Raw genomic sequence first — 115,343 nt, forward strand, 5'->3', positions numbered from 1 at the left:
CGAATCCACGGTTCTGGCTTTTAAAAGAAGAGCCTCTAGTATATTTGGAGTTAGACGGTTTAAGGCATTTTGTATAAGTGGTTGGCGTTTTTGGATGCGAACTAAACGTGCTAGTTGCTGGCCCTGATTGAGTTTTTCCTTTAGTTCCAGTAATGAGCGCATCTCTCTTGTTAGGGCCCAGAGCACCACAGGTGGCTCAATACCTTCCGAGCGTAAGCCTTGTAGCGTTTTGATCGCTCTCTCGGCTTCTCCTGCCAAAGCTCTGTCAATTAAATCGAAAACACTGTATCGCGCAGAGCTGGTTACACTGTGCTCTAACAGTTCGACCGTTATTGTCCCGTCACTATTTAAAAGTTTGAGCTTTTCGATTTCTTGGCTTGCTGCGAGCAGATTACCCTCTACTCTTTCGGCGAGAATACGTATAGCTTCTTTCTCAGCAGATAACCCTGCGGCATTGATCCTTTGGTTGATCCAGTGTGGCATTTCCTGGGCACTAACAGGCCAAATTTGTACGAGAGTACCATGCTGCTCAAGTGTTTTAACCCATTTGCTATTGAGTTGTGATTTGTCCAGCTTGGGCAAAACCAGCAGTAGTATCAAATCCTGACTGGCGAGAGCGGCAAATTCCTGTAAGGCTTTACTGCCTTTATCCCCTGGTTTTCCACTGGGAGCGCGTACCTCGATAAGCTTCCTCTCGGCAAAAAGAGACATATTTCCGGCTGAGGCAAGTAATAAACCCCAGTCGAAATTATGCTCTGCATGTAGAAGTTCCCGCTCAGCGAAACCATTCTGCCTCGCTGCTGCACGTATTCGGTCGCAAGATTCCTGAACCAGAAGTGGTTCATCGCCTGAGATAATATAAACCGGCGCAAGTCCTTTCCGTAGTTGCTGGGGAAGCTGTTGGGGATTAATACGCATGACAGAACTACCTAGTAGCTCTTATCTTGCAAGGGGGCATTGACATCAATACGGCGCAAACGATTGATCATTCGGCTAATCAACTCGCGGCGCATTTCCGCGCGTAAGAGGCGTTCCTCTTCTCCCTTACTGACTATTTCTGAAACGTTCCACTCCAATGATCTATAGACATCGGCCTGAGCTTTATTTAGCAGTACTTCGCCACTATGAGTACGCACACTATAAATCGCGCTGGTAATCAGCTCGTACTCGGAAGCCCGCCCTTCAGAATCCACGGCAACAGTTAATTTTCGTTCTATTTCTTTATGAATGGTGAGTAGGTAGTCCGCTTCAATAGGGGATGGAGCAACAGGGACCCCGCCGTTTTCCAGAAGACGGCTAATTTCATCAGCAATATCACTGCGAGGGTTCTCACTCGATATGTAAATAGTACTGCCTGGAGGAAAATTTTTTGGCGCTCCCCGCAGGTGCCAACCGCAACTGGCGGTGGCCACAAGGGTAACTAGCAGGGCGATACGACGTGCAAATATTTTCATAAACTACCTGGCTTTAGTGCCAGCAAATATAGGGTTTGCAGATATGTGCCGGGAGCACAATGCTCCCGGCTATTGGTTGGATATAACTGCGCAGTATTTTTTACTTCGCGACAATATTTACCAATTTGCCTGGCACAACGATGACTTTGCGTACGGTGGCATCGCCAATAAATTTCTGGACGTTTTCATCGGCTAGGGCGAGCTTTTCCAAGCCCTCTTTGTCCGCATCAGCAGGCGCATCCAGCTTTGCACGCACTTTGCCATTGACTTGAACGACCAAAGTAATTGAGGTGCGCACCAGAGCCTTTTCATCTACTACTGGCCAGGGAGCATCAATTAAGGTGTTGTTATTGCCCAGGATTTGCCACAGTTGGTGGCAAATATGCGGAGTTACAGGAGCCAGTAGCAAGACAGCTGCCTGAAGAGCCTCTCTCTCCACTGCCAGCCCCTGCTCATTACTGCGATCTGCCAGTTTACCAACCTCATTGAGAAGCTCCATCACTGCCGCAATAGCCGTGTTGAAGGTTTGACGGCGTCCGTAGTCGTCGCCAACCTTCTGAATCGTCTCGTGGGTTTTACGGCGTAATTGTTGTTGCTGGTCGCTCAAAGATTGTTGGTCAATCTGAGCGCTGTTAGTGCTTACAGCAACATGTCCTTGTACAGTTTTCCAGAGCTTTCGCAGGAAGCGGCTGGCTCCCTCCACGCCGGCATCGTGCCACTCCAAAGTTTGCTCGGGCGGAGCTGCAAACATTGTGAACAGGCGTACAGTATCGGCACCGTATTCTTTAACAGCAGCATGGGGATCGATGCCATTGTTTTTTGACTTGGACATCTTCACAACGCCACCGGCAATTACTTCTTCACCTGTTGCGCGCTCAACTGCCTTGATGGGTTTTCCTTTCTCATCCCGCTCGACATCAACATCGGCGGGGTTGATCCAGGTTTTATGGCCGTTTTCTTCTTTGTAGAAGGATTCAGCCAACACCATCCCCTGGCATAACAGCTGCTTGAAGGGTTCATCGCTGTTGACCAAGCCCTCATCCCGCATCAATTTGTGGAAAAAGCGCGCGTAGAGAAGGTGTAGGATGGCGTGCTCAATACCACCTACATATTGGTCGACAGGTAGCCAGTAGTTGGCGCGGTCGGGATCGAGCATGCCCTCTTCGAAGTCTGGGCAGGTATAGCGAGCGTAGTACCAGCTGGACTCCATAAAAGTGTCAAAAGTGTCGGTCTCACGCTCGACCGGCGTACCATTGAGTTCGTCTTTGCGCCATTCGGGATCGGCTTTAATGGGGGACTGAACACCGTCCAGCTCCACATCTTCCGGCAGTAAAATAGGGAGTTTCTCGGCGGGCACCGGGATTTCTCCACCATCTGCGAGGTTGAACATTGGGATAGGGGCGCCCCAGTAGCGCTGGCGGGATACCCCCCAATCGCGCAGGCGATAATTGGTGGTCACACGGCCTTTGTCTGCTGCTATTAAAACTTCGGAAATCGCGGTAAAGGCACCATCAAAATCCAGACCATCAAAATTGCCGGAGTTCACCAGTTTGCCTTTTTCGGTGAAGGCTTCTTTGTTGAGATCGATTTCCTGGCCATCGGCGGGCGCTATGACTTGAGTCAAAGGCAACTGATACTTGTGTGCGAACTCCCAGTCGCGTTGATCGTGGGCGGGTACTGCCATCACAGCGCCAGAGCCATAATCCATCAGTACATAGTTAGCTACCCAGACAGAGACTTCCTCCCCGCTGATGGGGTGAATAGCCTTGAGACCGGTGTCCATGCCTCTCTTGTCCATTGTGGCCATATCGGCTTCAGACAGAGACTGCTTTTTGCACTCAGAGATAAATGTTTTTAGCTCGGGGTTAGTCTCTGCTAACTCCAGAGCGATCGGATGTTCAGCGGCGAGGGATACATAGGTGACGCCCATCAGGGTGTCTGGGCGGGTGGTGTAAACATCGAAGTGATCCATACCAGCCACAGTGGTGGGCAGGCTAAAGCTCAGCTCCACACCTCGGCTCTTGCCGATCCAGTTGCGCTGCATGGTACGCACCTGCTCGGGCCACTCCGGCAGCTTATCCAGGTCCTTGAGCAGCTCTTCTGCGTAGTCAGTGATCTTGATAAACCACTGGGCCAGCTCACGCCTCTCCACGGTAGTGCCGCAGCGCCAACAGGCACCATCTTCAACCTGCTCGTTGGCGAGCACGGTCTGGTCATTGGGGCACCAGTTCACCGCGGAATTTTTCTTGTAGACCAGGCCCTTTTCATAGAGGCGGGTGAAGAACCATTGCTCCCAGCGATAATAGGATGGCTGGCAGGTGGCTAGCTCGCGGGACCAGTCGAAGCCAAATCCGAGAGCTTTCAATTGCCCCTTCATATAATCAATATTGGCGTAGGTCCATTTTGCTGGCGCGGTTTTATTCTGGATCGCAGCATTTTCAGCTGGTAAGCCGAAGGCATCCCAGCCCATGGGGTGAAGGACATTCTTACCCTGCATACGCTGATAGCGGGAAATAACATCGGTAATGGTGTAATTGCGCACATGGCCCATGTGCAGCTTGCCGCTGGGGTAGGGGAACATGGATAGGCAGTAGAACTTTTCCCTGCCGGTATCTTCCTTTACCTCAAAGCTTTTCTCTGCCTCCCAGAATTCCTGGGCGGAAGCTTCGACTGCGGAGGGGTTGTACTGCTCTTCCATCGATTGGGGACCTATACTCTGTGATCAAATTTTGCGGGGAAACTTTTCAGTGTTTTAGTGGAAGCAGCTCTGGATCGACAAGCAAAAGGATTGATTGCGATCAAGGACGGCCCCCAGAGCATCTTTTAGGATGCGTAAACGCGAGATTATAGGAGGGATACCGTGACGAAGGAACCGAAGTTACCGCCGAAGGACGATCTGGCCGATGAGTTTCGTGAAGACCTGGAGGATTTGATTGAGGGAGAGCTGGCAGTTGAGGACTTGACCGCAAATAAGGTCGCTTTTCTTCGCGCCTGGTTAAAAGATGATCTGCATCGAGCCGGGGATTATATGCGCGGTCTGGGAGGGGAGCTGATTACTCTGGAAGAGCGCGGGGGTGACTGGTTGCTGAACGCGGCGGACCCTACGGAAACGGCTTGGCCCAATCTTATGCGTTGTATCCGTGAAGGCAAACCCTGGGCCCTTGCGGGTGAGATAGTGGGGGCCGACGAGGAACTGCAATGTCTGGGGTGTGGTTATCTCGCTCAGCCGCCGGAGAATAGTCAAATTACACCCTGTCACCGCTGTGGCTATGGTTGTTTCAGGCAAATAGAAGGCGGCCTTGAGTATTGATTGAGCTGTATAAAATAGCGGTCAATTTGTTGATGCCACCACTGGCGCCAATGCTGGGGCTGCTGGCGGCATTCTTGATACGCTTTTTTCCTGAAGGCTCTTTGCTGGAGAAATTGTCCCTGCCATTGGCGATCCTCTCATTTTGTCTGCTCTGGCTTAGTGCTACGCCGGCTTTTTCAAGCTGGATCGGTAAGCGCTTGGGCGTTGTAGCAGATTTACCTGATACAGAGGCTGCTCCCAGGGCTGTGGTGATCCTCGGAGGCGGTGTTTACCGGGATAATCAGCAAGGCTATGAGTACCTATCTGCGTCCAGTTTGGAGAGGGTGATCTGGGCAGCAAAGCATGTCCCAAGGGATATGCCAATCCTGGTGTCCGGCGGCCGTGTTTCACCGGATGAGCATGTCTCTGAGGCAGAGTTGATGGCGAAAATGTTGGATGAGATGTCCCGCCCGGTGAGTTGGCGCGAAGCTTGCAGTCGAACTACCGCAGAGAATGCGGTAAATAGCGCGGAGATATTGCGCAATTCAGGTGTGGGAACTATTGTGCTCGCCACTCACTGGTGGCACATGCCCAGGGCTGCGGCAGTTTTTACCCGCGCAGGCCTAAAGGTACAGCCTTTATCAGTGGGCAGTGCTTCTGAGTTAGAGTCAAGGGAAAAGGGTGGGGTCTTAAATTGGGTTCCCAGTGCTGAGGCGCTACTGCGGACTCAGGCCTATTGGCGGGAACTATTGGCACAAGCCTGGTATCAATATCGACCACTGCCACAGGCCAAAAAGTGCTGAGGAACTTTTGTGATGCGGTGCTCTCAGATACTTATCAGGCATGAGGGAATAGGCGTCGGCGAGGGATTGCATCTGTTTTTTGAAAGCTGGTTGTACTAGGTAAATGGACGACTGGCGCCACAGATCTCACCCGCTAATTACTACTTACATTGGAGTAGCGACTGTGGATAACAACCATAACAATAAACGAGATAACCTTATGATGAAGGGCATCCCGGTTTCCTTCACTCCCATCCAATTGCACAACCGACTCAACCGGGCTGTTTGGATCGGCTTCAAGCGTGTGGACCAGGATGGCCGAATTCTATTTTTCCTATGTGGCGGTGCTGAGAGCGGGGCCCATTTGAATAAAAATTTTGAGACATTTGCGGGGCAAATTGTCCGTGAGTTCGGTTTAGATCCTGCAGAAGTGGAATTCATCGAGCTGCGGGTAAATGCAGAGGAGTCCCAGTGGTATCGCTGGCACGCGCACTGGGTTGGCTCAGCCCCTATGGGTAGTCACGGGGATTTAGTCACCAGTGAATCCAGTCGGCGTTATTTAATGCAGGCCCTGGAGAGTAGCGTAGTTGCGGCTTAAGCAGCATAGCCTGATCCAGCCAATAAAAGTGCCCAGGAATCAGACACTTACCTTATTGCTAGCATTGTCTTTAGCTAGCAGGTCGGCTAGTGCTTGTTCCAGGGTAGGAAACTGGAAACTGTAGCCGCTGTTTAAGGCGGCTCGGGGCTCCACTCTTTCGCTGGCAAGGAGTAGCTCTTCTGCCATCTCCCCGAACAGGGTTTTCAGCAGCCAGGCTGGAGAGCGGAAAAAGCAGGGGCGGTGTATCTGTTTTGCCAATAAGCGGCTGAAGCTGTTATTGGTAACTGCTTCTGGAGCACTGGCGTTAAAAGGGGTGCATAGGCGTTGGTCAATAGCGTGAAGTATCAATCCGACTTCGTCGTCTTCGTGAATCCAGCTCATCCAGTGTTCGCCAGAACCCATTGGTCCACCAAGTCCCAGGCGAAATGCCGGTAGCATTTTGGGAAGTGCTCCCCCTCGGTTGGAGAGCACAATAGCGGTGCGTATGATTCCGACGCACATTCCGGCCCTTTGTAGTGGCAGTGTGGCCGCTTCCCAGTCACGGCACAGTTGTGCGGAAAACCCTCCGCCTGCAGGGCTGTCCTCCTTGAGCAGTTCGCCGCCACGGTCTCCGTAGTATCCAATAGCAGATCCTGAGAGAAAGTAATTGGGGCGTTCTCTTTGGGCGAGTGTCCAGCGTACTAGCCGTTCGGTGGTATTCAGGCGTGAGTTGCGAATTTCGGCACGGCGTTTCTCGGTCCAGCGAGAGGAAATGGGTTCCCCTGCCAGATTGACAACAACATCTACCCGCTCTTGCACCTCTTCAGGAGCGCTGGCGGCATTGACAGACTCTCCGCAGAGTTGGTGTATCTTATCCGGATGGCGACTAAGTACTGTAAGTGTGTCGCCACGAGCGAGCCAGCGTTGGCAAAAGAGTCTACCGATCAAACCGGTGCCACCACTGATTAAGCAATGCATAGACTGCCCATCCCCGCCATAATTTCACAGGTAAATTGCATGCAGCATAGCAGTCATCTGCACATGCGGGGTGTCTCGGCGGCGCACTTTAGAGTGATCAGTGGCAGGTCATTACTATTCGGTCACTCCCCCGGTCATCGGCTTGGCAGCGCTGTTTTTTCGCTTGCGATTGAGAATTACAGCCAGCGCCAACATTGGTAGTGCCAGGGCAAATACTGAGAAAATTCCGGCAAGCATAAATGGTGTTGAGCCGCGCATCGCACGTATGTCACCGCTCATATTGGCTTGCTCAAATTGTGGCAGCTGCTCAATGATAAGCCCGCGGGGATCGACAATCGCGGTTACACCGGTATTGGTGCCGCGGACTAAATAGCGACCGGTTTCCAGTGCGCGCATTTGCGCCATTTGCATATGTTGCAACGGTCCTATGGATTCACCGAACCAGGCATCATTACTGATGGTAAGGAGTACCTGGGAGGTGAGAGCGCTATCCGCCACTAGGCGAGGGTAGACAATTTCATAGCAGATTAGTGGAGCCCAACGTGCTCCTGCAGCATTCAGTGGCCCCTGTTGGTCGGGTCCGGAGCGAATAAAGGAGGTGGGTAAATTGAAGAATTCGATAGTGCCTCGAATCAGCTCCTCCAGTGGGACATACTCACCAAAAGGAACCAGGTGACGCTTATGGTAAACACTGGGGCTGCGGCCAAAGACCGCTGCGGAGTTGTGGACTTTGCGAGAGTTATCCACAGGGCTGTGGGTGTCGTAGAGAATTCCGCTGATAAGATCAATGCCGGTTTTCTCTGCATTGCGTTGCAGAGCCTGCATTAGGTTCGGAGCCTGGCCGTAAAACATGGGTAGCGCTGCTTCAGGCCAGATTATAACGTCGACATCACGCTCGCTCAGGGTGCGGGTACCCTCCTGATAGCGGCTAATAGTCTCGCCACGAAACTCCGGCAGCCACTTTTTCTCCTGGGGAATATTAGCCTGTACCAGTCCAACGGTGATGATGCCTCCCTCTGCCTGAGTCCATTGTATATTGGCTAGGGCAGCACCGAGGGGCCAGGGTACGATTGCTGCACCAATTAGTACAATATGGGCCGGTCGCTTGAGGGGGGACAAGCGGCCACTGGCAGCCAGTGCGATGACCGCACCGGAGAGGGCCAGAAAAAGTCCAATTCCGTAGACACTCACCACCGGAGCCCAGCCAGATAACCAGGTCTCCAAGTGGGCATAGCCGGCGAACAGCCAGGGAAAGCCAGTGAACATCCAGCTGCGGAACCACTCACTGATAAACCAGAGTGCGGCAAAGGCGAGGGCGAAGCTAAATTTGTTGGCGGTAAAGCGACCGAGGAAATAGAACGGTGCTGCAAGCAGCGCCGCCATCAGCGCGACGAAGCTGGCGGTGAGTGCGAATCCCAGCGGCGGCGAAGAATTGCCAAAATTGGTAATTGAGACATAGACCCAAGAGCCACCAGTGGCGTAAAGGCCTAGCCCATAACAGAAGGCTAGCCAGAGGCTGGTGCGCCCACGCAGCGGCTTGCCGCGAGAGGCAAACAGGAATAGCCCGGCAAAAAGCGCCAGAGAAAGTAGGCCGCACAACCAATAGTTGAAAGGGGCCAGGGAGAGCGTCATTAGCCCGCCGGCAGCTGCACCAGCGGCAGGTAAAAGTAATCTTCGCATAGACTCGCTTAATCGGTAGCCGCCGTTGCGGCTGCATCCTACCCGAGAAAATCTTGGCTAGAGCCCCAGAGGGGGCTTAACTCAATCTTCATCGGGTGGTTTACGCATATGGGCCACGCGCAGCAGGTGAATTTGCCGGCTGTCCGCGTAGAGCACCCGGAAGAGGAAGTCTCCCAAGCGGGTGACCTCATCGCGACCGGGCAAGTGGCCGAAAGACTGCATAATCAGACCACCAACTGTGTCGAATTCTTCATCGCTGAATTCGGATTTAAAAAATTCATTGAACTCTTCGATCGGCGTGAGGGCCTTGACTATGTAGTCATTTTCTCCCACCCGGCGGATAAAGCTATCTGCCTCTTCCTCATCGGTTTCGTCTTCGATCTCACCGACAATTTCTTCGAGGATGTCCTCAATGGTCACTACGCCGGAAACGCCGCCATATTCGTCGATAACGATGGCCATGTGGTAGCGGTTTTCACGGAACTCTCGCAGGAGAATGTTGAGGCGCTTACTTTCAGGGATGATATTGGCCGGGCGAATAATATCTTCGAGTTGAAATTCGCCGACGCCCTTGAGGAGCAGGGGGAGCAGGTCTTTGGCTAGCAGTATTCCGCGGATATCGTCGATACTCTCGCCGACGACAGGAAAGCGTGAATGGCCTGACTCGATAATTTTGGGGAGAAACGTTTCCGGCTTGTCCTGTAGCCCTACAACCACCATCTGCGAGCGAGGGATCATTATCTCCCGAACCTGCTGGTTGGATACGTCCAGGGCGCCCTCGATGATGGACAGGGCCTCGGCGTCAACCAGCTGATTTTCAGCGGCGTCTTTGATGATGTCCAATAGTTCATCGCGGGACTTGGGTTCGGCAGAAAATGCACCAAACAATCTTTCCAGCCAGTTCTTTTCACTCGACCTGGCTTTGCTGGAAGAGTGACTACTTGGGGGCTCGTCAGTGGTCATGGAAGTGGCCATGCTCCGAATATCTCTCGTCTATTTCAATCAGTAATCGTTAGTGGGTAGATTCATTTCAACCCTCGTTATCCCGCCTCATCGAGAGGGGTGTAGGGGTCCGCAAAGCCGAGATGGGTCATTAGGCCAGTCTCTAGCCTTTCCATGATTTCCGCATCGCTGTCTTTGATATGGTCATAACCCAGAAGGTGCAGTGTGCCATGGACTAGCATATGTGCCCAGTGCGCCTCAGTCGTTTTGTTCTGTTGCTCCGCTTCCTTTTCCACAACGGGAGCACAAATTACCAAGTCTCCTAATAGTGGGAGGTTCAGCTCTGCGGGAAAGTCTGCTTGGAAGGACAGGACATTGGTCGGCTTATCTTTGCCGCGATATTGCGCGTTGAGCGCTTGGCTCTCCTCTTCGTCGACGATTCGAACTGCCAGTTCGGCCTCATCTTTTCGGTCGGACAGAGCGTTAATGACCCAGGTGCGGATCTTTTCATCGGAGGGTAGGTTTGTGCAGCGGCTAGCCCGCTGCACATCAAGGGTTAAATCAATCATAACTCTGTGGAGGAACCTCAGGCGGCATTCTCGTCGGCTTTGTTGCTGACACTGGCATCCCGCTCAGCCTCGTGGATATCGTAGGCTTCGACAATACGTTGTACGAGAGGGTGGCGGACAACATCCTTGGCGCCGAAATGGGTAAAGCTGATGCCGTTGACCTTGCCCAGGACTTCCACCGCGTGACGCAGCCCCGAGGCCTGTCCTCGTGGCAGGTCCACCTGGCTAGGGTCTCCGGTAATCACTGCTGTAGAGCCGAAACCGATCCGGGTCAGGAACATTTTCATCTGCTCGCGGGTGGTGTTTTGGCTTTCATCGAGAATGACAAAGGCGTTGTTGAGGGTGCGCCCACGCATATAGGCCAGGGGGGCTACCTCGATCACATTGCGCTCAATGAGTTTGCCCACTGTCTCAAAACCGAGCATTTCATAGAGTGCGTCGTACAGGGGCCTAAGGTAGGGGTCTACCTTCTGACTCAGGTCACCGGGGAGGAAGCCGAGCTTTTCGCCTGCTTCTACCGCCGGGCGGACTAGTAAGATGCGCTCCACTTGGTCTTTGAGCAGGGCCTCGACCGCACAGGCTACTGCGAGGTAGGTCTTGCCGGTACCCGCTGGGCCAATACCGAAATTGATATCGTTACTCTGAACCGCATGCACATACTTGCGCTGATTCAAACCTCGGGGACGCACAGAGCATTTCTTAGTACGAATCAATACCACCTGGTCTGCTTCAGTGGATTCGCCCTTCTCTCCCTTGTGGAGAAGCTCCTCTACACCGGCCTGTTGCAGGGCTAAGTGGATCTCATCGGGGGTTAGTTGATCCCGGGAGTCAGTCTCCTTGTACAGGAAGCTAAGTAATTCACAGGCAGCCTTGGCTTTTTTAGCTTCACCGTAGACGGCGAACTGATTGCCGCGATTGCGGATCTCAATATCCAGTCGCTGTTCTATTTGGCGCAGATGTTGGTCGAACTGACCGCAGAGGTTGGCGAGACGGCGAGCATCGTTGGGCTCGAGGGTAATACTTTGAGCGAGGGTTTGCGTTTCCAAACTGGTTTCCGGCACCTTAATCTAGAGGGTTCATAGCTAGGGTATACCCATTTTCCCCAGATAGGAAAGCTTTGGGTGCTACCAATAGGTTCTAACTTTACCCGATTTTAATTACAGCTTGTAATTTCAGAGGTGTTATTAGGAAATTTGGGTGGCAAGGCGTGGTTTTAAAGCACGCCTTGCCAGGGGGTAGGGCGGTCACAATGCCTCAGATCAGAATAAGTCCTCTTCCAGTTCCGAGGTGAGTAAAGTGCCGCGTAGGGAGTTTGGCAGGGCTTCCTCAATCAGGACATCGGCAAATTTGCCGATCAGGGCCAGGTCATCGGCGCGGAAATTTACCACCCGATTGTTTTCAGTGCGTCCTTGCAGCTGTCCTGGATCCTTCTTGGATACTCCGGTCACCAGAACCCGCTCAGTGTTACCTACCATGTGCCGGGCAATTGCCTGGGCCTGCTGGTTGATACGGTTTTGCAAAAGCTGCAGGCGCTCTTTTTTCACGTCTTCCGGGGTGTCGTCGGGGAGATCCGCTGCCGGAGTACCTGGGCGCGGGGAATAAATAAAGCTGAAAGATATATCAAAGCCCACTTCCTGAATCAGGTTCATGGTAGCTTCGAAATCTCTGTCGGTTTCACCGGGGAAGCCCACGATAAAGTCCGAAGACAGGCAGATGTCCGGGCGTATTTTCTTCAGGCGGCGAATCTTGGACTTGTATTCCAGCGCGGTGTGTCCGCGTTTCATGGCCATTAAAATGCGGTCGGAGCCACTTTGCACTGGCAGATGCAGGTGGCTGACCAGTTCAGGCACCTGTGCATAGACGTCGATCAAAGCATCGGAGAACTCTACCGGATGCGATGTGGTGTAGCGGATGCGGTCGATGCCATCAATTGCCGCTACATAGGTGATCAGCTCGGCGAAGTCCACTTCCTGTCCGTCTACCCCGGCGGCGCGGTAAGCATTGACGTTCTGGCCAAGTAGGTTCACTTCCCTTACACCCTGCTCTGCTAAGTGTGCAACTTCTTCCAGTACATCGGCGACTGGACGGCTTACTTCCTCGCCGCGAGTGTAGGGCACTACACAGAATGTGCAGTACTTGGAGCAACCTTCCATAATGGAGACAAAAGCCGTGGCTCCGTCGGCTTCAGGTTGTGGCAATCGGTCGAACTTCTCGATCTCCGGGAAGCTGATATCTACAACGACCACGCCATTCTTCTGCTCTTTGGTTTCCATCATTTCTGGAAGGCGGTGCAGAGTTTGCGGGCCGAAGATCAGATCTACATAGGGCGCGCGCTTGGCGATAGCCTCGCCCTCCTGGCTGGCTACACAGCCTCCGACGCCGATAACCAGCTCGGGATTTTTTTCCTTGAGGCGTCTCCAGCGACCCAGCTGGTGGAACAGTTTTTCCTGAGCTTTCTCGCGAATGGAACAGGTATTGACCAGGAGAACGTCCGCCTCTTCGGGATCGTCGGTGGGTACCATAGCGTGAGACTCGCCAAGTAGATCGCGCATCCTGGCGGAATCGTACTCATTCATTTGGCAGCCGTGGGTTTTGATGTATAGCTTTTTCGCCGGTGTATCGGACATATCGTGCCTGATTAAAAACTGGTCAATTAAACGGGTGGGGCATTATAGCGACAGGACCCGGCACTGCATAGATGGCTATATTAGCGGTTGAGAACCTGTGCTATTCTTGCGCGCTTTTTCGGGCTTTGCCCGCTTTCTGAACAACTTCGAGCTTCGGGGTATTCCCCATCCTGAGAGACTTATGGCCAACCCGATATATAAAGTGATTTTCCACAACCAAAGCCAGGTGTATGAACTCTATGCCCGGGCGATTTATCAGAGCGATATGTACGGCTTTATTGAAGTCGAGGAGTTTGTTTTCGGGGAGAAGGCCCAGCTGGTAGTGGACCCCAGTGAAGAAAAGCTAAAAACCGAGTTTGCCTCGGTAACCCGTTCCTATATCCCGATGCATAGTATTGTGCGTATCGATGAGGTGGAAAAAGAGGGGACAGGCAAAATTGTTGAAGTTAAAGGCGATAAAGTTGCAAAGTTTCCCTTTGCGCCGCCCATTCGCCATCCCCAAGATACCGAATAACCCTCCCCCTTTACCGAATCAGCTGGCCTTGGGCCAGGCTGATTCGGGCGCCTAAAGCCCTCGCAGTCTAGCGGGTTTCACTGCAATATAAGCTTCAATAAAGGTCCTCTGGACTGTCATCAAATCGCTGCAAAGTGACTGCGCAGGCGATCATTGGCCTTGATGGTATTTGATCGATATCTAATAAGCGTTCGCCTGTTCGCGGCTTGCAAACTATTGACCGATAAATTCCACTGCATGGCATAGGTTGGCGCTCAGCAGGCTAGTTATCAGTCTTTACGCGAGTTGATTACTGGTCAAAGGTTGGAGCCTTGCTATGGGCAATCGCTACCATGCGCTGTGGATATCTGATGTCCATTTGGGCAGTAGAGACAGTGAGCCTCATCGGTTGGCGGATTTTTTGGCACAGAATCGTGCCGATAAGGTGTACCTGGTAGGGGATATTTTCGATATGTATGCCCTCTCTAAAGGGAAGGGCACCTGGTGTCAGGCATCCTCCATGTTGTTGGGGATGCTTTCGGAGTTAAGCAGTCTTACTCCGGAGGTTATTTATATTCCCGGAAATCACGACGCCCCCATGCGCAGCTGGGCGGGTAAACGTTTGGGTAATATTCGTATCGAGCGCGATTGGATTCACACAGCTGCCAGCGGTAAACGTTACTGGGTAACCCACGGCGATCAATTTGAACATAATATCAAAATTAATCCGTTCAGTTACCACATTGGGGATCGCAGTTACTATCTGATGCTGCGATTTAACCGCTGGATTAATTATTGGCGTAGTCGTTTCAACAAGCCCTGGTGGTCTCTGGCCAGCCAAGTAAAGAACCGTGTGAGTGCAGCCAGGCAAATGATGACCGATTTCGAAAATGTCGCCGTGGGTGAGGCTCAGGCCAAGGGGATGGATGGAATTATCTGTGGGCATATTCATCGCCCGGCGCTGCGCAATAAGAACAGAGGTGGGCGTACGGTTACTTACGCAAACTGTGGTGATTGGGTCGACTCGATGAGTGCCGTGGTAGAACAACAAGATGGCAGCCTGGAACTGCTCCATTGGTACCGGGCCCCAAAAATAGCCAGCATAATGACAGAGGTGGTGGCCGCATGATTCAGCTTGAAACACTGTTACAAAAAAATGCCTGGTACAGCGCAGCGCCGCAAAAGCCCACACGAAAATTGGTCTCCGCTACCCTTAAAAAAATTTGTTGTGAGGAGCAGATTGTAGAATTTGGACGGCGTTACCCTCACTTGGGAGGGTTGGATTTTATTCGTCAGTTATTTAGTGACCTCAATTTCCGCTATGAGTTAAATCCCTCGGAATTGGAGCGGGTGCCAGTGACTGGGCCTTTGATTATTGTGGCTAATCACCCCCTGGGCAGCCTGGATGGCCTGGCATTAATCGATATGGTTGCCAGAGTGCGCAAGGATGTGCGTGCAATTGCCAGTCACCTTTTATGGAATATTCATCCATTGCGTCCATATTTTTTGCCGGTAGATAACTTTAACGGGCGTACCCGCCGTGCCGATGTGCAAGGGATTTATGATTATCTCGGCCAGGGTGGGGCGGTAATTATTTTTCCCGCCGGTGAGGTTTCACGCCTAAGCCCCCAGGGGGTGCGCGATGGGCGCTGGAACCCTGGATTTGTACGCTTTGCTGAGAGGGCCAATGCACCGATCTTACCGGTGCAAGTGCTCGGCAGAAATTCCTGGTGGTTCTACGGCCTGTCGATGCTGAATAAACCACTTTCAACCCTTTGGCTTATTCGAGAAATGTTCAAGCAAGCCAGCCGTGGTATTGATATCCGTATTGGCCGCCCCTTGGAAGCGGAGCACTTCCGCAGTTGGCCGCTAACTCCCCGTGCCCAGGCGGCTCTCTGGCGCAAACATGTTTATAAATTGCATCGTTCTCCCGCGCCTCTGGGGCCGGAACTTATTGCCGCTGCTGAGTCTCGGGGGGAGGTGAAAAAAATAATCGAGAGCTTTGAAGCTCTGACCTCCCAGGGGAACTTCTCCGTGCGACTCTATCGGCAGCGGCCGGATTGCCCGGTTATGCGTGAGCTGGCGCGTACGCGTGAAGTGGCTTTCCGGGCAGTGGGTGAGGGTACAGGACAGAGTCGGGATTGGGATGCATTTGATGCGCACTATGACCACTTGCTACTGTGGGACCATCATTGCCAGCAGATAGTGGGCGCCTACCGTATAGCGGGCACCGAGAGCTTGGCAGAGAATGAGATCTACAGCAGCACCCTGTTCAATTATCCCTCCCCACCGCGATATTGCCTGCCGGGTTCGGCAGAACTTGGTCGCAGTTTCTTACTGCCCGAATACTGGAGGGGCAAAGGGCTGGATCTGCTTTGGAGTGCTATCGGCCAGTGGGTCTTGCGCAATAAAGTACGCTATTTATTTGGGCCTGTTTCTATGCCGGGAACATTTTCGGTGCGGGCAAAGTCGGCAATTGTAAGATATTTTTCCCATTATTTTGCTCCGCAAAACCCACTGGGCGATGCGCGTCTGCCTTTCCTGCAAGCGGGTGCACCTCTGCCAGATCTCTCTGGGGATTCAATTGCGGATATGCGCCAGTTAAAACTGGTATTGCGTGAAGAAGGGGTGGTTCTACCGCCACTTTTCAAAAAGTATGCTGCACTGACCAAGCCGGGTGGCACTAGTTTTCACGCCTTCAATGTTGATCCAGACTTTTGTGATTCCGTTGATGGGCTCGTGGTGGTCGATTTAAATTTAGCCGATGAGAAGTTCGCACGACGCTATCTCTCAAGCGAAAACGCTGCCTGAATCAAAAGGGCAGCTTTTAATGCCGCCCTTTTGATTCTCTGCCAAACCATTTCAGAGGGTTATCCTGCCTTTCGCTGTTGCTCCAGCTTCTGGCGCACGCTGGCCAGTTTCACGCACAGTACAAACACCGACATAGCGGTGTCGAGTTCTTCCAGGGGTGGAAAACTCGGTGCTATGCGGATATTGCTGTCCTCAGGATCTTTGCCATAGGGGAAAGTGGCACCTGCAGGGGTGAGTTTTACACCGGCCTCTGCTGCCAACTTGACTACGGCCTTGGCACAGCCTTTGCGGGTATTGAAGGAGACAAAATACCCTCCTTGAGGTTTTTCCCATTGGCCCAGATCCATTTCAGCCAGACCGTTGTGCAGGTGTTCCAGCACACAGTCAAATTTGGGCTTAAGGATATTGGCATGCTTGCGCATGTGTTCCTTCAGGGTGGTGAATTCGGTAAAGAAGCGTGAGTGGCGCAGCTGATTCACTTTATCTGGGCCAATAGTCATGGTCTGCATCTGTTGCTGCAAGGATTGCAGGTTGGCACTACTGGCACTGACAAATGCGACACCGGCTCCGGCATGGGAGACTTTAGAGGTGGAGGCAAATTGAAGCACTGAGTCCACAGTGTCATTTTCCAGAGTGGCAGCACGAATGCTGGCGAGACTGACATAGTGTCCAAGGTCGTGTACAGCATAGGCGTTATCCCAGAATATTCGAAAGCCTGGATTGGCGATTTGGCCGAGCTGAGCCAGGCGCTCTACGGTTTCATCACTGTAAGTGATACCACTGGGATTGGAGTACTTGGGCACGCACCAGATACCGATAATTTCATTGTCCTCACGAATATACTTTTCTACAAGGTCCATATTAGGTCCTTGATCATTCATGGGGATGCTGACCATACCGATCCCCAGTTGTGCACAAATACTGAAGTGCCGATCGTATCCGGGCACAGGGCAGAGGAATTTGGGGGCTTTCAGTTCTCGCCAGGGGGTATTGCCGGCAAAGCCGAACAGGTAGCCGGTTAGCACTGCGTGATACATCAGGGTTAGGGAGCTGTTGCCTGCGGCGATAACCTCTTCTGTGGGTACTTGAAGCATATCCGCACCAAGTTCACGGGCACTAGTGAGCCCGATTAAGCCGCCGTAATTGCGGGTGTCAGTGCCTCCTGCGGCGCGGTAATCGTTACACAGGATACCGTCGAGTTTGTCGGATAAATTCAATTGTTCTGTGGAGGGTTTGCCACGGGTGATATCCAGATTTAACTCGTGTTGACGGATGCGCTCATAGTGGGAGCTCAGCTCTTTTTCCCACTCGGCTAACTGGTCAAAACTGGCGGATTCGATTTGCACGTGAAGTCCCCTGGCTGGTCATTAGAGTTGGCGAGCTTAGCAGTATGAGCTGGGCTTAGTCAGCCCCATGTTACGATTTTTGAAGGTTACTTTTTAGGGTGCATTGGCTTATAAGTGCGCTTTATCTTTTTTCTTCGGTATTTTTATTGGTTGGCGAGGGAGTGAAAGTCCTGCGCGTATTCTCTTAGTGTTTTACTGAGGTGTCGGCGTTGTTCAAGGCTGGTACTGGTTAATATTTTTTGGGCCAGTTCTTGCGCCTGCTGTTGGCGCTGTTCCTGATTCTGGCGATATTCTGGCGACCAGAGTTGTTCTGGGTTGAGCAGTAGGCTGCGGATTTTTTCCAGGTATCCCTCCGGTTTGTTACGCAATAATTCGAAGGTTTTGGATTGCCAGAGTCTTCGTTGCTCGATGCGCTGTAGAGGGTTGTACTCCATTTTGGATACCCAGGCGGTAATCATTTTTTTTTGCTCTTCGGTAAGGGCGCCGAGCCAGCGAATGCTTTCTCTCCGGATAATTTTGTCGCGCTTATGTTGTACTTTTTCCGGAGAGCGTTGCCATTTTTCCAATCTCTTTTGCTCTTTTCTCCACATATTGCCTTGTAGTTCATTAATCTGTTGTTCACTCAACTGCGCTGCCAAAGGCAACATCAGGTTGTAAGCATTTTCACTGGCGGCTGCTAAAAACTGATGGACCTGCTTATCGATAGGTTGCAAGTTGGGCTTTTCCAGTGCTCCTTCATCGACCCTTTTTGCTAGGTTATTCAAAAAGTCGGCGTAGCGAGGGAGTTGGGTCTGTCGGTGCCAGCGAAAAAAGCTGTTAAGGGCGCCCTGCAGCTCACCTTTTTGGGTGCGGTCCAGTTCTACATATTTTTGGGCTTTCCAGCGAATCCAGTAATCCACATTGTTGTAGGCAAATTGGATGCTGGAACAACTGTTAATAAATTGTAATAGGATTAGGAGCGTTATAACTCGCCAGAAAAGGTGTGTTGGCGTGCCGCCCGCTTTTGTCATCGATTGTTTCCTGTAGGCATTGCCCGATTGATGCCGGGGAATTATTAGAAAGCATAGATGATTAGGATATAAGCGTCTTGTGGCGTGAAATCGCTTGTTTCTCTCGTGTAGGCCTGCTTTGGGAAGCTTTTCACGCTTATCGGGAATGAGTCGAAAATGGCTTGATAAAAGAAGTGACAATGACCTCCCCAGCCATTAAAACAGCCGCTCTTTATGTGCTACCTGCACATAAACTGATAGTTGGATTCCTCCAAAAAGTTTGCCGGGAGTCCGGTTTCGGGGAGAGGGGTAGCCTGAGTGAATGATGGAATGACTACGACGATCATGGAGGCCGAAGCCCGTGAGGCTCCGGCAAGAGTTGCTGAACAGCTACAAACGAATGCGAAAGTGATGGAGCGCCTGGGGGAGCGTTTGCAAGCTCAAGCTCCACGCTTTGTCATGATTGTTGGGCGGGGTTCTTCTGACCATGCTGGTGTTTTTGCCAAGTATCTGATCGAAATAGAAACAGGGACGCCCACCTTTGCTGCGGCGCCTTCAGTTTCCAGTGTGTATGGACGCCGATTGAAATTGGAAGGGGCGTTGGTGCTGGTGATCTCTCAGTCGGGGCGCAGTCCGGATATTCTGGCTCAGGCGAAGATGGCCAGGGAGTGCGGCGCCTATACGGTAGCCTTGGTGAATGATGAGCAGGCGCCAATCAAGGATATTGTCGATTTACTGATCCCCTTGAAGGCGGGGCCGGAAAAAGCGGTGGCAGCTACCAAAAGTTACCTGACCACGCTTTCGGCAATTTTGCAGCTGGTGGCTTGCTGGAGTGGTGACAAGAGGCTGCGCTTGGCCTTGGAAAAACTACCTGAAACTTTAGAAGCTGCTGTTCGCGCAGAGATACAATTGAGACCTGAGGATCTGGCTTCGGTGCAGAATCTGGTGGTGCTCGGACGCGGTCCCGGTTATGCCATCACCCGCGAGCTGGCGCTGAAATTAAAAGAAGTGTGCAATATCCATGCGGAGTCTTTTTCCAGTGCAGAATTTTTGCATGGGCCGGTAACTCTTGTTGAGGACAAGCTGACCGTTGTAAATGTCCCTATTGAGGATGAGTCATTCAAGGCGCACAGTGAGCAAATTGATGACATAGTGCAAAGAGGGGCAAGCCTGATCAATCTGCATGTGCCGAGCAAAGGAGTACATCCCCGCATCGCCCCCCTTGCTTTGCTGCAGCGCTTTTATATCGATGTTGCCCATGTGGCAGTAAACCGCGGCATTAATCCTGATGAGCCGGCAGGCCTAAAAAAGGTCACTCAGACCGTGTAATAATCTGCCAGAAATTTCGGTGTAAATAATATTCAGTGTTAAGGAGAGGTTGTGGCTTTCGCCCTGGTCGCAGAGAAGCTTTTTGATGGTGAACGGATCTTGGAGGACGTGTCACTGATTATCGACGATGATGGTCGCATTGCCTCCATTGGAAAATCCCCGCAGTCCTCAGCGACATATTTACAGGGCCTATTGGCGCCGGGGCTGGTGGATGTGCAGGTGAATGGTGGTGGTGGTGTACTGTTTAACCAAGAGCCCAATGTTGCAGGGCTACGTACAATGGGCGAGGCTCATGCCCGGTTCGGTACTACAGCTTTTCTCCCCACGCTGATTACCGACCGTCTCGATATTATGCAGGATGCTGCGAATGCGGTTAGTGCTGCGCTGCATCAGCAAGTACCCGGTGTGATCGGTATCCACTTTGAAGGACCACATCTTAGCGTGCCGAAAAAGGGGACTCATGAGCAGTCATTTATTCGTCCTCTTAGCGATGAGGAGTGGGAAATTTATGCGCGAGAGGATCTGGGGATTAAGGTTGTTACCCTGGCGCCGGAAACAGTGCCCATGGAGGATATCAGTCGATTGTCTTCTATGGGGGTGCGGGTGTGTTTGGGGCATTCCAATGCCGATGGTGAAACCGTGCGTTCGGCATTGCAGGCTGGCGCAGTGGGTTTTACACATTTGTACAATGCCATGTCGCCGTTGCATTCTCGCGAGCCGGGTATGGTGGGATCCGCTCTTGTTAGCGACGAAGCTTGGTGCGGAATTATTGCTGATGGTCATCATGTCAGTGCCGAGGCTATTACTCTGGCGCTCAAGGTTAAGCCGCGTGGAAAGCTGCTTCTTGTGACTGATGCCATGTCCCTGGTGGGGAGTGATGCGCTGAGCTTTCCGTTATTTGATCGGGTGGTAACTAGAGAGGGGGATAAGCTCACTTCAAGTACCGGAGAGTTGGCCGGTTCGCATCTGGATATGATGGGGGCAGTGCGTAATATCAGCGACTGGTGTGGCTTGGATATCTGTGAATCCTTGCGAATGGCAAGCCTCTATCCTTGCCAGTTTCTGGGTTCGCAGGGCGGAAGTATTGTTCCTGGAACCAAAGCGAATTTTATTTTGCTCGACCGTAGTTTTAATGTGCAAAAAACCTGGGTCGGTGGGTGTCAGGTTTATGGTGAGTAGTGTGCCTGCCTCTCAATCAAGTTTGAGGGTTGTAGGCTTTCTCAACTACCGGACCGCTGGATTCTCGTACGATTAGACTCGGAGTAAAGCTGCGGTAATTGCTATCTGACTTTACGCCGTTTAGTTGTTCTTTTTCCTGTCCTCCACGGCATTGAATACGCCCCAATAACAGTTCTGCAGCGCGACGGGCAATATCTTCGTTCGGTTGGTGGGCCGTGGTGAGCTTCGGCCAGGTCTGGCGTGAAAAGGGGCTGTCTTCGAAGCCAGCGATAGAAAGTTGTTGGGGCACCTCAATGTTTAACATGCGCGCGGCAAAAAGTGCTCCTGCAGCCATTTCATCATTACCGGCAAAGATGGCCGTGGGAGGGGTGACTGAGTGTAATAAGGCGGTCGCCCCGGCTACGCCGGAGTCAAAGGAATATTCGCCCTCTATGACCTGCTCCTCAGTAAAAGGTAAGCCAGCTTTTTGCAGGGCCTTTTTGTAACCCGCTAGGCGGCTGAGGGTGGATAAGTGTTCGGCGCCACCGCCAAGGTAGGCAATTTGTCTGTGCCCCAGCTGCAATAAATGTTGGGTAATTGTGAAAGCGGCGGTTTCGTCATCAATTGCAATGCAGTTTTCCTCTCCCTGGATGCAACCTTCAGAGGAAATTATCCGTACAAACTCCACATCCAGTGACTTCAAAGTATCGATAACTTCCCGGGTCTCGGAGAAAGGGGGAGTGAGTACCAGTCCGGCAACCCGGCTTTGCTCTATTAGTTTGTGCAACTCTTCATGGATGGTTTCTCTTCGGCCACTGCCAGGATGGATAAGCAGTTCGTAGCCCCGTTCGCGGCAGGCTTCGAGGATGCCGTTTTGCATGTCGATCACATAGTAGGCATTGGGGTTGTCGTAAATAAAGGCAATGGAATAGGAATGGGTACCTGCCAGATTGCGCGCGGCCAGGTTGGGACGGTAGTTTAGGGCTTGTACCGCCTGAATGACCCGCTCGCGGGTGCTGGGGCGCACAGAGGGTTCATTGTTTATGACCCGGGAAACTGTCTTTATTGATACGCCTGCGCGTGCGGCAACGTCATTAATGGTGACTTTCATCGGCACCGATTCCTCTTGCAAAACCTGCCCTGGGGAGGCCTCTAGCCTCAAGCTCATCTCATCTTCTTTGTTCGGACCATCCGAAGTAAAAAGGATCACTCGGTACTGACAGTTTGGCAGCAGCTAGTAATCCCGGTTAATGGCGGTAGTGGGCATGAGCAAAATATACTGATCTGACATCTTTTTGTAATTTTCTTACATTATTACCTTTTGGTACCAAAAATTTATTTCCCGTATATCTTGCTATTGTGGCGTTTAATTCTCCTTATTGGAGGATTTCGGATCGTTTCACTTGGCCTTCCCAGGCTAATGGCTTGGTTCTTATGTCGGCTATAGACTGGCTCTTGATCTTTTTTGTAGTTTTACTACATAATGCGCTTCATCAAGCTTGCAGGGCCTTATTTGCTAGCGCCATGTGAGGTTTGTGAGCTTTCTACTCCATCTGGAGGGGGGAGGTTTTGATCTCACTGGCCCATTAGTATCCGATGGAGTTAGTGGGCTCCGGTAAAAATTAGGCCTGGTAAGAAAGTGCATTTCTTGAGGTTTGGTAGGGATGTTGATCAAGCCTATTAGTTTTTTCTTGAAAAAAAAGTGCACTTTTTTTGCTGGGTGGGTGATGGAATTCTCCAGCTTGTCCATCGCCTGCCGGGTGATAGGGCTTCGCCCGCACTACAACCCAGTCAGGCGGCGGGATTTTACTTGCCGGAAGGCTTTCAGGGATGAAAACTCAATGGTGGCTGTGCCGCCACCGCAATAAGGCATCGATGTCAGCTCAAGCGTGCATCGAGCAGAATTAATACGGAAGAGTCATGGTTCACAGCAAGGTTCAGGCAGTTACCGAGCGAATTATCCAGCGCAGTGAGGAAACCCGCGCTCAGTATTTGGCTCAGGTGGAGAAGGCGCACATTGAAGGGCGTGCCACTACGCACCTGTCCTGTGGCAATCTGGCCCATGCTATTGCAGCTTCTCCAGAAAAGGACAAGCAGCTTATTGTTTCCGGGCGTGGTCCCAATCTGGGGATTGTTACCGCTTATAACGATATGCTCTCAGCGCACCAGCCCTATGGGCTTTATCCGCCACGCTTGAAAGAGGCGGCGGCGCGTCACGGTGCCACTGCGCAAGTAGCCGGTGGGGTACCGGCGATGTGCGATGGGGTGACGCAGGGGCGGCCAGGTATGGAGCTGAGTCTCTTTTCCCGCGATGTAATTGCCATGTCCACAGCCATCGCCCTTTCCCACGATGTCTTTGAAGGCGCTATGTTCCTCGGCATCTGCGACAAGATAGTGCCGGGACTGGTAATCGGTGCCCTCGCTTTTGGACATCTACCCTCAATTTTTGTACCGGCGGGCCCAATGCCCACTGGGCTTTCTAATGCGGAAAAAGTACGAGTTCGCCAGCTCTATGCTGAGGGCAAGGTTGGTCGTGCCGAATTGTTGGAGGCGGAGAGCGCTTCTTACCACAGTGCTGGCACCTGTACTTTTTACGGCACCGCTAACAGCAACCAGATGTTGGTGGAAATTATGGGCCTGCAGTTGCCAGGCAGTTCATTTGTCAATCCTGGCACTGGCCTGCGCGATGCACTTAATGAAGCGGCGGTGGCACAGTTAGCAAAAATTACTGAGCCCAGCCAGCACACACCCATCGCGAAAATCCTCACAGAAAAAACATTTGTTAACGGTATTGTGGGACTGCTCGCCACAGGTGGTTCCACCAACCATACGCTGCATTTAATAGCGATGGCGCGAGCTGCCGGTATCCAGGTCACGTGGCAGGATATGGCCGACCTCTCTGAAGTGGTGCCTCTGTTGTGCCATGTCTACCCGAACGGTACAGCCGATATCAATCACTTTGCGGCAGCTGGCGGTATGCAATTCCTGATGAGTGAGTTGCTTGAGGCTGGCCTGTTACATGGTGATGTATGCACGGTGCTGGGTGATAGTGGACTTGAGTCCTATTGCCAAGACCCCTTCCTCAACGAGTCTGGTGATGGTGTAGTTTGGCGGCCAACGGCGAAAGAGAGCGGCGACACTACAGTGATTCGCCCTGTTAGCGATCCTTTCTCCCATCACGGCGGCTTACAGCTACTGGAGGGTAACCTCGGCCGTAGTGTGATCAAAGTTTCCGCGATTAAACCAGAGCATCTCAAGGTGAAAGCGCCGGCGATTGTGCTGCATAACCAGGATGAATTGCTGGAGCGTTTCAAAGCTGGCGAGCTGGAACGGGATTTTGTTGCGGTAGTGCGTTTTCAGGGACCACAAGCAAACGGTATGCCTGAACTGCATAAACTGACTCCAACCCTGGGTGTACTGCAAGATCGAGGCTTCAAAGTGGCCCTGGTCACCGATGGGCGGATGTCCGGTGCTTCCGGCAAGGTGCCGGCGGCTATTCATATGTCTCCTGAGGCCGTCGAAGGCGGCCCCATTGCCAAGGTGCGCGATGGTGACATAGTGGAGCTAGATGCCGAAGCTGGCGTGTTGCGGGTCTTGGTGGATGAAACGGAATTACATGCGCGCGAACTCGCTCAGTGCGATTTATCTGATAGCGCCCGCGGTATGGGCCGGGAACTCTTTGCCAATATGCGCGCTATCGCCAGTGGTGCCGAGAGTGGTGCCAGTATCCTTTATTAATATGTGTCGCTCAAAAGAAACGGCGCAGTAGAAAACGATTTCAGAGCAAAATTTATGTCTAACCCATTTGATATGGTGTTATTTGGTGGTGGTGGTGATCTTGCCCTGCGCAAGTTGATTCCAGCGCTGTATCGCGCTTACCGAGAGGGCAGCTTAGCAGAGGGCTGCCGAATTCTTCCTGTTTGTCGCCACCAGCAAGACGCCGATCAATATCTAAATGTGGCACTTCAGGCCCTACAGCAGCATTTGCGCGATGGTGAATATTGCAATTCCATCTGGACTGGTTTTAGCCAGTTATTACGCCCTGTGGCCCTGGATATTTCTGTACCGGATCAACAGTGGACGCACTTATCGGACATCCTCGAATCAGATCCCGAGCGAGTACGAATTTTTTATTTGGCGATTCCCCCTGGTGTTTTTGGCCCCTGCTGTGAAAACCTTTCATCCAAAGGCTTAATTAGTAAAAATTCCCGGGTGGTGGTAGAAAAACCTCTCGGTTATAACGCGCAGACTTCCGACGAAATCAATAGCAAAATTGCGAGTTACTTTCCGGAAAATAGTATTTTCCGCATCGATCATTACCTGGGTAAGGAAACCGTTCAAAACTTGCTGGCCTTGCGTTTTAGTAATGTATTGTTCGAGCACCTTTGGGATGCAAAAACTATTGACCATATACAGATTAGTATTTCTGAAACTGTCGGCCTTGAAGGCCGCGCGGGTTTTTATGATGAAACCGGTGCGCTGCGGGATATGGTGCAAAATCATCTTTTACAACTTTTGTGCCTGATCGCTATGGATTCTCCGAATTCCATGACCGCGAAAAATGTTCGAGCGGAAAAAATCAAGGTATTGGAGGCGTTGCGCCCACTAAAGGGCGGTTTGGTAGATAAAAACGTTGTGCGTGGCCAGTATGTTGCTGGAGAAATTAATGGTCAAAAGGTGCCGGGGTATCTGGATGATCTGGAAGGTGGCGCTAGTGCCACGGAAACCTTTGTCGCTTTGCGTGCATATATCGATAGCTGGCGTTGGGCGGGAGTACCTTTTTACCTGCGTACAGGCAAGCGTATGGAAAAACGCTGTGCGGAAATTGTGGTGCAGTACAAAAAAGTTTCCCACCTAGTCTATGACGAGAGTGCCGGCAATGTTGTCCCCAATCGTTTGGTTATCCGCTTGCAGCCGGAAGAGAGCATCCGGCTGATTTTGATGGCCAAGAAAATGGATAGCCTGACCACTGAGCTACAGCCGGCGGAATTGAATTTAACGCTTTCAGACACTTATGACAGCTTCCGCAGTGATGCCTATAAGCGGTTGATGCTCGATGCCGCTGCCAATAACTCGGCCCTGTTTATTCACCGCGATGAAGTGGCGGCAGCCTGGGCCTGGGTGGACCCTATTATTGAACACTGGCGTGAAACCGAAAATCAGCCCAAGCCCTATCCTGCGGGTAGCTGGGGACCAGAAGAAGCTAACGAACTGCTAGCGCGTGATGGTCGCCAATGGTTTAACGCCTACTAATGATTTTGTGGATTACCTATTTTTACGGTGATCCATAACGATGGATGGAAGTATTCATGGCAGAAGAGAAATTCTTTACCGATCGTGAACGCCTGGTACAGGCACTGGCCTACGACTGTGCCTGCGAACTGCAGCAAGGCATTAAAGAATCTGGTCAAGCCACTTTTCTTGTCTCGGGAGGCAGTACCCCGGAACCGGTTTATCGCGAACTTTCCAAGCGTCCACTGCCCTGGGCGCAGATTACGGCGGCGCTGGTGGATGAACGCTGGGTAGCAAAATCCCACAGTGGCAGCAACCAGGCATTTATTGAAAACAGCCTGCTGCAAAATAATGCCGCCGAGGCCACTTTGCTGGGCATGAAAAACACTCATAGTAGTGCTGTAGAGGGTGAAGCTGATTGTGAGCGCGCCTATGACGAGCTGCCGCGCCCCTTTGATGTGTGCATTCTGGGAATGGGTAACGACGGCCACACCGCTTCTTTATTTCCCCATGCGCAAGGGCTTGCAGAAGCACTAAATCCAGATTCGGACAAATTGTGTAGCGCCATTACCGCGCAACAGAGTGCCGTAACCGGTACCAATACCGAACGTATGACGCTGACCCTAAATGCCATTTTACAGGCAAAAAATATCAAGCTACTGATTACCGGTGAGGAAAAACTCAAGGTTTATCGTGAAGCCTTGCTCGGTAGTGATGAAATGGAAATGCCGGTGCGCAGTATTCTCAAGCAGGGACTGAAGCCGGTCACTGTGTATTGGGCGCCTTAACGAACGATTTGGAATTGATTGATGCAGAAAAATATCGCCGACATTTTGCAGTCTGCTGGCGTTGTCCCAGTGTTGGTTATCGAGCGGGCTGAAGATGCGTTGCCCCTGGCTGAGGCCTTGCTCAAAGGTGGCTTGAATGTTCTTGAGGTGACCCTGCGCACAGAAGCAGCCTTGTCTGCAGTAGAGCAAATTGCCAAACACCTACCCGAGGCTGATGTGGGTACCGGCACAGTGCTAAATGGCGATGATCTGCGCCGCTCTGTCGATGCAGGAGCGCGCTTTATGGTAAGCCCTGGTGCAACAGAAAAACTATTGGCATCTGCGGATAAAAGTGATGTGCCACTATTACCCGGTGCCTCAAGCGCCTCCGAAGTGATGGGCCTGTATGAGCGGGGTTACCGTTATCAGAAATTTTTCCCTGCTGAGGCCGCCGGTGGTGTGGCCATGCTGAAGTCCCTTGCCGGTCCATTAGCGGAAGTAAAATTTTGCCCAACCGGTGGTGTGAGCCCCAACAATGCGGCGGATTACCTGGCACTTAGCAACGTGGTTTGTGTGGGAGGTTCCTGGATGGCCTCCAGTGCCTTGGTACAGGAGAAAAATTGGGCCGAGATTACCCGTCTTTCGCAACAGGCTGCAGCACTGAAATTCTAATCTGTTAATTGCCTGTGCCGTTCCCGAATTGTTCGGGTAGTACTTTAGTGACTGATGCAAGTGCGCTACACCATCAGGCAAATCGTCATAAAAGTTCGCTAGAGTGCATTCATAAATGGATGCAATAGGGGATAACCAGAAGCTAATAAAAAGGTAAAGCCAGATGAAAATTAAAGTCGCCATCAATGGTTACGGCCGTATCGGTCGCAACGTCACCCGTGCCATCTACGAGTCTGGTTACAGCGATCGTATCCAGCTGGTTGCGATTAATGACTTGGCTCCGGTTGCCTCCAATGCGCACTTGACGCGTTTCGATACTATTCACGGCCGCTTTGCCACCGAAGTAAAAGTGGATGGCAATGCGTTGATTATCGGCTCCGATAGAGTTCAGGTCTATCAGGAGCGCGATCCGGCTAAACTGCCTTGGGCAAAGCTGGGGGTGGATCTGGTATTGGAATGTACCGGCCGCTTTACTGACAAGGCTTCTGCCTCTGCCCATATCGAAACTGGTGCTGCAGCGGTGCTGATTTCCGCTCCTTCAAAAGATGCAGATCTCACCGTGGTTTACGGCGTGAATAATAGTAACCTGACCTCGGAGCATCGCGTAGTTTCCAATGCTTCCTGCACCACCAATTGCCTGGCACCGGTGGCACAGGCGCTGCACCGTACGCTGGGAATTGAGCGGGGCTTTATGACCACGGTGCATGCCTATACCAACGACCAAAACACTCAGGATGCGGTACATGCGGATATTTATCGGGCACGTGCCGCGGCCGACAATATGATTCCCACCAAGACTGGGGCGGCGGCGGCCGTGGGTCTGGTATTACCGGAATTAAAGGGGCGTTTGGATGGAATGGCGGTTCGGGTGCCGGTAAGTAACGTCTCTCTGGTGGACTGTCAGTTTATTGCGGGCCGCGATACTACGGTTGAAGAGGTAAACCGCATTATGCAGAGCGCCGCAGAAGCCAGTGGTGGTGTCTTGAGCTATTGCGACCAACCTTTGGTTTCTGTGGATTTTAATCACACCACCGCTTCCAGCCACTTCGATGCCAATCACACGCGGGTGAATGGAAATCTGGTGAAGGTGATGGCCTGGTATGACAATGAATGGGGCTTCTCCCACCGTATGTTGGATACCAGCTTGGCCATGGCAGCAGCTTTACAGTTGGATCTGCCGGTGGCGGAATCTGCCTGAGTGTACTCTTATGATAGGTTGCTCCTAAATTAGAAAACCCTTGTGGGAAAGCCTGTGAATTCGTCTTGTACTCTAGTGGGCCGGCTAAATTTACTTTTGCAGTGCTAGCCGGTCGTAGACATTTTCTTTCAAACAAATATCTAACGGGACCATATGATTCGCCATACAAAAATCGTCGCCACTCTGGGACCCGGTACCGATAAGCCGCGTGTGATCGATGAAATGATTCGTGCCGGCGTGAATGTTGTGCGTTTAAATTTCTCCCATGGTAGTGCCGATGACCATCGCCGTCGGGTGCGGGAAGTACGAGATGCTGCTGAGGCCCAGGGGAAAACTGTCGCAGTGCTGGGCGACTTACAGGGCCCCAAAATTCGAATTGCCCGTTTTACAGCCGGCAGCGTGGCGCTTGAGAACAATGATGAGTTTACACTGGATCTCGACTGCCCTCCGGAAGGGGGCGATGAGCATCGTGTGGGGGTCGACTACCCCAGCCTGATCAGCGATTGCCATTCCGGTAATATTCTCCTGCTCGACGATGGCAAGATTCGCCTGGAGGTGACGGGTACAACTGCCAGCAAACTGTATTGCCGTGTGCTACAGGGCGGTAAACTCTCCAATAATAAGGGCATTAACCTGCTCGGTGGTGGCTTGTCCGCGCCAGCTTTAACTGAAAAAGATTACCGCGATATTGAATTGGCTGCCGAATTGGAAGTGGATTTCCTCGCAGTGAGTTTCCCCCGCTGTGCCGAGGATCTGGAGACCGCGCGCAAGGCCATGCAGGCTGCCGGTAGCCAGGCCGCCATTGTGGCCAAGATTGAGCGCGCCGAAGCCGTTGCCGACAATGCACAGATGGATGCCCTGATTCTCGCCTCTGATGCGATTATGGTGGCACGTGGCGACCTAGGGGTAGAGATTGGCGATCCCGCTCTGGTGGGTGTGCAAAAGAAACTGATCAACCGTGCCAATGCGCTCAATCGTGGCGTAATCACCGCGACGCAAATGATGGAGTCCATGATTACCAGCCCAACGCCCACCCGCGCGGAAGTGATGGACGTGGCCAATGCCGTGCTGGATGGCACCGATGCGGTGATGCTCTCTGCCGAGACCGCCGCTGGGGATTATCCTGTCTCCGCAGTGGAATCCATGAGCGAGGTGATTGTGGGGGCTGAGCAGTATCTCGGCAGTGTGCCTTACTCGCCAGAGGAACATGGTGCTTCGGATCGTATTGATACCGTGATCGCCCAGGCCGCTATTGATGTGGCTGCCCGAGTGGAGAATCTCTGCGCAGTGGCTGCGTTGACAGAGTCTGGCCGAACCCCGCGTATGATGTCCCGCGCCAATACCCGCCTGCCGATTTACGCTATGACAAGGCACCCCAATGTTGCACGTCAGCTGGTACTCTTGCGCGGAGTAGAGCCCATCAGTTACGATCCAGCCACGGTGCCTCTGGGGCACCTTACCGAGTCAATTATCGAAGTGCTGGGCGCGCGCATAGACCTGCAAAAAGGCCAGCGGGTATTGATCACCCAAGGTGAGCGCCTCAATGTCGGTGGTCATACCAACTCGATGCGTATTAAAGAAATCGAATAAATCTTTATGGTGTAAGTCATTACTAACGGTTTAGGGGTTGAAATTAGTAATGGCTTTCACCTGAAGAGAAAGATTGTCGATAAACTTTTCATTTCTCCATTCTCAGCTGCTCACTTTTTCACCCAGCTCTAAATTCTTTCTAATCTTTTCTCCTCTCTTGGTTTGTGATGTTGTTCACGTTGCGCCTGATCCTGGAGTGGTTCTATAGATCCAACTAGTAGCTACTAGTTAAAGCAGTGAAGAGGGATGGCAGCACAAATAACTTTTTTAATGAGTTATTGCCGGTTAAATTCGAATTTGATTTTTCTTTTAGATCTTTGCAGTAAATTATCTGTTGTTAGGATGATTGCCTTTATATTTATTACGCTTAATTCAAAATATTTTCAGTAATTTATTTGTCTGCAGCGCTACACTCGTTGTCGTACTCGTGTAATACCGTTTATCTATCCCCCTCGACCTATTTGCGGTAATCTGCCCAGATAGGTCGCAATTTCAGGTATCCCTTACCGGTAGCTTTGGCCTCATCCCATCCAGGTGCCGGTAAATTGGAGCTATTGGCAAGTAGTTTTCCATAAGCTTTCGGGATCATGAGGTTTACTATTTAAGATTTCACAAATTGCGAACATCCTAATCCAAAAGATTTTGGGCTGTGACAAGTACTCGTCGTGTTATTACTTGCAGGGTGAAAAATTTTTATTGGAATAGAGGCCGGCCATGTGCGCCGGGTTGTAAATAGATGTGAAGATAAATCGGGATGATTTATTGGATCTGGCAAAGATAAAAGAAGCTGGCGTAGAGCGGGCTTACGGCGTTTGAAGGATTATCCATGCAGCTAAGTGTCGAGAATAGGCAAGGCATTCGTTATATGGTGAGAGTTGGCTGGGCGTACCAGATGGGTATTCCCCTGCAGGTGGATGCCACCCAGCTCTTATCTATGTTCGATAACGCCGCCATTCAGGAGATCTATGAATACTTTTTCGGCTTGAATGGGATTTCCTGCAATACGCTGAGTGTCAGTATCCAGTCCAGTCAGTCGGGTACGATATTTCTTGGCCCCTTAAGTGAAGCTCCGGGACATTTAACCAGCCGGGAAAAAGAAATCTACCTGGCCCTGGTACAAAACCGCCTGATTATTGAGGAAGCCCCATTTGCCGCTACCGAGCTGGTCGACAAGCAGGCGCAACTGCTCAGCAAAATCCGTATAGGGTTTCAGCAGATTATTGCCCAGGAGCGGGCTGAGGCTGCGTTGATTCAGCAGCGCCATGAACAGCGCTCGGGTCTAGAGAAGGTAGGTGCTTATATTAATCGAGGCGCTACGGGCCTGGGCAACGCTGCCTGGGGGCTGGCCGTTTGGGCTAAAGACGTGCTTGAAGTGGCTGCACTAATCCATCCTGTACGTCAGTCCTTTGAGCAAAATAAAGCGGTTGTCAATTACCTGCTCCATGATAAAAGTCTTGTAGAGTCTCAACGGGAATATTTATCGGCTGTTCAGCGAGAAGCGGTAGATGTACTCGGCTTCGACCCCTCTAAAATCACCAAGCAGCAATTTGATCTGGCCCTTGAGGTGGCTGAACTGATTTATGACGATCCGGCGCTACGCGATATCATCATCCGTTTTGCCAAGGATTACGCCAGTGCCCAGCACAGTTTAGAAATCACCGAAATGGCCGGTGGTGGAGCTTTTGAGATTATTCTCACCATCGTGTTGGCTGCGGCTACAGGGGGTATTGGTGCGGTAGCGGCTATGGCGAAAAATACGCGCCTGCTAACAGCCTTCCGTGGCATCGGCGACCTGATGATGGATTTTGCCAAGCTGAAAAAGCAGCGCAATCTGCTCTCCAAAAAACGCGGCGGCAATGCCAAGGGCAATGGAGCCAGCTTCTCCGATTTAAGCTCTTCAGAGGCTTCAGTGCCGTCATCTTCCGGCGGCCCCTCGTCACGCGGTTCCTCCTCAAGCAGCACTTCCTCTAGTGGTAGCTCTAGTACTAGCAATAGCTCTTCTAGCGGTTCCAGCAACGGCAATCAAAGTAGCCAGGGTGCTGGTTCCGGCTCCAACGCAGTGGGCAGGAGTCAAGCAGGTGGCAACTCCGCCTCCAACGAGCCTGATAGAGCTAACAGTGAAACAGGCACAAACCAGAATGGTGGTACTTCCCAGTGCAATGCGAATGCCTGTGAGGGCGGAGAGCCCATCAACTTAAAAACCGGTGAGGAGCGTCTCACTCTGGTGGATACGGTATTAGATGGGCCCCTGCCACTCACTGTAGCGCGTACTTACCGCAGCAGTAACCCCAAAGATTTTGGTCTGGGACATGGCTGGACTCATACCCTGGGGGAAAAACTGCTATGGCGACCCGGTAAAGCGGTGCAATTCCACGATGCCGAGGGCCGAGTGATTAACCTGCCGGCACCAGGAGATAGCGGTCGCAGCCACAATGTGGTGGAGCAGTTATCGCTTACTCGCGTTAATGATGAACATTGGATAGTTACCCCCTATGGTGCCCCCAATGGAGTGCAGAGGCACTTTAAAGCTATCGGGGATAAGGGGACTCTTAAGCTTGCAGAAATTCGTGATGGTTACGGCAACTTCTACCTGTTCCACTATATCGATGAGCGTTTAATCTGTATCGAGAGCAGTCTCGGTGAAGCCCTGCATATCAGTCCTCCGGAAGGGCAGGCAAAAAGTTTACATATTGGTGAACTGAAAAAAGAAACCCGCGATGGTCGTATTAAAGTTCTCGCAAAATATGAGTACAACAATGAAGGCGACCTGATCAAGGCCACCGATGCTGATGGCCACAGTGAGCAGTATCAGTATCACCAGCATGTTATTAAGCAGCGTACCCTAAAAACCGGCTACCGCTTCCACTTCGAATGGGATGCCGAAGGTCCCTCCGCCCGCTGTGTTCGTCAGTGGGGTGACCCTATCGATGGGCAGGACACTTACAATTATCAGTTTGCCTGGGATGATGATGGTAAGGGGGTTAGCGTCACGGATACCCGCGGCGGTAAAGAGCGTTACCGTTTCAATGAGCGCGCCCTGCCCATTTATCACCGCGATCCGGAAGGTGCCGAGACCCTTTATACATATAACGATCTGGGCCAGATCACTAAGGTACAGCTGCCAAGTGACGATGGCAGTCTGCGCGAAGAGATTTATCAATACGATAATCAAGGCCGCCTGGTACAAAAAACCGATGCCGCCGGCAATAAGCGCCGCATTGAATACAATAGCGAAGGTCTGCCCGCAAAAGTTACGGACCCTGCTGGCAATAAGTGGCAACGCGAGTACAATGAAAAAGGTCAGATCGTTGCCACTAAAGATCCTCTCGGCAACAGTACCCAGTACGGTTATAACCCCGTTGGTCTGATCGGCAGCGTTACCGACCCATTGGGAAATACTACCCGCTACTTGTGGAATCCCGAGGGTAAACTCGCGGCGGTCAAAGACCCTATGGGCCGCGCCCAGCACTACCGCTACGATAGCGCTCGTCGCCTGGAAGAAGTACAGCACGCCCCCGGCCAGGTCACCCGCTACGAGTATGATGCTCAGGATCGCATCCATGCGGTAATCACCCCAGATGGTGCTCGCACCCAATACAGCTACAACCCTCAGGGGTTACTGGCCGAAGTTACCGACTCCGAAGGTCGCAGTACCTGCTACGCTTACGACGGCCTTAGCCAGGTTAAGGCCCGTACTAATCCGGATGGCAGCCGCCTGCAATACCACTACGACGGCGAGCGCAACTTAGTTGGCCTCACCAACGAAAATGGTGAACGCTACCAGCTTAAATACGATCTCAACGAACGATTAATTGAAGAAGTCGGTTTCGATGGCCGCGTGACCCGCTACGCCTACAACCGCGCCGGCCACCTGATTAGCTCCAGAGCAGTGACGGATTCGGATTCAGGTAAGGGCATCGACACCATCTTCGAGCGTGACCCCTTTGGTCGTTTGTTAGAAGAAGTGACCCCGGATGGAATTACTAACTTCCGCTACAACTGCAGTGGGCAATTAATTGAGGCGGAAAATACCCACCGTAAATTGCGCTGGGAGTACGATGCTAATGGGCGTGTTGTTGCCGATTGGCAGGGTAAAGACAAACTGAGCCACCAATACGATGCCGTCGGTAATCGTATTGCCACAACATTACCCGATGGTGAAGTACTGAACTTCGCCTTCAACCCCGCCGGTCAATTCCAAAGCCTGCACCGCCGCCCCATAGGCAGTGATACAGATCAGCTGATCACCAGCATCAGCCACGATGAACAGGGCAGGGAAAGCCAGCGCCAACACGGCAATGGGCTGGAAAGCCAGAGAGACTACGACCCTCAGGGCCGCCTGCAAAAACTGCGCCTGGGCAAAGCAAATGGCCCGGTATCAGATCCAGCTCAGTCAAACTCCATCCTGGAGCGTAGCTACCAATACAATAAAGCCGGCCAGATTGCCCAAATTGAGGACAGCCTGCGCGGCACCCGCAGCTACCACTACGACGCCCTCGACCGCCTCACTCAGGTAGACGGCCCCAACCCCGAATATTTTGTGCACGATCCCGCGCACAATATTCTTGCCGCCGCTAACTCGAAAGACGAAGCCAAGCAGCAGGCCAGCGCCACCCAGGTCAAAGGCAACCGCTTAGCCTTCCGTGGTGATACCCACTACCGCTACGATATCCACGGCAATCGCATCGCCGAACTGCGCGGTAAAGGACAAAAACTGCAAACCCGCTACCACTACAACAGCCGCCAGCAGCTGGTGCGGGTAGAAAAGCTCAAGGTAGAAGAGGGGGCAGAGCAGCTTCAACAAAAGATTCACTACCAATACGACCCTCTGGGGCGTCGTATTGGTAAAGTGAGTGAAAGCGTGCAAACCGGTTTTCTCTGGGATGGCGACGTGCTCCTGCAGGAAAATAAAGTCGATACCCAGACCAAGCAGGATCTCAATACCCGTACTTACTACTTCGAGCCGGGTACTTTCAAACCTGTTGGTTTAAAAGAAGATAATCAGGTTTATCACTACCATCTGGATCACCTGGGAACTCCAGATACCCTTACCAACCAAGATGGTGAAGTGGTATGGAGTGTTGCCTACAAGAGCTATGGCAATATCGCCGTGGCTCACGAAAACCAAATTGAACAGCCGATTCGCTTCCAAGGGCAGTATTTCGATGAAGAAACTGGGCTGCATTACAACCGGTTTAGGTACTATGATCCAGAAGTTGGCGAGTTTACTCAGCAGGATCCGATTGGACTTCTAGGTGGAGTTAATAATTATCGGTATGTACCTAATCCGGTAACTTGGATAGATCCTTTAGGTTTGTCATCTAAAGATTGTCCCCCTAAGCAAGCCCCTGAGAGGAAAAATAAACCTAGCTTGTTTGGTAAAATTAAATCGTTGTTTACTGGAAAGTCAGAAAAGACCAATAGTACTCCGCCACCGCCCAAGGATACCGTTGTACAGGTCGATAAAGGTACACCTGTTGCAATTATTAACGGAAAAGCCTTTGATCCAACTGTAATGCATGGAAAAGGTTTTCATGGAATGAGAATACCTGAAGGTATGTCTATTGATGATTTATTCGCGAATGGCTTGCCGGCAAAGGGTAATAATAATGATCTTATAAGTCATGCCAATGGTGGAGAAGATAGCGCATTTAGGGGTACAGCCCCCTTTATTAAGAGCCCAATGGCTGATTATGGAGGCCCAATAGATTGGGCCGACGAAGGAGGGATCGTTGTTAAGATTGAGGGAGCACCAATGTTTAATGTTAATGAGCTACTTGAGGGAAGAGTAGAAAATGCTTTTGGAGGGTTTGGGGGCAATAGATTTACAGCAGAAGCAGAAAATGCTGTATTTGCAGACGTAAAGTCCGAACATATTAAAGCCATTGCAAAGGTTAAAGAGGGTCCACGAGGAAGATTAGAGCTTGATGAGTGGATCGAAAACCCTAATTTTGGAAAAGGCCCCGAAGAATGAGTGATTTTAAATCAAGATGGAAAACACCTTTAGGTATTAAGAACGCATTAGAAATCGTCTCAGCGTTAAAGTCAGATCAATCTTTGGATGAATATCTGAATGATACTTCTTTATCAGATAAATATAGTGATAATGATCGATATTTTGATCAACTGTTTGATCTGAGAGGGATGGTGATAGATGGGCAAACATTTTCTAATTGTAGTTTTAGTTATTTAAATTTGAGCTATTGTAGATTCACTAATTGTAATTTTTCCAAAGTTAATATGTTTAATAGTAGGATGCATGAATCTTATTTTAGAGAATGTGAATTTATGTCATGTGGTCTCGAAGCTATATATGGTTGTGATACGAGGTTTGAAGACGTTAACTGGAAAGTGTCTAGCTTTAGTTCGAGTTATCTTATTGGTCCGCAATTAATTAAATCTAGTATAGCGGATTGTGACTTTTCTTCCTCTAGATTGGTTTTACCTGATTTTACTAAAACAAAAGTTATTAATAGTGATTTTTCTTGGGCGAGAATTTCGCCTACTGAGAGTTTTATAAAAGCTGTTAAGAAAAATAAAAAAACAATAAATTTAAATGCTGTTGAATGGCTTAGTCCTGATGGTAAGGCCATCAAAAATCCTTTCGAAAAGCCAAGGTTGTTTAAATTATTTGGCTCAATGGGGGATGGGTGAATGCATGACGTCAGAGTATAGTGTTGAAGATAAAGTATTCTATATTTTATGTTTAACTAACTGCCTGGGTCCATAGGCTCTACAAAAGACCATTATAATATTGGAAAGATAAGCTTGGTCACCTATATAAATTCTCTGGTAACAGTATCGCCATCGTATATCTCTGACAGAGAAGTTCTTAAATTTGCCCTTAATCCTTCCCGTCAATTTTAAAGTGTTTATTGCCGTCCAGTTGGTAGTAATATCAATGTGAGTGCTCATTAAATTTCATCTAAAACCTTGAAATCCATCCAGATATGCTCCTGGTTTTTAATAATCAGGAGATACGCATGACTATTCAAAGCAAATTAAATTTTTGGATAAAATACCTAACCCATTGGAAGGATAGCGACCTTTTCCAAGTCGCCTACTACCAGTAGCACCAGCTAAGGCTCAGCACCTTCACTTATTGGCGCAGCAAGCAGAGCAAACAAGCACCCAAACTAATGCCAATAACTATACATACCTCATAAGCTTCTATGATCATGACTTTGCCGGGTAATATTCAGATACAAATGCCGTTATCTGAACTGAAACAGGAGAATAAATGGGGTTAGAGAAATAAATGGAATAAAAGTAAATTATTGTCGTTTAATTAACCTTTAATCAGGTTTCTGTTCACTGGCTACGAATACGATGCCCAGGATTGCATCCATGCGGTAATCACACCAGATGGCGCCCGCACTCAATACAGCTACAACCCTCAGGGGGGGCTGGCCGAAGTCACCGATTCTGATGGCCTCAGTACCTGTTACGCCTACGATGGCCTCAGTCAGGTTAAGACCCGCACCAACCCGGACGGCAGCCGCCTGGAATACCACTATGACGGTGAGCGCAACTTAGTTGGCCTTACCAATGAGAATGGAGAGTGCTACCAGCTTAAATACGATCTCAATGAGCGCCTGATTGAAGAAGTCGGCTTCGATGGCCGCGTGAGCCGCTATGCCTATAATCGCGCTGGCTACTTAATCAGCTCCAGAGCCGTAACCGACACTGATACTGGTAAGGGTATCGATACCATCTTCGAGCGCGACCCCTTCGGCCGCCTTTTAGAAGAAGTCACTCCAGACGGTATTACCAACTTCCGCTACAACCGCAGTGGGCAATTAATTGAGGCGGAAAATACCCACCGCAAACTGCGCTGGGAGTGCGATGCCAATGGGCGTGTTGTTGCCGATTGGCAGGGCAAAGACAAACTGAGCCACCAATACGATGCCGTCGGTAATCGTATTGCCACAACATTACCCGATGGTGAAGTACTGGACTTCGCCTTCAACCCCGCCGGCCACTGGGCAGCGAAACCGATCATCTGATCACCAGCATCAGTCACGATGAACAGGGCAGGGAAAGCCAGCGTCAGCTCGGCAATGGGCTGGAAAGCCAGAGAGACTACGATCTTCAGGGCCGTCTGTAAAAAACTGCGACTGGGCAAGGCCAATAGTCCGGTATCAGATCCGACTCAGTCAGACTCCATCCTGAAGCGTAGCTAGCAATACAACAAAGCAGGCCAGATCGCCAAAAGAGAAGACAACCTGCATGAGAACCTGCAATTGTAACTACTGCACCCTAGAGTGCCCCTCACTGAGGGCCTTGGTTTCAAGCAAAACTATAATACCTACTGTGGCTTCGATTACACAGGTCAGGATAAATTCCTATCAGCCGTAATACCGCTGTAATGTAGAGGATAAAGTAAATTGCATTACTATTGGACTTAATGAGATCTGTCAGTATGGATATGATTTCAATGAATGCTGGAGCGCAAAAGTCAACTCTAGTGGATTCGATGCCTATCATATCCACAATTGCTCTGATCGCTTAATAAGTTAAACTCATTGATGGATGCAGATACTGCTGGCAGGAGTAATGATTCTTCCATCAAGGGCGATCTTTTTTATCAATCATCTAAATAAATTACTTTGATTGGCGCTTATATTTTTATATACATTAGTACCGTGCCAGTCATCTAATTTTGGTGGGTTTTAAAAATGTAATAAGTGCTTTGTGTTTTTCAAGTGTCTTAGAATTGCAGAATACTTTCTGATGGGTTTGCTGGTTAAAGCTAATTCATTTATACAGAAGTACATGCCATTACATACAATATATTTTTATTGATTTATAAAGTTTTAAATTGTTTAATTTTAGTATTAAAAAACTGCATAGAGTTGACCATGAGCAATAGAGCTAAAATGTCAAAGCCATCTTCCCGGCCAAAGATCCATAAGGAAGGGGTTTCAGAAAAGTTGATCGGGCGTTTTGATAAAGATTTACTAGGTTTCAGTAGGCATCATATTGTTGATATACAAGGAATGGGCGAGTTTTTCGATATTGGGCGCATGATAATCAAAAATCCAGCTTTTGATGGATCTAAAGTTGATTCTTTGCAGCGTTGTGTGGCCTCAGGAGGACCACTAAGCAATGCATCTAGATCTGCCCCAATTGGATTGTCAACCCAGCAGTCATTGAGAGATTGCTTTATGTGGTCGCCTATTAATTTATTTAGCGGTCCAAGTGCTAGGTTTAGAAGTGATGACCCTGAAAGTGGCTATGAACAGGTTAGGCCACTAAGTATGTCAAAAATTCGGTGGGAAGTTTTAACGGATATTCAGGCTTTTTTGGATCTATTTCCAAGAAGGCAAGGGCGAATTGATGGTGATATATTGAACTCTCAATTGGTAGTTCAATATATGGAGTTACTGGATAAGTTGGTAGGCTTAACAAAGACAGGTGAAGGTAGGATTCATATCTTTAATTATTCTGACTGGAAGCTGACAGGGACAAGGCGGGAAAATAGCTTTGGTTATCGATTAAAGAAGTCAGTTTACTAGTGCTTGGTTGATGTTAACCTTATCCTCAGTTGCGCTTGGTTGATGAGTACAATTTTCTGATACTATGAAGGTTTTACTGTGGTCTAAATTAGATAAAAAATAATTTTCCAAGTTTTTGGGTAGATTAGAGGTCTGAAGATTAAGTTCCCAAGTGAAAATGGTTGGTTGGAGTGTGGATGTTTATCGTTTATATAGCATTCACACAGGAATTAGGTGCCCATCTAGGAATATGGTCCCTATGGTCGGTTACATATGGTAATTGCTTCAGGTTTTTCCTGAATCTTATGCACCTGTACCCCTTAGAGGCACCAGCTAATGTTAAGGGTTCCAAAGACAAGGGCGCGATTTTATCTACGAAAATCTGTGTCAATTCAAGGGTCTAAAAAAATCCCTGATCGTATCGAGCAGCTTAAGCTGGTTTTCTGAGATTATTGGTCCCACTATGAATAATCTTGCCTAGCCTGTAAATACACATCTACTTAATCTAATATAAATCTACCTAATTACCACTCTTGCTAAGTCAAGCGAGACTGTATATAAATACAGTTATCTCGTTGATCTGCAAGGGAATACACCATGGCTCGCAACAAGGTACAGTTTCAGAAGGGTATTAGTTTGACCCAATTCCTCAAAATGTACGGCAGCGAGGAACAGTGCTTCGATGCGCTGTCGCGATGGCGCTGGCCCAATGGCTTTAGTTGTCCTCACTGCGGGCATGACAAACATTGCGCCCTCGCTTATCGCAAGCTTAAGCAATGTAACCGTTGTCGGCGCCAGACATCGATTACCTCTCGTACAATTTTTGACTCCACAAAGCTCCCCCTCACCACCTGGTTTCTCGGTATCTTCCTGATTACTCAGGATAAGAAGGGTATTTCCTCTATGGAGCTATCTCGACATCTAGGTATCTCTTACAACGCAGCATGGCGTATGAAGCAGAAACTCATGCAAGTGATGATGGAGCGAGACCAACGATACAAACTGTCCGGTTTTATTGAGCTGGATGATGCCTATCTCGGTGGTGAGCGTACTGGATGCAAGCCCGGGCGCGGAGCTAAGGGTAAAACCCCCTTTGTTGCGGCCGTTGAAACAACCAAGGAGGGACGTCCAACCCGTATTAAGCTCTCAATTATCAAGGGCTTCAAAAGCAGTGAAATTTCAACCTGGAGTAAAAAGTCCCTTTGCAGTGGCAGCACAGTTATCTCAGATGGCCTTCCATGCTTCAATGCCATTAAGGAGGCCGGTTGTGTACATGACAAAATTGTTTGTGGTGGTGGCCGTGCTTCTGTTGAAGAGCCTGAGTTCTATTGGGTAAATACAGTACTTGGTAATTTAAAGAGTGCGCTGCGTAGCACTTACCATGCTATTAGGCCGAAATATGCACAGCGCTATTTGGCAGAGTTTCAATATCGCTTTAATCGGAGATTTGATTTATCGGCACTCATTCCAAGACTGATTTACGTCTCTCTTCGAACACCACCGATGCCGGAAAGGTTGCTAAAAATTGGCTTAGCATAAGTGGTAATTAGGTAAATCTAAACAAACCAAGCGTATATAAGATAGCTAGCTATTCCATACGTAGCTAATAGGCTAATGCTCATAAAAAGACCTCGCAAGCCAGTTTTTCCTGCCAGATAGGCGACTGAATGACCCAACCTGCCCACAGCAAAACCTATAATCCAGATAGCAGTGACTGTTAATGGCGGAGAAATTAATACAAAAGGAATCGCGAGCACAGTGAAGATGCAAGTGTTTTCAGTTAGGTTTCTGTGTGCATTATGATTTCGCTTAAGCTCACTAATTGCTAATCCAGATGTTACTTCCCTGTTATTGCCGCTTTCTTGCCATTCCTCTGGTGTGGAGTACATTTTGAATTTCACTCTAGTGATCTCCGTCGATGTCATTAACAGGCTGTGGTTTCCTGTCAATATCAGAGCCGAAATAATTATTATGTGTAAGTGTGATACAGAAGGCAGGCTGACTTTGGTCGATCCTATATCCGCAAGGGGTAAGTTAATAAAGGTTGAAATAATGAATAAGGCAAATGGATAGATGGTAACTAATTTTATTGCTTTTCTTTGCTTTTGATCGAGTTCCATTCTTTATTTTTCCTAGATTATTAATCTCTGTTGTTATCAGATTGATTGGCTTGTATCGAGTGCGTCAGGGGGCTTAGGTCATGTTTGAAATTTCTGTAAGGGAGGGAAGTTATAGTAGCTAACAACTATTTTTCAAAAAGAATTTTCGGATATTGACTCATCGTAAGGCAATGTTTTTAAGGTGTGAAAAGCATTTTTTAATATTTTTTCACCAGAAATGATTACCTGTGAAACTATTTTTCCTGTCTTTATTGTGTTTCTGGTGTGGAGTCTTCATTTGAAGTAGTCCTTGAATTTAATTCTTTTTATGCCATTTGGTTGAACTTGCCGCCTCATTAAAGAAACCAATGTCATTATTACTATTTTGAGAGTTGGTACTATTGACAGTAGTTGTCTTCAGCATGGAAGGTGAGCGGGCTGTCTGGGGTTATCAATTTAATAAAATAATTAAGGTTCAGGTTATGAGAAAAGCTAATCTTTCAACTTCAATAAAAACTGCATTATCTTTGTGTTTGCTAATATCACCTGCTATCAGTTTTGCTGAAAGTGATTCTTCACTTGAGCGTGCTAATGACAACGCTAAATTTAAACGTTGTGGCACTAATCACCCCTCTATTCAGGAGGCTGCTTTGAAAGAGCAGCATTTTACTGCGCTGCGCGGACAGTCTCGTAGTATAAGCAGTGGAACTCATACGCTACGTCCAGCGGGTTCTGTAACTATTGATGTATATTTCCATGTTATTACTGATAACGCCAATAATGGGTCGCTACCCAGCAATGTAATTAATGCGCAAATGGCAGTACTTAATGATGCTTATGCGAGTACACCATTTACCTTTAATCTGGTTTCAACTTCAGTAACGGCTAATAATTCTTGGTATAACGTTGGATATGGTTCCTCCGCAGAGCGCGCTATGAAAAGTTCATTGCGTGTTGGTGATGCGGGAGACCTGAATATCTATGTGGCTGATATCGGCGGTGGTCTACTTGGGTGGGCAACTTTCCCAAGCAGCTATTCTTCAGATCCGCTGGATGACGGGGTAGTTATTTTAACCGGTTCTGTGCCTGGTGGCGATGCAGCGCCTTACAACGAGGGCGATACTCTTACTCATGAGGTTGGTCACTGGTTAGGTTTGTATCATACCTTCCAGGGCGGCTGTGGTGGAAATGGTGATTATGTTTCCGATACTCCTGCCGAGAGGTCGCCGGCTTACGGGTGTCCAGTAGGTAGGGATTCCTGTACTAGGGGGCGGAACGCAGCCGGTCTTGATCCGATTACAAATTTTATGGATTACACTGACGATAGCTGTATGTACGAATTCACAGAGGGGCAGGCTACTCGCGCAGATGAGCAAAGCAGTACCTACCGCGGTCTATAATAATATTTTCGGGGGGATTATTCCCCCCGATACACTGATAATTATGAAAAGTATCCGATTTTTTATCCTATTTACTTTGATATCTATAAATACGGCTAATGTAACTGCCCAGAGGCTCGCTGTGCCAGACTATGTGGCTTGTAATAGGAACCAGCTGACTTCCTGGCAGGGAGAGGTGACAAAATTAGTGCGGACAGGAAACAGCATTAAAGTATGGATTTCCACTGATTACGACACCAAAGAATCATTAGAATTGACGATGCCTAGCTGGAAAGCACTTCTCGGTCAGTTCCGTTTACAAGGGAAAGAGTTTCTGGAGAGTGACTGGGGAAAGGTTACTGATCCACAAGCAGGACTTAGGCCTGGGATTCGAGCAGTAATTTGGTTGTGCGAGAATAAGGCCTATCCCACTGTGATCAATTGGCAGCCTCGGCCAGAGTAGGTGCCTGCATTCTTACTTTATGTGTAATCAAGATTTAACTAAATTTTTAGTGCCACCCTAATTAAGTCAAAGAAATCTTCTCTAATGGTTGGTGATTTTTAAATTAAAGGTTACAAGTCGTGGAAAAGTAACCCCTCAATAAGTTTCGGAAGCCTGCTCCTATATTGAGAGGCGTTTGTTGGGGGGAATATTTAAGAGGATTCTATTGCTGGAGTTCTCATCAATTAATTGATTTCTTTCTTCGTGCAGAATTTTCTGCATTTATATTTGCGCTAAGATCTACATCTACCTTGTAAATGTATTCTCGATTGGGTTGCTGGAGCTAACTGAGTAGTCCTCAAGTTCAACCCCTTGCTTGAATATAAAAATGAACATGTGGCTATTACTATCTGTATACTTCCTTCTGAGAAAAAAGAAGGATCTGAGCATCGCTTGGGCTAAAACACTGTGTTGAGGTCGTTAGATAGACTCCAGTTTTAGCAGGCTGCCCTTGGTGTTTCCTGCTGGGAGTTCCTTTTATAAATTTATCTGTAATTTTTTAAAAGACTCATTTTTTTGGTATTCCCTGATCTAGAAATCCAGAATCGACACCGAACCAAAAGCTTCCATCTTTATTGTTAAAATACATATATCGAATGTTGCCTCCGCTGGGTACAGTCGTTTGACTGACAAACTTTTGTGCTTCTGTATCAAAAGCAAAGATGATGTTAGGAATATCACCGGTGTCTGCTACCCATAGCCGGCCTTTGTTATCCATTGCGGTTCCGTAAGGGCGAGGGTTTTCAGTGGGGAGCTTCCACTCTTTGAATTCTTTTGTACTGGGCGTATATCTGCCAAGATAGCCCTCTGGATAGTCCACATACCAGATATTGTTAGATGTATCGATTTCCAGCCTGCGAGGCCGAGCGTTTGGTCGGGGAATTGAGATTTCGTTTACCACCATGGTTTTAGGGTCTACCCAAGCTAGTTTATTTGTACCAAATAAAGCAACCCAGGGGCGATCTTGGGAGTCTACCTTGATTCCATAAGGGCGTGCGTTGGCAGTTTGTGGTGTAGCTACTTTCACCTCTCCATTATTTACATCCAAAATGCCTATGCGATTGCTCTGTTGGGCTGTAAACCAAATATTGCCCTCACGGTTGAATACCAGTGTATGTGGATCATTTACACCTTTAGGCATTGGGTATTGAGTGATTTTACCGGTCTCTGCATCCATACGCCCAATATGAGCATTGCGGTTGCCCGCATACCAAACCATGCCCTGCTTATCTACTATCAAGTTGTGAGGGTGGGTTCCTTCAGGGACCTCGAATTTTTTAAACGTCTGATCAGACGGAGAAAATCGACCGACGTAGTTTCCGGCCTGTCCACAGAACCAAACTTGCTGCCTGTTATCCACATGGGGGTCTCTGGGCAGTCCCTGCCAGGGGACCTTCCATTCGTTTAATTTGAGTCCGTCTGGCAGTTTATTTTCTTGTGCCGCAGTATTTAATGACGTCGATAAGAAATATATGACGCAGATAGTGAGTTTTAGTGACAGCGCAGGAAGTTTTGGGGAGATGTTCATTTGCCAATTCCAGTGATTAAGCCGTCAAGGAGAATTTATACGTATATGCCGTAGTATGGGAAAATGGGTGATCTGAGTCCTGGTCAAAGCATAGGTGATAATTGATGCTTATTGAAAATGGTTTACAGGGTCAATGTTTCGCCGAAGAGTGATTGCAAACTGCTATGTAGCGATTAAGAATCTCATTGGGGCACTTGATCATATTTACGAGAGAGACACTGAAGTCTCAGAACTCTATTTGTGTAAGTTCTAACTGACCCAGTGGGGTTTAAATGAGAAGAGCCTTGTCTTTACTACAAGGCAGAATTAATAGCCGGTTTGGTGGTGATTGGCAGTCATCTTAAGCTCAATTTACACGCCAGCGTTGTATAGCGTATATTGCTGTCCTCAGTGTAGGAGTCCCGCTATGTTACAACGCCTCCGTCGACCGGAAATTCTGCTGTTGATCCTTGCAGCCTCAATGCCACTTTCTTTTTCTGTCTGGAATACCCTCCTTAATAACTTTGTGATAGCCAAAGCTTCATTTACTGGGGCTGATATTGGCTTGCTACAAAGTGTGCGGGAAATCCCAGGTTTCCTTGCCTTTACAGTGATCTTTGTTTTGCTGCTTATTCGTGAGCAGCGGTTGGCGCTTCTCTCACTTGTAGCAACCGGGATTGGTGTGATGCTGACCGGTTTTTTTCCATCTCTCACAGGTTTATTACTCACGACATTATTGATGTCGATCGGTTTTCACTTCTATGAAACCCTGCAAACCTCTCTGGCTTTGCAGTGGTTTCCAAAGAAGACTTCGGCAATCTGGATGGGGCGAATGGCTGCAGCTGGCTCTTTTGCCGCATTGTTGGCCTATGGGCTAGTTTGGGGCTTGATGAATTTTGGCGGGTTGGACTATTCCTGGGTTTACCTGATTGGAGGGGGGAGCACAGTTATTATTGCCCTGGTGGCCTGGATACTTTTTCCTCAATTTAATCAGCCCCATAGCCAGAGAAAACAGTTGGTTGTACGCAAACGTTATTGGCTTTACTACGCTCTGACAATGATGAGCGGTGCACGTCGGCAGATCTTTATTGTTTTTGCTGGTTTTTTGATGGTTGAGAAGTTTGGTTATAGCGTAGGGGAAGTTGCTGCACTTTATACCGTAAACCACCTGTTGAATTTATATATTGCCCCGAAAATTGGCCAGTTTATTGTTCGCTTTGGTGAGCGCCGAATCCTCACTCTGGAATATATTGGTTTAGCACTAGTCTTTGCTGGTTATGCATTGGTAGAGAGCGCGATGATGGCAGCTGCGCTTTATATTATCGATCATCTGTTTTTCTCTATGGCCATTGCCATCAAGACCTATTTCCAAAAGATCGTGGATGAACGTGACATCGCAGCCTCTGCAGGTGTCAGCTTTACCATTAATCATATCGCGGCGGTTATTATCCCTGTTTTGTTTGGTTTGCTATGGCTCACCTCTCCAGCGATGGTTTTCTTTGCTGGATCTTTGATGGCTTTGGTTTCTTTGGGATTGGCTCAGCTGGTACCGGAACACCCCGGACCAGGCAATGAAGCGCGCTTAGGGCAGGGTGTTGCTGCCACATAGTGGCTCTATTATTTTTTAAGTTTGGATTCTTTGATCGTTATTATGGGTTGTATATGCATCTAATCCTCCTACTCATAGTGCTTGCACTTCCGCTATATGCTTTTGCGTCGCCGGAACAGATTCCTGTGGGTGAGTACCGTATTGAATATGAGATCAAAGGATCTGGTGAGGCTATCTTGTTTTTAGAAGCGGGGGGCTCGGCTGGCATGTCTGACTGGAATCGAATCTATGACAGGCTAGCAGAGCATGCACGAGTTATACGTTACTCGCGTGTTGGCAATGGTAATTCTACAGCCATCAAGAAACATTTTAGCTCTGAGGATTATGCTCAAGGGGCCAAGGCCTTATTGGAGTCTTTGGAGGTTAAAGAGAAAGTTACTTATATTGCGCACTCCTATGGTGCTCATGTAGCCCGAACGTTTGCCGCACAGTACCCAGAAAGAATGGCAGCGTTGATGCTGATAGAGCCTTCTTCTGAGCATGATGTGGATATTATGCGATCTCTGAATTTGGAATTGGCCGAAGAGCAAATTGCTCAGGTAAAACTGGATGATATGAAGAACGGCATGTCGAATCAGTACCTGGATTTTTGGTCTAAACGCCCTTTACCTGACTATCCACAAATCCCAGATATACCCGTCACAGTAATTGCCTCAATTAAAAAGTATGACAATCCTCCTCTTCTTTTCTTTACTGATGAGGCCCGGGATAGATGGGGGGAGTTACATTCAAGTTGGGCCCATGCATTTCCACAGGGGCGGGTTGTTTTGACTGAGAAGAGCTATCACTATCCTCAAAATGATGAGCCAGAAATGGTGGTGAAAGAGATTTTGGCACTCACGTTAAAGGCTTATCCACAAGAATGAAAGTAAAGAAGCTACGCTTTAGGCTATCTACTTTTCACGATGAAATGTTCTTTTTTTAAGGTGAGCTGAGCTATCTACCTCATTTAAATCTGTAGCATGAGGCACCTTGGTTTTAGGACGTATATTATGTTAAAAAAAATAATTCTAGCATTTTCTATTGTGGCGGCCTCAGCGAGCACTACCTATGCAGATAGCATTGATGTAGTGCCCGATAACTTATCTGATGAAGAAAAGTTATACGGTCTTTCTTTGTTTTGGAAAGAGGTCAGTTACAATTTTGCTTTCTTCGATCAGGTTCCAGATCTTGACTTTGATGCGAAGTATCGCGAATTTATTCCTCGAGTTTTAGCTACAGAAAACAGCTATGAATACTATCGTGAGTTAAGTCGCTTTAACGCATTGCTTGAGGATGGTCACACCAATGTTTATTTCCCCAAAGATATGCCTGCTAAGTATGTCGGATGGCCGGCTATTCGCCTAAAGGAAGCTGATCAACAGCCGGTGATAATCGGGGTGGAGAGGAGCTTAGCACCTGAAATTCCTTTGGGGTCAACCATTGTTACTGTAGATGGCCAGGGTGTGCAGAAATACATGAAGGAACAGGTGATGCCTTATATCGCCAGCTCTACCAAACACGTTTTATGGGGTATAGCTGTGCGAGATCTGTTGGACGGCGTTCCGGGTTCCAAAGTTGAGCTCACTATAGAAACCCCTAAAGGTGAAATTAAGAAAGTACAGGTTGAGCGGGATGCGCGTGGGAGGAAGATTGATTACACCTCTATTGCACAACCTCAGTCGAATGGTGAGCCATTTGAGCTTAAGTGGCTTGATGATGATATAGCCTATGTAGCTTTAAATACTTTTGGGAAACAGGCGGTTGTTGAGCAGTTTAAATCTCATTATGAAGATATTGCCAAATCAAAAGGGTTGATAATAGATTTACGCTTTAATGGTGGCGGCAATACCAGTCACGCAGGAGAGATTATCTCTTATCTGGCTGACCGAGATTTACCAGGTTCTGTCTGGAAGACTCCCAAGCATATCGCAGCCTATAAAGCTTGGGGTGCTTTCGCTGACCAGTTTGAGGAGATGGAAAAATATCGCCCTTATGGGGAGGGGAATGCTTGGGAAGTCGGTGGGGACCCTTCAGAAAAGCTTAAGGCTAAATTGGATAATAATCACATAGTGCCTACTTATGTGCTAATTGGAAGAAATACGGCATCGGCAGCGGAAGACTTCTTGATTTATGCTGACCCACTTGAGCACTTTACCATTGTTGGTGAGCCAACAAATGGTAGCACTGGTCAGCCAATATTTTTCGATCTTCCTGGAGGTGGTTCTTTTAGGGTTTGTACCAAGCGGGATACCTATCCAGATGGGCGTGAATTTGTTGGCTATGGAGTTAAACCGGATATTTTAGTTGAGCGTACAGTGAATGATGTCCGTAGCGGTACGGATATTGTACTCACTAGAGCGGTCAGTGAGCTGAAAGCTAAGTTAAACCTGTAGGTAGAGCTGCAGTCCTGTCGGCAACTTGTGATATGGGAAATTAATAACAAGTTGTCGGCCTATGCTTATATAACTTGGTAGCACCTTATCATTAGCGTGCCTGGAAGTTATTCGTCAGTGGGGTTGCAATATTTATCTAATCGCGTCACTGGGTCCTTTCGTATCTCCGCAATGACTTTCTTTCAAACAAGTTGTTGCGGCCTGCTTGAAAGTCTTCCTTATAATCCACTAAATTTGGTTTTTGGCATTTACAGCAGGCTTTGTTTGCCTGTTGGCCCGCTTACCTGTTTAATGCTGACTTTGGTTTCCGGCGACTACAGGAAAGCGCTTGTCATCGTTTATAAGCCAATTAAGTGGTACGTTAGGGTATCTCTGAAAATTAAGTAACTATAAAAGTAGCTAGGAGTTGTACTTATGGCACAGATCAAAGCTTTGGATAAAAAGGCACACGCCAACCTGAAACTCACCCAGGACATCACTTTTGACCATGTGAGCAGCAATCATATTTTGCCGCTGGTGGTTCAGGAAATTGTTCAGGCGGCCCAGAGCTATCCGATCCTGTTCGTAAAAGACCAGAATGCTGAGCAGTTTAAAGTGGTTGCCCTTACAGGCCTACGTCCCGGTGAAAACCTGTTCTCTGGCGCTGAGGGCTGGAATGGCAGCTACATTCCTCTGCAGGTTCGCACCTACCCATTCGTGCTGGTGAAGAACCCAGAGAACACTGATCAGGCGGTACTGTGTATCGATGAAGACTCCAGTATGTTGAGTGAGTCCGCAGGTGAGGCTCTGTTTGACGGTGAGGGCGAGCAGACTGACTACCTGAAAAACCGCGCTCAGGCGGTGGTAGAAACTGCCCAGCGCGTATCTGTTACCGAGTCGTTTATCGAATTCCTGGTATCCAAAGACCTGCTGACCCAGAAGAAGCTGACTCTGCGTATTACCGAAGAAGATAAGCCCTACGATCTGACTGGTTTTTACGTGATTGACGAAGAGAAGCTGAACAAGCTGTCCGATGAAGACTTCCTGGAACTGCGCAAGCGTGGCGCTCTGCCGGCGATCTACGCTTCCATGATGTCCTCCATGCAGGTTCAGAATCTGATTCGCAAGAAGCGCCTGAACTAATCCTGTATGGCCCGGCAATTGCAGTTGCCGGGCTGCCTGCGCGTATCAGTATTACGAGATGTAGTTATCAGCAGTCATTATCCCTCCTTGATCCCGCCTTGCACTCGTACCACTATTAGCCCCTCTGACGTTTAAGTTCGCGAATAATAAAATGAAATACCTAGCGCGGCTCTCTCTCCGCTACTGGTTTGCCTGGTTGGCGTTATTTTACGGAGCCTGGCTGTTTCTCGTTATGCAGGGCGATAACTTGGCCCTGGCACTGGAGCATTGGTCTATGGCGCTTGCAATGGCGCTCGGCAGCTATGCCGCCGGTTCCACGCCCATGGGCGGAGGCACGGTGGGCTTCCCCGTGTTGGTGCTCTTATTTGATATGCCTGCCAGTCTCGGCCGCGACTTCAGTTTTGCGGTGCAGTCGATCGGTATGGTTAGTGCCAGCCTGTTTATTCTTTGTCGGCAGCAGCCGTTAGCCTGGTCGATGCTGCGCGGCGCCTTACTCGGTTCTTTATTGGCCATCCCCGCGGGCATATTGCTGTTTGCGCCGATGATTTCTGAGCTGTGGGTGAAGCTCTCTTTCGCGGTGCTTTGGGGTAGCTTTGGGATATTTCATTTGTATCGGCTCGCCGAGATCACCGACTGTGAGCACAAGGGTGATCCGCAGTGCCCAACGGATTTTCGTGTAGGTCTTCTGCTTGGGGCTTTTGCAGGCTTCTGTGTGGTCTCGGTAACCGGGGTTGGTGTGGATATGCTGGTGTACGCGGCTTTGGTGCTGCTGAGCCGTGTGGACCTGAAGGTAGCGATTCCCACCTCGGTAGTGATTATGGCCTTCTGCTCTGTACTCGGTGTGCTGGTGAAGTCGCTGGCCGGCGACTGGCAGCCAGGGGTTTTTGGTAACTGGCTGGCAGCGGCGCCGGTGGTGGCCTTGGGGGCGCCCCTTGGTGTTTTTGTTGTGAGCTTGCTGGGGCGCAAACCTACCCTGCTAATTGTGGCTCTACTGTGTGTTGTACAGCTTGTGTGGACCTGTGCGTCGGAACGGCAAGCCCTAAGCGGCCTGGGAGGACCTCTAGTGCTATTGGCGTTATTGCTGTGCTTACTGGGATTCGAGTGGCTGCGGGTATTGGGGTTGCGCCGAGCGTTCAACCGTGGAACGGCCACAGTAATAGGATCTGGTTCAGAGGCTAAGGCAGTTGCCGTAGAGGAGAGTTTGATACCGGGGGTTAAATAAGGGTACTTGGCGAATGCTGGCGCGCGACTGCGTGCCGGCGGCAAAGACTAGATGTTTTGCGATAAAAAATATCAGCTGTAGCTGGTAACTGTAAAGTAGCCTGGCTTTGAGTGCTGCCCTGATTCGGGCCTGCGGGATAAATTCTGGAAGATGGCTGGGGCGGAAGGATTCGAACCTTCGCATGACGGGATCAAAACCCGCTGCCTTACCGCTTGGCTACGCCCCAGTTTCAAGGTTCACAAAGAATAGTCTCTGTGATTTGAAATGGTAGCAAGGGGGAGACTCGAACTCCCGACCTCAGCATTATGAGTGCTGCGCTCTAACCGGCTGAGCTACCTTGCCATTTCTTTTGTTGTCTCGGCTGTCCCGAGGGCGCGCATTATTAATCGATGGGCTGGGTGTGTCAACACTTTTTTGTATTCTTTTCAGTTAGTTAGCGATTTTTTTCATCTGGAGCCGCAGAGCCCTTGGCGCGATGCCCGGAACGGATAGCGGCGAGGGCGGAACCCAACACCACCGCAGCGGCACCACTCCAGCTGATCCAGTTAAGCGGCTCCACCGCGATGTAATCGGGCCAGATACTGCTCACCAGGGTGCTGAACAGCAGCGTGATTACTGGTACCAGTGACAGAGTGGCACTGACACTGGAGGCTTCCCAGTGCGCCAGGGCCTTGCTAAAGGCGCCATAGGCGATCAGTGTGTTGGCGGTAAGAAATGCAAGTAGCAGCCAGTCCAGCCAGCCCAGATGGGTGACATCCAGTGGATCTGCCATGGGTAGGAAGCACAGGGTGCCAGCAATATAAATCAATACCAGCAAGTCCTGGGGTGTGGCGCGGCTGAGGATTTTCTTCTGGAAAAAGCCATATACCGCCCAGGATACCGCGGCGATCAGGATCAATCCGAGCCCCAGCAGGTAATCACTATCGGCGCCGCTCCCCAGCTCGGCGAGACGCTGGTTGAAAAATAACAGTAGCCCCATCACCACTAGGGCCACACCGGCCCACTGTCTCGGAGAAAAGCGTTCATTAAGCCACAGAACACTGGAGATCAGCAGTAGTAGCGGGGCTAGCTGGATCACGATCTGTGCCGCACCAGGGGTGATGTGATTTAGACCGCTGGCATAGGTGAGGTAATTCAACAGCAGCCCGGCCACGGCGAGTAGGGTGAACAGCAGCAGGCTGCGGCTGAACAGTGCCTTTAATTTCAATTGCCGTGCACGCCCGTAGTAGAGTCCCGCCAACAACGCCGCGCCAGCAAAACGATACCAGGTGGCGGTCTCAGGGCTGATGTGTTCCAAAAGGCCTTTGAGGGCGATGGGCAGGGCTGCCCACATAAAGACGGTGGTCAATGCCAAAGGCAGGCCGACTTTCCAGTTTGATTGCGCCATGGATCTTACGCCGCAGAGACAGCCTCCCCGGGGTGGGGAGGCGAAGGATAGATAGCAGGGGGATTAGACGTTGAAGCGGAAGTGAATTACGTCACCATCAGCGACAACATAATCTTTACCCTCCAGGCGCCACTTGCCTGCGTCTTTGGCCCCAGCCTCGCCATTGTGATCGACAAAGTCACTGTAGCTAATCACTTCGGCGCGGATAAAGCCTTTCTCAAAGTCCGTATGGATCTTGCCGGCGGCATTGGGTGCGGTGGCTCCCAGCGGGATGGTCCAGGCGCGCACTTCCTTCACGCCGGCGGTAAAGTAGGTGTGCAGGCCAAGCAGTTGGTAACCGGCGCGGATTACCCGGTTCAAGCCCGGCTCTTCCATACCCAGTTCTTCCAGGAATTCTTGCTTCTCATCGTCGTCCAGTTCGGCAATTTCCGCTTCAAGCTTGTTGCAGATGGGTACCAGTACAGCGTTCTCTTCAGCGGCGATGGCGGCAACGGCGTCCAGGTGCGGATTATTTTCGAAGCCGTCTTCGTGCACGTTGGCAATGTACATGGTGGGCTTCACCGTGAGCAGGCTCAGTTCACGCAGGTCCGTCAGTTCATCTTCGGACAGGCCAAAGGAGCGTAGCGGCTTGGCTTCGTTCAGGTGTGGCAGGATTTTTTCCAGCAGCGCTTTCATCTTGATGGCGTGCTTGTCCTGCCCCTTGGCGGCGCGGGTAAAACGTTGCAGAGCTTTCTCTACGGTGTCCAGGTCGGCGAGGGCCAGCTCGGTGTTGATCACCTCGATGTCGGATACCGGGTGTACCTGGTTGGCAACGTGGATAACGTTGTCGTCTTCGAAACAACGCACGACATGGGCGATGGCGTCGGTTTCGCGGATGTTGGCGAGGAATTTGTTGCCCAGACCTTCGCCTTTAGAGGCACCTGCAACGAGCCCAGCGATATCGGTGAATTCCATGGTGGTTGGAATCACTTTCTGGGGCTTGACGATCTCCGCTAACTTGTCGAGGCGGGGATCCGGTACAGGCACTACGCCGGCATTGGGCTCAATGGTGCAGAAGGGGAAGTTCTCTGCGTCGATTCCCGCCTTGGTCAATGCATTGAAGAGGGTGGATTTGCCCACGTTAGGCAGGCCGACAATACCGCAAGTAAAACCCATGGTGATATTTTTCCGTTTGCCTGAGGCGCGTAGCGCGCGCTCTGCTAATTGCGTTTGAAGTCCGGTAGTGATTACGCTGGCGGGAGTCTGGGCGGGCTGGGTAGCGCGGCCTCCGAATGATCCGGGCCAGCCGGGAAAATACCGGCAATTTGGCGCAGCACACTATCGAGATTTCCGGGGCAAAAGGCAAGCCGCCCGGTGGGATCTATTTGGCGGTGTGCAGCGTTTTCATGGCTGCGCCCCAGTCGCCGCTGGCGGCGGTGGGCAGCACGTCGATCGAGTGATCGATGGCGTTAGCCAGAGTTTCCTGTTCCGCCCTGGGGGCGCGCTGAAGGACAAAGCGCGCCACCTCGCTGGCGCTACCGGGGTGGCCGATGCCGAGTCGCAGGCGCATAAAGTCCCGGTTGTTGCCCAGAGCGGCAATAATATCCCGCAAGCCATTGTGTCCGCCGTGACCGCCGCCAGCTTTCAGGCGCGCGATACCGGGGGCCAGGTCCAGCTCATCGTGAGCGACCAATATGGCTTCCGGGGGAATTTTGAAGAAGTTCGCCAGCGGGCCTACAGCCTGGCCACTGCGATTCATATAGGTGGTGGGAATCAGCAATCGGACTTCCCGGTTGCCGATTCGCACACGGCCGGTGAGGCCGTGGTATTTGCTGTCGGAGCTGAGCTGAGTGCCGTGGCGGCGTGCCAGTTCGACAACAAAGTCGGCACCGGCGTTATGTCTTGTCCGGTCGTATTCCGGCCCGGGGTTGCCCAGGCCGACAATCAACTGGATCGGAGTATCCGGTGCCGCAGCCAAGGTGATTACTCTTCGCCTTCGCCAGCTTCTTCGGCTTCAGCTTCAACAGCGCCGCGAGGCTTGTGAATAGAAGCTACAACCAGGTTGTGGTCTTCGCCGTGGCTCAGATCCGCAGACTCAACACCTTCCGGCAGTTTCAGGTCGGAGATGTGCAGGATGCCATCCAGTTCCAGGTCCGCCAGGTCCACTTCGATGAACTCGGGCAGTTTACCGGCAGGAGCATTGACTTCCAGCTCGGTCAGGGTGTGAGAAACGATGCCGCCGGCCTTAACGCCTTTACAGGTTTCTTCGTTGAGGAAGTGCAGGGGCACTTTCACATGTACTTTGGTGCTGGCGGAAACGCGCTGGAAGTCAATGTGCAGAAGCAGCTGCTTTGCAGGGTGACGTTGCAGATCGCGCAGAATAACTTTCTCTTCTTTGCCGTCGACGTCGATGGTCAGCATGGAGGAGAAGAAAGCTTCGTTTTCCAGGGCCTTGAACAGGTCCTTTTGCAGCAGGGATACGGACTGCGGCTCAACTTCGCCACCGTAAACGATGCCGGGTACACGGCCTTCCAGGCGACGCAGGCGGCGGCTCGCACCTTTCCCTTCATCGCTGCGGGCAATGGCGTTCAGTTTGATATCAGACATGGGTAAAACCTCGGGTTGTCTGTCCAGAGAGACCTGCGACCGGACCGCTCTGGCGTTAGTGTAAATTGGGCGCTTGCCCAGAAGTAATAGCCCGGCAGTGCCGGGCGGGCGCGTATTCTACGGGAATCAGTCCCAAACGCAAAGTGCCCCGCTGCTGCGGGGCACTTTTCTATTTGCCGATAAGGAGTCCTTAGCGGAACATCGCAGAGAGGGATTCCTCATTGCTGATACGGCGCATGGACTCGGCCAGCATGGCAGATAAGGTCAGCTGGCGAATTTTTGGAGCCTTTTCCATTTTGTCACCCAGCGGGATGGAGTCGGTAACCACCAGCTCATCCAGAACGGAGTTGTTCAGGTTGCTGATGGCATTGCCGGAAAGTACTGGGTGGGTACAGTAGGCGACAACTTTCTCGGCGCCGTGCTCTTTCAGGGCGTTGGCGGCGTTGCACAAAGTGCCAGCGGTGTCGACCATATCGTCTACCAGCAGGCAGGTGCGGCCACTAACTTCACCGATGATGTTCATCACTTCGGCAACGTTGGCGGCGGGGCGGCGTTTGTCGATGATGGCTAGGTCGCAGTCGAGGCTCTTGGCCACGGCGCGGGCACGAACAACACCGCCAATATCGGGGGATACCACAACCAGGTTCTGGTACTTCTGGCGCTCGATATCGTCGAGCAACACGGAAGAGCCGTAAACGTTATCCACAGGCACATCGAAGAAGCCCTGAATCTGCTCGGCGTGCAGATCGACAGTCAGTACGCGGTCGATACCCACGCTCACCATCATATCGGCAACCACTTTTGCGGAAATTGGTACACGCTGGGAGCGCACGCGACGGTCCTGGCGGGCGTAGCCGAAGTAGGGAACCACTGCGGTAACGCGGCCGGCTGAGGCGCGGCGCAGGGCGTCAACCAGTAGGATCAGCTCCATCAGGTTTCGATTGGTGGGCTGGCAGGTGGATTGCACTACGAAAACGTCGCGACCGCGTACGTTGTCGGTAATTTCAACTGCAATCTCGCCGTCGGAGAAGCGCTTGACCGTGGCTTCGCCCAGGGGGATCGCCATATGGTCGACAATTTTCTGCGCCAGTTCCGGGTTTGCGTTGCCGGTGAAGACCATTAAGTCAGCCACTGCGAGTTCCTTTAATTCTGTCTTGAAGTGAGTTGAAGTGTAGATGCCGGCATAATTTGCTAGCAGTTAGGATGCGATAGCACCACTTTTTATAGGGGGCGATAGAGCGGATAGCGAAGCTGTTAAATGTGCTGGCCGTGGCTCCTGGTCACCCAGGTGGTTGCTTTGATATTCGGAAAGCCTCCGGGTCGACGGCAGGGAGTTGCATGCAAAACTGCCTTCGACATTATTCTTTAGAATTCGGGGATAGGCTTTTTGTAGCCCGCTACGAGTGGCCTCGGCCGGTTGGGTCAGTGTCGACTGAAACATGTCGGAACCGGTTTTTGCTGGTGCCACTGTATAAAAGGAAAATGGCTGGGGCGGAAGGATTCGAACCTTCGCATGACGGGATCAAAACCCGCTGCCTTACCGCTTGGCTACGCCCCAGTATCTTTCCTCAATTGCTTGAGGTTAATTTCGCGAGCTGCTGATGTGTCGGTGAAATCTGTACACCGGCCGCAACAAAACCCTGCCATTTTCGCGGTAGCCTGGCAAGTGCCGATCGGGCTGCTTGCTCAGTTTCGAAGGCGGCAAAAACGCAACCTCCGGTGCCGGTGAGTTGTGCTGGCGCAAATTGCTGCAGCCACTCTCGGGCATCGCGAACTTCTGGGTAGAGACTCTCAACAAGTTCCTGGCAGTCGTTACCGAAAAATGCTTCCAGTTTTTTACTGCTGAGTGGCGTTTCATTGAGCTGCCCCTCGCGAAGGGCCGCTAATGTAATTGCGTCGGAATCTCTTGTCAAACGGGAATCGGAAAAAATTTTTGCGGTACTCACCTGGCAACCGGGAGCAAGGACTAAATAGTGGCGTTTTTCTGTGCAAAGTGGTGTGAGTTTTTCTCCAACACCTTCGGCCCAGGCGGTGTGCCCTCGCACAAATACTGGAATATCTGCGCCGAGTTGCCGGCCGAGCTCGGCGAGGGTATCGATGGATAGATGGCATTGCCACAGATAGTTGAGGCCGAGCAGAGTGGTGGCTGCGTCGCTACTGCCGCCGCCGATACCGCCACCGTGTGGCAACTTTTTACTCAGGCGGATATCAGCACCGGGAAGCGATTTATTCTGCCACTGTACATTTTTGCGTAGCAACAGAGCTGCGCGGTAAACCAGGTTGTCCTGCTCAGGGACATCCAAAGTGCCCGCATCTACACGGATAACACTGTCGTCCCGCAGGGAGAACTCAAGACTGTCGCCGTAATCGAGTATTTGAAAGAGGGTTTGTAGTTCGTGGTAACCGTCGGGGCGACGGCCGAGTATACGCAGAACCAGGTTGAGTTTTGCGGGGGCGGGTAAGGTCAGCATGCGGGAATGTTGGGCCGGTTAATTCTGTTGGGCGCATCATACCCGCATGCCGGGGCTTCGGCATTTAAAAAGCCCAGTCCTTAATTACCAGAGTGACTTGTACCGGCCCGGCGGCACCGTTGGTCTGGGCTTTAATACGTGTGGGAAGTAGGTAAGGGCCGTTTTGGCGATAATCGCTGAACCGCAACGACCAGCCGGATTGTTGCAGGCTCTGTAGCTCGCCCTGGCCGTTGTGTTTTTCAGCGCCTCTTGGCCCGGGCGCGGGAAGACCGCGTACCCAGTAGAACATTTCCCTTGCGGGCAGTGGCCAGCCCAGAGTTTGCTGAGTGAGTTGGGCGGCATCGCGGGCGACTACCGGCGCTTCATTGCCGCGCACCAGGCTGACACCGCCAGCGGAACCGGAAATTATCGTGGTACCAGCACCCAAGGGGCCGCTTAAGTGAATACGAAAATTTTGCGGGCCACTCTGTTGCCAGGTCAAATTGGCACTGCCGTTATCTGCCGGAGAGCGCACGCCGAGTTTTCCTTTGATAGTCCACTGTTTGAGCTGGGCTACCGAGGTGGGAGCTGCAGTTTCGCCGGGGGGCTCCTGAGCAACGGGCTCTTTGGTCTTTTGGCCAGCACAGGCGGAAATTAGCAAAGTCAGTGCTGTTGCCAGGAGAAAATAAAACTTACGGGTAGCGGCGTCAGTTGTCGGATACATGTTGTTCCAGTGTTTCTTTGATTTGCAGTCGTTTCATCGCAGCCGGAATAATTTTGCTCTCTGGATTGGCGGCCAGCCCATCGTTCCAGACTTTGAGGGCCGCTTCGCGATCCCCCTGGACCCAGAGCACCTCACCCAAGTGGGCAGAGATTTCGTGATCCGGCAGTTTTTCCAGGGCTTTGCGCAAATATTTTTCCGCGTCGCGATAATTCCCCAGACGGTACTGCACCCAGCCCATACTGTCGATAATGGCTGGATCCTCCGGTTCCAGCTCCAGAGCCCGGCTGATAAGTTGCAGGGCTTCCTGGCGGCGGGTCTCATCGTCGATCAGTTTGTAGCCCAGTGCATTTAATACCGTGGCGTTATCCGGGTCGCGTTCCAGTAGTGTACGCAGGTCCTTCTCAAACGCTGCGGCATTGCCCAGCTGGTCGTTGAGCAGGGCGCGGCTATACATCAGGCGGCCGCTGTTATTCAGTTTAGAAATGGCCTGGTCTGCCACTTGTAGGGCCATCTGTGGCTCACCATTCCTGCGCAGCAGTTCGACCTCCATCAGGAAAAAATGTTCTACCTGTCCGGGGTGCCGCTCTCGCAACTTGGCAAACCACAGGCTGTTCTCACGGTGTTTACCGCTGGCTGCGAGTAGCTTGGTGCCCTTGGTGATGGCTTCCACGTAATCGTTGCCGGGCTGCACTTGTTGGAAGTGAGCGGCGGCAGTGTCGTTGTTCCCCCGCTTCTGCGCGAGGCCGCCCAGGTAAAAGTGTGCCGCTGATTCGTGTTGTTTTAGTTCCAGTAGACGGTCGAGCAGGGGTTTGGCTTCACCGAGCTGGTTGGTTTCATAGTGAATCAACGCCAGGGATAAAATCAGGTTGCCGTCCTCTGGACGCTGTTTAACTAATTCGGCGAATTGTTGGCGAGCAAGATTGAGGTCTTCGCGAATAAGCAGGCGCGCGTATTGTAGGCGCAGGCGGGTTTCCTCTGGATAAATTTTGACTAAATTTTCCAATAATTGAATGGCTTCGTTGCGCCTATCCAAGTCCACCAAAAGATGGCTTTGTAGCAGCGGTGCATCGATTTGTTCGGGGTGTTGTTCCTGAATGTGGCGTACCAGTGCGAGGGCGCGCCTGTACTGCTTCGCATCACGCAATACCATGGCATAGGCCATAACGACTTCATCGTTATTGGGGTAAACCTCAGCCAGCCGGGCAAATTCAGCACGAAGTTGTTTATCGAGTTGTTGATGGCCGATGGCGGTGGCGGCGAGAGATTGCATCGGTGCTTTGCCGCCGAGAGCGAGCGCTCTCTCAGCGTGTTTCATGGCCTCTAAAAACTCTCCAGACAAGGTGAGCTCTGCGGTCAGTGCCAGCTGGGCATCCGCATTGTCCGGCTCCAGCTCAGCCCACAACTGTGCCGAACGCAGTGCGGCCTGACGCGCATTGAGAAAGCGTGCGATGCGGGTTGCACGCGCTGCCACGCCTGCATCTTTAGTAACTTCAGCCTGGTGGTAGTAGTTGGCCAGGGCCACATCGTACTGTTCGCGTATACCGGCGACTTCGGCTACCAGCAGTGTGTAAAACGTATCTATGGGGAAGCTGCGCGCTGCATCCTCCCCGGCAGCGGCCGTCCCTTCATCGCGGTGCTGTTCCCGAGCTGAAGGCTCGGTTTCCTCATTGGTTGTCGTTTCAGGCGGCATTTGGGCGCAGGCACTCAGTAGGTAGACGAGGGATAGGCAGAGCGCACCGAGTGATAGAGTTTGGTTTTTGAGGAGGGGGAGCGGACGACGGGGTGGAAGCATAGATCGTATCCATACATGGCTGCTACTGGGATGCAGTGTCAGAGTGGCGTGTTTTAAACGTTTATCGCCATATAATTCTAGCCGTGAATCCGCTTCTGGAGCGCGGGCCCTGGGCCGGTTATTCAAATCAGCGCATAATTAAACCGCCTCATCAGCTTGCAAGCAAAGCGGTGGCCCGTGAAAATGCGCCCCGAATGCGGATGACGCGCCTCTAGATTTAGCCAACGGAATTCTATGCCAATTGTTACCCTGGGGATCAACCACGACAGTGCGCCAATCGAGGTGCGCGAACGGGTCGCTTTTGCGCCCGAGGTGATGTCCGGTGCCCTGGGGGATGCGCGCAAGGCGCTCGACTGCCGGGAACTCGCCATTCTTTCCACCTGTAATCGCACCGAAATCTACGGCAATGTGGAGGCGGAGCCGCTGCTGCAGTGGCTGGCCGAGTATCATCAGGTACCGCTGGAGCAGCTGCGAGGTTGCAGCTATATCCACAGTGGTGAGGCGGCGGTGCGCCATATGATGCGCGTCGCCTGTGGGCTCGATTCACTGGTCCTTGGAGAGCCGCAAATTCTTGGCCAGATCAAGTCCGCCTATGCGGTGGCGCGGGAGTCTGGCAGTGTCGGCAGCGAATTGCACCGGGTTTTCCAACGGGTATTTACCGTGGCGAAAAAGGTGCGCACAGAGACGGCGATTGGTGAAAACCCCGTCTCTGTTGCCTATGCGGCAGTATCCTTGGCTTCGCGTATTTTTACCGACCTGAAGCAACAAACTGCGCTGCTGATCGGTGCCGGTGAGACGGTGGAACTGGTGGCGCGCCACCTGTTAGATCAGGGCATTAAGCAGCTGATTGTGGCTAATCGGACTCTGAGTCGCGCGCAGTCTTTGGCGGAAAATTTTGGTGCTGAAGCAATACTGTTGGCAGATATTCCCGAGCACTTGTCCCGCGCCGATATCGTGATCAGCTCCACCGCCAGTCAGCTACCGATTTTAGGTAAGGGGGCGGTGGAATCCGCGCTGCGCAAGCGCCGTCACAGCCCCATGTTTATGGTGGATATCGCGGTGCCACGGGATATTGAAACCGAGGTCGGCGAACTGGACGATGTCTACCTGTACAGTGTTGACGATCTGCGCGGCGTGATCGATGAGGGGATGCGCTCCCGCGAACGCGCTGCCGAGGCCGCCGGGGAAATTGTAGATAGCGCTGCGGCAGAATTTACCAAAGAGGGGCGTGCTCTCGGAGCTGTGGACACGATTCGCAGCTACCGCCAGCGCGCACAGCAGATAAGTGGCACCGAACTTGAGCGGGTACTGCTGCAGCTTGATAAGGGCGATGATCCCAGGCGCCTGCTGGAGCAGCTGGCCCGTTCACTGACCAACAAATTGATCCATGCTCCCACGATCAGCCTGAAAAAAGCGACTGCGGATGGCGATCTGGAGCGGCTGCGTATCGCTCGCGAAGTGGTGGGGCTCGATGACCTCGCCGATACCGAATTAGAGAAAAAACAGAAATGAAAGAATCCCTATTGAACAAGCTGGAGAATCTGCAGGAGCGCCACGAAGAAGTTTCCGCGCTGCTTGGTGACGCCAGCATAATTTCCGATCAGGATCAGTTCCGCGAGCTATCGCGGGAGTACTCCGAGCTGGAAGAAGTGGTCAAGTGCTACGGCCGCTACAAGCAGCTGCAGGAGGATATGGCGGCGGCGCGGGAAATGCTCGACGAGAGCGACCCGGAAATGCGCGAAATGGCCCAGGAGGAGTTGCGCGAGGCCGAGGTTCAGGTTGAACCCATGGAGCGTGAGCTGCAGACCCTACTGCTGCCGCGCGACCCCAATGACCGCAAGAACGTCTTCCTGGAAATTCGCGCCGGTACCGGCGGCGATGAGGCGGCGATTTTTTCTGGCGATCTGTTCCGCATGTACTCCCGTTATGCGGAAAAACAGGGCTGGCGCATCGAGATTGTCAGTGAGAATGCTGGGGAACACGGTGGCTACAAAGAGATTATCACCCGTGTGGCCGGTGAGGATGTATACGCCAAACTGAAATTTGAATCCGGTGCACACCGTGTGCAGCGGGTGCCTGAAACCGAGTCTCAGGGACGTATACACACCTCCGCCTGTACCGTGGCGGTGATGCCGGAGCCGGACGAGCGCGACGCGATCGAGATCAATAAGGCCGATCTGCGGGTGGATACCTACCGCGCCTCTGGTGCAGGCGGTCAGCACGTCAACAAAACCGACTCTGCCGTGCGCCTGACCCACCTCCCTAGTGGCATCGTCGTGGAGTGTCAGGATGAACGCTCCCAGCACAAGAACAAAGCCAAGGCGATGGCGCTGCTGCAGGCCAAACTTTCCAGTGAACAGGAAGCAGCCGCCGCGCGGGAAATTTCTGACGCGCGTCGCAGCCTGGTGGGCAGCGGCGATCGTTCCGAGCGTATTCGTACCTACAACTATCCTCAGGGCCGGGTGACCGACCACCGTATTGGACTGACCTTGTACAAGCTTGATGAAGTGATGCAGGGTGCCCTGGAAGAGGTGATTGAGCCGCTGCGTACCGAACACCAGGCGGATCAGCTGGCGGCGATGGGACAATAGTTGACGTTTTGTTTGCCGCTATTGGGTAGCACTTTCCTATGAGCAGTGTGAAGGATAATCTCGCCCGCAGTATTGAACTTATCGACAGCGAGTCAGCGCGACTCGACGTAGAGGTCCTGTTGGCACATGTTCTCGGTCGTGAGCGCAGCTGGCTGTATACCTGGCCGGAGTACGAGCTGAGCACGAGTGAGCAGAGTGAGTTCGATGGACTGCTGACGCGCCGTAAAGAGGGTGAACCTGTGGCTCACCTGACCGGTGAGCGGGAGTTTTGGTCTCTCACCTTGAGGGTCGATGCCTCTACATTAATTCCCCGTCCGGATACTGAACTGCTGGTGGAAGCCGCGCTGGAACTCTGCCCTCAAGAGAAATTGCGCGCACTCGACCTGGGTACTGGTAGCGGGGCAATTGCCCTGGCATTGGCCTCAGAAAAACCGGGATGGCAGATTGTTGCGGCGGAGAAGTCTCCCTCCGCCCTGGCGTTAGCGGAGGATAACCGCAGGCGCCTCGGTTTCACCAATGTGCAGATCCTGGAAAGTGATTGGTTTACCCAGCTTCTGCCACAGCAATTTGGCCTGATCGTCAGTAACCCCCCCTATATCGATGCAGCGGACCCTCATCTGGCCCAGGGCGATGTGCGTTTCGAGCCACACTCTGCGCTGGTGGCTGAGCGCCATGGGCTGGCGGATATTGAAGAAATCGCCAATCGCGCGGGAAGATTTCTGCAAGACGGCGGCTGGCTGATGGTAGAACATGGATGGCAGCAGGCAGAATCCGTACGGGAAATTTTTATTGCTGCCGGTTACAGAGCGGTAGAGAGTCGCAAAGACTATTCCGGCTGGGAGCGCATAACCCTGGGGCGCAAAAACTAGTCGGGTGGTTATTGCTAGGAATTTAAAGGGAGGGAACTCATGCACGACCACGTTCACCATCGCAATGGAAATGGCGCCCTCCGCCCGTTAATTATCGCTCTGATTCTGACGCTTAGTTTTTCAATTGTGGAGGCCATCGGTGGATGGCTGTCGGGCTCCCTGGCGCTACTCGGGGATGCCGCCCACATGCTCACGGATACTTTTGCCCTGGCACTGGGTGCTATTGCTGCGGTGCTGGCAAAAAAGCCCGCAGACCGTGAATTGTCGTTTGGCTGGGGGCGTGCGGAAGTATTGGCAGCAGTGACGAATGGCCTGATTATGTTGCTGATTGTTGTGGGAATCTCCTTTATGGCGATCAACCGCCTGCGCAGCCCCCAACCGGTGCACGGCAGTACGGTGATGTTGATAGCTGCAGCGGGCCTGTTGATCAATATTCTGGCGGCTTGGGTGCTACTGCGTGGCGAGCGCACGCTCAATATTCGCGGCGCATTGCTTCATGTGATGGGGGATATGCTCGGCTCAGTAGCCGCCCTGGCTTCGGGTGCGGTGATTTACTTTACTGGCTGGGTGCCGATTGATCCGCTGTTATCGCTGTTGATCTGTTTTCTGATTTTGATTTCTTGTGTGCGTCTGCTGCGTGATGCGGTGGATGTGCTAATGGAGCGTGTTCCTCGGGAATTGAGCCTGCCAGTTGTGGGGGAAGCCCTGGCCGCGGAGGTAGGTGTGCGCTCAGTACACGACCTGCATATTTGGCGTCTGGATTCCAGCACCATCTCTCTGTCGGCACACATTGTGGTGGATGATTTAAGTGCTTGGCCCGCGGTGTTGGAGCGCTTGAGGAGGACCCTGACCAAGCGCTTTGATATCGAGCATATCACTTTGCAACCGGAGCCCTTGGAGCAGCCCAGCCCCAGGATTATCGATAAAGTGAGTGGCCCGCAGTAGCGGGCTAGTCCTCGTCCCCTTGGAGGTCCGCGGCGCTATTGTCGGATACTCTTGTTTTTTGGGCATCTGGAGATTGGGGTTTTTGTGCAGCCGCCTCTTCTGGGATGACCTCTTCGGGCGGGCTGATTTGTTCCTGCGGAGCCTGGATACCGATGTGGTAGGCGGCGAAGCCAGGTTGCACCACCTGATCCAGCGCCATGCCGAGAATACGGCCGTTGTGCTGCGAGCGAATTTCTGTGCGCACATTGGTGATGGGATTGGTCACTGTGCCCAGTAGATCTCCCTTGCGCACAAACTCTCCCAACTGAACCTCACTAAAAATAATGCCGCCAGTGGAAGCCCGCTGCCAGGTGGAGTTGTAGTACACGGGCTCGGGATCACCCCATAGGCGGAACTTGCTCACCATACCCAGTTGGTTAAGCAGGGTGCGAATCCCTTTCACACTGTGGCTAACGGAGCGCTCGTCCAGCACCATCGGCGCGCCAGCCTCCAGAGTTACAGTGGGGATACCCGCATCCACCGCGGCGCGACGCAGGGTGCCTTTGGCCCCGGCGCTGTGGAGTACCACAGTGGAGCCGAAACCTTTGGTCATTTTCACGATTCTGGGGTTGGTGAGGTCGCCGCGTAACTGCGGCAGGTTGGTGCGGTAAAAAGAGCCTGTGTGCAGGTCTACCACTGCATTGCAGCGGCTGATGACTTCGTGGAAAAAGGAGTTGGCAATCCGTGAGGCAGAAGAGCCATTAGGGTCTCCGGGGAAGTGCCTGTTCAGGTCGCGGCGGTCGGTGAGGTAGCGTGAGCTGCGGTGGAAGCCCTGCAGATTAACGATAGGCACGCCGATTACCGCGCCACTTAACTGTTCAGCATCGAGGTCGTACATGACCCTGCGCACCGTTTCTACGCCGTTTAATTCATCTCCATGGACCGCTGCGGTCAGGCAGAGTACCGGTCCCGGTTTGGCACCGTTGACAACCAGGACGGCGGTGGGGCTGTAGACACCCTCAAAGTGTTGACTGGGAGACCAGGCCAGGCGGGTGGAGGTTGCCGGGGTTACCTCGGCACCGAGCAAGCGCAGGGGCTTGGCCTTTTCCACTTCCATAGAAGTATTTCCGGTAGGGGATGATTCTGGCTGAGTGGGTGTATCTACTGTGGGCCTGGTTTGCGGCTCTTTATTTGAAGGCGGTGCTTCCAGTTCATTGATGGGTTGGTCTAACTGCAGATTTTCCGCCTGGGGCAGTGATTTCTGAGGGGGGGCTTCCCCATTGGCCTGCGTATCAATAATTGGTTCCGCGGCGCCACTGGGTGGGCCCAGCTCGGTAATCACCGGCTGGTCCAATTGCAAGTTTTCCGCCTTTGAGATGACGCCTTCCTGCTCTTTTTCCTGTGCCTTCACGCTGGTTTTTTCTTGTTCGCCGGTGGTGGCACTCACTGCCCAGGTCTGGGCTGAGGCCAAAATCAGGGCAAGGCTCAACAGGCGCCGGGGCCCGTTGGGAAAAAGGCGCGGGATCATTGGGTAACTCCGGTTAACTGCTTGTGCGGGCGGTGCCGGTTATTGTTGTTGCCCGGCACGCTTGGGGACTTGGAGCGCCAGTATAGTCAAAGCGTTCCCTGGGAATGTGAACCAACCTGTATTCCCCAGGTTTTGGCAATGGCTTTGCGGCTGGTTCGTCGCAGTCGAAGCGCTAATAGGATTGAGGCGGTGCCCAGGCCGATACAGACACCAGTCCAGTAGCCATAAACGCCCCAGAAGTTTTCACCCAGCCAATAGGCGCTGGAGAGCCCTACCAGCCAGTAAGAGAACAGCTGTATATACATGGGAACGCGGGTGTCTTTGTAACCTCGCAGTGCTCCCCAGGCCATGGCTTGAGCGGCGTCTACCAATTGGTAGGCGGCACAGAGCAGTAGTAGGTTGGTTGCCACTGCAATAATTTCCGCATTGTTGGTATAAGCCTGTACAAACAGGTGGCGAAAGGTGATCAGTAGTACACCTGTTCCGAGGGCATACACGACGCCACTACCAATCCCCACTTTACCGGCAAACAGTGCCCGCTTGGGGCGCTTCTGGCCGAGTAAGTGTGCCGTACGGATGCTCAGGGCCTGGGCTAGCGCCAGGGCTACCAGGTAAAAAATCGAGCCGATACTCATGCCGATTTGATGCGCTGCCACTATGGCTGCACCATAGGGTGCGAGCAGAATCGTCAAGCTGGCAAAAAATGTGACCTCACTGGCAGCGCCGACACATACCGGCAGTCCTACAGCCAAAAGATGCTTCAAAATGGGCCAGTTGGGCCTGGGCGGTATCAATTTTAGCTTGAGTTGGTGGTATACCGGATCTGTGGCGGCGTGCCAAAACAGGGCGATAGCAATCAGAGTACTTACCGCTGCGGTTGCCCAGCCGCAGCCGGCACCGCCCATAGCAGGTATAGGGCCGGCGCCAAATACAAAGAGAATATCCAGGGGGATATTAAGCAGGGCGGCGGCCAGATATATACGCATGACTGGGCGCACCTGTCCCATACCCTCACAATAGCCGCGCAGGGCGGTTCCGAGGGCAAAGGGTAGGGTGCCTACCGTGAGTGCCAGGATATAACCTTGTAAAACCTGTCGAACAGGCTCCTCGGTTTTGATCCACTGGCTCCACACAGGCACCGCGAGCAGGGCAAGTAGCACTAATATGCCGCCGATCAAGCCAATCCAGAGAGCTTGGTGTAACTGGGCTGCACAACCTTCCTCATCGCGACTTCCGCGCAAGTGGGCAACAACCGGGGATACTGCAGCGAGCAGGCCGATTAGGGTAACTGCGCATACAGCCCAAATACTTGAGCCCAGCGCCAAGCCGGCCAGGTCTACCTCCCCGGCGTTACCGGCGACAATGGTATCTACAACGCCCATGCTCACCACTGCCAAGTTACTGACTACTAAGGGGCCCCCCAGAGTGGTGAGGTGGGAGAGTTCGGTGGAGATGGCGCGTCGGTAAATCTTGAGCAAGGGAAAAACCAAGTTTATTAAGGCAGAGCCTGTCGATGATTTTGGTATATCAGCCAAGTTCAGCCGGGACTGGGCAGAAAATGTTATTGAGGCAGTCGGTTGTGCCAAATGATCTTTAAAGCAGAGCGGGGGAGCTGGATGGGAGCTGACAGCAAGAATTTCCCGTCGCCATAAAGGCGGAATATTCTACGGCTAAATCATGTTTTCTCCCAGCGGCTATAGAGGAATTTCCTGCAATAATCTGGCGACTTTGTGCGGTGTGAGAAAGATACAACCGTGGCTGACGGCAACTTCTCGGTAGTGCCAGCCGGGAATCTTTTGCGCGCGTTCACCGCTTACATTGGCTGGGGGGTAGTAGGGCTTGGTGCAGCGAATAAAAGTGCAGGCCGGTCCTTGCTCGGGTGGGAGTCTCATTTGGATGGGATCCAAATAAGTTTTCACGGGGTGAGGGGTCATATGCCGGCGCAGCCAATTTTGAACATCCTGACTCTTAATCCCCATTTGTGCTGGATCCATCGGTAAAAAACAGCGGGTGCCGTGAATTTCTTTTGCCTCTGCCAGGCGTTGTGCGAGGATATCTTGCGGTAGTTGTTCGGCAAAAGCGTGATCGGGATTGGGAATGGCACCATCCAGGTAAACGAGATGGCGAATGCGCTCGGGAAGTGCGTCAGCGGTGCCGGCGGCCGCCATGCCCCCAAAGCTGTGCCCCACTAAAATCACCCGGTTTAATTCCTCAAATTCGATTACGTTCACCAGGTCTTGGATAAAAGTATCCATACCTATTGTGGGTGAAAGTAAATGACGTCTCTCTCCCAGGCCTGTCTGGGTGGGGGTGAATACCCGGTGTCCGTTGGCAGTCAGCAGCCTGGCTACGGGGCCCCAGCACCATCCCCCGAGAAATAGGCCATGAACCAGTACGTAGGTATTCACTATGCATTTACTCCATTCCGCGATTTGGAAGAACAAGCTTAGTTGGAGGCAGTGTAAGAGATGCCTGGGCCGCTCGACTAAAGTGAACACATATACTGAAAAGAGAGTGAAAAGGATGGTTCTGTTATGAATACCCTGGGTCGTTGGTATGGCTGCTTTGTGCATTGGGTGCAGAAAATCGACTGGCTCGGGCCTCTGGCACTACGGATTTATTTGGCGCCGATTTTTATTTTGGCGGGCCTCAATAAAATGGGGGATATCAATAGTGTGGCCGCTTGGTTTGGTAACCCCGACTGGGGTCTTGGCCTGCCGGCACCACTGTTTATGGCTTGGGCAGCGGCATTGACGGAGTTTTTTGGTGGTATTGCCATCCTACTGGGGTTTGCCACTAGGTTGGTGGCGATCCCCTTAATGTTTGTGATGGCGGTGGCGGCGTTTACCGCACACTGGGAGAATGGATGGTCAGCCCTGCCGGATAAAACTCTGGTTGCTCCTTGGGAGTGGCGCGAGGACCTGATTGATGAAGCCATCACTCGCAAAGAGAAGGCTATAGAACTCTTAAAAGAGCACGGCAACTATGAGTGGTTATCCGAGAAGGGTAGCTTTACTGTTCTGAAGAACGGCATAGAGTTTTCTGCGACCTACTTCATTATGTTGTTGGCACTGTTATGTAGTGGGGCGGGGCGCTTCTTTAGTATTGATTATTGGCTGTGCCGCCACTGTAGTGGGCGAGAATCCACCTAGAGTGGTGGTATACTCGCCGATTATTTGAACATTTGAGCGAGTATTTCACTTGATAGGAAAGTTGTTCCGCCGTTCCTCCTCCTCTGAGGAGAAGACTCCCCGCCAGGGAGACGAGCACTCCCAGCAGCGTAAAAGTGGCCAGAATCCCTCTAAAAAGCCTCGTGGGGGCCAAAAAGCCGAGGGGAAATCTGGCCAGAGCGAGGGAGGTTCGCGCCGGAGCGGCGGCAAAAGTTCCCAGAGGGGACGTCAGCGTTCTCGCTCTCCTAAGGCGGAGGCCCCGGCAACGCCCTGGTCCTTGGGTGATTTCAAGGTTCCAGAGCAAGAGGGCAAGGTCCGCTTCCATGACCTGGGCCTGCCGCCGGAGTTAATGCGTGGTATTCACGACCTGGGTTTCCAGTACTGCTCGCCAATCCAGGGCCATTCTCTACCTCACACCCTGAATGGCCACGACTTGGTGGGCAAGGCCCAGACAGGCACTGGCAAGACCGCAGCTTTCCTAATTACCGTCATTGATGATCTGTTGCGTCATCCCTTTGATGGTGAGCGTTACGCCGGTGAAGCCCGCGCCCTGATCATCGCTCCCACTCGCGAGTTGGTAATGCAGATCGCCGATGATGCCAAGGCGTTGTGCAAATACACCGACTTGGAAATCCATACCCTGGTGGGGGGGATGGATTACGATAAGCAACAGCGCAATCTGAATGAGCGATTAGTGGATATTCTAGTGGCGACACCGGGGCGCCTATTGGATTTTGTCGGCAACCGCGATTGCTTCCTGGATCAAGTGGAAGTGCTGGTGATCGACGAGGCCGACCGCATGCTGGATATGGGCTTTATTCCCCAGGTTCGTAGGATTGTACGCCAGACACCTCGCAAGACTCATCGCCAAACCATGTTTTTCTCTGCCACCTTCACCCCCGAAGTTGATGACTTAGTGGAGCAATGGACCGAAGAGCCGGTAGTGGTAGAAATCGAACCTGAACGGGTTGCCACCGATTCCGTCGAGCAGCATGTCTATCTGGCCGCTAGTGAGGAGAAGTACGCACTCCTCTACAATATTTTGCAGCGAGATGAGGTGGACAGTCTGATTGTCTTCGCCAACCGCCGTGACCAGTGTCGCCGCTTGCATGAACACCTGCTCGCCCACGGCATTTCCGCCGGTCTACTCTCCGGCGAAGTGGCACAGAACAAGCGTGTACGCACTCTCGACGACTTCAAGTCGGGTAAAACCAAGGTGTTGGTAGCCACGGATGTGGCCGGGCGCGGTATCCATATTGATGGCATTAGTCATGTGGTGAACTTCACGCTTCCTGAAGAGCCTGAGGATTACGTTCACCGCATCGGCCGCACCGGCCGTGCTGGCAAGACAGGAACATCGATCAGCTTTGCCTGTGAAGATGATGCTATGCGTCTGGAGCCGATCGAGCAGTTGCTGGGACAGAAGCTCAAATGTGAAGTCCCACCGGAAGAGCTACTAAAGGAACCCCCGAGAGTCGAAGTGCGTCGCAGTGGTGGTGATAGGGACCATCGTGGAGGGCACGGTAACCGTCGCGGTGGTGGCCGGGGGCGTTCTCGCCATTGACTCCATCTAAGCCAGTAGGCCGCTAAAGGCCTATTGGCGTTTCTAGTAATTGGAAACATACCTTATCTACTTAATAAGTAATGAGTGCATCAGTTTTTGCCTTTTTCCCTCTTCTGACCTCCCTTTTCTATCCTTGAACTACACTGGTATAGATTTTTCCTGTTGTTGGGATTTTCACTCCGTGGGCTGCTCCATTTGTTCAGGTGTTTGACGCAGCCTTGCATTCGGATGTTTTTTTACCTATGTAAAATCAAAAAGTATTCGAATGCGAACTCTCTTCCTACATATCGGTTTTCATAAAACTGGCTCTAGTGCACTGCAGCTTGCTCTAAAACAATCCACCAAATTATTAAGTTCAAAAGGTATTGAGTTTCTTTCCTTGGGGAAAAAGGGGAGTTCCTCTCGTACTGTCGATTTCCAGAAAAAAAATGGTCGAATGTCCTATCGTCTGAACCGGCGGCTTAGTGACTTACTGGCATCGAGTCGCGGTGATAATGTCGTTGTGTCTGCGGAGCACCTGTGTTTTCTGCATACCTTTGAAGATATTGATAGTCTCTACAAGGAGTGTCGAAGATTTTTCGATCGCTGCCAAGTCGTTGTTTATTTGCGACGGCAGGATTTACAAGCATTCTCATTTAAAAGGCAGGCTGCACGGGCGGCAGCACCTGATGTCAGTCCCTCCAGCTTGTTATTTGGGCATTGCGAAGGTGCTTTTCCACATCTCAATACTGACTTAATGATGTATTTTGACTATTTTTCAAAGTTAAAAATATGGGCTGCAGTTTTTGGGGAAACTGCCCTGAATGTGCGGGATTTCTCTGCTGAGTTCTTGCGTGAAGGCGATGTGGTTAGTGATTTTTGCTCATTGCTTGGAGTGAATTTTTGCATCCCATCTGTTCGTGTGAATGAGGGAGTCGGTCGAAAGGAATTTCTGTTAACTAATAAGCTGATAGAGCTTGGCGTTTCTAAGTCGGAGATTAAAAAAATCAAGCCGATGATGAGGTTGGAAGTTTCGGAGCCTTTCCCTGCAAAAGTTGAGGCAGAGCGCTTCTTTAGACGATTTGAGTGCTGTAATAAATCGCTTAACAGTCATTTCCTCAAACATTCTTCGGGTTTGGCATTTAGTGATGATTTTTCTGGATATCCCGAAGAGGGAAATGACTATTTAACCCTGCAGGATTTATCCTCTTGGTTACCGCAGATTCTATCTGCCGGTGTGAGGCATCCCCAACAGTTGCGCGATGCTCTGTTAAGAGAATCTCTGCAAAGCCTGATGGGAGAGTACCTCGAAAATCCATTGTTATTACGTGAGCTTGAAGGAATTATGAGATGCTTGTCCCCCGTAATTAAGGATAAGCCAGTTGATGTGCCGCGGTTGTGGTCTCTTCGCAGCTGATTTCTACTAAAAGTGCTTTCTTGTACCAGCTGGTTTTCTATTTGCGAGTCAACTGTTCGTAGTGAGTGAGTACTTGGTTGGCAACTTTCTCCCAGCTGAATTTCTCTTGTACCACGGCAAGTGCGGCATTCCCCATGCGATTACTCAAATTTCGGTCATTCATTAGTTGCATAATGGCTCCTTGTAGATCCTCCACAGAGCCAGGCCTTGTCAAAATGCCTGTAATGCCATCGTTGACAATATAAGGCGTGCCGCCAACATTTGAGGCTATCAGGGGGAGTCCCGAGGCCATTGCCTCCAGGCCGGCGATACTCATTCCCTCCATAAAAGAAGGTAGCGAAGAGGCGTTTGCGGCGCGGTAAATGTTTGACATCTCCTTGTTGCTGACATTACCGAGAAAGTGTGCGTGTCCTGAGCTTATTTTATCTTTTAGTAACTCTTTAATTTCTGCTGACTCTTTACCCTCACCAGCAACAACCAGATACAGTTGAGGGTCATCAATCGCTGCAACTGCCGCAGCCAAAAAACGCACACCTTTTACCCGTTCGAGTCGACAGCCGATAGCGATAACATAAGCACTAGCTGGAATCGATAATTGTTCTCTGAGGGAGGATTCTCCCGGATGAAATACAGAAGTATCTACACCATTACAGGTAAAGCTTATCGGTTTTTGGTAACCCGTTTCTTTAGTGTTGGCAATAAGGGTTTCACTGACAGCAAGTATGCTAGAAGTAATATCCAATTGTTTGCGCATCTTCTTGAGCGCTTTCTTCCCTTTTTGTGCTCTTTTGACAAATGAGGAGGTGTGATTGGTGAAAATAACGGGAACATCTAGCCCCTTGCAGGCATTTAAAGGGCGCATGCCGTGCACATGCACAATGTCAACTTTACGTTCACGTACTTGTTGGCGAATTTTTCTGCGTAATAGCCAGTCGTAGAGTAGGTGACTGTCTGGCAACTTCAGGCGCTCAACAGTTACATCGTCAAAACAGTCAGTTTCGGGAGTGTTCTCATAAGGCTTTCTGGTCAGTACGTGTACTGAGTGATTAAGCTTGGCAAGCGCTCTAGAGAGTTCGAGCACATGAGTCTGAACCCCACCGATGGAGGGTGGGAATTCATTGGTAATCATTAGGATATTCATTAACGCTTGTACTAATAATTAGGTGGGTGAGTAACTGCCTTGCCAGTGTGATGCATTTTTAGTGAGAAGCAGACTTATTCTGCCACTCACTGGAGTCAAAGAAATATTTATCTAGAGATCAAGAGGCAGACAATTACCTTGTTCCTATCTAGGCTGGGTATTGGTGAGAGTTTGTGCCAGGATCTCCCTCCCTGCGCAGTCGCTCTACCCAAAGTGCGGTACCCCCTGCCACTGCCGCAGGCATTACGAAGATATTCAAAATGGGCACCATTTTGGCCAGCATTACGCTTCCACCAAAGGCGAGGCTGGTTAGTTTGCGCCTGCGTAGTACGCTCTTTAGTTCGTCAAAAGGACGCTGGTGGTTATCGAGAGGGTAGTCAACATACTGTATTGCCATACACCAGGCACCCCAAACTGCAGCTAATACGGCAGGGATAATTATGGTCCAGCTGGTTACTGTGGATATCAGAAAAATGATCAGTCCCCAGAAAATAAAATAACCTAACTTGCGCAGTTCCCGTCCCAGTGTGCGCCATACCATCTGTATCATTGGTTCAGCAGGAGGTGCTTTACCGGTGAGAAGTTCTTCAACTTTCTCGGCCAGGAGGCCATTAAAAGGGGCCGCAATAATATTGGTGATTATCCCAAACAAATAGCCATAGGCGAGGAAAAATAAAAACAACACCAGAATTGCAATGATCCAGGCGAGCCAACGAAAAACGCTGGCGGTCCAGGCGGCACCTTTGGCCATCACGGCTTCCCACCAGGACATATTGGTAGTGTCCACTGGGGTGTGTGACAGCAGGCTGCTGATAAACTCACTGAGACCACCGAGTTGGGTAATCATGATACCGCTGATCACGATAAATAACACTAGGTTGATCAGCAGGGGGACCAGGATAAAGGGGCGTAGTTCACGCTTGGTTAATAGGCGGGCGCCGCGCATTAGCGCGTCAATACCATGGACTGGATTTGAAGTCATAAAGTTACCTCTCGCAGGTGCGCGGCGGCCAATCAGTGTTTAGCACCGGCGGCTTTTAGTATTTCTATGTACTCGCTGCTCTGGCGGTGTTCACTAATACGGGTTAATAAGGTTTTTCCACCCGGATCCATACTGTTGAGGTCGTGACCTTCGGCGAGAAATAGTTGTACAAAAGTGGCAAAACTCTCCGCTTTCATACTGCGGTAGGCGCGCTCAAGCAAATGGAAATCCCGGTTGGTATTTTTTGGTGCTTCCCCCACTAGGAAACCGGCAATTCGCTCCTCGTCAAATACTTCACCGAGGACTTTTTGTTTGTCTTTTTTTAGGCTCAAAATCTTTTCCTTAGTTCTGTGAAAGAAGCCAGGTAGATTGAACCTGGCCGCAGGTTAAAAAGGTTTAAAGTAGAGCGTCGAGCTTATCCTTGAGGATCTTGTTGATCATCTGTGGATTCGCCTGACCCTTCGAGGCTTTCATGATTTGGCCGACAAAATAGCCCATCATCTTGGGCCGCTTGGATTCGTCGGCTTTACAGTAGTTATCTACTTGTGCGCTGCTGGCAGCAATAACTGTCTCTACCATCTCTTCAATGGCGCCGGTATCAGATACCTGCTTGAGACCACGCTTTTCGATAACTTCATCCGCACCACCCTCTCCCTGTGCCATAGCTTCAAAAACCTGTTTGGCAATCTTGCTGGAGATGGTGTTGTCTTTGATACGCATGATTAACCCGGCGAGCTGCTGGGCGCTAACCGGGGAATCCTGTATAGAGATTTCCTGACGGTTCAGCAGTGCGGCTAACTCACCGGTAATCCAGTTAGCGGTGAGTTTGGGTTCCCCGCAGGATTTGCATACTGTTTCAAAGTAGTCGGCGCTGGCGCGCTCCTGAGTGAGTTGGTCAGCGTCGTAGGCAGATAAGCCGTACTCTGACTGGAAGCGCTCGGCTTTGGCATCGGGCAGCTCAGGAAGTAGTTCACGCAGTTGCTCGACATAGTTATCGGTGAGCACTACGGGTAGGAGGTCTGGGCAGGGGAAATAGCGATAGTCATTGGCAACTTCTTTACTGCGCATGGAGCGGGTTTCATTTTTATCCGCGTCGTACAGTCGGGTTTCCTGCACTATGCTGCCACCATCTTCGAGGATATCGATCTGACGCTCGGCTTCAACTTTGATAGCTCGCTCAACAAAGCGGAAGGAGTTGATGTTTTTAAGCTCGGTGCGAGTGCCCAGCTTTTCCTCTCCCTTTAATCGCACAGAGACGTTGGCATCACAGCGGAGAGAGCCTTGAGACATATCTCCATCGGAGATGCCCAGATAGGTGACGATACTGTGGATTTTTTTCAGGTAGGCAACCGCTTCGGCGGCGCTGCGCATATCGGGCTCTGAGACAATTTCTATCAGAGGTGTGCCCGCGCGGTTTAAATCGATTCCAGACATGCCGTGGAAGTCTTCATGCAAGGATTTGCCCGCATCTTCTTCTAGGTGGGCGTGGTGCAAGCGTACTTTTTTACTACTGCCATCCTCTAGATGAATTTCAACTTCGCCAGCCCCAACGATAGGTTGCTCCAACTGGGTTGTCTGGTAGCCTTTGGGGAGATCTGGGTAAAAATAGTTTTTACGCTCAAAAACAGAGCGTTTACCAATATCCGCATTCATCGCCAGGCCAAACATAACCGCGTAACGAAAGGCTTCTTCATTAGGGACAGGCAGGGTACCGGGCATGGCCAAGTCTACGGCGCAGGCCTGGCTATTCGGTGCCGCACCGAAACGGGTACTAGCGCCAGAAAAAAGTTTGGATTGGGTGGATAACTGCACGTGAATTTCCAGCCCGATAACGATTTCCCATTCCACGATAGATCTCCTTATACGGCGCTGGCTTGGTGCCAGTCGGTAACCTGTTGGTATTGATGCGCAACATTGAGCATGCGGGATTCGTCCAGATAGTTACCGGTAATCTGAAGTCCTACAGGCAAATTGTTTACCAATCCACAGGGGATAGACATGCCTGGTAGGCCCGCCAAATTGGTGGCGATGGTATAGATATCTTCCAGGTACATGGCTACCGGATCAGCCCCCTTGGCTCCCAGCTCAAACGCAGGGGAGGGTGTGGTAGGCCCCATAATGACATCGACTTTTTCAAAGGCCTGTACAAAATCCTGCTTGATCAGTCGGCGCACCTGCTGGGCCTTGTTGTAATAAGCATCGTAATAGCCAGCGGATAGCGCGTAGGAGCCAACCAGAATGCGGCGCTGGACTTCTTCGCCAAAGCCCTCACCGCGGGAGCGCATATATAAATCTCGTAAATCTTTGGGGTTTTCACAGCGATGGCCATAGCGCACCCCGTCGAAGCGGGATAGGTTGGCGGAGGCCTCGGCTGGGGCTATGACGTAGTAAGCCGGAATAGCCAACTCAGTATGTGGCAGACTGATATCCACCAGCTCGGCCCCGAGTTTTTCAAACTCCTTAAGGGCATCTTGTACGCGGGCGGCTGTTTCAGCATTCAAGCCTTCCCCAAAGTATTCTTTAGGGACTCCGATTTTGAGGCCGGCGATAGAGTCGCTCAGTCCCGCGGTGAAGTCTTCATGCGGACGGTTCAGGCTGGTGGAATCTTTTGGGTCGTGGCTGACCATAGCAGACAACAGATAAGCGGCATCCTCAGCATTGCGCGCAATAGGGCCTGCCTGATCCAAGCTGGAAGCATAGGCGACAATACCCCAGCGGGATACACGGCCGTATGTAGGTTTAAGGCCGGTGGTATTGGTCAACGCGGCGGGTTGTCGAATGGAGCCGCCGGTATCTGTGGCCGTGGCTCCAGGTACTAGCAGCGCCGCTACTGCTGCAGCGGAACCTCCGGATGAGCCGCCCGGTACACAACGGGTATTCCAGGGGTTTTTTACTGGGCCGTAATAGCTGCTTTCGTTGGAGGAGCCCATGGCGAACTCATCCATATTGGTTTTGCCCAGAGTTACGGTGCCGGCGCCGTTGAGGTTTTCCACTATGGTGGCATCGTAAGGCGGAATAAAATTGTCCAACATCTTTGAAGCACAACTGGTGCGTACGCCATTGGTGCAGATGATGTCTTTATGGGCAACTGGCACTCCGCACAGGGTGGGTGCTTCGCCTTTGGCAATACGTTGATCGGCGGCTTCGGCCTGCGATAGGGCGAGTTCTTCGGTTACGGTAATAAAGCTGTTATAGCTGTCGTCTAGTTGTTGGATTCGTGCAAGTAGATGGCGAGTTAACTCCATACTGGAGAATGCCTTGCTCTGCAGGCCGCGGATCATCTCGGCGATAGTAAGCTGGTGCATGTTATTCCCTTAAAGGCTTTGGGCGGGCTCAGGGCGAAATCGAATAATTGGGTGCTTGCCTGGGGGCCTGTTCAGTCGATGACTTTGGGGACTAGATAAAGCCCTTCTTCAGATTGCGGGGCCAAGTTCTGGAAACTCTGGTGCTGGTCAGTCTCTGTTACCTTGTCGGCTCGCAGGGTCTGCACTTCATCAAGTGGGTGCGCCATGGGTGCGACCCCATCGGTGTTGACGGCCTGTAACTGGTCCACCAGTTGAAGAATATCGCCGAGGCGGCCGCTGACTTCCTCAATGGTTTCTTCGGATATGGCGATGCGAGCGAGTTCCGCCAGCTTCTCTACGGTTTGCGTATCCACAGCCATGGCAATAGAGCTCCTCCGGCTTCAGTTGCGAATCTGGGTTGCTCCGTATAAGGACGGGGCAGGGCCGGCAAATTTAGCACAATAGGCCGCTATTCTCACCGGCTCAGCTGTAGGGGGAAATCTGCAATCGATTAGCCGGGCTTCAGCCTTGCCCTGAACCGGTGCCGTTGTTAGAGTTTGCCCAATCCTGCCGGGCGCTCAGAGACTCCGGCGTATTGCGTAAATTCCGATTCGAAATGCGGCTCGGAACTCAGAATTATTTGCGCGGACTAACTAGGATTTGTATCCATAAAATAAGCCGCGCCCGCAGTGCCCGATCTGGGGGCTGACAATTAGTACAAGGTAATCGAATTCCATGTTTAAACGTTTGCGGGGCATGTTCTCCAGTGACCTCTCCATTGACCTGGGAACCGCCAATACGCTGATTTACGTTCGCGATCGCGGCGTAGTACTCGACGAGCCCTCTGTCGTCGCAATCCGTCACTACAATGGCCAGAAAATCGTTGAGGCAGTTGGAGTGGAAGCCAAACGTATGCTCGGCCGCACCCCCGGTAATATCACAGCGATTCGCCCACTGAAGGACGGGGTGATTGCCGATTTCCAAGTGACTGAAAAAATGTTGCAGCACTTTATCAAGAAAGTGCATGAAAACAGCTGGATGCGCCCAAGTCCCCGTGTGCTGGTATGCGTACCCTGTCAGTCCACCGAGGTGGAGCGTCGTGCGATTCGTGAATCTGCTCTGGGTGCCGGCGCCCGCGAAGTATCTCTGATTGAAGAGCCGATGGCGGCGGCGATTGGTGCTGGCCTGAACGTGGAGGAGGCCAGCGGCTCTATGGTGGTGGATATCGGTGGTGGTACGACTGAAATTGCCATTATCTCCCTCAATGGCGTGGTCTACTCCGACTCTGTGCGTATCGGTGGCGACCGCTTTGATGAAGCCATCGTCAACTATGTACGCCGCAACTACGGCAGCGTAATCGGTGATGCCACTGCTGAGCGTATTAAAGAAGAAATAGGCTGTGCCTACGCGGGCAGTGAAGTTCGTGAGATCGATGTACGCGGCCGCAACTTGGCGGAAGGGGTGCCCCGTAGTTTTACCCTGAATTCCGATGAAATTCTTGAGGCCTTACAAGAGCCGCTAACTGGTATCGTACAAGCGGTGAAAAGTGCCCTTGAGCAATCTCCCCCCGAGCTGGCTTCGGATATCGCTGAGCGCGGCATGGTATTAACCGGCGGTGGAGCCTTGCTGCGGGACCTGGATCGCCTGCTGATGGAAGAGTCAGGTCTGCCAGTAATCGTTGCTGATGACCCCCTTACCTGTGTTGCCCGCGGTGGCGGCAAGGCCCTGGATATGTTAGATCGCAGCCGTTTGTACCTCATGTCCAACTGAGTGGATTGAAGCTGGCGGGTTTTCCTAACAATTAGTGAGGTAGCCCTGCCGGCAGTTAGTTTCACGTTTCAGTGACATCCGATATATTGTGAGATCAATAATCATTGACCTGTACAAAGGTGGCTGCCCTTGAAACCGCTTTTTACCCGCGGCCCCTCCCCTGAGTTCCGCCTTCTATTATTGGTGCCGCTAGCAATCGCCTTGATCGTTGCAGATCACTACACCAATTGGTTCCAGTCTACTCGCGAGCGTCTTTCTGGTGTTACAGCGCCTCTTTACTGGATCACTGGTGCTCCAGAGCGTGTTGGCGATTGGGCTGGAGAGCAGTTTCGCTCTCGCGAGGAGCTGCTTGAAGAAAATGACCGTCTCAAGCGTCAAGTATTGCTGTTGGAGCAGCGCAGCCAATTATTGGCTGCGGTCAAGGCGGAAAATACGCGCTTGAAGGAGCTGATGAATTCGGCAGAAATGGTTGATGACCGGGTGCTGGTGGCCCAGGTCATCGGTGTCTCACCGGACCCCCTTGAGCATGTGCTGTTGATCGATAAAGGGCGCGATGATGGTATTGATGTGGGCACACCGGTGATGGATGCGAGTGGTTTGCTCGGGCAGGTGATCGAGGCTGGGGATGCGTTCAGCCGGATTCTCCTGATCACTGATTCCAGCCACGCAATTCCTGTCCAAGTGTTACGCAACAGTATGCGTGCCGTCGTTGAGGGCACCGGTGACCTCTATCGCCTTAAGCTCAGGCATCTTGCGAATACCAGCGATATCCGCGAGGGTGATCTGCTACTCAGTTCCGGTCTCGGTGGACGTTTTCCCGCAGGCTACCCGGTGGGCGAGGTTATGTCGATCTCCCGAGACCCGGGTCAACCATTTGCCGAGGCGGAAGTGCTCCCGCGCGGGCGTATGAGTCGCAGCCGCTTTGTTCTGGCGGTAATCGGGAGTGGGGGGCAGGGCCTTGCAAGCGAATAATCGCTGGTTTATCACGCTCACGCTCTTTCTCTCGATGTTGCTTGTGGTTATGCCCTTGCCACAGCAGTGGCTGTGGTTCCGACCCGCGTTTCCGGCCCTATTGGTTATTTTCTGGGTTACTCGTATGCCTCAGGCCTTGGGCGTTGGGTTTGCCTGGCTGGTGGGTATCCTGGAAGATCTGATCAGCGGAGCCAGTCTCGGTACCCATGCATTGGCTCTGGCAGTTTTGGCCTATTTCAGCCTGTTAACCTACCAGCGTACCAGGGCCTTTAATCCAGCTCAGCAGCTTCTATGGGTGTTCGTTTTGGTGGGTATCCACCAGGTTGTGGGTAACTGGGTACATGGTTTGGAGGGAAAAACCGTTCCCGGCCTGACTTTCTTATGGCCGGCACTTACCACGGCCCTGCTATGGCCTTGGGTTGCTCCGCTATTGCATCGCCTCTGCAGTCGGCTGCAGGTTCGTTGAGCGTCTCGTCAGTCTGTAAATCAATGTAAAATTCTGATCATTTTTCGATCAGTATCGCTATAATCAGCCGCTGGCCCACAGGGAATATGTAGTACAGTGACAAATTTCACCTCTTCGAATCGTCTTCTTCTTGCTTCGGGGTCGCCACGTCGAGCCGAATTGCTGGAGCAAATAGGCGTTGTGTTTTCCCAATGCCCGCCCTCGGTGCCTGAGCAGAAAGAAGCTTCAGAGACTCCCCAAGAATATATTCAGCGCTTGGCGCAGGAAAAATCTGTGGCCGGGTTATTGGCGACACCAGAACAGGCCGGGCTCTGGGCCCTGGGGGCCGATACAGTCGTACTTCTTGGTGAGCGTCTCCTGGAGAAACCGCGGGATTTTACTGACTTTGAGTCCATGATGTCGGCCCTATCGGGCAGAGAGCATTCTGTGCTGACTGCGATTTGTCTTCGCAGTCAGCACAGGCAATTCAGCTGTCTGGTGGAAACCCGGGTGCGCTTTCGCCAATTATCAGTCCAGAGTATTCAAGGCTACTGGCACACCGGTGAGCCCGCCGATAAAGCTGGAGGATACGGTATTCAGGGAATGGGAGCCGCGTTAGTGGAGTCTATCAGCGGCAGTTATAGCAATGTGGTTGGCCTGCCCTTGGAGGCATTAGTTCCGATGCTGGAACAGGCCGGGATTTCTTACTGGCAGGAGGCCGAGTCTTGAGTGAAGAATTGCTGATCAATGTTGCCCCAACAGAGACCCGAGTGGCACTGGTAGAAAATGGTGTGCTACAGGAGGTCTACCTGGAGCGCAGTGCACGTCGGGGCATTGTTGGCAATATCTATAAGGGCAAGGTGATTCGGGTATTGCCGGGGATGCAGGCGGCTTTTGTGGATATTGGCCTGGAGCGCGCCGGGTTTATCCATGCCTCTGATATCGCCCCCCTGGATGATGATGGGATGGAGTCCAGGGATGCTGAAGTTGCAGATATTCGCGCTCTTGTGCGGGAGGGGCAGCCCCTGGTCGTTCAGGTAGTAAAAGATCCTATTAGCAGTAAAGGCGCGAGACTGACCACCCACTTGTCAGTATCTGCCCGCTATCTCGTCTATATGCCGCAAACCCGTCATATCGGGATCTCCAATCGTATCGAGGATGAGGGAGAGCGCGAGCGCTTGCGTAAGCTGGTGGAGGCCGCCTCGTCACGTCTCGCCGAAGATGGCCTTTCCGCAGATGGAGGCTTTATTTTGCGCACCGTGGCTGAGGGTGTTAGCGAGGAGGAGTTGCTACGGGATATCCCCTTTCTTTACAAACTTTGGGGGGAGTTGGAGCAGCGCATCAAGGAGCGGGTAGTGCCCTCCGTAATTTACGAGGATTTGCCGCTATTTATGCGTGCCCTACGTGATCTTGCGCGCCCTTATACCGAGAAGATTCGTATAGACTCCCGCGAGGCGCATGGTCGCGCGGCAGAATTTGCAGGCAAGTATGCACCAGAAATAGCTGGGCGACTCGAGCACTATCCCGGTGAGCGTCCCCTGTTTGACCTGTATGGGGTTGAGGAGGAAATCCGCCGCGCCCTACAGCATAAGGTGACGCTAAAGTCCGGGGGGTATCTGATTGTCGAGCAAACCGAGGCGATGAGTACAATTGACGTCAATACCGGCGCATTTGTAGGTCATCGCAACCTGGAAGAGACTATCTTCAAGACGAATTTGGAGGCGGCAACGGCAATCGCCCGCCAGTTGCGCCTGCGCAACCTCGGGGGAATCATCATTATCGATTTTATCGATATGAAAGATCCTGAGCACCAACGTCAGGTATTGCGCACCCTGGAGAAGGCTCTCGAGCGGGATCACGCTAAGTCGAGTATTACCGGGGTTTCCGAACTCGGTTTGGTAGAGATGACCCGCAAACGTACGCGGGAATCTCTAGGGCAAATCCTGTGCGAGCCCTGCCCTGTGTGTGAGGGGCGCGGCACCTTAAAGAGTGCGGAAACAGTTTGCTTTGAGATCTTCCGGGAAATTATCCGTGAGGCGCGCGCCTACGATAGTGAAAAAATCATGGTTTTGGCCAGTCAGGTGGTAATCGATCTGCTGCTGGATGAAGAGTCGGCGAATGTCGCCGATCTGGAGGAATTTATTCGCAGGCCCATACAGTTCCAAGTAGAGCCCATTTACAATCAGGAGCAGTACGACATTGTTCTTGTGTAAATCATTATTAGCCTCCTCGCAGTTTTTCGATGCTGGTCGTTGCGATGCCTGCGACAGCACCGTGGAAGAGTGGGAGTGATGATGATCTTATTGCGCTGGCTTGCGCGAAAGTTTTGGCTGTTATCGGTAAGCTTGGTGATTGCCCTGGCAATCCTTGTTCAAACCGGGCGCCTGCTATCGCCTCAAGTTGAGGAATATCGCCCGCAGATCAGCCGCTGGCTCAGCGGTCAGCTGGGGGTTCCGGTACAGATGGACCGTATCTCCCTGCGCTGGGAAGCACTGCAAGTCTCATTACAGCTCGACGGCCTGCGCCTTGGGCAGAAGGGCGAGTTGCGTATGGGGCACGGCCTGTTCCAACTGGATTTGCTCGCCAGCCTATGGAATCGTGAGCTGGTGTGGAAAGACCTGCAAATGCACGCCTTTACTGCTGGACTCAGCCGAGATGAGCAGGGCGAGTGGCGTCTGGACGGCTTCCCCGATATCTCCCTAAAGCCTGACGGCAGGGTTGTGTCCAATCCCAAGGCAGCGGACCCGGCACGACTTTTCCAGTTGAGCCCCAAGGTCTGGATTAGCGATGCGGCAATCACTGTCAGGCTGCCTGATGAGCAGGTTGCCGAGCTCAACTTGCCACAAATTTCTCTGGAAAACCGAGGTGATTTTCATCGTCTTACGGCCCGCGCTTTTATCTCCCGCGAAGGCGAAGAGCAGGCTAGCAACACTGAGACTCTCCGCCTGGTGCTGGAGGGGCGTGGTAACCCGCGCAATAAAAAACAATTTTCACTGCGAGGTTATATGCAGCTCAATGAGCTGTTGTTGGACCAGGATATTGTGTCACTACTCCATCAGTTGACCCCTCTACCCGACCGATTTCATTGGAGTGGACGTAAGTGGGCGGATGGACGCCTGTGGCTGCATAGCGATGCGAGCAGTGGTTATCGGTTGGTCGGACGAGTAGACCTTGCTCAGGTATCAAACTTGGATCAGCCAGAAGAGGCGCCGAAGAAAAGCAGTCAGGGCAAAAGTCAGCATGAAAGTAGTGATCTGGTACAAAACAGAGATCACATAATGGCACCTTTACGGGCGCTTTCTGGAGATATTTCTGGTCGCTGGCTGCCCGGTGAACATTGGCGTTTGGCTTTACAGGATACCCAAATCGATTGGCAGGGCTTGCAGATGCCACCGCTAAACCTGCAGGTTAGTAACGACCTTCAGGGAGTAGCACTGTCCGCAGATGTGATCGATTTAGCGGGATGGAGCGATATTCTCACTCGGCTGGATGTTTTGCAGGGTGCTGCAGGCGAGTGGTTGACGTCCCTGAAGCCTTCTGGCCAGTTGCGACGCGTGCAGCTGCGCAAAGAAGCGCAAGGTGCGGTGAGCCTGAGTGCCAATTTGCACAATATCAGCACGCAGGCATTCCGCGGTGCGCCATCAGTGGCCGGCTTGAGTGGCTACATGGAGTTTGCCGGTAACGATGGCCGGGTGGAATTGGATGGCTCGAACTTGCAAGCAGGGTTTCCAAATCTTTACTCCGAGGCATTCTCTTTTGAGCAAGCCAGCGGTACTTTGGCCTGGAGCCTTAGTAAGGATTCGAATGAAATCAATGTCTTCTCTGGCCCTTTGCTATTAGATGGAAATCTGGGCGAAGTTCGCGGGCAGTTTTTGTTGTCCCTGCCTTTCCATCCTCAGAGTCGTCCAACGGATTTACTCCTGTCGCTTTCTCTGCGTGATGCGGATGTTGGCGTTCAAGAGAAGCTGGTGCCGACAAATGTCAGTGAAGACTTGCGCAGTTGGTTGAATGAGGGGCTGGGCAACGGAAATCCTGGTCGGGTTGAGACTGCCGCATTTATTTACCGTGGCAGCAGTTATCGCAAAAATGGCAAGGATGAGTCACTACGTGCGCTGGGGGCTCACAATAAGCGTCAAACAGTACAGTTGGCTGCAGACTTTTCTGGCGCCAATCTTAAGTATGCCGACGAATGGCCTAAGGTTCAGTCTGTTGATGGCCTACTCAGGCTGGATGATGGCAATGTTTCTGTCAGTGCAGACAAGGCCCGTGTTTGGGGAGTGGATGCGAATAAAGTTTTAGTGGAAGTAACCCCACAAAAAGATAAAGGCTCACGTCTGGATGTGACCGCCCAGCTTCAAGGGCCGGCTGCTGATGGTTTGCGCTTGTTGCGCGAATCCCCTTTGCGCAAACAGCTCGGCAATGCTTTTGATGAGTGGTTGTTGTCGGGAGATATTCGCGGGCAGCTGAACCTCACTCAGCCCCTGGGTGGTGCTTCAGTATCACCAGCTCAAAGAGTTGAATTGCAGTTGAGTCGTGGTGATTTACAGCTGCAAAATCTGCGCTTGCATGCTGAGGCTCTGGCTGGTGATGTCATTTTTGACAGCGATACAGGACTCGAAGGTACTGAGCTGAAAGGTCAGCTCTGGGGGCGGCTAATAAATGCGAGCATACGTCATATAGGTGATGCCGATGCGCGCGATACGCAGGTGGTCGTGGATGGCAGAGCCAGTACTGAGTCGATCTACAGCTGGAGCCAGCGTCCCGAGCTGAGATGGCTTGAAGGTACCATGGGTTACCAGGCACTTATTACCATCCCAGCAAAATCTAAAGAGGCCCCCTACGCTGCAGTTTTCGAGCTGACCTCAAATCTTGCTGGTGTGGCGGTAAACCTTCCGGAGCCCCTGGCTAAGCCCTCTGAAAGTAAAACGAATTTTGTATTGCGTGCCCCCATTGGTGATCAGGGCAGCTTATTTCACCTGAATTACGGTGAGCACCTGCAAGGGCAGTTTTGGCTGGTGGACGGAGCTCTTGAGCGAGCGGCTATTGCGCTCAATGCCGAGGCGAAATTACCTGAAGAAAGAGGGGTGAGTATCCTTGGCGACATTTCCAATGTTGATTTACCCCGCTGGGAAAAGCTGTTGGGCGTTTACCGAGATGACTCATCGGTTGTTGAAGAGTCATCCGCTCAGCCCGAACAAGCACCATCACTGATTCATAAGGTGCAAGCAAGCAACCTGGATGGCCTGACTGCACTTCCCCAAAGTGGACAGACAACTGACAATGTTTCCAGTCCACTACCGATTAGTCTTGACCTAAGCACAGATAGCCTGCAATTGGGAACAGTGGCTATTGAGCATATTCATGTCACAGGCGGAGGAGTGGGTTCAAAGTGGCAGTTAGATTTTGATAGTGAAATGGCGGCGGGAAGACTTTCGGGAACGCTCGGTGGGCAAAAACCTCTGCGTTTAAAGTTGGCGCATTTACGCCTTCCTGCTCCTGAAGAAAGGCAGACTATTTCCGGCGCTACATTGGCTGAGCAGCCCTTTGCGGAAGAGTTGTTGGACCCCTGGGCAGATTTTAATTTTCAGACGCTGCCAGCCCTGGATTTCAGCACGGAAAGTCTGCGAGTGGGGGGTGAGGAGCTCGGGCGCTGGTCTTTTGACGTTCGGCCATCCGAAGACCGCCTGGTTCTAAGCGATATTCGCGGTAGTGTCCGCGGGTTCCATCTGCAGGGACGTGGTGGTGGTGAAAAAGCCTTGGGAGCGCAATTGATGTGGATGCGCGATGCGGAGGGCAATAATTCCTCTCAATTTATTGGGCGCCTGGCAGCAGATGATCTCGCTGATATTCAGCGTGAGATGGGGCATGAACCGCTTATTGAAAGTAAGTCTGCGACCTTTGATACAGCCTTGCGCTGGGATGGGTCTCCGGCCATGGCCAAGGGTAGTTTGCTCTCCGGAGATTTGAAAATAGATATTCGTGATGGCCGCTTCCTTCGTTCCACCGGTACTGCTGGCTCAACGGTCTTGCGGTTGTTATCGCTGTTTAATTTCGATACCTGGGCGCGCCGCTTGCGCTTGGATTTCTCCGACCTTTATAAGAGTGGTATGGCTTTCGACCGAGTGCGTGGAGAGGTCGTGTTCGAAGGGGATGGGCAGTTGTTGATTGCAGTGCCTATTCAGGTTGAGGGGCCAACCAGTGAGCTGCAGATGGCGGGAAGGGTCAATCTTTTGCGGGAAGATTTGGATTTGACCCTGGTGGCGACTTTGCCAGTAAGTAACAACCTAGCCCTGGTTGCCGCTCTTGCTGGGGGATTGCCGGCTGCGGCAGGCGTTTATCTCATCAGTAAAGCGTTTAAAAAGCAGGTGAAGAAGATGGCCAGTGTGAGTTATCGCATCAGCGGTGACTGGGCTGACCCTCAAATGCGTTTTGAGAGACTCTTTGATGGAGATGGTGCAGAGCGTCAGGGGGCCGCCTCTGAGGCTGCTGGGAAACAGGCAAAACCGGATCAGGGAATCAGTCGTGCACCAACGCTTCCTTTGGCGGATGAAGCGGGCTCTTAGCCTGCTTATTGGGAGGATACACTTCCAGAAAGAGCTCAACTGCATGTGCATCTAGTTCTCTATCCTATTAGGTAGGTATAACTGAGTGAGGACAGGAGTTTGCAAGATGGTGAGGTCCCCGGCCTTATGGCCCCTGTTGGTGTTTGCCCTGATTCTATCGGCCTGCTCTGAGGCTGATGACCAAAGAATCCAGAATATGACAGTGGCGGAAGCCAAATCACGTATAGCCGAAGGCAGAGGGCTAGAGCAGATCCCCAAGTCGGTATGGAAGCAGCTACTCCCCGAGGACCGTTACAAGGTTCTCTGGCAGGGAGATACGGAGCGGGCTTTTAGTGGCAAATTGTTATACAACGAAAAAGAAGGTGTTTATGTCACCGCAGGCTGCCGTCTGCCGGTTTTTAGTTCAAAGCACAAGTTTAAATCGGGTACTGGTTGGCCCAGCTTTTGGGATGTGGCCTATCCGCAGAATATCGTATTAAAGGATGATTTCAGCTGGGGGCTCAGGCGCACAGAGGTATTGTCCAAATGCGGAGAGCACCTGGGGCATGTGTTTAAGGATGGTCCACCACCGACAAACCTGCGGTATTGCTTGAACTCGCTGGCCTTAGATTTTGAGCCGGCCGGGGATGTCAAACAATAATCGCTAGATCTCATACTATCTTTGTCTGATTTTTGGTTTGAGCGAGACTCTTTTGTAGTTTTAATTGATGCAATTTGGCTTTGGTATAAGTCAATGGAGTTTATGGGCGGAGCAGGGCCGCCCGTGTGACATGCGGTGGGTGAATGAGAACTACTGTGATGCCTGAATAAAGAAATCACGCAGGTAGCGGAACAGCTTGCGCTGATTGCTGGGTGGTTTGCTGTTTTTGATCTCGCGCAGGGAGTCGCGTACCAACTGCCGTAAATGCTGGTGGTCTATCTGGGGGTACTGGTCAAAAAAGGTACCCTGGGCACTATTACCTTCTTCGAGTAGGCGTCTGCGCCAGTCTTCAGCCATTTTATCGAAGCGCAGGTGCTGCTGGTCTCGCTCTTTAAACTTATTCAGCACGGCTTCTATCGCTTCGTGATCTGCACTGCGCATCAGCTTGCCAATATACTGCATTTGGCGACGGCGAGCCTCGTTGGACTTGATTCGCCCCAAGGTGTCTATTGCCTCGCGCATATCCTCATCAATGGGCACCTCGGCGAGCTGGGCTTTAGATAGTTCGGTTAATTGCTTCCCCAGGGCCTGCAGCTCGTGCATCTCCTGTTTTACCTGCGTCTTGCTCTTGGGCAGGTCTTCATCATCGTATTCGTACATCTTCAGTTCCGTATAAAAGTTCCGGATCGTACCGGCTCTGTTTGAGCGGGGAGTGTATTGCCTTTCAGCCAAAATACCAGGTGGCGAGGCCAAGGAAGGACATGAACCCCACCACATCGGTGACGGTTGTCAGTGCGACACTACCGGCTAATGCCGGATCGATTTTTATTGCCCGCAATACAACCGGTAAGATTGCTCCTGCCATCGCTGCCACAATCAAATTGATTACCATGGCCGCAACAATAATGACCGCAATGGTAATGTCGTCAAACCAGAGTGCAGCGATTAGCCCCATCACCAGAGACCAAAGCAGGGCATTAAGGCATGCAGAGCCGAGTTCCCGCGAGAGTAGCCAACTGAGGTTACTTTTGCCAATCTGGCCCAGAGCCATACCCCTGATCACCACGGTGAGTGTCTGGCTGCCGGCCACCCCCCCCATACTTGCGACAATCGGCATCAATACCGCCAGGGCAACGACCTTTTCCAGCGTATTCTGGAACAGACTGATTACCCATGAGGCCAGAAGGGCTGTGAGCAGATTAATACCGAGCCAGAGGGCGCGCCTGCGCGCAGTGCGCCTTACCGGAGCAAAGGTGTCCTCTTCTTCATCGAGGCCCGCCATACTCATCAGGGAGTGGTCGGCGTCTTCGCGAATAACATCGACGATATCGTCGATTGTAATTCGACCCAGCAGGCGGTTGTGTTCATCCACTACTGGTGCGGTGATCCAGTCATACTTTTCAAACAGCCGGGCCACCTCTGTATCGCGCATATCGGCGGGAATTGGCTCCACATCAGTATTGACGACCTCGCGTACCGTGACAGAGGGGTCTGTGGTGAGAAGCTTTGAAAGCGGTAGCAGCCCGATATATTGGCCACGTCGGTTGACTACAAATAAGCTATCGGTGGATTCCGGCAGTTGCTCATGGCGGCGCAGGTAGCGCAGTACCACATCCAAGCTTAAGTTGGGGCGCACCGAGATAGTATCGGTGTCCATTAAGCCGCCAGCGGTATTCTCATCGTAAGCGAGTACGCTTTCCACCCTCAGGCGGTCGGTTTCGCTCATTGCTGAGAGGACTTCAGAGACAACACGTTCGGGGAGCTGCTGAAGGATATCGGCGATATCGTCCGCATCCAGCCCCTCCATAATCTCCACCATCTCCTCGGTATCCATGGTATCGAGGATTTGGCTGCGCACTTCATCGGTGAGCTCTTGCAGTACTTCACCTTCGACATCGCGATCAATCAGGTTCCACAGAACCTGGCGAATACGCGGGGGGGAGCTTTCCAATAGCTGCGCAATACTCTGCGGGGTCAGGGTTTTGAGCATGCGCCGGACTTCCTGCCCGGTGCCACTATCGAGGGCGGCGAACAACTCGCTGAGCTGGTTTTGCGCGCGGAACTTGATTTCGGCTTGGGGTGGGCTGGACACGATAAATCCTTACTGCTCAGCGGTGTTTAGGGAGTAGAGACCATAAGAAAGTCGCGGCGTTATTACGCCATGGCGGACTCTATCCAGAGCCGCTCGCCTTTGCAAATTACTCGGCTTCTCCAAAGCGCTCTGAGACGAGAGTGCTGATAGCTCCGAGTGCGTCACTCTCATCACGGCCCTCAACCTCCAGCTCCAACTCTGTACCCTGCCCGGCGGCAAGTAACATAAGCGCCATAACGCTCTTGCCATCCACTGATCTATCGCCACAGTGCACTTTGATGTTGGAGGAAAAGCGGGCAGAGGTTTGGGCAAACTTACTGGCTGCGCGAGCGTGCAGCCCGAGCTTGTTAATGATGGTGAGGCGCTGTTTTTGCATAGGTAGCGGGTTTGTATGGACTATCTCTGTTGTTCGCGGTGACGGACTTGAATATTGCCAAATTTGTGGAGAAAAGTGCGTGCCAGTTGTTCAACCATATAAACTGAGCGGTGTCTCCCTCCGGTGCAGCCAATGGAGATGCAGGTGTAGCTGCGATTGCTCTCCTGGAAAGAGGGCAGCCAGTTCTCTAGGAAACCGGTGATATCTGCTTCCATCTTGTTAGTTTTGGGGTGGGAGCGTAAAAATTCGGCTACTTCATGGTCCAATCCGGTTTTTTTCCTAAGATTGGGTTCCCAGTAGGGATTTGGTAAGCAGCGCAAGTCGAACATCAGGTCGGCATCCACTGGCACCCCATATTTAAAGCCGAAAGACTGGAAAAGTATTGCCATCCCTTCCGAATGTCCGCCCACTACGCGGCTTCTAATCAGCTCCCGTAACTCGTGCAAACCGAGGCTACTGGTATCTATCACCATATCCGCCATGGCTGAGACGGGTGTTAGCAGCTCTCTTTCTTGTTTCAAGGCTTCGAGCAGGTGGGTGCAATCATTACTTAGGGGGTGTTTGCGGCGGGTCTCGCTGAAGCGCTGTACCAGTACAGGTTCGCGGGCGTCCAGGTAGATTACATCACACTCTACGCCGGTACTGCGCAGGGCTTCAATAACACGGGGGGCCTGTTTGATATCCTGCCAGAGGTTGCGAGCGTCTATTCCCAGGGCAAGGGGGGTATCCCCTTTAGTCGTTTGTTGCTCAGCCCGCTTGATGAGTTCGGGTAGCAGGCTAATCGGCAGATTGTCGATGCAGTTAAAGCCCGCATCTTCGAGTAGTTGAAGTGCGGAGCTTTTACCAGAGCCGGAGCGGCCGCTGATGATAATCAAGCGCATGGGGACCCCCTCTTTTTAGCTCTTTATATCATTTAATAGTTAATTAAATGGTATTTATATTCCTGGCGGTAATTTATAAGTCGTGACTCCGGAATCGGATTACCAGGTATGGGCGCAAGGCAAGAATCAGGCCGCTGCGGCTGAATCTATAGCTAGGGCGTAGAGTGCGTCGCTAGTGTCAGCCTGCCTCAATTTGTCCCGGACCTGGGTGTTAGAGAAGAGCGCAGCGATTTCTGCCAGTGTATCTAGATGTTGTTGTTCCGAATCTTCAGGGACCAGCAAGACAAAGAGCAGATCGACAGGCTGTCGGTCGATAGCGTCGAAATCTATGGCGGGTTCTGTAGTGCAGAGCACGCCAATGGGGTGCTCACATCCAGGAAGACGGCAGTGGGGGATAGCCACACCTTCGCCTATTCCTGTGGAGCCTAGACGCTCGCGTGCAATCAGTTGGTTGAATATGGTGTCAGAGTCATGCTGTGGATATTGTTCGGCTACAGCCTGGGCGATATTTAGCAGCAATTTTTTTTTGCTGCTCCCCGCCAGATGGCAAAGGCTGAGGCGGGGAGAGAGTAAAGCTTCCAGTGTCATAGTTCAGCGGTGGTTCTGCAACTTCTCTTTGTGTTTCTTCAGTTGGCGGTCCAGTTTGTCTGTAAGCGAATCAATGGCCGCATACATGTCCTTGTCTTCCGAACCCGCGCAAAGATCGTGACCATTGATATGTACTCGGGCTTCGGCTTTCTGGATCAGCTTGTCTATGGATAGGATGACTTGCGCGTTGGTTATATTGTCATAATGCCTTGAGAGCTTTTCCAGCTTGTTCTCACAGTAGCTGCGCATTGGCGAGGTAACGTCGACGTGGTGACCACTAATATTGATCTGCATGGATTTCTCCTTACCAGGTGCATCACATTACGGCGAGCCTCCTTTCGGGTCGCAACCCTACTAGGAAGTGGCCCAGAATGGAAGGATACACTCAAAGTTTGGAGTTCGGTTGCGAAGGTGTAGTAATTGGTGCCAGGTTATGACTTGGCCTAACTCATGAGTCGAAACCCAAGCGGCCCCATCAGACCAAGCGTTTTCGCTCGCTGGAGGAGGGAATTCCCATTGACTCGCGGTATTTCGCCACAGTGCGGCGGGCTACTTTAATACCCTGTTTATCGAGTTCTAGGGTAATTTTGTTATCTGAGAGCGGCTTGCGCGGGGTCTCTGCGTCAATCAGCTTGCGGATCAGGGCGCGGATAGCGGTTGAAGAAGCATCCTCACCGGAGTCTGTGCTGACGTGGCTCGAAAAGAAATACTTGAGCTCAAACACGCCGCGAGGCGTGAGCATGTACTTCTGGGTGGTCACCCTGGATATGGTCGATTCATGCATGCCAATAGATTCGGCAACATCTGCCAGCACCATAGGTCTCATGGCTTCCGGGCCTTCCTCAAAAAAACCTTGCTGCTTTTCGACAATACAGTTGGCTACTTTCAGTAAAGTCTCGTGGCGACTCTGCAGGCTTTTCATAAACCAGCGTGCTTCTTGCAGGTGATCCCGCAAAAAATTGTTATCTCTGGAGTTGTCGGCACGCTTGACCAGGGAGGCGTAGTGGTCATTGATACGGATCTTTGGGGTGATCTCTGCATTCAATTCTACGTGCCAGCGAAGGGTTTTGCGGGAAACGACAATATCCGGAATTACATAGTCCGGCTCTTGCCCGCCATAGCTCTCTCCCGGACTGGGATTTAAGGTCTGGATTAGGCGAATGGCCTCGCCTAGCTGGGCTTCAGTGAGACGTGTGCGTCGACTCAACTGGCGAAAATCCCTTTTGCCAAGTAAGTCCAAGTGTTTCTCAATAATGTTTTGCGCTTGGCTTAGCCAAGGGGTATTTGGCGGCAACTGCTGCAGTTGTAATTGCAGGCATTCTTTGAGATCCCGAGCCCCGCAGCCAGCGGGATCAAACTGCTGAATAGCCTTTAGAACCGCGAGCACCTCATCTTCATCGATCGATAAAGAGGTGGCGACTTCCTGCACAGAAGTACCAAGGAGGCCGCTGGGTGCTATGCCATCAATTAAGTTTTCACCGATCCACTTATCCTCCTCAGATAAGGGGGTCAAGTTCAGCTGCCAGCGTAGATGATCCTGAAGGTCGATGGAGGTGGAGTTACGCTCATAGCTGGAGGAATCTAACTCGTGGCTGCCGCTGTTATTGGTGTAGATATCATCCCAGCGCGAGTCGACGGGCAGCTCATCAGGAATTGCCTGGTCCCAGTCCCCCTCGGCCAGTTCGCGCTCTTCTACCGGCTGTGTTGTGTTTTCCGGTGTTTGTTCAGACTGTGGTTGATTTTCATCCACCTTTACGGATTGCTCTTCGCTATCCGCTTCCAGCATTGGGTTGTTGTCCAGTGCTGCCTGGACCTCCTGCTGCAGATCGAGTGTGGAGAGTTGCAGTAGGCGAATTGCTTGCTGCAACTGGGGGGTCATGGTCAGCTGTGTGCCGAGTTTGAGCTGGAGAGACTGCTTCATAGTGGAGCGCCGCAGGCCGATAAGACAGGGTGTCGATCAAATTGTCCTAAGATGGCGCAGACTACCCCTCTCTTCAATCTATTACAAGCAATAAGCGTGCCGGTCCTGGCGTGATAGCTGGTGCTATGTTTCCAGAATTATGATTATTCCCGTCTTAAGTGAAGAATTTAAGGACAGAAATTGGTGGTTAGCCTCAAATAGTGAATTCGTGTCCCAAATAAACTTCGCGCACCTGTTGGTTGGCGAGAACCTCATCCGGCGTGCCTGCAGCGATGATATGGCCTTCACTGACAATGTAAGCGGTCTCACAGATATCCAGCGTTTCGCGAACATTATGGTCTGTGATTAGTACGCCAATATCGCGATCACGCAGGTGGCGGATAATCTCCTTGATATCGTTCACCGATATGGGGTCTACCCCAGCAAAGGGCTCGTCCAACAGGACGAAGCCGGGGTTGGTGGCCAGAGCGCGGGCAATCTCAACTCGGCGTCGTTCTCCACCAGAGAGGGCCATACCCAGGCTTTGCGCGATATGGGTTATATTAAATTCCTCAAGTAGTGCCTGGGCCTGTTGTTGCCGCTCGTCTCTTGAGAGGTCCTTGCGGGTTTCAAGGATTGCTAAGATATTGTCTTTTACCGTCAAGCGGCGAAATACAGAGGCTTCCTGGGGGAGATAACCGATACCTTTGCGTGCGCGTCCGTGCATGGATAGCCGGGTTATATCCTCATCGTCGATCATCACCCTGCCAGCGTCGGCCTGCACCAGCCCGGCAATCATATAAAAGCAGGTTGTTTTGCCGGCACCGTTGGGGCCGAGGAGGCCGACAACCTGTCCACTGGAAACACTGACGGTGACATCCTGGACAACTTTTCTTTTTTTATACTGTTTCGCGAGATGTAACGCTTTGAGCGTTGGCATAGTGTGTACCGAATCTATCCATGCCGCGGGCAGAGTGATGCCCGCCGGTGCAATAATATTTGTTACTTATGATGAGGTATTAAGTAGAGGGTTTACTGGCCTTGATTATCATTGGCGTCTTGCGAGCTCTCTTTCTTCTCGGGTTTCCAGGTCATCTCTACACGCCCTTTCCCAGTTTGGCCCTTGGCGCTCATTTGCTCGGTAGTGAGGTCGTAGTCAATTTTTTCCGCTGTCAGTGTGTTGCCTTCCCGGTCAACATGGGCTTTACCGGTTAGTTGCAACTCCTCAGAGCCCACTTGATATACAATGCGTTGGGCTCTGGCTTTTACGGGGTTCTCGCCCTGGAGGATCTTTTGCTGGAAATGTGCGGGTTTGCCCACGGCCACTACACGACTAATCTCCTTTTCTGGAGTGAAATAAACCTCAACGCGGTCTGCCCGTATTTTTAAAGAGCCCTGAGTTATAACAACATTATTGCTATATACCACCAAGTTATTATTTAGACCTGCATTCATTGCATCAGAGCTTATATTGATCCGCTGCTGGCGGTCCTCAGGCAGTGCAAAAGCCGATGAGGCTGTGAGCAGGAGCGCTGCGATGGTGGTGACTTTTAACAGATGGCGGTAATTAGTCAGTGTCATAGATGCTCTTTACATCGGATAGGATTTCCATCCGGTCTTCATTCAAGTAAGCGCGCATGCCTTTGCCGGTGGTGCGGTTTGGGCCAGAGCTTATAGTAACAACTTTGTCTGTCTCGGCGAATTCCTTCGCGGGCAGGATCGTAATACTGGACGTTTCCAATTTGATGCCACCAGGGGTGGGTAGTTCATCAATTTCTACATCGCCACTCAGGACTATTCGTTCACCGCGATTGTGTGCCACTCCTTCCCGGGACTCTGTACGCCATTTAGGCTGGTCATCTTGGTAAAAAACCATGCGAGGTTCGGTCAGGTCTGCCCGGTCACGACGTTTAAACTGGTAGTAGGTTATCTGGTCCGCGTCCACGCGATAGGCTAGATTTCCTTCCTCATTAAAGTGGCGTGTCTTGGCATTTCGGATGATTAGCTCTGCCGCTTTGTCATGCTGCTGGGGGGTAGGTCGAACCCCCAGCAGCTGATCAGGTGGGCTCTCTGAAAGCCACAGGCCAACACTGATTAGCGATATTACTAATAGCAGCGGTAGCCAGGTGCGCATTATTTCTCTCCAATGTAGGGGGCGAGGGCAGAATCAAATGTTCCCTGGGCCAGCATAATTCGATCACAAGCTTCGCGCACTGCACCTTCACCACCGCAGGCTCGAGTTATCCACAGGGCACGTTCCATGACTGGAGGAGCTGCATTGGGAGGAGCTATGGGGCAGCCGATACGGGTCATAACCAGTAGGTCAGGATAGTCGTCGCCAATATAGGCGATATCTTCCAGGCGGCATGACTCGTCGGACAAGAGTTCCTGCAGTGCAGTAAATTTGTCCTCGCGCCCTTGGATCAGTTTAGTGATGCCAAGATCGTGAGCGCGGCGTTCCACTACCGAGCTGCGTCGCCCTGTAATAATGGCTACGCGAACCCCGGAATTTTGCAGCATTTTAATGCCGTGCCCATCGAGTGTATTGAAGGTCTTCAGCTCATTGCCGTTATTATCGAAATAGAGCTTGCCATCGGTGAGGACGCCATCTACATCCAATACCAACCAGCGTACCTTCTGCAGTGCAGAGTTTATTTCTTCTTCTGAAACCACCAGGTTAATCCTTCCGAAATGTCTGTGAGGTGCTAATTTGCGCCGTCATTTATTTGATTATCTCAGATTACGCCGGCGCGTAATATATCGTGCATATGTAAAACACCTACGGGGTGGTGGGCTTTATCCTCCACGACGAGTGCGGTGATTTTGTAGTCTTCCATAATTCGCAGTGCTTCAGCAGCCAGGGTTTCGGCAGATACCGTTTTGGGAAGGCGGCTCATCACTTGATCCATTGTGGCCTTACCCAGCTCGATTTTGTGGTCGATCACTCGTCGTAGATCCCCATCGGTGAACACACCGAGCAGCTCACCTTTGGAATCGACAATAGTGGTCATACCAAACCCTTTACTGGTCATTTCTAGTAGGGCCTTAGATAGCAAAGTATCGGGTTGGACCTGGGGTAACTCCTCTCCTGCGTGCATAACATCTTCGACCTTGAGTAACAGACGTCTACCGAGGGCTCCTCCTGGATGGGAAAATGCGAAATCTTCAGCGGTAAAGCCTCTCGCTTCCAGTAGGGCTACAGCTAGAGCATCACCCATAACCAGTGTGACAGTGGTTGATGAGGTTGGTGCTAGATTAAGAGGGCAGGCTTCCGTTTGCACCGAAATATCCAGGTTTACCTCTGCAGCTTGTGCTAATGGCGAATCCGTCTTCCCTGTCATGCTGATCATGGGGATACCCAGGCGTTTCAGTAATGGCAGCAGAGTAAGTACCTCTGCGGAAGAGCCTGAATTAGAGATAGATATCACTAAGTCGTCGCGAGTGATCATTCCTAGGTCGCCATGGCTCGCTTCCCCTGGGTGGACGAAAAAACTTGGGGTACCGGTGCTAGCGAGGGTTGCCGCTATTTTACGACCGATATGTCCTGACTTACCCATACCTGTCACGATGGTACGGCCTGGGCATTTTAAGATCATCTCGCAGGCGCGCTGGAAGTCGCCGTTGATCCTATGCTCCAGTGCGGCGACAGCTTCCATTTCCATTCGCACGGTGCGCCTTCCAGCTTCCATTGTTAATTCTCGGGTCATTAAGTGCCTCTAGTTACTGACTTCTAAATATACAAATTTATAACTATTGAACGTATTTGTGATAACTCTACCTGCCCAATTTAACTTGTGGGCATATAGCACAGTGGGAGATCGTTGTTCTTCTTTGGGCTTGTAGCGACAGTTGGTACGATTGTCGTGCTAATCTAAATACGAACACCCAACAGGCATGTAGGAAAACCGGTCGCCTGCCGGAGTGTCAAATGACACGCTCGTACACTGCCACACCACCGGGCGCGGTCATGGTATAGTCTGCCGCCGCTGCTGTCAGCTATGTCACTCAGCGGATGAACGACAAATTCCCATTTACTGGGACTGATTGCCAGCAGCCTCGTCATGGCACTTATTTACGCTGTGTGCGTCCAAGGAATGATTTGCTAATTGGAGAGTATTTGTGAATACATCATTTTGGATTGGTCGGTACGGTTTTTCCGGGTGGCTAAGATTTGTACTTTGCGCAGTATTGGTATCTGCTGTGGTCCCCGCTGCGTATGCCGATCAAAACCCCTATGTAATGATTGAAGGGGTTTCCCAAAAACTGTTGAGTGTGATTCGCTCAAATGCCCAATATGCCAACTCTGATCCGCAGAGATATTACAGCGCTATTGAGGGGGTCCTGACGCCGGTTGTGGATTTTGATTTTATCGCACGCGGTGTTATGGGGCGTTATGCCAAACAGGCGACTGCATCCCAGCGCTCCCGTTTTTCCAGTGCTTTTCGTCGAGATCTGGTGGCAACATTTGCTCGCGGTGTAGCAAATTTTGGCGACCTCGATGTGAAAGTGGTCAACCCGGGAACTTTGCCCAGTGGGAACCGGGTTAATGTTTTGCAGGAAGTGCGCAGCAAAGAGGGTATTACCAAAGTTTCTTATACTCTGGTGCGTAACCGCGCCGGAGAGTGGAAGCTGATTAACGTTATCTTAAATGGCGTTAATTTGGGTAAAACTTTCCGCAGTCAGTTTTCTCAATCTATGCAGTCTTATGGGGATATCGACAAGGTAATCTCCAACTGGTCCGCAGGACAGGATGTTGCCGATAAAGTGAGCTAGTCGGCGAACTTCAGGGTGCGCAGCTGCGCACCCTTCATGATTCAAGTACACTTGCGTGATGTTTTTTAACTAACGCAAATCCCCCACCTATGCAACCAGATGAAATCAAAACCCTCATTGAGGGTCATATCCCCGAGAGTAATGTCGACGTCGCCTTTGAAGGTAGCCACCTAATGGTGACTGTGGTGAGCAGCGCCTTTGAAGGTCTAAGCCGCTTGAAAAAGCAACAGCTGGTTTATGCGGCGCTAAATGACAAAATTGCCGACGGCACTTTGCACGCCGTGCAAATGCAGACCCTTACTCCAGAAGAAGCCAGTCGATAACCTGTCGCCTGTATTTAGGCGACTCCCGAAATACGAGACCGAATGGATAAGTTAATAATAGAGGGTGGTAGCCCAGTTTCCGGCACCCTGCGAATTTCTGGTGCGAAGAATTCCGCTCTGCCAATTTTGGCCGCAGCACTTTTGGCCGATGGTCCGGTACATATTCATAACCTGCCACACCTTAATGACATCACCACGATGATCACCCTGCTGCGCTGTATGGGGTGTGATGTCACAATTGATGAGAAGCTGGGTGTTGAAATAGACCCCCGTTCGGTCAACGATCTGACGGCGCCCTACGAGCTGGTGAAAACCATGCGCGCCTCTATTTTGGTTTTGGGTCCGCTACTGGCCCGCCACGGCGTAGCTAATGTCTCTTTCCCTGGCGGTTGTGCGATCGGCAGTCGTCCGGTGGATATCCACCTGAAAGGGCTGGAGGCGATGGGTGCAGAAATAACCATTGACGGTGGTTTTATCCGGGCCCGCTCCAATGGCCGCCTTAAAGGCGCCAATATCGTTATGGAGAAGGTTACTGTCGGTGGTACAGAAAACCTGCTGATGGCGGCAGTTTTGGCAGAGGGCACCACGGTATTGCACAATGCCGCGCGCGAACCTGAGATCGTCGACCTGGCGGAATTCCTAATCGCCATGGGGGCACAGATAGAGGGTGTTGGCACTGACACTATGCGCATCCACGGTGTCCCCAAGTTGACCCCTTGCACCTTTACCGTTATGCCGGATCGCATCGAGACTGGCACTTTTCTTGCCGCTGCGGCAGCAGCTCGTGGCAAGGTTCGGCTTCTGCATACCCGTGCGGACATCCTCGATGCGGTATTGGTGAAGTTTGAGGAGGCTGGCGCACACCTGAGCTGTGGTGATGACTGGATTGAGCTGGATATGAAGGGCAACCGCCCTAAGGCGGTGAGTTTCCGCACCGCACCTTACCCAGCTTTCCCCACCGATATGCAGTCGCAGTTTACCGCTATGAATGCCGTAGCTGAGGGTAAAGGCGCCGTGGTGGAGACTATTTTTGAGAATCGACTGATCCAGGTTCATGAGTTGAACCGTATGGGTGCTGATATCACCCTTGAGGGTAATACGGCTTTCGTCACAGGTGTTGAGAAGCTTAAAGGAGCACCCGTGATGGCCTCGGATTTACGCGCTTCGGCAAGCCTGGTGATTGCGGGTATGGTTGCTGAAGGCACTACTACAGTCGATCGTATCTACCATATAGACCGGGGTTATGAATGTATTGAGGAAAAATTACAGCAACTGGGGGCGAGTATTCGCCGAGTACCTGGTTAGCAAGTTGAGACGGCCGCCCCTTAGGTCGGGGCGGCTCTCGAAGAAGAGCCGGCTTAATAATGACTATGCAAATCACCATCGCCTTGACCAAGGGGCGTATCCTGCAAGAAACCTTACCTCTGCTCGCGGCGGCGGGCCTGGAACCACTTGAAGACCTAGGGAAAAGCCGCAAGCTGATTTTCCCCACTAACTGCGAGGGCGTGCGCCTGCTTCTCTTGCGTGGTGTCGATGTTCCCACGTATGTGCAGCATGGCGCTGCGGATATGGGGGTTGCTGGTAAAGATACTCTGCTCGAACATCATGCCGACGGTATTTATGAACCTCTTGATCTCGGTATTGCGCGCTGTCGTCTAATGACAGCAGGGGTGAAGGGGGCCGCTCTGCCGAAGGGGCGGATAAAAGTGGCAACAAAATTTGTTGAGAGCGCCAAGCGACATTATGCCGCTCAAGGGCGGCAGGCGGACATTATCAAGCTGTATGGCGCAATGGAGTTGGCTCCATTGATGGATCTTGCCGATGAAATTGTAGATATAGTCGATAGTGGTAATACCTTAAAAGCCAATGGCCTTGAAGCTCGTGAAATGATTGCGCATATCAGTAGCCGCTTGATTGTCAATAAGGCCGCCATGAAGATGAAGTATCAGCCAATCAGTCAGCTGATTGAAAAATTGTCGACAGCTGTCGCGTAGAATTAGAAGATTTTTAGACGTTATGACTCGCAAGTTTATTGGTCGGCTAAGTGCCGCTGACACAGATTTTGATGGGCAATTAAAGCAGTTGCTCGCTTGGGAGACGGTGGCCAATAAACAGGTCGAGGAGACAGTTGCAGAAATTCTGCAGCAGGTGCGCAGTCGAGGGGATGCTGCGGTTATTGAATATACCAACCGTTTTGATCGCCGTAATCTTACTGGAGCAGAAGACTTTTGTTTAACTTCACAAGCGCTGACTGAGGCTCTTGCCCGTATTGGAGTCGAGGAGCGTGAGGCTCTTGAAGTCTCCGCCCGGCGCGTACGTGAATACCATGAATACCAAAAGCAGGGCTCCTGGCGCTATACCGAGGCAGACGGCACAGTATTGGGTCAGCAGATTACTCCAATGGAGCGTGTTGGCATTTATGTACCTGGGGGTAAAGCCAGTTACCCTTCCTCGGTATTAATGAATGCTATTCCGGCTAAGGTTGCTGGCGTGGATTCAGTGGTTATGGTGGTTCCGGCTCCCGAGGGCGAGATCAGTGATTTGGTTCTGGCCGCGGCAGCGATTGCCGAAGTGGATCAAGTGTTCACTATTGGTGGTGCACAGGCGGTAGCCGCACTGGCTTATGGCACCGAAACGATTGCCTCGGTAGATAAGATCGTTGGCCCCGGTAATATCTTTGTGGCTAGTGCCAAGCGCGCGGTCTTTGGCCATGTGGCAATAGACATGATCGCCGGGCCCTCGGAAATACTTGTTATTTGTGATGGGGCCACCGATCCAGATTGGATCGCGATGGATCTGCTGTCCCAGGCCGAACACGATGAACAGGCGCAGGCGATTCTGCTATGCCCTGACGCAGAATTTCTCGATGCGGTGGAGTCATCCCTTGAGCGGCAGCTGGCGAAGTTGCCTCGCGCAACAATAGCAGCCAAGTCACTAATGGATCGCGGTGCTCTGATTCTGGTGGACTCTATTGAGCAGGCAATAAAAATCTCTAATCGTATTGCACCCGAACATCTGGAAGTTTCTGTGGCTGATCCTGAACCTTTGTTGCCGCAAATTCGTCATGCCGGTGCGATTTTCCTGGGCCGCTATACTGCAGAAGCTTTGGGGGACTATTGCGCGGGCCCCAACCATGTACTGCCTACCAGTGGTACCGCGAGATTCTCCTCCCCCCTGGGTGTTTACGATTTTCAGAAACGCAGTTCGATTATTTATTGTTCCCCACAAGGTGCCGATCAGCTTGGTCGTGTAGCTGCCACTCTCGCTTGTGGTGAAGGGTTGGAAGCCCATGCTCGCTCTGCCGCCTTTCGGATCAAGAAATAAACGAATACCTTATCGCGGTAACTGGCACCAGTAAGGCACATCATGCGTAAATTACTTCTGTGTTTAGCTGCTCTTAGCCTGGTTGGTTGTGCGACGACTGATGAATATAGCGTTGAAAAATATTCAGGGTTTGAGCAGAGCCTTCCCGCCCTATCCCTATTCGCCAAGATGCCTGGTGAGGATTTTGAACGGCGCTGTAACGACTATTCCGAAAGTTCTCTGCTCAAATATTGTCAGTATGGTGTAGTGGACTACACGGAGCTATTGGGGCAGCTGGAAGCCTCCACAGCCTTTAGTTCTGTACACTCTGGTAACGACGATATTCCTTACCAATTACTGGTAACTTCTGCCGGTTATTCTGAGGAGGGGATAGAGGATATCGGCGAGGCGGTTATAGCCGGTGCCACCTTGATGTTGGCTCCTGTGCGTACCACGCAGGATATCCATATCGATGCAATCCTGACTTGGCACGGCCTACCCTTGAAGCGTTATCAATTAGAGTTTCCGTTCACAACAACAATAAGCCTGTTTACTTCTCCGCTTGCCGCAAAGCAAGATTTAGCCAAAGTGGTAGCAGGGGAGCTGATAGCTTTACTGCAGGAAGATAGGGTTATGGCTCCGGAGTATCTCTATCAATCCATTGGAGCGAGTGACTACCACTCGGCTCTGAATTTGCCGGAGTCTGTCGGTGAGTATGTGAGCAACCCCCTTGTGCTTGCTAGCCACCCGTTATTTGGGGCTCAAACGCGCTACGTGCACCGTCAGTTTCAGTTCGATTCTGTAGATGTTTTTGTCTACCCAATCCCCAATTGGGAGTGGGGAGATCTGAAGCAGGCGCAGGTTGAGGAGCTGGATAGGGTTCGCCAGGAGCTTGAGCTGGTCGAGAGGGAGGCTCAGTGGCAGGTGTTGGATCTCAGTGAGGAGGCTTCAGAAATATGGCGCGTACAGGGGCAGGACATGCCCGTGACCAGGCTTTCCGGTTATTTCCTCGCCGCAGATGGGGAGCGCTTTGATACCCATACCTATTTATTTGTACGCAAGGATAAATTTATTAAGGTGCGAGCTTCTTTTTCCGGAGAGGGGAGAAGCAGGGAGGAGGTAGAGACTTTTGCTAGGGGGCTAATTGCCCGGGCGAATGTACCCAGTGAATCCCGATTTATGGCTAATGTTCGCGAGAATTGGCGCGAAAGGCGGGCCGGGGACTAGCCTGGCCCACGCAATATTCTATTTCTACTGGCTTCCTTCTCTGGGAATTTGGGTTGCCTGCCAGGCGATTACAAACCAGTCTCCTTGGCGTTTCACAAAAGTGCCTGTATTTAAATAATAGTTTTTCTTTCCTTTGACACTATCGTTGGCCACTAATTTGAAAGCTACTACTGCCGTATCTCCAAGTAGGCGAATATCGATATCCTCTGCGGCGTAGTTCACTGTTATGGGCTCATCGCCAGCTGTCTCCATGCCCTGCATGATTTTTGCTTTGCCAAATCGCTTTCCCGCGGAGCTGGTATAGACAAGGTCATCAGCCCAAAAGCGCTGATGGGCCTCGGCACTGCTGGCAGCATTATCGATAAAATAATGTAGTAGTTTTTGGAGTTCCTCTTTGTCATCGGCCCAGCATTGCCCGGCAACAAGAGTCGCGAGGATGGAAAGGATGATTGTGCGCATAGGTTGTCTTCCTTGTTCCCCGGCAGGCTATTCCACAGGGGTTGTTGTGTCAGGCTTGACTGACACGGTAGCTTCCACCGTATGAGACTGCCCCTCTCGAGTGAAGGTAATGGATATGGTGTCTCCAGGACGCAGGGTTGCCATGGTGGCCTCACCTTGCTTTCCGTCGCCAATGGGGAGTCCATCGATATGGGTGATCACATCTCCAGGTTTGAGTCCGGCGTTATGAGCTGGGCTCTCATTGTAGATGGCAGTAATCATGACGCCACCGGTGGAGAGGAGATTGAATTCCTTAGCCATCTGCGGGCTGATTGCGCTGGCTTCGATGCCTAGCCAGCCGGGTACAACGCGGCCGTAAGCAATAATGTCCTGCATTACTTTAAAAGCGATATTGGCGGGAATGGCGAAGCTGATCCCGCCGGAGTAGCCGGACTGGTTGAGAATAGAAGTGTTAATACCGAGCAGGCGCCCGCGGGAGTCCACCAATGCGCCGCCGGAATTACCCGGATTCACGGCAGCGTCAGTTTGCAAGAAATTCTGTAGGTGGCTTCCGGTGCCGGAGTTTTCCAAGTGGCGTCCCTTGGCGCTAATGATGCCTTGGGTGACCGTCTGGCCAACCCCAAAAGGGTTGCCAATAGCCAGAACTACATCGCCTACTTGAGCGGATTCGGGCTCACCAACTGAGATAGAGGTTAGGCTGTCGAGTTCGATTTTCAAAACGGCCAAGTCAAAGTCGGCATCGCTACCGACCATGCGAGCCTGTGCCTCGCGGCCATCAGCGAGCAGAATGACAATAGCGTCTGCCTGGTCGACCACATGGTGGTTGGTGAGAATATAGCCGTTGTCACTGACAATAACCCCAGAACCGAGGTTCGACTGCATGCGTTCCCTCTGTGGGACATTCATATTGTCGAACAAACGGCGAAAAAGGGGGTCATTAAATAGTGGGTGTTGCCGCTGTGGTAGTGCCATGCGGGTATAAATGTTAACTACAGCGGGACCAGCCATATTGACTGCCTGGGCATAGGAAACTGGCCCCTGCCAATCCTCCTGGGGAGGTGTGGGGTTTGTGCCGCGCAACTGCGGAAATATGACCAACAGTAGTGCGGCCATAGCCAAACCTATCAGGGCAGGCAGGGCCCAATCCTGTAAAAAGCGATTTTGGGACACTCGAGACTCCTCATTTGTGCTGATTATACACACCTCTTGCTGGGGATTCGCCGAGTACAGCCTTGCTGCTGTTTCAGTGGCTAGTTCAAGGTGAGTTAGGGGTTCTGCGAGGAGTTTTCTATCCCCCTAGTGACTATTGAGGGAGCTTTAGTGGGGGTATTTAAAAGATCAGCATCAATGACTTCTGTTTAGAGGCCTTCAAGGTAGTCCATTCATATGCTTGCCAGTGCTTATAGTTACCCTGTGGTCCCCAGAAGGTTTATTGAGCTTGATCGGGGGTGGTAAGCCGACCTTTCTCGCCCCAGTTCTTATATCTATGCCCTATTGATGTTGACAGCCCCAAACGGATATTCGGGGATATTTTCCCAGTGTTTATTTCCTGGCTAGATTACCCGCAGCCTTTACTTCGAATATATGTACGATCTGTAAAAACTGTGTTTCGGTAGAGCATCAATTTCTTAGAGCAGTATTGTTGTTTAGTGGGCTATAGGGGGAGCTATACTCCCCCATTCTGTATAGGTTTGACATTGGTCAGCCTTTATAGATGCGTATAATGGCCAGCCGATAATTGACTAACCGGCAAATTTTGTATTTGGAGACCAAAATGTCCTTAGTTCGTCCCCACGGCAGTGTTGAGCTGCAGCCTCGCTTTGTTTATGACAGCGAGCGGCATCACCAGCTGATGCATGAAGCGGAGTCGTTGCCCTCTATTGTGGTTAGCTCTGCCGCTGCCGCCAACGCAGTCATGCTGGGAGCGGGCTATTTCAACCCCTTACACGGTTATATGAACTTGGCCGATGCACTGAGTGTTGCTGCCACCTTGCGCACAGTCGACGGCCTCTTTTGGCCTGTGCCGGTGTTGAATGTTGTTGAAGACACCAGTGCTATTGAGGGGGCATCTCGAATCGCCTTGCGGGACCCGAATGTTGAGGGTAACCCGGTGCTGGCGATCATGGATGTGGAATCGATTGAAACCGTATCCGATGAGCAGATGGATGCGATGGCCGAGCAGGTCTTTGGCACCCTGGATGATAAGCATCCCGGTGTTGCCACCTTTAAATCCGCTGGTCGTCAGTTAATTTCTGGCCCTATCGAAGTACTGAACTTTAGTTATTTTATTAACGACTTTCCGGATACCTTCCGCACAGCGGTAGAAATTCGCAATGAATTTGCCGAGCGTGGTTGGAGCAAAGTGGTGGCCTTCCAAACCCGCAACCCTATGCATCGCGCCCATGAAGAGTTGTGTAAGATGGCTCTTGAAGCGGTAGAGGCAGATGGTGTCCTGATTCATATGTTGCTGGGGCAGTTAAAGCCCGGTGATATCCCTGCGCCGGTACGCGATGCCTCGATTCGCAAGATGGTCGAGCTCTACTTCCCTGCTAATACCGTAATGGTGACCGGTTACGGTTTTGACATGCTCTATGCTGGTCCTCGCGAAGCCGTGCTGCACGCGTTGTTCCGCCAGAACTGTGGTTGTAGCCACCTGATTGTAGGCCGAGATCACGCTGGTGTTGGAGATTACTACGGTGCCTTCGATGCGCAGACTATTTTCGATGAGAAGGTACCTGAGGGTGCTTTGGAAATCGAAATCTTCCGAGCCGATCACACGGCTTACTCAAAGAAGCTCAATAAAGTTGTGATGATGCGTGATGTACCCGATCACACTAAGGAAGACTTTATTTTGCTGTCTGGAACCAAGGTACGTGAAATGCTGGGGGATGGCATTGCGCCGCCTCCGGAGTTCTCCCGCCCGGAAGTGGCGCAGATCCTGATGGATTATTACCAGAGTCTGTAAGCTTGCAACTTAATGAAAAAGGCGGGATATCCCGCCTTTTTCGATTTTAAACCGTTGCGAAAAATAGAGCTTATTGGGTTCTTGTTACTTGTTAGCTGCCTGCGTGTGCTTCTTTCTCCAGGCCATAATCTTCATCGAGGGTGCCTTTGGCGCCGGGCTCTTTCGGTGCCCAGTCTTTCGGTGGTTCCATCTCTTGAAGTTGCTTGTCGTCTTCTTTCAGTTTGCCGCTACCTGCTTCAAGCATTTGTCGGCCTATATCCTGGTTGGAGAGGCGTAAAGCGCTATTGGATAGATACTCGTGAACGTCTTTGTAACTTTCGGTCAGGTTGTGAACCAGCTGAGAAGTTTGGTCAAAGTGTTCATTGACCTGTAGCTGGAAATCCTCGAGCTTGCTATTGGCCTCTCGCAGGCGCTGTTCCAGCTCTTGGGTGCGGTCAATACTGGAGCGCCCGCGAATCGCTAGGTAGGCTAAAAAAGCACCCAGCGTCATTCCGAGAATGCCAACTAAAATTAATACCGATGTAGAGTGCACTTCCTACCTCCCGAACTTGCTCTTATATGGCACTGGCGATCCCTGGTGCATGATTATGGATGGCGGTTATTTGGACCGCGATACTGCCTGAGGCCCTGGATGGTCAACGTTAAGTGACTGTCGCCCAATGTTAGCGGGCCCAGTATACGCGATTATTAATCTGACAATTAAGGTTGTTAGGTATTTGCGACACGCCAATTTACCGCCAGTTCCGAATTGCCGGTATAGGCTGGCGAATCGGACGCGGGTAGGGCTTGGCTGGGTTCGCCGATGTTGTACCTTTGTCGCCTAGGCGGCTTTGTGGTGAATTTGGTAGAGTGCGCGCCTGTGATTTAGCTGTTGAAGAAATTTTCATCTATGTTGCCCGCCAAACCTCTCTTACTTTCCCCTCTTGAGCGCTATGAGAATGACCTACAGCGCCCTGAATTTTTGGAGGACTCGTCCCAGAGGGCAGCGGTTCAGGAGCTGCAAGATCTGCACCTGCGCTTGGTGGCAAGGGCTGAGCGAGGGTTTCTTGCCGGGCTAGTTTCACGTCTGCGCGGCGCCGATGTTGGGCCTGAGCGCGGGCTCTACTTCTGGGGTGGGGTGGGGCGCGGTAAAACCTATCTGATGGATGCCTTCTATGAGTCCCTGCCTTTTGAGCAGAAGCAGCGCACCCATTTCCACAGGTTTATGCGCCAGGTTCACCAGGATCTGAAGGAGTATGCCGGGGAGAAAAACCCGCTGGAAAAGGTAGCCGACAAGATTGCGCGAAGGGCGCGTGTGCTCTGTTTTGATGAGTTCTTTGTCTCAGATATCGCTGACGCTATGATCTTGGCGGGCCTTTTGGATGCCTTGTTCCGCCGTGGGGTGGCTCTAGTGGCCACCTCTAATATCGTGCCGGAAGGGCTCTATCAAGATGGTCTGCAGCGAGCCCGTTTTCTGCCAGCTATAGAACTCCTTCAGCAACACACCAAGGTGGTGAATGTCGATGGTGGCACCGACTACCGGCTGCGCACCCTGGAGTTACTGGAGCTTTACCATGCTCCACTCGACAGAGCGGCAGACGAAAACCTGGCCAACAGTTTCTCCCGTCTGATCGTGGATGGTTGTGAGGTGCGCAGTGATGTCGACTTGCAGGTTGAGGGGCGTCCTATCCGTGCACTGAAGGTGGCAGATGATGTTGCCTGGTTCAATTTTGAAGATCTGTGCGATGGTCCTCGCTCACAAAATGACTATATAGAGTTGGCGCGGGAATTCCATACGGTGCTGTTGGCGGCGGTACCGCGGTTTGATGAGCGCATGGATGCCCAGGCGCGCCGCTTTATCAATTTGGTGGATGAATTCTACGATCGCTGCGTCAAGTTGGTGATCTCTGCAGAGGTACTGGCCGAAGAATTATATGGAGGGCAGCACCTGCGTTTTGAGTTTGAGCGCACGGTCAGCCGGTTATTGGAAATGCAGTCCAGGGAGTACCTGGAGAGGGCGCATCGCCCGGAATAGCCTCGCTTGCCGAGATGGGTGGGCGCCCCAGAAATCGCTTGAAAAGCGAGCACTCCTTTTGTACTATCCGCGCTCTTTTGTGGGACGGCCCCTAAAACCAGGGGGTCATATTACAGGTGTTTATAACATGAAGACATACAGTGCCAAGCCAGAAGCGGTAAAACGCGACTGGTACATTGTTGACGCTGCGGACAAGACCCTCGGCCGTATTTCTGCCGAGATCGCACACCGCCTGCGTGGCAAGCACAAGCCTGAATACACGCCCCACGTGGACACTGGTGATTACATTATTGTGATCAATGCCGAGAAGGTTCGCGTGACCGGCAATAAGGCCAAAGACAAGATCTACCACAGCCATTCCGGCTACCCCGGTGGTCTCAAGTCGATCAGCTTTGAAAAGCTGATCGAGAAAGCGCCCGAGCGTACCATTCAAAGCGCCGTTAAAGGCATGCTGCCGAAGGGTCCTCTGGGTCGCGCCATGTTCAAGAAGCTGAAAGTATACGGCGGTAGTGAACATCCTCACGCGGCACAACAGCCGATTGAACTGGCGATCTAAACGGGAAGAAATCTGATGGCAACTACTCAATACTACGGTACCGGCCGCCGCAAGACCTCCACCGCTCGTGTATTTATCGTGCCCGGTGAAGGAAAGATCAGCGTAAATGGTCGCGACCTGGACGAATACTTTGGCCGCCAGGTAGCTCGCATGATCGTGCGTCAGCCGCTGGAAAAAGTAGACATGGTCGAGAAATTCGACATCATCGCAACTGTAAAAGGTGGTGGTTCCTTTGGTCAGGCGGGTGCAATCCGTCACGGCCTGACCCGCGCCCTGATGCAGTACGATGAGGAACTGCGTCAACCGCTGCGCGCCGCTGGTTTTGTTACCCGCGACGCCCGTGAGGTTGAGCGTAAGAAAGTGGGTCTGCGCAAAGCGCGTAAGAAGCCGCAATTCTCCAAGCGTTAAGCTTTCTTTTGGGCCCGGCAATTGCCGGGCTTTTTTCTATCCGGTAGTTGTGACTTTGAATACCCATTTGGGAATTGTTCAATTTCTCGCAATTTCACCGCGCAATTCCAGACGTTCCCCAGGTCTTTGCCTTGTATCAAAATGGCATTTTCTTTAACATTGCGCGGATTTGTATCCGCTTGATTTGTGGGGTTTATTCGCGCGGGCAATCTGCCGGAGCGGGACTTCTTTCAAGACTTTTTGGGTTTGGGCCAGCGCATTTCCGGTCTGTCCGGGATCGCTGTGATGGGAGAACTACGTCATGAGTGATGACGGTGTAAATGTAGGACGGCGCCGTTTTTTAACCGCTGCTACCTCTGTAGTTGGTGGTGCGGGTGCGGTTGGGGTGGCCGTGCCTTTCGTCGCTTCCTGGAAGCCGAGTGCCAAGGCGAAAGCTGCGGGCGCTCCGGTTAAGTACAACATTAGCAAACTTGAGCCGGGTCAGATGGTCACCGTTGAGTGGCGCGGCAAGCCGGTATATGTGGTCCGTCGTACTGACGAGATTTTACAGGACCTGGAAAAGGTGGAGCCGCTATTGCGAGACCCCAATTCCGAAGAGTCTATCCAGCCGGCTTATGTAAACCCGGAAAACCGCTCTATCAAGCCGAAGTTGTTGGTTCTGGTTGGTCTGTGTACTCACCTGGGCTGTGCGCCTATGTACCGTCCCGAAGTCGGTGCTGCCGACCTGGGTGGTGACGAATGGATGGGCGGTTTCTTCTGTCCCTGCCACGGTTCTAAATACGATATGGCTGGCCGTGTATACGCCGGTGTTCCGGCACCTACCAATCTGGAGGTTCCGCCTTATTCCTATGAGAGCGATGCTGTAATCGTGATTGGTGTAGACCAGGAGGGCGCTGCATGAAATGGCTAGCAAATTTCGGTGACTGGGTAGATCAGCGTCTGCCGATCTACCAGGCCTGGGATAAGCATATGGGCAAGTACTATGCGCCCAAAAACTTTAACCTCTGGTACTTCTTCGGCGTATTCTCCCTGCTCGTACTGGTCAACCAGTTGTTGACCGGTATTTGGCTGGTAATGAGTTTTAACCCCTCTGCAGAGGGCGCCTTTGCCTCCGTTGAATACATCATGCGCGATGTGGAGTGGGGCTGGTTGATACGCTATCTCCACTCGACAGGTGCGTCTGCCTTCTTCGTGGTAGTGTATCTGCATATGTTCCGCGGCCTGATGTACGGCTCTTATAAGCCGCCCCGCGAGCTGGTGTGGATCTTCGGTATGTGTATCTACCTGGTGCTAATGGCCGAAGCCTTTATGGGTTACGTACTGCCCTGGGGTCAGATGTCCTACTGGGGTGCCCAGGTGATCGTATCCCTGTTTGGTGCGATACCCGGTATCGGTGACACCCTGGTGGAGTGGATTCGTGGTGACTACCTGATTTCAGGTATTACTCTGACCCGATTCTTCTCTCTGCACGTCATTGCGTTGCCGTTGGTGCTGGTATTGTTGGTGGTATTGCACATTCTTGCGCTGCACGAAGTGGGCTCTAACAACCCAGACGGTATCGAGATCAAGAAGAACAAAGACGAGAACGGTATTCCCAAAGACGGCGTGCCTTTCCACCCTTACTACTCGGTTCACGACCTGGTGGGTATCGCGGTATTCCTGTTTATCTTCGCAACCGTTGTGTTCTTCTTCCCGGAGATGGGTGGCTTCTTCCTGGAGTACGCTAACTTCGAAGAGGCAAACCCGCTGAAGACGCCGCCACATATTGCCCCGGTTTGGTACTTCACACCCTTCTATGCAGTTTTGCGCGCAGTAACTATGGATATTGGCCCTCTGCCGGCTAAGTTCCTCGGTACTGTTGCTATGGGTGCTGCTATTGCGGTGCTGTTTGTGCTGCCCTGGCTGGATAAGAGCCCGGTGCGTTCCATCCGCTACAAAGGCTGGTTGCCCAAGGCGTTACTGCTGGTGTTCGCTGCGGTATTTATTATCCTCGGTTATCTTGGTGTTAAATCTCCGACCCCTGAACGCAACTTCCTGTCTCAGGTGGCGACTCTGTTCTACTTCGCCTTCTTCCTGACCATGCCGGTCTGGACGAATCCGAAGAGCAAAAAAGGCATTGGTTCCTGGGTTGTAAGCATCGGCTTCGGTGTGCTGTTCCTGTGGATGGCCGTTGCCAATCTCTCTGTGAATACTTTCATGGCTGTGGTAACCCTTCTACTGGCGGGCTTCTTTGCCGCTCTGCCATGGATTACTAACCGCGATGACGTATATCCGGAGCCTGAGCGTGTAACCAGCCCGTCTGGCGCCAAGACTTTCGGTATCTTGTTTATTGGTATTGTGATTGTCGGACTGCTGACCTTTATTCCCATTAAGGCGGTAGGTGCCGAGTCCAGTGTTGAGCTGGACCACATCAATATCGACCTGCAGGACAAGCCGTCTCTGCAGCGCGGTGCCAAGTACTTCGTCAACTACTGCATGGGTTGCCACAGTGCCAACTACTCCCGCTGGGAGCGCGTTGCCACCGATCTGGATATCCCCAACGAGTTGATGATGCAGAACCTGGTTCTGGGCAACGATAAGATTGGTAATCTGATGGAGATCTCCATGCGTCCGGATGACTCGAAGGTGTGGTTCGGTGCCACACCTCCGGACCTGACGCTGGTAGCCCGCTCCCGCTCACCGGAATGGCTCTACACTTATCTCCGCAGTTTCTACAAGGATGACAGCCGGGCTACCGGTGTGAACAACCTGGTATTCCCCAGTGTCGCTATGCCCCATGTTTTGATGGAGCTGCAGGGTTTACCGGAATGTGCCCCGGGTCCTAAGCGCGACCACGGCAAGATTGTGCGCGATGAGTTGGGCAACCCCATTATGGATGCCGATTGTGGCAGCCTGAAAGTCGGTAGTGTGAAGGGCTCCATGAATCCTGAAGAGTTCGACCAGGCTATGTATGACTTGGTCAACTTTATGGAGTACATTGCCGAGCCTATGGCTGAAGATCGCAAGCGCATTGGTTTCTACGTGCTGGCGTTTATTTTTGTATTCTTTATCTTCGCCTGGCTGTTGAACCGCGAGTACTGGAAAGACATACACCACTAAGTTTCGCCGGTTTCTCTTTGATGGGTGGTGGAGTTGCTCCGCCACCCTTTTATATTTTGAAAAGGTTGGCGCTCGCCGACCAACTAGTTTGAGGTAGATTGAACATGGGTGTGCCTACCAACAAGCGCTCCTCGATGACCTTCTTTTCCGATGGTCGCAGCCACTACAGCCACCGCGTGCGCATTGTGCTTGCAGAAAAGGGAGTTTCCGTCGACATCATTGATGTTGATCCCGATGATAAACCAGCCGAGCTCGCTGACCTCAATCCCTATAATTCTTTGCCCACCCTGGTAGATCGCGATTTAGTATTGTTCGAAACCAAGGTGATGATGGAATATCTGGACGAACGTTTCCCGCATCCGCCGTTGCTGCCTGTGTATCCGGTTGCCCGTGCACAGAGCCGTCAGATTATGCACCGCATCGAGCGTGACTGGTGCCCGCTGGTAGATAAAATCTTGGCTGGCGGCAAAGATGTAGCTTCTGCGCGTAAAGAGCTGCGCGATAGCTTCGTTGGTATTGCGCCGATGTTTACCGAGTTGCCCTATTTCTTTAATGAAGAGTTCTCTCTGGTCGATTGCTGCATGGCCCCGCTGCTGTGGCGTCTTGAGCAGTTTGAAGTCAGTTTGCCTAAAACCAAGCAGGTTAAGCCGTTACTGGATTATATGGATCGCCTATTTGCTCGCGAAGCCTTCCAGCAGAGCCTGACTGAGTACGAACGGGAAATGCGTTGAGGACACTTTTGTGAGTAAGCCGGCTATGACATCCAATCGTCCTTACATTTTACGGGCGTTCTATGAGTGGATAACCGATAACCGGTGCACTCCCTATATTCTGGTGGATACCCATTTGTCTGGAGTCTTGGTGCCTCAACAGCATGTTAACGACGACGGCCAGATTGTGCTGAATGTCTCGGAAAGTGCTGTGGTTGGCCTGACCATGGACAACTATGCGATCAGATTTAATGCGCGTTTTGGTGGCGTGCCTACCGATATACAAGTCCCGGTAGGGGCGGTTATCGGTATCTATGCCCGTGAAAATGGGCAGGGCATGGTGTTCGAGCCTGAAGAGACCCCGGAACCGCCGGAGCCGACACCGCCTACCAGTTTAGGCAAAAAGTCGGTGAAAAAGCCCTCGCTAAGGGTGGTGAAGTAGTCGTATCAGGATTTCGAAGGGGGCGGTTTTGCCCCCTTTGTTGTTTTTACTCTAGCTTATTTTCGCTCCTCTCTATTTCTGTGAGTTACTTCTGAGAATACGCGCTTGCTAGTTGCGTAAAATTGCCTGTTATTTTTTAGTTCCTATTCATCACCATGCCGTCGTATTTTCAGTGGCTGCGTTTTAGCTGGATACCTGGGCTACTTCTGGGTTTACCGCTTGTCCAATACTTACCCTGGCTTGATTTGGCCTTTCTGCACAATGCCCAGCTGCCATTTCTCCTGTTGGTAGGGGCGCTTCTACTCAGTTTTTTTTACCACTCCAGCCGGGTTGGTTTGGCTGCATTGCTGCTGATGGCTTTCTATGGGGCGACTCGCTTGGACTGGTTATTGGGGTGGGAGCAGGACCTACCTATTTACCTGGGATTGATAGCTCTCAATCTGATGCTATTTAGTTGTAGCCGCGATCGTAGTATCTGGGGCTATTTGGGGGGTGTCTGGCTATTGGCGCTTCTTGGGCAGGGGATGGGGCTCTTTTGGATGCAGCAGAACTTTGGTCCACTGTTGCAGCAGTTCTCGTTGCCCCACTTGCCGGCTTGGTCGTTAGTCTTTGAGTCGTTCTCCTCCCCACTACCACTTTTGGCCTGTATGGCGG

The 115,343-nt window shown here is 51.6% G+C and carries 102 protein-coding genes and 3 tRNA genes (2 of these 105 only partly in view); 54 read left to right on the forward strand and 51 right to left on the reverse strand.

The features are described 5' to 3' along the window. From holA to leuS, 3 genes are all read right to left on the reverse strand, one after another. On the reverse strand, positions 1-918 hold the 5' portion of the coding sequence (holA, locus tag ACJJIT_RS03630; RefSeq protein WP_444900012.1) for a DNA polymerase III subunit delta. It extends 87 nt beyond the left edge of the window; the window shows 918 of its 1,005 coding nt (coding positions 1-918); the start codon lies at positions 916-918; its stop codon lies beyond the left edge, outside the window. A gap of 11 nt (positions 919-929) precedes the next feature. Further along, positions 930-1,454, reverse strand: coding sequence for an LPS-assembly lipoprotein LptE (locus tag ACJJIT_RS03635; protein ID WP_444900013.1), 525 nt, complete (start codon positions 1,452-1,454; stop codon positions 930-932). Between the two features lie 100 nt (positions 1,455-1,554). Then, positions 1,555-4,152, reverse strand: coding sequence for a leucine--tRNA ligase (leuS, locus tag ACJJIT_RS03640; protein WP_444900014.1), 2,598 nt, complete (start codon positions 4,150-4,152; stop codon positions 1,555-1,557). Positions 4,153-4,314: 162 nt separating this feature from the next. On the opposite strand from leuS, the gene ACJJIT_RS03645 reads away from it, so the two are divergent. The 3 genes from ACJJIT_RS03645 (at position 4,315) to ACJJIT_RS03655 (ending at position 6,123) form a co-directional block, all read left to right on the forward strand. Next, entirely contained in the window at positions 4,315-4,764 is a 450-nt protein-coding gene (locus tag ACJJIT_RS03645; protein ID WP_252083074.1) for a zinc ribbon-containing protein, read from the forward strand. Then, positions 4,761-5,546, forward strand: a complete 786-nt coding sequence (locus tag ACJJIT_RS03650) for a YdcF family protein (RefSeq protein WP_444883976.1) — start codon at positions 4,761-4,763, stop codon at positions 5,544-5,546. The genes ACJJIT_RS03645 and ACJJIT_RS03650 overlap by 4 nt, the downstream gene beginning before the upstream one ends. Positions 5,547-5,709: 163 nt before the next feature. After that, entirely contained in the window at positions 5,710-6,123 is a 414-nt protein-coding gene (locus tag ACJJIT_RS03655) for a hypothetical protein (protein ID WP_252083072.1), read from the forward strand. A 39-nt stretch (positions 6,124-6,162) separates the two neighbouring features. Here ACJJIT_RS03655 and ACJJIT_RS03660 read toward each other — a convergent pair whose 3' ends face one another. The 6 genes from ACJJIT_RS03660 to miaB form a co-directional block, all read right to left on the reverse strand. Next, positions 6,163-7,080 carry a TIGR01777 family oxidoreductase gene (locus tag ACJJIT_RS03660; RefSeq protein WP_444900015.1) on the reverse strand — a complete coding sequence of 306 codons (918 nt, stop codon included), beginning with the start codon at positions 7,078-7,080 and terminating at the stop codon, positions 6,163-6,165. A 114-nt stretch (positions 7,081-7,194) separates the two neighbouring features. Further along, on the reverse strand, positions 7,195-8,760 hold the full coding sequence (lnt, locus tag ACJJIT_RS03665) for an apolipoprotein N-acyltransferase (protein ID WP_444883978.1): 1,566 nt from the start codon (positions 8,758-8,760) through the stop codon (positions 7,195-7,197). An 81-nt stretch (positions 8,761-8,841) separates the two neighbouring features. Continuing rightward, positions 8,842-9,735, reverse strand: coding sequence for an HlyC/CorC family transporter (locus tag ACJJIT_RS03670; protein ID WP_435583622.1), 894 nt, complete (start codon positions 9,733-9,735; stop codon positions 8,842-8,844). Positions 9,736-9,800: 65 nt separating this feature from the next. Continuing rightward, positions 9,801-10,271: an rRNA maturation RNase YbeY gene (gene ybeY, locus ACJJIT_RS03675; RefSeq protein ID WP_444900016.1), complete on the reverse strand. Its 471-nt coding sequence runs from the start codon at positions 10,269-10,271 to the stop codon at positions 9,801-9,803. Positions 10,272-10,288: 17 nt separating this feature from the next. Further along, positions 10,289-11,317 (reverse strand): PhoH family protein, encoded by a 1,029-nt coding sequence (locus ACJJIT_RS03680; protein WP_252083068.1) that lies wholly within the window; start codon positions 11,315-11,317, stop codon positions 10,289-10,291. A gap of 213 nt (positions 11,318-11,530) precedes the next feature. Then, positions 11,531-12,898, reverse strand: coding sequence for a tRNA (N6-isopentenyl adenosine(37)-C2)-methylthiotransferase MiaB (gene miaB / locus ACJJIT_RS03685; RefSeq protein ID WP_444883981.1), 1,368 nt, complete (start codon positions 12,896-12,898; stop codon positions 11,531-11,533). 181 nt (positions 12,899-13,079) lie between these two features. On the opposite strand from miaB, the gene ACJJIT_RS03690 reads away from it, so the two are divergent. The 3 genes from ACJJIT_RS03690 (at position 13,080) to ACJJIT_RS03700 (ending at position 16,202) form a co-directional block, all read left to right on the forward strand. Continuing rightward, positions 13,080-13,412: a DUF1820 family protein gene (locus tag ACJJIT_RS03690; RefSeq protein ID WP_211214910.1), complete on the forward strand. Its 333-nt coding sequence runs from the start codon at positions 13,080-13,082 to the stop codon at positions 13,410-13,412. Positions 13,413-13,728: 316 nt separating this feature from the next. Beyond that, entirely contained in the window at positions 13,729-14,520 is a 792-nt protein-coding gene (locus tag ACJJIT_RS03695; protein ID WP_444900017.1) for a UDP-2,3-diacylglucosamine diphosphatase, read from the forward strand. Next, complete coding sequence (locus tag ACJJIT_RS03700) at positions 14,517-16,202, forward strand: lysophospholipid acyltransferase family protein (protein WP_444900018.1); 1,686 nt, start codon at positions 14,517-14,519, stop codon at positions 16,200-16,202. The genes ACJJIT_RS03695 and ACJJIT_RS03700 overlap by 4 nt, the downstream gene beginning before the upstream one ends. A 59-nt stretch (positions 16,203-16,261) precedes the next feature. Here ACJJIT_RS03700 and ACJJIT_RS03705 read toward each other — a convergent pair whose 3' ends face one another. Then, positions 16,262-17,548, reverse strand: coding sequence for an aminotransferase class I/II-fold pyridoxal phosphate-dependent enzyme (locus tag ACJJIT_RS03705; protein ID WP_252083064.1), 1,287 nt, complete (start codon positions 17,546-17,548; stop codon positions 16,262-16,264). Between the two features lie 143 nt (positions 17,549-17,691). Continuing rightward, complete coding sequence (locus tag ACJJIT_RS03710; RefSeq protein WP_444900019.1) at positions 17,692-18,558, reverse strand: DUF6279 family lipoprotein; 867 nt, start codon at positions 18,556-18,558, stop codon at positions 17,692-17,694. 309 nt (positions 18,559-18,867) lie between these two features. On the opposite strand from ACJJIT_RS03710, the gene nagB-II reads away from it, so the two are divergent. Both nagB-II and nagA read left to right on the forward strand, forming a co-directional pair. Further along, positions 18,868-19,866, forward strand: coding sequence for a glucosamine-6-phosphate deaminase NagB-II (gene nagB-II, locus ACJJIT_RS03715; RefSeq protein WP_444900020.1), 999 nt, complete (start codon positions 18,868-18,870; stop codon positions 19,864-19,866). Between the two features lie 51 nt (positions 19,867-19,917). Continuing rightward, positions 19,918-21,045, forward strand: a complete 1,128-nt coding sequence (nagA, locus tag ACJJIT_RS03720) for an N-acetylglucosamine-6-phosphate deacetylase (protein WP_444900021.1) — start codon at positions 19,918-19,920, stop codon at positions 21,043-21,045. Positions 21,046-21,061: 16 nt separating this feature from the next. Here nagA and ACJJIT_RS03725 read toward each other — a convergent pair whose 3' ends face one another. Continuing rightward, positions 21,062-22,135 carry a LacI family DNA-binding transcriptional regulator gene (locus tag ACJJIT_RS03725; protein WP_444900887.1) on the reverse strand — a complete coding sequence of 358 codons (1,074 nt, stop codon included), beginning with the start codon at positions 22,133-22,135 and terminating at the stop codon, positions 21,062-21,064. A gap of 809 nt (positions 22,136-22,944) precedes the next feature. Here ACJJIT_RS03725 and edd point away from each other — a divergent pair. The 8 genes from edd (at position 22,945) to ACJJIT_RS03765 (ending at position 37,137) form a co-directional block, all read left to right on the forward strand. Beyond that, a complete protein-coding gene (gene edd / locus ACJJIT_RS03730; RefSeq protein ID WP_444900022.1) occupies positions 22,945-24,762 on the forward strand; it encodes a phosphogluconate dehydratase in 1,818 nt (605 codons plus the stop codon). Positions 24,763-24,816: 54 nt separating this feature from the next. Continuing rightward, positions 24,817-26,277, forward strand: coding sequence for a glucose-6-phosphate dehydrogenase (zwf, locus tag ACJJIT_RS03735; RefSeq protein WP_444887006.1), 1,461 nt, complete (start codon positions 24,817-24,819; stop codon positions 26,275-26,277). Positions 26,278-26,333: 56 nt separating this feature from the next. Continuing rightward, entirely contained in the window at positions 26,334-27,044 is a 711-nt protein-coding gene (pgl, locus tag ACJJIT_RS03740; protein WP_444900023.1) for a 6-phosphogluconolactonase, read from the forward strand. A gap of 21 nt (positions 27,045-27,065) precedes the next feature. Further along, a complete protein-coding gene (locus ACJJIT_RS03745; protein ID WP_444900024.1) occupies positions 27,066-27,695 on the forward strand; it encodes a bifunctional 4-hydroxy-2-oxoglutarate aldolase/2-dehydro-3-deoxy-phosphogluconate aldolase in 630 nt (209 codons plus the stop codon). A gap of 163 nt (positions 27,696-27,858) precedes the next feature. After that, positions 27,859-28,893: a type I glyceraldehyde-3-phosphate dehydrogenase gene (gene gap / locus ACJJIT_RS03750; protein ID WP_444900025.1), complete on the forward strand. Its 1,035-nt coding sequence runs from the start codon at positions 27,859-27,861 to the stop codon at positions 28,891-28,893. Between the two features lie 153 nt (positions 28,894-29,046). Beyond that, on the forward strand, positions 29,047-30,483 hold the full coding sequence (pyk, locus tag ACJJIT_RS03755) for a pyruvate kinase (RefSeq protein WP_444883994.1): 1,437 nt from the start codon (positions 29,047-29,049) through the stop codon (positions 30,481-30,483). Positions 30,484-31,309: 826 nt separating this feature from the next. Further along, a complete protein-coding gene (locus tag ACJJIT_RS03760) occupies positions 31,310-36,457 on the forward strand; it encodes an RHS repeat-associated core domain-containing protein (RefSeq protein ID WP_444900026.1) in 5,148 nt (1,715 codons plus the stop codon). Then, on the forward strand, positions 36,454-37,137 hold the full coding sequence (locus ACJJIT_RS03765) for a pentapeptide repeat-containing protein (RefSeq protein ID WP_444900027.1): 684 nt from the start codon (positions 36,454-36,456) through the stop codon (positions 37,135-37,137). The genes ACJJIT_RS03760 and ACJJIT_RS03765 overlap by 4 nt, the downstream gene beginning before the upstream one ends. A gap of 641 nt (positions 37,138-37,778) precedes the next feature. Here ACJJIT_RS03765 and ACJJIT_RS03770 read toward each other — a convergent pair. Further along, a complete protein-coding gene (locus ACJJIT_RS03770) occupies positions 37,779-37,997 on the reverse strand; it encodes a hypothetical protein (protein WP_444900028.1) in 219 nt (72 codons plus the stop codon). Positions 37,998-38,108: 111 nt separating this feature from the next. Here ACJJIT_RS03770 and ACJJIT_RS03775 point away from each other — a divergent pair, with 111 nt between their 5' ends. The 3 genes from ACJJIT_RS03775 (at position 38,109) to ACJJIT_RS03785 (ending at position 41,519) form a co-directional block, all read left to right on the forward strand. After that, entirely contained in the window at positions 38,109-38,489 is a 381-nt protein-coding gene (locus tag ACJJIT_RS03775) for a hypothetical protein (RefSeq protein WP_444900029.1), read from the forward strand. Between the two features lie 855 nt (positions 38,490-39,344). Next, the gene (locus tag ACJJIT_RS03780; RefSeq protein ID WP_444900030.1) at positions 39,345-40,001 is read left to right on the forward strand and encodes a hypothetical protein; all 657 of its coding nucleotides are present in this window, start codon (positions 39,345-39,347) and stop codon (positions 39,999-40,001) included. Between the two features lie 576 nt (positions 40,002-40,577). Continuing rightward, complete coding sequence (locus ACJJIT_RS03785) at positions 40,578-41,519, forward strand: IS1595 family transposase (RefSeq protein WP_444900031.1); 942 nt, start codon at positions 40,578-40,580, stop codon at positions 41,517-41,519. 17 nt (positions 41,520-41,536) lie between these two features. Here ACJJIT_RS03785 and ACJJIT_RS03790 read toward each other — a convergent pair whose 3' ends face one another. Together ACJJIT_RS03790 and ACJJIT_RS03795 are read right to left on the reverse strand one after the other, a co-directional pair. Then, on the reverse strand, positions 41,537-42,100 hold the full coding sequence (locus tag ACJJIT_RS03790) for an MAPEG family protein (RefSeq protein ID WP_444900032.1): 564 nt from the start codon (positions 42,098-42,100) through the stop codon (positions 41,537-41,539). Between the two features lie 454 nt (positions 42,101-42,554). Then, the gene (locus tag ACJJIT_RS03795; protein WP_252083045.1) at positions 42,555-42,701 is read right to left on the reverse strand and encodes a hypothetical protein; all 147 of its coding nucleotides are present in this window, start codon (positions 42,699-42,701) and stop codon (positions 42,555-42,557) included. Positions 42,702-42,729: 28 nt separating this feature from the next. On the opposite strand from ACJJIT_RS03795, the gene ACJJIT_RS03800 reads away from it, so the two are divergent. Beyond that, a complete protein-coding gene (locus tag ACJJIT_RS03800) occupies positions 42,730-43,479 on the forward strand; it encodes a zinc metalloprotease (protein ID WP_252083044.1) in 750 nt (249 codons plus the stop codon). Positions 43,480-44,468: 989 nt separating this feature from the next. Here ACJJIT_RS03800 and ACJJIT_RS03805 read toward each other — a convergent pair. Then, entirely contained in the window at positions 44,469-45,488 is a 1,020-nt protein-coding gene (locus ACJJIT_RS03805) for a Vgb family protein (RefSeq protein WP_444900033.1), read from the reverse strand. Between the two features lie 406 nt (positions 45,489-45,894). Here ACJJIT_RS03805 and ACJJIT_RS03810 point away from each other — a divergent pair, with 406 nt between their 5' ends. The 5 genes from ACJJIT_RS03810 (at position 45,895) to ACJJIT_RS03830 (ending at position 51,795) form a co-directional block, all read left to right on the forward strand. Beyond that, positions 45,895-47,076, forward strand: coding sequence for an MFS transporter (locus ACJJIT_RS03810; protein WP_444900034.1), 1,182 nt, complete (start codon positions 45,895-45,897; stop codon positions 47,074-47,076). Positions 47,077-47,201: 125 nt separating this feature from the next. Beyond that, a complete protein-coding gene (locus ACJJIT_RS03815; RefSeq protein WP_444900035.1) occupies positions 47,202-47,942 on the forward strand; it encodes an alpha/beta fold hydrolase in 741 nt (246 codons plus the stop codon). 126 nt (positions 47,943-48,068) lie between these two features. Further along, positions 48,069-49,451, forward strand: coding sequence for a S41 family peptidase (locus ACJJIT_RS03820; RefSeq protein WP_444900036.1), 1,383 nt, complete (start codon positions 48,069-48,071; stop codon positions 49,449-49,451). 414 nt (positions 49,452-49,865) lie between these two features. Further along, a complete protein-coding gene (locus tag ACJJIT_RS03825; RefSeq protein WP_444900037.1) occupies positions 49,866-50,573 on the forward strand; it encodes a SapC family protein in 708 nt (235 codons plus the stop codon). Positions 50,574-50,724: 151 nt separating this feature from the next. Then, complete coding sequence (locus tag ACJJIT_RS03830) at positions 50,725-51,795, forward strand: sulfite exporter TauE/SafE family protein (protein WP_444900038.1); 1,071 nt, start codon at positions 50,725-50,727, stop codon at positions 51,793-51,795. 151 nt (positions 51,796-51,946) lie between these two features. On the opposite strand, the gene ACJJIT_RS03835 is transcribed toward ACJJIT_RS03830, so the two are convergent. The 11 genes from ACJJIT_RS03835 to ACJJIT_RS03885 form a co-directional block, all read right to left on the reverse strand. Next, positions 51,947-52,021: transfer RNA gene (locus tag ACJJIT_RS03835), tRNA-Gln, on the reverse strand. Between the two features lie 39 nt (positions 52,022-52,060). Beyond that, positions 52,061-52,137: transfer RNA gene (locus tag ACJJIT_RS03840), tRNA-Met, on the reverse strand. 91 nt (positions 52,138-52,228) lie between these two features. Beyond that, positions 52,229-53,182, reverse strand: coding sequence for a DMT family transporter (locus ACJJIT_RS03845; protein WP_252083036.1), 954 nt, complete (start codon positions 53,180-53,182; stop codon positions 52,229-52,231). Between the two features lie 63 nt (positions 53,183-53,245). Next, positions 53,246-54,337, reverse strand: a complete 1,092-nt coding sequence (gene ychF / locus ACJJIT_RS03850; RefSeq protein ID WP_252083035.1) for a redox-regulated ATPase YchF — start codon at positions 54,335-54,337, stop codon at positions 53,246-53,248. 205 nt (positions 54,338-54,542) lie between these two features. Then, a complete protein-coding gene (gene pth, locus ACJJIT_RS03855) occupies positions 54,543-55,139 on the reverse strand; it encodes an aminoacyl-tRNA hydrolase (RefSeq protein WP_444900039.1) in 597 nt (198 codons plus the stop codon). Between the two features lie 5 nt (positions 55,140-55,144). Continuing rightward, entirely contained in the window at positions 55,145-55,768 is a 624-nt protein-coding gene (locus tag ACJJIT_RS03860) for a 50S ribosomal protein L25/general stress protein Ctc (RefSeq protein ID WP_252083033.1), read from the reverse strand. A gap of 190 nt (positions 55,769-55,958) precedes the next feature. Next, on the reverse strand, positions 55,959-56,888 hold the full coding sequence (locus ACJJIT_RS03865; protein ID WP_286037025.1) for a ribose-phosphate pyrophosphokinase: 930 nt from the start codon (positions 56,886-56,888) through the stop codon (positions 55,959-55,961). A 363-nt stretch (positions 56,889-57,251) separates the two neighbouring features. Further along, positions 57,252-57,326, reverse strand: a tRNA-Gln gene (locus tag ACJJIT_RS03870). Between the two features lie 10 nt (positions 57,327-57,336). Then, positions 57,337-58,239 carry a 4-(cytidine 5'-diphospho)-2-C-methyl-D-erythritol kinase gene (ispE, locus tag ACJJIT_RS03875; RefSeq protein ID WP_444900040.1) on the reverse strand — a complete coding sequence of 301 codons (903 nt, stop codon included), beginning with the start codon at positions 58,237-58,239 and terminating at the stop codon, positions 57,337-57,339. A 64-nt stretch (positions 58,240-58,303) separates the two neighbouring features. After that, the gene (gene lolB, locus ACJJIT_RS03880; protein WP_444884011.1) at positions 58,304-58,942 is read right to left on the reverse strand and encodes a lipoprotein insertase outer membrane protein LolB; all 639 of its coding nucleotides are present in this window, start codon (positions 58,940-58,942) and stop codon (positions 58,304-58,306) included. Beyond that, on the reverse strand, positions 58,926-60,734 hold the full coding sequence (locus tag ACJJIT_RS03885) for a tetratricopeptide repeat protein (RefSeq protein ID WP_444900041.1): 1,809 nt from the start codon (positions 60,732-60,734) through the stop codon (positions 58,926-58,928). The genes lolB and ACJJIT_RS03885 overlap by 17 nt, the downstream gene beginning before the upstream one ends. A gap of 234 nt (positions 60,735-60,968) precedes the next feature. On the opposite strand from ACJJIT_RS03885, the gene hemA reads away from it, so the two are divergent. The 4 genes from hemA to ACJJIT_RS03905 are packed head-to-tail and all read left to right on the forward strand — an operon-like array spanning position 60,969 to position 65,139. After that, complete coding sequence (hemA, locus tag ACJJIT_RS03890; protein WP_444884013.1) at positions 60,969-62,246, forward strand: glutamyl-tRNA reductase; 1,278 nt, start codon at positions 60,969-60,971, stop codon at positions 62,244-62,246. Beyond that, positions 62,243-63,325, forward strand: coding sequence for a peptide chain release factor 1 (gene prfA, locus ACJJIT_RS03895; protein ID WP_444900042.1), 1,083 nt, complete (start codon positions 62,243-62,245; stop codon positions 63,323-63,325). The genes hemA and prfA overlap by 4 nt, the downstream gene beginning before the upstream one ends. A 38-nt stretch (positions 63,326-63,363) precedes the next feature. Next, positions 63,364-64,194, forward strand: a complete 831-nt coding sequence (gene prmC / locus ACJJIT_RS03900) for a peptide chain release factor N(5)-glutamine methyltransferase (RefSeq protein WP_444900043.1) — start codon at positions 63,364-63,366, stop codon at positions 64,192-64,194. 39 nt (positions 64,195-64,233) lie between these two features. After that, complete coding sequence (locus ACJJIT_RS03905) at positions 64,234-65,139, forward strand: cation diffusion facilitator family transporter (protein WP_444886984.1); 906 nt, start codon at positions 64,234-64,236, stop codon at positions 65,137-65,139. A gap of 4 nt (positions 65,140-65,143) precedes the next feature. Here ACJJIT_RS03905 and ACJJIT_RS03910 read toward each other — a convergent pair whose 3' ends face one another. The 3 genes from ACJJIT_RS03910 to ACJJIT_RS03920 all read right to left on the reverse strand — a co-directional run bounded on the left by ACJJIT_RS03910 (position 65,144) and on the right by ACJJIT_RS03920 (position 69,054). After that, a complete protein-coding gene (locus tag ACJJIT_RS03910) occupies positions 65,144-66,646 on the reverse strand; it encodes a succinylglutamate desuccinylase (protein WP_444900044.1) in 1,503 nt (500 codons plus the stop codon). A gap of 86 nt (positions 66,647-66,732) precedes the next feature. After that, positions 66,733-68,124 carry an MATE family efflux transporter gene (locus ACJJIT_RS03915; protein WP_252083023.1) on the reverse strand — a complete coding sequence of 464 codons (1,392 nt, stop codon included), beginning with the start codon at positions 68,122-68,124 and terminating at the stop codon, positions 66,733-66,735. Between the two features lie 216 nt (positions 68,125-68,340). Next, a complete protein-coding gene (locus ACJJIT_RS03920; protein WP_444900045.1) occupies positions 68,341-69,054 on the reverse strand; it encodes an alpha/beta fold hydrolase in 714 nt (237 codons plus the stop codon). A gap of 126 nt (positions 69,055-69,180) precedes the next feature. On the opposite strand from ACJJIT_RS03920, the gene ACJJIT_RS03925 reads away from it, so the two are divergent. From ACJJIT_RS03925 to ACJJIT_RS03935, 3 genes are all read left to right on the forward strand, one after another. Continuing rightward, positions 69,181-69,798, forward strand: coding sequence for an HvfX family Cu-binding RiPP maturation protein (locus ACJJIT_RS03925; protein ID WP_252083021.1), 618 nt, complete (start codon positions 69,181-69,183; stop codon positions 69,796-69,798). A gap of 49 nt (positions 69,799-69,847) precedes the next feature. After that, positions 69,848-71,380, forward strand: a complete 1,533-nt coding sequence (gene rhlB / locus ACJJIT_RS03930; protein WP_444886981.1) for an ATP-dependent RNA helicase RhlB — start codon at positions 69,848-69,850, stop codon at positions 71,378-71,380. 265 nt (positions 71,381-71,645) lie between these two features. Further along, on the forward strand, positions 71,646-72,776 hold the full coding sequence (locus tag ACJJIT_RS03935; RefSeq protein WP_444886980.1) for a hypothetical protein: 1,131 nt from the start codon (positions 71,646-71,648) through the stop codon (positions 72,774-72,776). Between the two features lie 37 nt (positions 72,777-72,813). Here ACJJIT_RS03935 and ACJJIT_RS03940 read toward each other — a convergent pair whose 3' ends face one another. The 6 genes from ACJJIT_RS03940 to gatC all read right to left on the reverse strand — a co-directional run bounded on the left by ACJJIT_RS03940 (position 72,814) and on the right by gatC (position 78,563). Next, positions 72,814-73,905 carry a glycosyltransferase family 4 protein gene (locus tag ACJJIT_RS03940; RefSeq protein ID WP_444886979.1) on the reverse strand — a complete coding sequence of 364 codons (1,092 nt, stop codon included), beginning with the start codon at positions 73,903-73,905 and terminating at the stop codon, positions 72,814-72,816. Positions 73,906-74,065: 160 nt separating this feature from the next. After that, the gene (gene cysZ, locus ACJJIT_RS03945) at positions 74,066-74,899 is read right to left on the reverse strand and encodes a sulfate transporter CysZ (RefSeq protein WP_444900046.1); all 834 of its coding nucleotides are present in this window, start codon (positions 74,897-74,899) and stop codon (positions 74,066-74,068) included. 32 nt (positions 74,900-74,931) lie between these two features. Next, positions 74,932-75,231 carry a PA4642 family protein gene (locus tag ACJJIT_RS03950; protein ID WP_444886978.1) on the reverse strand — a complete coding sequence of 100 codons (300 nt, stop codon included), beginning with the start codon at positions 75,229-75,231 and terminating at the stop codon, positions 74,932-74,934. Positions 75,232-75,295: 64 nt separating this feature from the next. Next, on the reverse strand, positions 75,296-76,747 hold the full coding sequence (gene gatB / locus ACJJIT_RS03955) for an Asp-tRNA(Asn)/Glu-tRNA(Gln) amidotransferase subunit GatB (RefSeq protein ID WP_444886977.1): 1,452 nt from the start codon (positions 76,745-76,747) through the stop codon (positions 75,296-75,298). Between the two features lie 11 nt (positions 76,748-76,758). Next, positions 76,759-78,204, reverse strand: a complete 1,446-nt coding sequence (gene gatA, locus ACJJIT_RS03960; protein ID WP_444886976.1) for an Asp-tRNA(Asn)/Glu-tRNA(Gln) amidotransferase subunit GatA — start codon at positions 78,202-78,204, stop codon at positions 76,759-76,761. Positions 78,205-78,275: 71 nt separating this feature from the next. Then, positions 78,276-78,563 (reverse strand): Asp-tRNA(Asn)/Glu-tRNA(Gln) amidotransferase subunit GatC, encoded by a 288-nt coding sequence (gene gatC / locus ACJJIT_RS03965; protein ID WP_444886975.1) that lies wholly within the window; start codon positions 78,561-78,563, stop codon positions 78,276-78,278. A 355-nt stretch (positions 78,564-78,918) separates the two neighbouring features. Between gatC and ACJJIT_RS03970 the strand changes: the two genes are divergently transcribed. The 7 genes from ACJJIT_RS03970 to msrB all read left to right on the forward strand — a co-directional run bounded on the left by ACJJIT_RS03970 (position 78,919) and on the right by msrB (position 88,573). Further along, a complete protein-coding gene (locus tag ACJJIT_RS03970) occupies positions 78,919-79,953 on the forward strand; it encodes a rod shape-determining protein (RefSeq protein ID WP_020412569.1) in 1,035 nt (344 codons plus the stop codon). 129 nt (positions 79,954-80,082) lie between these two features. Next, a complete protein-coding gene (gene mreC, locus ACJJIT_RS03975; protein ID WP_444900047.1) occupies positions 80,083-80,925 on the forward strand; it encodes a rod shape-determining protein MreC in 843 nt (280 codons plus the stop codon). Continuing rightward, on the forward strand, positions 80,912-81,391 hold the full coding sequence (gene mreD / locus ACJJIT_RS03980; protein WP_252083011.1) for a rod shape-determining protein MreD: 480 nt from the start codon (positions 80,912-80,914) through the stop codon (positions 81,389-81,391). The genes mreC and mreD overlap by 14 nt, the downstream gene beginning before the upstream one ends. A gap of 96 nt (positions 81,392-81,487) precedes the next feature. Next, the gene (locus tag ACJJIT_RS03985; protein WP_444900048.1) at positions 81,488-82,099 is read left to right on the forward strand and encodes a Maf family protein; all 612 of its coding nucleotides are present in this window, start codon (positions 81,488-81,490) and stop codon (positions 82,097-82,099) included. Then, entirely contained in the window at positions 82,096-83,583 is a 1,488-nt protein-coding gene (rng, locus tag ACJJIT_RS03990; protein WP_444886974.1) for a ribonuclease G, read from the forward strand. The genes ACJJIT_RS03985 and rng overlap by 4 nt, the downstream gene beginning before the upstream one ends. A gap of 78 nt (positions 83,584-83,661) precedes the next feature. Then, on the forward strand, positions 83,662-87,933 hold the full coding sequence (locus tag ACJJIT_RS03995) for a YhdP family protein (RefSeq protein WP_444900049.1): 4,272 nt from the start codon (positions 83,662-83,664) through the stop codon (positions 87,931-87,933). Positions 87,934-88,039: 106 nt separating this feature from the next. Continuing rightward, positions 88,040-88,573: a peptide-methionine (R)-S-oxide reductase MsrB gene (gene msrB / locus ACJJIT_RS04000; RefSeq protein WP_444886972.1), complete on the forward strand. Its 534-nt coding sequence runs from the start codon at positions 88,040-88,042 to the stop codon at positions 88,571-88,573. A gap of 150 nt (positions 88,574-88,723) precedes the next feature. Here the strand turns inward: msrB and yjgA are convergent, their stop codons facing one another. From yjgA to ACJJIT_RS04060, 12 genes are all read right to left on the reverse strand, one after another. Beyond that, positions 88,724-89,233, reverse strand: a complete 510-nt coding sequence (gene yjgA / locus ACJJIT_RS04005) for a ribosome biogenesis factor YjgA (protein ID WP_252083006.1) — start codon at positions 89,231-89,233, stop codon at positions 88,724-88,726. A 64-nt stretch (positions 89,234-89,297) separates the two neighbouring features. Beyond that, a complete protein-coding gene (gene mgtE / locus ACJJIT_RS04010) occupies positions 89,298-90,665 on the reverse strand; it encodes a magnesium transporter (RefSeq protein ID WP_435583621.1) in 1,368 nt (455 codons plus the stop codon). A gap of 106 nt (positions 90,666-90,771) precedes the next feature. Next, positions 90,772-91,041, reverse strand: coding sequence for an HPr family phosphocarrier protein (locus ACJJIT_RS04015; protein ID WP_252083005.1), 270 nt, complete (start codon positions 91,039-91,041; stop codon positions 90,772-90,774). Positions 91,042-91,061: 20 nt separating this feature from the next. Next, a complete protein-coding gene (rapZ, locus tag ACJJIT_RS04020) occupies positions 91,062-91,922 on the reverse strand; it encodes an RNase adapter RapZ (protein WP_444886971.1) in 861 nt (286 codons plus the stop codon). Positions 91,923-92,048: 126 nt separating this feature from the next. After that, positions 92,049-92,510, reverse strand: coding sequence for a PTS IIA-like nitrogen regulatory protein PtsN (ptsN, locus tag ACJJIT_RS04025; RefSeq protein ID WP_444884027.1), 462 nt, complete (start codon positions 92,508-92,510; stop codon positions 92,049-92,051). A gap of 3 nt (positions 92,511-92,513) precedes the next feature. Beyond that, entirely contained in the window at positions 92,514-92,804 is a 291-nt protein-coding gene (hpf, locus tag ACJJIT_RS04030; protein WP_252083002.1) for a ribosome hibernation-promoting factor, HPF/YfiA family, read from the reverse strand. Positions 92,805-92,985: 181 nt separating this feature from the next. Continuing rightward, complete coding sequence (locus tag ACJJIT_RS04035) at positions 92,986-94,431, reverse strand: RNA polymerase factor sigma-54 (protein ID WP_444900050.1); 1,446 nt, start codon at positions 94,429-94,431, stop codon at positions 92,986-92,988. A gap of 193 nt (positions 94,432-94,624) precedes the next feature. Then, positions 94,625-95,350, reverse strand: coding sequence for an LPS export ABC transporter ATP-binding protein (gene lptB, locus ACJJIT_RS04040; RefSeq protein WP_252083000.1), 726 nt, complete (start codon positions 95,348-95,350; stop codon positions 94,625-94,627). A gap of 92 nt (positions 95,351-95,442) precedes the next feature. After that, positions 95,443-95,991 (reverse strand): lipopolysaccharide transport periplasmic protein LptA, encoded by a 549-nt coding sequence (gene lptA / locus ACJJIT_RS04045; RefSeq protein ID WP_444900051.1) that lies wholly within the window; start codon positions 95,989-95,991, stop codon positions 95,443-95,445. Next, the gene (lptC, locus tag ACJJIT_RS04050) at positions 95,978-96,544 is read right to left on the reverse strand and encodes an LPS export ABC transporter periplasmic protein LptC (RefSeq protein WP_444900052.1); all 567 of its coding nucleotides are present in this window, start codon (positions 96,542-96,544) and stop codon (positions 95,978-95,980) included. The genes lptA and lptC overlap by 14 nt, the downstream gene beginning before the upstream one ends. After that, positions 96,544-97,083, reverse strand: a complete 540-nt coding sequence (locus ACJJIT_RS04055) for a KdsC family phosphatase (protein WP_444900053.1) — start codon at positions 97,081-97,083, stop codon at positions 96,544-96,546. The genes lptC and ACJJIT_RS04055 overlap by 1 nt, the downstream gene beginning before the upstream one ends. Before the next feature lie 62 nt (positions 97,084-97,145). Further along, positions 97,146-98,117 carry a KpsF/GutQ family sugar-phosphate isomerase gene (locus ACJJIT_RS04060; protein WP_444900054.1) on the reverse strand — a complete coding sequence of 324 codons (972 nt, stop codon included), beginning with the start codon at positions 98,115-98,117 and terminating at the stop codon, positions 97,146-97,148. A 412-nt stretch (positions 98,118-98,529) separates the two neighbouring features. On the opposite strand from ACJJIT_RS04060, the gene ACJJIT_RS04065 reads away from it, so the two are divergent. The 6 genes from ACJJIT_RS04065 (at position 98,530) to ACJJIT_RS04090 (ending at position 104,036) form a co-directional block, all read left to right on the forward strand. Beyond that, complete coding sequence (locus ACJJIT_RS04065) at positions 98,530-99,183, forward strand: MlaC/ttg2D family ABC transporter substrate-binding protein (protein ID WP_444900055.1); 654 nt, start codon at positions 98,530-98,532, stop codon at positions 99,181-99,183. Positions 99,184-99,272: 89 nt separating this feature from the next. Further along, positions 99,273-99,506, forward strand: a complete 234-nt coding sequence (locus ACJJIT_RS04070; protein WP_444884033.1) for a BolA family protein — start codon at positions 99,273-99,275, stop codon at positions 99,504-99,506. A 42-nt stretch (positions 99,507-99,548) separates the two neighbouring features. Next, entirely contained in the window at positions 99,549-100,811 is a 1,263-nt protein-coding gene (gene murA, locus ACJJIT_RS04075; RefSeq protein ID WP_252082993.1) for a UDP-N-acetylglucosamine 1-carboxyvinyltransferase, read from the forward strand. 59 nt (positions 100,812-100,870) lie between these two features. After that, positions 100,871-101,500: an ATP phosphoribosyltransferase gene (hisG, locus tag ACJJIT_RS04080; RefSeq protein ID WP_444900056.1), complete on the forward strand. Its 630-nt coding sequence runs from the start codon at positions 100,871-100,873 to the stop codon at positions 101,498-101,500. Between the two features lie 22 nt (positions 101,501-101,522). Then, positions 101,523-102,830 carry a histidinol dehydrogenase gene (gene hisD / locus ACJJIT_RS04085; protein WP_444900057.1) on the forward strand — a complete coding sequence of 436 codons (1,308 nt, stop codon included), beginning with the start codon at positions 101,523-101,525 and terminating at the stop codon, positions 102,828-102,830. Positions 102,831-102,872: 42 nt separating this feature from the next. Next, complete coding sequence (locus ACJJIT_RS04090; RefSeq protein ID WP_444900058.1) at positions 102,873-104,036, forward strand: hypothetical protein; 1,164 nt, start codon at positions 102,873-102,875, stop codon at positions 104,034-104,036. Positions 104,037-104,060: 24 nt separating this feature from the next. Here the strand turns inward: ACJJIT_RS04090 and ACJJIT_RS04095 are convergent, their stop codons facing one another. Both ACJJIT_RS04095 and ACJJIT_RS04100 read right to left on the reverse strand, forming a co-directional pair. Next, positions 104,061-104,495, reverse strand: coding sequence for a nuclear transport factor 2 family protein (locus ACJJIT_RS04095; RefSeq protein ID WP_444886960.1), 435 nt, complete (start codon positions 104,493-104,495; stop codon positions 104,061-104,063). Positions 104,496-104,522: 27 nt separating this feature from the next. Further along, the gene (locus tag ACJJIT_RS04100; protein ID WP_444884038.1) at positions 104,523-105,665 is read right to left on the reverse strand and encodes a S1C family serine protease; all 1,143 of its coding nucleotides are present in this window, start codon (positions 105,663-105,665) and stop codon (positions 104,523-104,525) included. A 604-nt stretch (positions 105,666-106,269) separates the two neighbouring features. On the opposite strand from ACJJIT_RS04100, the gene sat reads away from it, so the two are divergent. After that, positions 106,270-107,460, forward strand: coding sequence for a sulfate adenylyltransferase (gene sat / locus ACJJIT_RS04105; protein ID WP_444884039.1), 1,191 nt, complete (start codon positions 106,270-106,272; stop codon positions 107,458-107,460). Positions 107,461-107,551: 91 nt separating this feature from the next. Here the strand turns inward: sat and ACJJIT_RS04110 are convergent, their stop codons facing one another. Further along, the gene (locus tag ACJJIT_RS04110; protein WP_252082986.1) at positions 107,552-107,992 is read right to left on the reverse strand and encodes a YhcB family protein; all 441 of its coding nucleotides are present in this window, start codon (positions 107,990-107,992) and stop codon (positions 107,552-107,554) included. A gap of 357 nt (positions 107,993-108,349) precedes the next feature. On the opposite strand from ACJJIT_RS04110, the gene zapE reads away from it, so the two are divergent. The 8 genes from zapE to ACJJIT_RS04150 form a co-directional block, all read left to right on the forward strand. After that, complete coding sequence (zapE, locus tag ACJJIT_RS04115) at positions 108,350-109,474, forward strand: cell division protein ZapE (protein WP_444900059.1); 1,125 nt, start codon at positions 108,350-108,352, stop codon at positions 109,472-109,474. Positions 109,475-109,601: 127 nt separating this feature from the next. Next, positions 109,602-110,030: a 50S ribosomal protein L13 gene (gene rplM, locus ACJJIT_RS04120; protein ID WP_152454552.1), complete on the forward strand. Its 429-nt coding sequence runs from the start codon at positions 109,602-109,604 to the stop codon at positions 110,028-110,030. A gap of 15 nt (positions 110,031-110,045) precedes the next feature. Next, positions 110,046-110,438 carry a 30S ribosomal protein S9 gene (gene rpsI, locus ACJJIT_RS04125; RefSeq protein ID WP_252082984.1) on the forward strand — a complete coding sequence of 131 codons (393 nt, stop codon included), beginning with the start codon at positions 110,046-110,048 and terminating at the stop codon, positions 110,436-110,438. 301 nt (positions 110,439-110,739) lie between these two features. Beyond that, positions 110,740-111,339: a ubiquinol-cytochrome c reductase iron-sulfur subunit gene (gene petA / locus ACJJIT_RS04130; RefSeq protein WP_444884041.1), complete on the forward strand. Its 600-nt coding sequence runs from the start codon at positions 110,740-110,742 to the stop codon at positions 111,337-111,339. Then, positions 111,336-113,537, forward strand: a complete 2,202-nt coding sequence (locus ACJJIT_RS04135; RefSeq protein ID WP_444900060.1) for a ubiquinol-cytochrome c reductase — start codon at positions 111,336-111,338, stop codon at positions 113,535-113,537. Before petA ends, ACJJIT_RS04135 begins: the two co-directional genes overlap by 4 nt. A gap of 104 nt (positions 113,538-113,641) precedes the next feature. Beyond that, positions 113,642-114,268, forward strand: coding sequence for a glutathione S-transferase N-terminal domain-containing protein (locus tag ACJJIT_RS04140; protein WP_252082981.1), 627 nt, complete (start codon positions 113,642-113,644; stop codon positions 114,266-114,268). A gap of 25 nt (positions 114,269-114,293) precedes the next feature. Further along, positions 114,294-114,689, forward strand: a complete 396-nt coding sequence (locus tag ACJJIT_RS04145; protein WP_252086012.1) for a ClpXP protease specificity-enhancing factor — start codon at positions 114,294-114,296, stop codon at positions 114,687-114,689. A gap of 245 nt (positions 114,690-114,934) precedes the next feature. Next, positions 114,935-115,343, forward strand: the start of a protein-coding gene (locus ACJJIT_RS04150) for a GGDEF domain-containing protein (RefSeq protein WP_444900061.1). It continues 692 nt past the right edge of the window; only the first 409 of its 1,101 coding nucleotides appear in the window; the start codon lies at positions 114,935-114,937; its stop codon lies beyond the right edge, outside the window.

The sequence above is a fragment of the Microbulbifer mixtoriginis (SeqCode) genome (assembly GCF_052467515.1).

What these genes read in the sequence shown, in the direction of transcription:
- ACJJIT_RS03635 (WP_444900013.1), bottom strand. Translation starts at nt 1,454, where the DNA reads ATGAAAATATTTGCACGTCGTATCGCCCTGCTAGTTACCCTTGTGGCC.
- leuS (WP_444900014.1), bottom strand. Translation starts at nt 4,152, where the DNA reads ATGGAAGAGCAGTACAACCCCTCCGCAGTCGAAGCTTCCGCCCAGGAA.
- ACJJIT_RS03660 (WP_444900015.1), bottom strand. Translation starts at nt 7,080, where the DNA reads ATGCATTGCTTAATCAGTGGTGGCACCGGTTTGATCGGTAGACTCTTT.
- lnt (WP_444883978.1), bottom strand. Translation starts at nt 8,760, where the DNA reads ATGCGAAGATTACTTTTACCTGCCGCTGGTGCAGCTGCCGGCGGGCTA.
- ACJJIT_RS03670 (WP_435583622.1), bottom strand. Translation starts at nt 9,735, where the DNA reads ATGGCCACTTCCATGACCACTGACGAGCCCCCAAGTAGTCACTCTTCC.
- ybeY (WP_444900016.1), bottom strand. Translation starts at nt 10,271, where the DNA reads ATGATTGATTTAACCCTTGATGTGCAGCGGGCTAGCCGCTGCACAAAC.
- miaB (WP_444883981.1), bottom strand. Translation starts at nt 12,898, where the DNA reads ATGTCCGATACACCGGCGAAAAAGCTATACATCAAAACCCACGGCTGC.
- ACJJIT_RS03690 (WP_211214910.1), top strand. Translation starts at nt 13,080, where the DNA reads ATGGCCAACCCGATATATAAAGTGATTTTCCACAACCAAAGCCAGGTG.
- ACJJIT_RS03695 (WP_444900017.1), top strand. Translation starts at nt 13,729, where the DNA reads ATGGGCAATCGCTACCATGCGCTGTGGATATCTGATGTCCATTTGGGC.
- ACJJIT_RS03700 (WP_444900018.1), top strand. Translation starts at nt 14,517, where the DNA reads ATGATTCAGCTTGAAACACTGTTACAAAAAAATGCCTGGTACAGCGCA.
- ACJJIT_RS03710 (WP_444900019.1), bottom strand. Translation starts at nt 18,558, where the DNA reads ATGACAAAAGCGGGCGGCACGCCAACACACCTTTTCTGGCGAGTTATA.
- nagB-II (WP_444900020.1), top strand. Translation starts at nt 18,868, where the DNA reads ATGACTACGACGATCATGGAGGCCGAAGCCCGTGAGGCTCCGGCAAGA.
- ACJJIT_RS03725 (WP_444900887.1), bottom strand. Translation starts at nt 22,135, where the DNA reads ATGAAAGTCACCATTAATGACGTTGCCGCACGCGCAGGCGTATCAATA.
- edd (WP_444900022.1), top strand. Translation starts at nt 22,945, where the DNA reads ATGGTTCACAGCAAGGTTCAGGCAGTTACCGAGCGAATTATCCAGCGC.
- zwf (WP_444887006.1), top strand. Translation starts at nt 24,817, where the DNA reads ATGTCTAACCCATTTGATATGGTGTTATTTGGTGGTGGTGGTGATCTT.
- pgl (WP_444900023.1), top strand. Translation starts at nt 26,334, where the DNA reads ATGGCAGAAGAGAAATTCTTTACCGATCGTGAACGCCTGGTACAGGCA.
- ACJJIT_RS03745 (WP_444900024.1), top strand. Translation starts at nt 27,066, where the DNA reads ATGCAGAAAAATATCGCCGACATTTTGCAGTCTGCTGGCGTTGTCCCA.
- gap (WP_444900025.1), top strand. Translation starts at nt 27,859, where the DNA reads ATGAAAATTAAAGTCGCCATCAATGGTTACGGCCGTATCGGTCGCAAC.
- pyk (WP_444883994.1), top strand. Translation starts at nt 29,047, where the DNA reads ATGATTCGCCATACAAAAATCGTCGCCACTCTGGGACCCGGTACCGAT.
- ACJJIT_RS03760 (WP_444900026.1), top strand. Translation starts at nt 31,310, where the DNA reads ATGCAGCTAAGTGTCGAGAATAGGCAAGGCATTCGTTATATGGTGAGA.
- ACJJIT_RS03765 (WP_444900027.1), top strand. Translation starts at nt 36,454, where the DNA reads ATGAGTGATTTTAAATCAAGATGGAAAACACCTTTAGGTATTAAGAAC.
- ACJJIT_RS03780 (WP_444900030.1), top strand. Translation starts at nt 39,345, where the DNA reads ATGAGCAATAGAGCTAAAATGTCAAAGCCATCTTCCCGGCCAAAGATC.
- ACJJIT_RS03785 (WP_444900031.1), top strand. Translation starts at nt 40,578, where the DNA reads ATGGCTCGCAACAAGGTACAGTTTCAGAAGGGTATTAGTTTGACCCAA.
- ACJJIT_RS03790 (WP_444900032.1), bottom strand. Translation starts at nt 42,100, where the DNA reads ATGGAACTCGATCAAAAGCAAAGAAAAGCAATAAAATTAGTTACCATC.
- ACJJIT_RS03805 (WP_444900033.1), bottom strand. Translation starts at nt 45,488, where the DNA reads ATGAACATCTCCCCAAAACTTCCTGCGCTGTCACTAAAACTCACTATC.
- ACJJIT_RS03810 (WP_444900034.1), top strand. Translation starts at nt 45,895, where the DNA reads ATGTTACAACGCCTCCGTCGACCGGAAATTCTGCTGTTGATCCTTGCA.
- ACJJIT_RS03820 (WP_444900036.1), top strand. Translation starts at nt 48,069, where the DNA reads ATGTTAAAAAAAATAATTCTAGCATTTTCTATTGTGGCGGCCTCAGCG.
- ACJJIT_RS03825 (WP_444900037.1), top strand. Translation starts at nt 49,866, where the DNA reads ATGGCACAGATCAAAGCTTTGGATAAAAAGGCACACGCCAACCTGAAA.
- ACJJIT_RS03830 (WP_444900038.1), top strand. Translation starts at nt 50,725, where the DNA reads ATGAAATACCTAGCGCGGCTCTCTCTCCGCTACTGGTTTGCCTGGTTG.
- ACJJIT_RS03845 (WP_252083036.1), bottom strand. Translation starts at nt 53,182, where the DNA reads ATGGCGCAATCAAACTGGAAAGTCGGCCTGCCTTTGGCATTGACCACC.
- ychF (WP_252083035.1), bottom strand. Translation starts at nt 54,337, where the DNA reads ATGGGTTTTACTTGCGGTATTGTCGGCCTGCCTAACGTGGGCAAATCC.
- ACJJIT_RS03860 (WP_252083033.1), bottom strand. Translation starts at nt 55,768, where the DNA reads ATGTCTGATATCAAACTGAACGCCATTGCCCGCAGCGATGAAGGGAAA.
- ACJJIT_RS03865 (WP_286037025.1), bottom strand. Translation starts at nt 56,888, where the DNA reads ATGGTCTTCACCGGCAACGCAAACCCGGAACTGGCGCAGAAAATTGTC.
- ispE (WP_444900040.1), bottom strand. Translation starts at nt 58,239, where the DNA reads ATGCTGACCTTACCCGCCCCCGCAAAACTCAACCTGGTTCTGCGTATA.
- lolB (WP_444884011.1), bottom strand. Translation starts at nt 58,942, where the DNA reads ATGTATCCGACAACTGACGCCGCTACCCGTAAGTTTTATTTTCTCCTG.
- ACJJIT_RS03885 (WP_444900041.1), bottom strand. Translation starts at nt 60,734, where the DNA reads ATGCTTCCACCCCGTCGTCCGCTCCCCCTCCTCAAAAACCAAACTCTA.
- hemA (WP_444884013.1), top strand. Translation starts at nt 60,969, where the DNA reads ATGCCAATTGTTACCCTGGGGATCAACCACGACAGTGCGCCAATCGAG.
- prfA (WP_444900042.1), top strand. Translation starts at nt 62,243, where the DNA reads ATGAAAGAATCCCTATTGAACAAGCTGGAGAATCTGCAGGAGCGCCAC.
- prmC (WP_444900043.1), top strand. Translation starts at nt 63,364, where the DNA reads ATGAGCAGTGTGAAGGATAATCTCGCCCGCAGTATTGAACTTATCGAC.
- ACJJIT_RS03905 (WP_444886984.1), top strand. Translation starts at nt 64,234, where the DNA reads ATGCACGACCACGTTCACCATCGCAATGGAAATGGCGCCCTCCGCCCG.
- ACJJIT_RS03910 (WP_444900044.1), bottom strand. Translation starts at nt 66,646, where the DNA reads ATGATCCCGCGCCTTTTTCCCAACGGGCCCCGGCGCCTGTTGAGCCTT.
- ACJJIT_RS03925 (WP_252083021.1), top strand. Translation starts at nt 69,181, where the DNA reads ATGAATACCCTGGGTCGTTGGTATGGCTGCTTTGTGCATTGGGTGCAG.
- ACJJIT_RS03935 (WP_444886980.1), top strand. Translation starts at nt 71,646, where the DNA reads ATGCGAACTCTCTTCCTACATATCGGTTTTCATAAAACTGGCTCTAGT.
- ACJJIT_RS03940 (WP_444886979.1), bottom strand. Translation starts at nt 73,905, where the DNA reads ATGATTACCAATGAATTCCCACCCTCCATCGGTGGGGTTCAGACTCAT.
- cysZ (WP_444900046.1), bottom strand. Translation starts at nt 74,899, where the DNA reads ATGACTTCAAATCCAGTCCATGGTATTGACGCGCTAATGCGCGGCGCC.
- gatA (WP_444886976.1), bottom strand. Translation starts at nt 78,204, where the DNA reads ATGCACCAGCTTACTATCGCCGAGATGATCCGCGGCCTGCAGAGCAAG.
- gatC (WP_444886975.1), bottom strand. Translation starts at nt 78,563, where the DNA reads ATGGCTGTGGATACGCAAACCGTAGAGAAGCTGGCGGAACTCGCTCGC.
- ACJJIT_RS03970 (WP_020412569.1), top strand. Translation starts at nt 78,919, where the DNA reads ATGTTTAAACGTTTGCGGGGCATGTTCTCCAGTGACCTCTCCATTGAC.
- ACJJIT_RS03995 (WP_444900049.1), top strand. Translation starts at nt 83,662, where the DNA reads ATGATGATCTTATTGCGCTGGCTTGCGCGAAAGTTTTGGCTGTTATCG.
- msrB (WP_444886972.1), top strand. Translation starts at nt 88,040, where the DNA reads ATGGTGAGGTCCCCGGCCTTATGGCCCCTGTTGGTGTTTGCCCTGATT.
- yjgA (WP_252083006.1), bottom strand. Translation starts at nt 89,233, where the DNA reads ATGTACGAATACGATGATGAAGACCTGCCCAAGAGCAAGACGCAGGTA.
- ACJJIT_RS04015 (WP_252083005.1), bottom strand. Translation starts at nt 91,041, where the DNA reads ATGCAAAAACAGCGCCTCACCATCATTAACAAGCTCGGGCTGCACGCT.
- rapZ (WP_444886971.1), bottom strand. Translation starts at nt 91,922, where the DNA reads ATGCGCTTGATTATCATCAGCGGCCGCTCCGGCTCTGGTAAAAGCTCC.
- ptsN (WP_444884027.1), bottom strand. Translation starts at nt 92,510, where the DNA reads ATGACACTGGAAGCTTTACTCTCTCCCCGCCTCAGCCTTTGCCATCTG.
- hpf (WP_252083002.1), bottom strand. Translation starts at nt 92,804, where the DNA reads ATGCAGATCAATATTAGTGGTCACCACGTCGACGTTACCTCGCCAATG.
- ACJJIT_RS04035 (WP_444900050.1), bottom strand. Translation starts at nt 94,431, where the DNA reads ATGAAGCAGTCTCTCCAGCTCAAACTCGGCACACAGCTGACCATGACC.
- lptB (WP_252083000.1), bottom strand. Translation starts at nt 95,350, where the DNA reads ATGCCAACGCTCAAAGCGTTACATCTCGCGAAACAGTATAAAAAAAGA.
- lptA (WP_444900051.1), bottom strand. Translation starts at nt 95,991, where the DNA reads ATGACACTGACTAATTACCGCCATCTGTTAAAAGTCACCACCATCGCA.
- lptC (WP_444900052.1), bottom strand. Translation starts at nt 96,544, where the DNA reads ATGCGCACCTGGCTACCGCTGCTATTAGTAATATCGCTAATCAGTGTT.
- ACJJIT_RS04060 (WP_444900054.1), bottom strand. Translation starts at nt 98,117, where the DNA reads ATGACCCGAGAATTAACAATGGAAGCTGGAAGGCGCACCGTGCGAATG.
- ACJJIT_RS04070 (WP_444884033.1), top strand. Translation starts at nt 99,273, where the DNA reads ATGCAACCAGATGAAATCAAAACCCTCATTGAGGGTCATATCCCCGAG.
- murA (WP_252082993.1), top strand. Translation starts at nt 99,549, where the DNA reads ATGGATAAGTTAATAATAGAGGGTGGTAGCCCAGTTTCCGGCACCCTG.
- hisG (WP_444900056.1), top strand. Translation starts at nt 100,871, where the DNA reads ATGACTATGCAAATCACCATCGCCTTGACCAAGGGGCGTATCCTGCAA.
- hisD (WP_444900057.1), top strand. Translation starts at nt 101,523, where the DNA reads ATGACTCGCAAGTTTATTGGTCGGCTAAGTGCCGCTGACACAGATTTT.
- ACJJIT_RS04090 (WP_444900058.1), top strand. Translation starts at nt 102,873, where the DNA reads ATGCGTAAATTACTTCTGTGTTTAGCTGCTCTTAGCCTGGTTGGTTGT.
- ACJJIT_RS04095 (WP_444886960.1), bottom strand. Translation starts at nt 104,495, where the DNA reads ATGCGCACAATCATCCTTTCCATCCTCGCGACTCTTGTTGCCGGGCAA.
- sat (WP_444884039.1), top strand. Translation starts at nt 106,270, where the DNA reads ATGTCCTTAGTTCGTCCCCACGGCAGTGTTGAGCTGCAGCCTCGCTTT.
- zapE (WP_444900059.1), top strand. Translation starts at nt 108,350, where the DNA reads ATGTTGCCCGCCAAACCTCTCTTACTTTCCCCTCTTGAGCGCTATGAG.
- rplM (WP_152454552.1), top strand. Translation starts at nt 109,602, where the DNA reads ATGAAGACATACAGTGCCAAGCCAGAAGCGGTAAAACGCGACTGGTAC.
- rpsI (WP_252082984.1), top strand. Translation starts at nt 110,046, where the DNA reads ATGGCAACTACTCAATACTACGGTACCGGCCGCCGCAAGACCTCCACC.
- petA (WP_444884041.1), top strand. Translation starts at nt 110,740, where the DNA reads ATGAGTGATGACGGTGTAAATGTAGGACGGCGCCGTTTTTTAACCGCT.
- ACJJIT_RS04135 (WP_444900060.1), top strand. Translation starts at nt 111,336, where the DNA reads ATGAAATGGCTAGCAAATTTCGGTGACTGGGTAGATCAGCGTCTGCCG.
- ACJJIT_RS04140 (WP_252082981.1), top strand. Translation starts at nt 113,642, where the DNA reads ATGGGTGTGCCTACCAACAAGCGCTCCTCGATGACCTTCTTTTCCGAT.
- ACJJIT_RS04145 (WP_252086012.1), top strand. Translation starts at nt 114,294, where the DNA reads ATGACATCCAATCGTCCTTACATTTTACGGGCGTTCTATGAGTGGATA.